The following is a 115,343-nucleotide window of genomic DNA, read 5'->3' on the forward strand; positions in this document are numbered from 1 at the left end:
TGCCCGGATTTACTCCTCCTCCCGCGCCGCCAGTACCGTTGCCCGGATTTACTCCTCTCGCGCCGCCAGTACCGTCACCCGGATTGCCGCCTACTGAGCCGCCAGGACCGCTGCCAAGATTGCCTCCTCCCGCGCCGCCAGTACCGTCACCCGGATTTACTCCTCCCGCGCCGCCAGTATCGTCGCCCGGATTACGGCTGGGGTTAACGCTGGCCACGCCCTTTACCTGCGATGTTGCAACCGGGGTATCAGGCGCAGCGCCCTTTCCTCCCGAGGTTTTCTGCTTGTCATCCGATGAGGATCCCCCGCCGCCCGCCGACACCAGCAACGCAATCCCCCCCCTGCGGCCAGCGCATACCCGATTGTGCTTATCGACGGCATGCTCATGCCGCCGCCTTCCGCCTTCTCCTCCAGTTGGCGGAGGCAGGGAAGTGGCTGCCCGGTGAGCGGGTCGGTACCGCAGGCCATGGCTTTTGCGACCTGAATGTCAGACGTGTCGCCGCGGCTGCCCTGACCGGCCATGGCAGCCTGTCCGACCAGGGCCGTCAGCAGTGCTGCACGCCCGCCACGGAGTACGGCGGCAAACATCCAGCGCAACCAGCCCGGCATCGCCCGGCCGTTTCGCCACTGCTGGTACTGCAGTGCAGACTGTCGCCGGACCAGCACGCCGAGCCAGAAACGGTCCAGCCGGCGGCGCCGTTTTGCATGAAGCGGTTTACGCCAATGACCATTCCGCGCGGATGACCCGCTGATGCCCCTGGATCCCGTGGATGCATTCTTCACAATAACCTCCATAGATTAATAGCGCAGTCCGCCATCGGAGGAAAACCCGACAGAAACCGCATGGCCATGGCACGCAAATCCAATACGGAGCGTGCTGGCCATCGAAATGTTTTGATGAAAATTGCCCGAAATGAGCTGGCAAAAAACGCAGTGATCACTTGACCATCAGCGAAACAATCACTCAAGAGGAATACGCTGTAATTTCATTGCAAAACCACAGCCATGGCACGTAATAATGCTTGTTTATTTTCAAGAAAATTCTTTAACCGATTAAATTCCGCATTCAATTCTGAAGGAAAGAAAGCGGGGGGGGCGAATCGGCGCGGTAACATCCAGCACGGATTCAGCCGCCTGTCAGCGACGCCTGGCGGCCTTGACCCCTGGCGCAAAGAAACGCCAGGCCAGTGTCAGCGCATCAGGTCCGCCCGGATCAGAAAATGCCTGCCGTGCCGCGCCACCACTCCAGGCATGGCCCAGCCCCGCTATCCGGATCTGGCGCACATGGCAGGTGCTGCCCAGCATCCAGTCAGTCTGGGCAAAAGCACGCCGCGCGCCGCGCTGCAGCGTGCGCGTCGGCCCGGGCTGCGGCATTTCGCCAGGCAGCAGGTCCAGCCACAGCTGAGTCGTCGCAGCAGCGTTGTCGATCGACACGACGGCATCGTCGTCACCGTGCAGCACGATCAGCGGTGGCAACCGCCCCCCCGCCAGCCGCAGGCGCAGGCTGGCCAGGTCCGGTTCGCGGTCGCCGCGCATCGCCAGCCGGCCCTGCAGCGCATTGCTGGCGCTGTGCGGTACCGCGCCGGAATGGGCACCCACGGCGGCAAAGCGTTCCGGAAACTGCAGGACCAGGGTCAGCGCCATGCTGGCACCGGCCGACAGTCCCATGACATAGCGCCGCTCGCGTCGCACCGGATAGCGCCGGCTGACCTGCTCGGTCAGCGCCATCAGGATGGCCGACTCGCCCGCCACCTGGGTATCGGAGCGAAACCAGTTCCAGCAGCGATACGGATTGGCGTGCAGCGATTGCTCCGGCAGCAGGACGATGCAGCGTTCTGCCCGGGCCAGAGCCGCCGCCCGGGTCGTCGCCGCGAAGCTGGCGGCGTCCTGCTTGCAGCCGTGCAGCAACAGCAGCAGTGGTGCCGGCCGCGAAGGCGTCACTCCGGCCGGCACAAAGACCAGGTAGCGGCGCATCAGGGCCGGCCCCAGGCCCCCCTGGCCGCTTTCCCAGCGCCCGCTGCCGCGACTGGTCGGCGTCGCGGTGGGCGATGCCACGCCGGTCAGCGCCTTGCGCGCGGCCCGGCTGGCGGCATTGGCCTGTTCGACAGCGGCGTTGACCATGCTGCGCGCCACCGCCCGCTGCAGGCGGGTGGCGCTTCTGGTTGTGGCATCGGACAACGCGGTCCAGATGCTGACCGGTTTGCTGCGCTTGCGTCCCATTACTTCTCCAGACTGTCCGCCCGGCCCCGCCGCTGGCAGCGACGGGATGCCGGGCTGGTTTCCCGCCCGATCACGCGTTCACTCCAAGCACTTTTTGTTATTTGTTTTCCATTTAATCGTTTTTCCGGTTTTAAGGGAGCGGCGTAAAGTGCGTTCAACGGTGTACCGACACCGTAGCCGATTTTCCCCCTTTCCACTGTGACAACAGGACTTCTTCGTGACTGACGCCATCACGCCACGCAGCGCTTCCTGCCGATGTCGGCACCGCTGACGAGACGCATCGCCATTTGCCATCCGGCCCCCGGCCGGACCGACCAGACCCAGGAGTCCCGGAACATGAAACGCCTTGCCACTCTGACTGCCGCGCTGTCGCTGCTGTCCGCCTCGCTGTCCTTCGCCGCTGCACCGGTCAAGCTTACCGTCGCCGCCTCCGCCGTCCCGCATGCCGAAATCCTCGAAGCCATCAAGCCGACGCTGGCCCGGGAAGGGGTCGATCTCGATATCAAGGTCTTCAACGACTACGTGCAGCCCAATGTGCAGGTCGAGGAAAAACGCCTCGATGCCAATTACTTCCAGCACATTCCGTACCTGGACGAGTTCAACAAGACCCGCAACACCCATCTGGTGGCGGCCAGCAAGCCGATCCATATCGAGCCGTTCGGCGCCTATTCGCGCAAGTTCAAGCGCATCAGCGATCTGCCGGATGGCGCCACCGTCGCCATTCCGAACGATCCGGTCAACGCCGGACGCGCGCTGCTGCTGGACAAGAACAAGGTGATTGCGCTGAAAGACCCGAGCAACATTACCGCGACGGTCAAGAGCATCACCTCGAATCCGAAACACCTGAAGTTCAGGGAGCTGGAAGCCGCCACGCTGCCGCGCGTGCTTGATCAGGTCGATCTGGCGCTGATCAACGCCAACTACGCACTGGAAGCCAGACTGGTGCCGACCCGCGACGCGCTGTTTGTCGAGACCCGCTCCCCGTACGCCAATCTGCTGGTCGCCCGCGACGACAACAGAAACAGTGACGCCATCAGGAAACTGGCCGCCGCCCTGGCCAGCCCGGAAGTGAAGCAGTTCATCCAGAGCCGCTACAAGGGTGCGGTGATCCCGGCATTCTGAGCCGGGCAGATGACAGCCAGCCGGGCGGTGCCATGTTCCGGGGCGTCTCCCCGGCATTGACACCCGCCCTGCCCGCCGGTAGGTTTGGCGCATGAACAGCATCCTGCAGACTCTCACTACCACCGCGACCGCTTATGGCGGGTCGTGAGGTAGCGGTATCGGCACGATAACGCGCACTGTCCCACAGGCCCCGCCCGCACCGGACGGGGCCTGATCGTTTCTCCGTCCGTGCCGGCACACTCAGGAGAAACGGCATGAATCCCGCCCACCCCGCACCGCGCGCACTGCTGATCGTCGACATGCAGGTCGGCCTGTTTCACGGCCCGGAACGACCATGGCACGGCGACCGCGTGCTGGCGAACATCAACCGGCTGATCCACGCTGCCCGCGAGGCCGGCGCACCGGTCTTCGCCGCCCGCCACACCGGCGCGCCCGGCTCCCCGATCGAGGCCGGCAGTCCGCTGTGGCAACTGCTGCCGGCACTGGACGTGGATGAAAACCGCGACACGGTCTTCGACAAGACCCGGCCCAGCTGCTTCCATGGCACCGGCCTGCAGGCCCGGCTGGTACAGGCCGGTATCCGCGAACTGGTCATCGCCGGCATGAAAACCCAATACTGCATCGACACCACCTGCCGCGTGGCGACCGAACTCGGCCTGCAGGCGCTACTGGTCGCCGATGCCCATACCTGCATGGACACCCCGCTGCTGACGGCGGAAGCGATCGTCGCCCACCACAATGCGACCCTGGGCGGGCCGCTGGCCCGGTTGATGGAAACGGAGGAGGTGCGGTTTTGAGTGCGGGGCCGGGGAGCAAGGCCTTTTTTCCCCGCGCTACAGACTGCCAACTCCCCCATCCACCAGCAACTCCGTCCCCACCACGAACCCGGCCTCGTCCGATGCCAGAAACACGGCGGCCTGTGCCAGTTCGCGCGGTGTGCCCAGGCGCCCGATCGGCACCAGTTTGAGGATCTCGTCGTTCAGCACCGCCAGTTGTTCCGGCGGCAGGCCGAGCTTGCCCAGCGCCGAGGTCCGGGTCGGGCCGGGGCTGAGGCCGTTGACGCGGATGCCGCGCGCCAGCCACTCGCCCGACAGCGTGCGCGCCAGCGACAGCAGGCCGGCCTTGCGGGCGGCGTAGGCGCTGCTCTGCGGCAGGCCGATGCGGGCGCTGACCGAGCCGCACAGGATGACCGACGAGGGATTGGCCAGCAGCGGCAGCAGCGCCTGCAGCAGAAAGAACGGGCCTTTCAGATTGGTGGCCATCAGCCGGTCGTAGCTGTCCTCGTCCCAGTCCTGCACCGGCCGGTGCGTGACATCGCCGGCGTTGACGAACAGCACATCGAGTTGCGACCAGTGTGCGGCCAGTTGCTGCGCCAGTTCGCGCTGGTCGGCCAGCTGGCCGGCGTCACTGCGGATCAGGATCACGTGTTCGCCGAGTTCGCGGCCGGCGGCGGCCAGCGCATCGGGGTTGCGGCCGGTGATCGCCACCCGGGCGCCTTCGGCCAGGAACTGGCGTGCAGTTTCCAGGCCGATGCCGCTGGTGGCACCGGTAATGAGGGCGGTCTTGCCTTGCAGGCGTGGCATGTCAGGGTCTCCGTTCTGTGTCAAAACCCCAGTGTCAACGCATTGGTACCCAATGTATAGTAGGCACCAATTTGATACCAAAGAGGAGACTGGATAGCCATGCCGACGAATCATGCACAGCGGGACACGCCGCCGGAACCCTGCCCGATGGTGCAGTTTGTCGGGCTGATTTCCGGCAAATGGGCGATTCCGATCCTGTACCGGCTGATCGTGATCGACGGGCCGGTCCGTTTTGGCGAGTTGCAGCGCGCGGTGGCGCCGATCACCCAGAAAGAGCTGACCCGGCAGTTGCGCCTGTTCGAACAGAAGGGGCTGTTGCGGCGTCAGGTCTATGCCGAGGTGCCGCCCCGGGTCGAATACACCGTCACCGCCCTGGGCAAGACCCTGCGTCCGCCACTGGATGCACTGGCCGACTGGATGCGTACGCACGCGGCCGACCTCGGCGCGGAGGCTTGACGCCGCAGGCGCTCAGGGGCGGCGCCGGGCGCCGAGCGCCTTTTCGATTTTCCTGTCGGTCTTGTACTGGCTCAGCGCATAGACCGACCAGATCGCCGCCGGAATCCAGCCGATCACGGTGAGCTGCAGCAGCAGGCAGAACAGGCCGGAAAACGGCCGGCCAATGGTAAAGAACTGCAGCCACGGCAGGAAAATGGCGAGCAACAAGCGCATGAATCTCTCCAGACAAGACAGGGAAGCCGGACGCGGCGTCGCCGCTACCCGTCAGGCACCTTGCCACAATGCCGTCGGCATCATCAAGCCGACCCACATCACGCCAGATTCAACTTGGTCAGTATTTGACATTTTTTGAACGGTTTTTGGAATGGCAGCACTCGGGTGGGCGCGTACAAATATCGGCGTGCAAGACACACATCCACACGAGAAAAGGTGATTTACCATGACCAAGATCGTTAATTCCTGGAATGACTTTGATCCGCTGAAACACGTCATTGTCGGCCGTGCCGATCACAGCTGCGTGCCGCCGGAAGAACCTGCCACTTCGGAAAAGGTACCGATCGACAGCCCGATGCGTGGCATGTGGGGTCCGCGCCCGCTGGAAACGGTGGAAAAGGCCAATGCGCAGCTCGACAATCTGGCCCGCATCCTCACCGAGCGCGGCGTCAGGGTGGACCGTCCGGAACCGCTGCAGTGGAACCAGCCGGTCATTACCCCGGACTTCCGCACCGGCTCGATGATGACCTGCATGCCGCCGCGCGACACGCTGCTGACCATCGGCAATGAAATCATCGAAGCGGCGATGTCGTTCCGCTGCCGCTACTGGGAATACCTGGCCTTCCGTCCGCTGCTGTCGCAGTACTTCAACGAGGACCCGGAATTCCTGTGGAGCCAGGCGCCGCGTCCCCGGCTGTCCGACAAGTCGTACAAGCACAACTACTACGACGAGAAGATCTCGCTGGAAGAGCGGCTGGTCCGCACGGCGAACAAGGACTTCGTCACCACCGAGGAAGAAATCCTGTTCGATGCCGCCGACGTGATGCGGCTGGGCAAGGACCTGTTCATCCAGCACGGGCTGACCACCAACCGCAAGGCGATGGAATGGTTCAAGCGCCGCTACCCGGAACTGCGGGTCCATGCGGTCAACTTCCCCGGCGACCCGTACCCGATCCATATCGACGCGACCTTCGTGCCGCTGCGCCCGGGCCTGATCATCAACAACCCGCACCGGCCGCTGCCGAAGGCACAGCGCGAGATCTTCGAGAAGAATGACTGGCAGATCGTCGAAGCTGCCATGCCGGCCCACAAGGAACCGCCGCCGCTGTGCTACAGCTCGGTGTGGCTGTCGATGAACTGCCTGGTGCTCGACCACAAGACCGTGATCGTCGAAGCGTCCGAAGTGAACCAGCTGGAACAGATGGACAAGCTGGGCATGAACGTGATCCCGGTGCATTTCCGTGACGCCTATGCGTTCGGGGGCGGCCTGCACTGCTCGACGGCGGACGTGTACCGCGAGGGCAGTTGCCTGGACTACTTCCCGAAACAGGATTTCAACGACATCACCCGCGTGTAACCCGGGACATCACCCGCGCCAGCCCGGTCATCGTTCGCCTGCATGACCGGGCTTTTTGGCCACGTGACATCCCCCAGGAGCTTCGCCATGTCCACTGCCGTCCCGGCCGACAACAAGAAACTCGGCTTTGCCAATGCCTTTATCGCCGCCACCCTGATGGGGTTCGTCGGCTTCTTCGCCCGCCATATCGATGCTCAGGGCGATTTCATCGCCTTTTCGCGCATGCTGTGCGGCGGCATCCTGTTCTTCGCCATCCTGGCCTGGAAGGGTCGGCTGTCCGAGCTGCGCAGCTACCGCATTTCGGCCGGCATGGTCGCCAGCGGTTTCTTCATGGGCAACTGCCTGTCGGCCTATATCGCGGCGACCCAGCTGACCTCAATCGCCAATGCGGTGTTCTTTATCTATATCGGGCCGATCATTTCCACCCTGCTGGCTGTGATTTTTCTCAAGGAAAGGATGAAATTCGCCACCTGGTTCGCAATGGCAGCCGTGTTTGCCGGCATGATGCTGATTGTGGGGCTGGTGTCGGTCGACGCCGGTGGCGTTCACTTCGGCATGACGTTTTCCAGCAAGACCTTCGTCGGCGACATGCTGGCTCTGTATTCGGGCGTCGGCTATGGCCTGTTCCTGTTCTTTGGCCGCTTCCGCACCGATGTTCCCGGCGAAACCCGCGCCTTCTGGAACTTCGTGTTCGCGCTGGCCGGCATCAGCATCCTGTTCCTGTTCACCCGCCCCGGCGTGGCGCAGATGGCGACAAGCGACTGGCTGTGGTGGATCGGCATCGGCATTGTCTGCGGCTTCGGCGCGCTGGGCGCATGCACCATCGCCACCCGCCATCTCAAGGCGGCCGAGTTTGCCTGCGTGTCGTACTGGGAGTGCGTGGTTGCTGCCGTGTTCATCGGCTGGCTGGTGTATGGCGAGGTGCTGTCAGCGGTGCAGTTGCTGGGCGGGCTGCTGATCATTGCCGGCGGCACCGGCGAGATGGCCATCGGCCTGCTCGGCCGCGGTCTGAAGCGCAGGAAAGTACCGGAAACCCGACCGGTCTGACGCCAGACCCCGGTTCCCCGCTCCCGGCACGCGCACTGTGCCCCTCGACCCCGACGGGAAGAAAAACATGACCACCCTGACCGACAGACAGCCTCTCGCCCCCCACGCCAGCGATCCGCCCCGGGCCTTGCGCCGGGCAGCGACCGCCAGCTTTATCGGCAATTTCGTCGAATGGTTCGACTACGCGTCCTATGGCTATCTGGCCGCCATCATCGCCGTGGTGTTCTTCCCGGCCAGCGATGCCACTACCGGCCTGCTGGCCACCTTCGCCGTGTTTGCCCTGTCCTTTGTCATCCGCCCGCTGGGCGGTATTTTCTGGGGCCATCTCGGCGATCGCGTCGGCCGGCGCAGCGCGCTGTCGCTGTCCATCCTGCTGATGTCCGGCGCCACCTTCTGCATTGCCTTCCTGCCGTCCTACCAGCAGGTCGGCATGCTGGCGCCGCTGCTGTTGCTGCTGATCCGCCTGGTGCAGGGGTTTTCCGCCTCGGGCGAGTACGCAGGCGCCGCCGCCTTCCTGACCGAGTATGCGCCGGAAGGCCGGCGTGGCCTGTATGCCAGCATCGTGCCGGCCAGCACCGCGGCCGGGCTGCTGTTCGGCTCGCTGTTCGTGGTCATGCTGCATGCCTGGCTGACGACCGAGCAGCTGCACAGCTGGGGCTGGCGACTGCCGTTCCTGCTGGCCGCCCCGTTCGGTCTGGTCGGCCGCTATATCCGTCTGCACCTGGAGGACACGCCACAGTTCCGCAGCATGGCGCGCCAGATGGAACGCAAGGCCCCGGACAGCGCCATCCCGATCCGGGTGCTGCTGACCACCTACCGCAGCAAGGTGGTGATCGCTTTCGGTGTCACCTGCCTGAACGCGGTCGCGTTCTATCTGATCCTCAGCTACATGCCGACCTATCTGTCAGCAGAGCTCGGCGTGCCGGAAACCGAGTCGTTCATGGCATCGACGGTGTCGCTGACCGCCTATATCGGCTTTATCTTCCTGTCCGGCGCGCTGTCCGACCGGCTCGGGCGCAAGACCATGCTGATTGCCGCGTCACTGTGCTTCATCGTGCTGACCGTGCCGCTGTTCATGCTGCTCGACCATGCCGGCTTTCTGACCCTGATCCTGATCCAGATCGTGTTTGGCGCGCTGCTGACGCTGAACGACGGCACGCTGGCCAGTTTCCTGTCGGAAATCTTTCCGACCCGGGTCCGCTACAGCGGCTTTGCCTTCAGCTACAACATGGCCAATGCGCTGTTCGGCGGCACCGCGCCATTTATTGCCACCTGGCTGATCAGCGTCACCGGCAGCAAGCTGGCACCGGCCTGGTATCTGGTTCTGGCCTCGGTCGTCGCCCTGCTGGCGATGCGCTGCATCCACGAAACGGCGCACCGGCCGCTGGACGACCGCTGAGCTCGTCTCAGGCCGTTACCCGCGCCGCATCCAGCGCGGCCATGGCCGGGTCGATCATGGCCAGCAGCCGGGCCCGGCTCACGCCATCCCGGGCCTGCACCGACAGGCCGTGCAGCAGGGTGGCGTAATAGTCACCCAGTGCGGCAACATCGACATCGGCCCGCAACTCGCCACCGTCCTTCGCTGCCTGCAGCCGGTCGATGATCGAGCGGGTGCGCTGGCGCCGGTGTTCGGCCAGCCAGTCCAGAACCCCGTCGTTCTCCACCGTGCAGTTGGTCGCTGCCGACACCACCAGGCAACCATGCGGATGGCCACGCCGGGTATAGATCGTCACTGCGTCGCGCAACAGGCGCTCGACCGCCGCCCGCGCCGAGTGCTCTCCGGCCAGCGCGCGGGTGGCGAAGCCGCCGTCCCCCGCCTCGTACAGCGCCACGGCCTCGCGGAACAACTGCTCCTTGCTGCCGAATGCCGCATAGATGCGGGCCGAAGCGATGCCCAGTGCGTCGACCAGACTCGCCATGGACGTGCCTTCATAGCCGCGTTCCCAGAACGCGGTCATCGCCCTTTTCAAGGCCAGATCCCGGTCGAATTCCCTTGGTCGTCCCGCCATTGCTCTCCTGCCCGTCCATGCCGACTGGCGGAATTCTAACCCGGTCCGCACTTGACGCGAGCGGGAATCTCGCTCTATTCTTTGTCGATCGACAAAGAATTAGGACATGGAAAATCATGCAGACCATTAAGGGCCCCAGCCTTCATCTCGCCCAGTTCAGCGACAGCACACCCCCCTTCGACAGCCTGGCCTCGATGGCCGGCTGGGCGGCACAGACCGGCTTCAAGGCCTTGCAGATCCCGGCCTGGGACGCACGCCTGTTTGATGTCAGAACCGCCGCGCACAGCCAGGGCTACTGCGACGAAATCAACGGCCTGCTGGCCGGGCACGGGCTGGTCATCAGCGAGCTGACCACCCACCTCCTCGGTCAGCTGGTGGCGGTACACCCGGCCTACGATGCCCTGTGCGACAACTTCGCTCCGGCCGTGCTGCGCGGCAGGCCGCAGGCACGGACCGAGTGGGCACTGGAGCAACTGGCGCTGGCGGCCCGCGCTTCACGCCGGCTGGGCCTGACCGAGATGGGGACGTTCTCCGGCTCGTTTGCCTGGCCTTACCTGTTCCCGTTCCCGCAACGTCCGGACGGGCTGATCGACGCCGCTTTCGACGAGCTGGCGCGACGCTGGCGCCCGATTCTCGATGCCTGCGACGAACAGGGAGTCAATCTGTGCTACGAAATCCACCCGGGCGAGGACCTGCACGACGGCACCACCTTCGAGCGCTTCCATGAGCGGGTCGGCCGGCATCCGCGCTGCCACATCCTGTTCGATCCGAGCCATTTCGTCCTGCAGCAACTCGACTATCTGGCTTTCCTGGATCGGTATCGCGACCACATCCGCATGTTTCACGTCAAGGATGCGGAGTTCAATCCCGATGGCCGGCAGGGCATCTATGGCGGTTACAGCAACTGGGTCGACCGCGCCGGCCGTTTCCGGTCGCTGGGAGATGGCCAGGTGGATTTCAGGGCGATCTTTTCCCGGCTGGCCCAGTACGACTATCAGGGCTGGGCCACGCTGGAATGGGAGTGCTGCCTCAAGGACCAGGAGGATGGCGCGCGCGAAGGCGTCGCCTTCATCAACGACCACATCATCCGGGTGACCGACAAGGTGTTCGATGACTTCGCCGGTGCCGCCGTCGACCGGGCACAGATCCACGCCATGCTCGGCATTGCCTGAGCCCTTTTCGCCCCTTCCTTATTTCCCGAGTCCATACCGATGACAATCCGGAACGACAGACCGCATCCCGATACTTCTTCCTTCACCCACCGCTATGTACGCATCGACGGCCACCGCGTGCACTGCGTCTGCGCCGGCCACGGCCGCCCGGTCCTGCTGATTCCCGGCTGGCCGCAGACCTGGTTCGCCTGGCGCCATGTCATGGCGGCACTCGCCGGCCACGGTTTCATGGCCATTGCCGTCGACCCGCCCGGCACCGGCCATTCCGACCGGCCGCAAGACGGCTACGACACCGGCAGCATCGCCGCCACCCTGCACCGGGTCATGCAGACTCTTGGTCACGAGCGCTATCAGGTCGTCGGCCACGATGTCGGCATGTGGGTCGGCTACGCGCTGGCCAGCGACTTCCCGACGGTCGTGCAGCGACTGGCGGTCACTGAAGCCGTCATTCCCGGACTGGCAACGGCGCCGTCGATTTTCGTCCCGCCGGAGCAGAACGTCTTCCTGTGGCATTTCCTGTTCAACCAGCTGGCGGACCTGCCGGAAGCGCTGACTGGCGGGCGCGAGACGGCCTATCTGAGCTATGTGTTCGATACCTGGTCACATCACCGCGACCGGGTGGCAACCCGGGTATACATCGAGGCCTACTCGGCACCCGGCGGCCTGCGCGGCGGCTTTGCCTACTACCGGGCCATCCCGGAAACCATCCGCCAGAACCGGGTGCGCGCCGGGCGGAAGCTGGGGATGCCGGTACTGGCGATCGGCGCCGAGTTCGCCACCAATGACGCCCCACTGCTGACCCTGCGCGACCATGCGACGAATCTGCGTGGCGCGATCATCCCGGATTGCGGCCATTTCATCATGGAGGAAGCCGATCAGGCGTTTATCGCCCACCTGCTGCCCTTCCTGGACGGAGGCCACTGACCATGCCGCTCGACACCCGAATGGCCGCATTCCTCGCCGATCGGCCGGCTGCATCCGCGCTGCCGCCACTGGCGGAAATCCGCAAGGCGTCCGACCTTGAGCTGGCCAGCCTGCAAGGACCGCCGGAAGCGGTCACCGACATCACGACCCTGGTGACGACCACGGCGGACGGGTATCCGCTGCGGGTGCGCATCTACCGCCCGGCCACGCTGGACGAGCCGTCCGCACCGGCACCGGCCATCGTGTTTGCGCACGGCGGCGGCTGGTTCCAGTGCTCGCTGGCGCTGTATGACAATCCGTGCCGGGCACTGGCCAATGCGACCCGCTGCGTCGTGCTGTCCGTCGACTACCGGCTGGCCCCGGAGCACCCGTTTCCGCAGCCGCTCGAAGACGTCTATCACGCCCTGGTCTGGGCGGCAGGTCATGCCGACACGCTGGGCATCGACCCGCACCGGCTGGCGGTGGGCGGAGACAGTGCCGGCGGCAACCTCGCTGCCGCCGCCGCCCTGCTCGCGCGCGATCGCGGCGGCCCGGCAATCGCCCACCAGTTACTGCTGTATCCGGCGCTGGATCACGCCATGAACACCGACTCGTACACACGCCATGCCAGCGGTTACTACCTGACCCGCGACATCATGCAATTCTGCTGGTCCGTCTATCTGGAATCCGCAGCGGATGGCGCTTCGCCCTATGCATCCCCGCTGCAGACGCCCGATCTCGCGGGACTGCCGGCGGCAAGCATTCTGGTCTGCGAATACGACCCGCTGCGCGACGAGGGCATCGACTATGCGCGGCGTCTGCGCGAGGCGGGCGTCGAGGCCCGTGCCGAACAACTGGACGGCATGATCCACGCCTGCATCCACATGTCGGGCCTGACACCGGCGGCCAGGCGACTGTTCGAGCGCGCGGGCAGCCTGGTCGTGCAGGCGCTGGCATAGCCGGAGGCCACAGACCCGCCCTCCGGCTATGCCCGCTCCGCCGGCCATGCCGGCCAGCGGGGCAGATCGTCACCGGCCAGCCACGGCGGCGAATCGGCGGTCCAGATATGCTGCTGCGGCCGCAGGCCGGGATCGTCGTCGAGCGTCGCCACACGGACAATGACATGCGCCTGGTGCGGACGTTCCGCTACCAGGTGCGAACCACACTGCGAACAGAAATACCGCCACTTGCCCGGAGAGGACTCGAAGCCCGACAGCAGGTCTTCGCCTTTCAGCCAGCGAAAATGCGAACGCATGACCCCCGCCGTGGTCGCAAAGGCCGCTGCGTGGGCCTTGCGGCAGGTCCGGCAATGACAATGCCCGATCGGCATGTCGATGCGGTCGATCTCGTATTCAATAGCCCCGCACAGACAGCTGCCCTTCATGCATCACTCCGGTCGAACACCGGCTCGCAACGCACCTCGCTGCGGACCGAGTTGGCGATATAGCACGCATCATGTGCCTGATGGTGCATCTGTTCGATCTGCTCTCGCGTCGGCAGCCGCTCACCGGAAAAGTGTACCTCCGGCCGCAGCGTGACCACCGTCATTGCCACCCGGCCATCCGCGTTCTGGCCCATGACGCCAACCGCCGCATCGAAGTAGCGGTCGACGCAGAAACGTCGCCTGGCAGCAATGGACAGGAACCACAGCATGTGACAGCTGGACAGGGACGCGACAAAGGCTTCCTCCGGGTCGACCGCCGAGGCATCGGACATCGGCAGCGGCACGACATGCGGCGACGAGGAGCCGGCGACTTCCGCACCACCATCAAAACGCAGCACATGCCGGCGGCTGTAACGGTTGCCCAGAAAATCCTGCTCGTCGCGTTGCCAGAGTACTTCTGCACCGTATTCAGCCATGTCGGTCCTTTCGGTTTTCGGGTATTGCCGGCGCCCTCACACCAGCTATAAGGCGTCGATTCTGGACATGCCGGACACAGTCAGGCAAGCAAAAAGACCGCGCCGGGCAGCGAACCCGCTGCCCGGCCGCCCTGGCCTTATCCCTTCAGCCACACGCCTTCCAGCACCACATCGAGCGGCGGGGTCGCCGCCTGGAAGGTCAGGCTGCTCAGGCTGCCATCCAGTTGCGGCGCGACGGCCTCGATCCGGGTCGGATTTTCCCGATCCAGATCCACAGGCAGCTGCAACTGCTGTCCCTGGTCGTCCGTCAGGGTCAGCGCAAACGCCCCGCTGCCGGTCAGCGTCAGCACGCCCCGCGGCGGCAGGCCGATATCCCTGGCCAGCGGGAATGTCCGCCCCTGTCCTGCCAGTTCCGTGGCGCTCAGGATCGTGATGCCGTCGTCGGCCACGTCCGGGTTCCATCCTGCACTCAGATCGACCCCGGCCAGCTGGACGCGCACGCTGGCCGACTGGGTCATCAACTGATCCAGGTCGAGCAGCAGGCGGTCCCGCAGCGACGGCAGTTCGTCACTGGCCGGCCGCGGCCGTGCGGCAGCGGCGTCCACCAGCTGGCCGACCAGCTTCTGGGCATCGGCGGCGACGCGGGTGGAATAGGAGGCCAGCATGCCGAACGGCGGCGACAGCTCGACCTGGGCGCCCCTCTCCTGCATCGCCTGCGCGACCAGATAAGCATTGACCTGCTCGCTGTCCCACAGCATGCCCAGCAGGCGTGCCATTTCGTCGGGATCGACCCCGGCCAGTCCCAGGAACAGGGCCAGCCGCGACAGGCTCTGGTCCAGCGCCAGCATTTCCTGCTGGCAGTCGATCGGGATGCGCCGGTTGTAGTAGCCGATCCAGCGCTGCTGGATCTCCCAGGCCGAATGCGCGAGGGCGACGAAGTTGTCGTTCCCGCTTTGCAGCAGGGCGGCGCCAATCAGCCGCCCGTCCTGCAGGCTCAGGCTGGCGACAGGGGTGACCGTGCCATCGACGTCCAGGTACAGCGTGCGCTGCTGTTCGTCACCGTGAATCAGCAGCTTGCCGACACCCAGTGCATGCCCCAGTGTCAGCGTGCATTCGATCTTGCTTTGCCGCCAGCTGCCGGCCGGCGCGCTGAAGAAGGCGTGGAAATCGGCCAGATCCTGCTCCAGCCGTGCGGCCAGATCGGTCTCCACCGTTTCACTGGCAAGGTGCAGCAGGTTCAGGTCCGGATAGCGGTCGAACATGGCCGGTATCATGAAGGCCGGATTGGTGAGCTGCGAGGTCGGGAAGTTGAACGTCTGGCCGTACTCGCGCACCACTACGTTCAGGCTGGCCTGCTGCAATGCCAGCGCAGCATCCAGTTGCTGGTCGATCAGCACACCAAAGAATGCGCTATCGCGCAGATCGCACAGGAACTGCCGCGATTTGGCAGCGGGTGCCTCGACCAGCTCCTGCACGCTGCGCAGCAGGCTCAGCGGGCTGTCAAGACTGGTCCCATACCATGATTGCAGCAGCAGATAGCGCCGGGCCAGTGGCAGGGCCAGCGCGGTCGAGCCCCAGACCTTGCTCGAACGGTCATAGGAGTCCGCCTTTTTCTTCGAGTAGTAGTACGCATAGCACTCGGAGAAGCGGTTGGTGGCGGCGTCGGTCACCGCCGCCATGACCGAGCCCGGACCGAAGCCGCTGAAGCACAGATCCGCCAGCGGCCGGTCTTCGCCACCGGCCAGCAGCTTGTGGCGGATGCCGTTGTCCAGCCGGTCCCGCAAGTCCTGCAGCCGGACCGGATCTTTCTGCAACGGGACCAGCCCGCTGCGGGGGTTGATCTGCTCGTTTTCGGCATTGCTGACGACGATGTCCACCAGGCGCAGATCGTTCAGCATTTCCACCGACATCATCGCCTGCAGGCTGGCCAGGTTGGCGCGCAACCCCTGATTGGCCAGGTCAATGCGCTGCGCCAGATCGTCATGGCTCCAGACGATGCTGGCCAGCGTCTGCTGGGTCGCGGCGCGCAGTTCGACCCGCGTGGTACGGAAGCCGCTGGCAATGGCGCTGCTCAGCTGCTCCAGGCTCCGGGTCATTTGCGCGGCGACATCGTCGATCTGGCGCTGCACCGCGTCGAAGCGCTCGTCCATCTGGACGCTCAGTGCCGACATCTGCCAGTTCAGGCTCTGCATCTGGTCCATGATCTGGTCGAAGCGCTTGTTCATCACCTCGTATACCTGGGTGATCTGCTTCGAGATCGCCTTGGCCGCTTCCAGATACGGGTCGGGCTGCGGGAAGAAGATGTTCGACACCAGACCGAACAGGCTGGCAGCCGCGCCGATCAGGCCGAACACCCCGCCCATGGTGCTGGTTTTCATCATCTGCATGGCGGTGTTGACGGCCTGGGCCACCTCCACCACGGCAGCAACGGTGGCGAGCCCCTTGTCGACCCAGTCCATCGCCTGGTTGAAGGCATCCTTGCTGTCGCCGTCGCTCATGAAGTGACCGACGATCTTGCGCGTGAATGACGACAAGCCCTGCATGCCGGCCACCACGCTGCGCATGGTGTCGATGCGGTCGTTCCACTGCCGCAGGGCGGCGCGACGCTCATTCCATATCCGGACCGACGGATCGTCGTCCACCTCGGTCGTGCGCTTGTCGATCAGGCCCTTCAGTGCCTTGCGCTGGGTGTCGATGGTGGCATTGCCGGCCTCGACCGTGCCCTGCGCCTCGGCGCGCTTCCGGTTCAGGTAAGCGAGCTTCTGCGGCTCGGTCAGGTCATCGCCTGTCCCCATGCTGCTGCCGTCGTAGACCTTGTCGAACGCCAGGCGAACCGATACCGAATTGTTGGGATCGTAGTGCAGATCGGTATCGAGGCGGTGCTGGGTATCCTGCACCGCCTTTTTCACCTGATCGAGCTTGCTCTGGGTCTCGGTGATCTGCCCGGTCAGCGGGTTCAGGCGCTCGACCGCCTCGCGGTTGCGCTCGCGCTTGTAATCGAATTTTTCGGTCGCCCGGCGGTTCTTCTCCCGCATCTGGTCGATCGACTGATTGGCGCGCTTGATGTAATCGATCGTGTCGCGCGCCTCCTGTGCCGGGTCCGGCGGGGTCGACGGCTGCAGGCTGCCGCCGCTCCCCCGTGCAGACGAAGCGGCCGACGACGATGCGCCACCCGTCGTTCCGCCATCCTGCTGCGCTGCCGCCGGCACGGTGCCGATGGGCGGATCGAACGCCCAGTTGGCCCAGCCCTGCGGCTGACCGAACGGATCGACAGCCGCCGCCCAGGGCTGCACGCTGTTCCGGTTCAGAAAATCGGCGGCCTGCTGGTGGGAGAGCCCGGGCCGCACCGTCGCCACCAGCAGGCTGCGTACGGCCTGATGCGCGCGCCCCCAGGCATCGGCACTGACTCTCGCCTCGCTGGCGTCGTTGTGGCTGTCCGGCAGTTGCTGCACAAAGTCGCTGACCAGCCGTTCCAGCTCGAACGACCACCTGGCCAGCAATTGCGCCATGACCCGTCCGGCGGCAGGGTACAGCGTGAGGAAATCGCGCGTAATCTGCGGCAGGTCGGCCAGCCCCAGCCCGGGTTTGACTGCCAGCAGATTGCCCTCCTGCGGCAGCGCCAGCTCGGCGAAGCGGTCGAGCAGCAGTTGCTTCTGCAGCGCAGGCAGCGCTTGCTGCAGGGTCAGGTCGAGGAATTGCACCAGGGTGTCGCAGCCAAGCTGATACACCGACAGATCGTAATTCGCCTGCCCCTGCAGGCCGGGGTCGACACGGCGCACCGCACTGACCAGGGTGTTGCGGCCGGCGTCATCGAGAGGGATGTCGCCCAGCGCGGCCTGTACCGCCGACTGCAGTGCCGCCTGGTCGGCGAAGGTTTTGCCGGCCAGGGTCTGCAGTGCCGGAAGCACTGCACGTCCCGGCTCGCTCGCTTGCAGCGTCGCCATCGCGTCGCTGTCGAAGGTGAACACCGACAGCAAGTCCTGCAGCAGGCTGGCCAGCGCCGGTTCCAGCATCATCAGGCTGTTCGCCATCCGTACCGTCAGGGTCGGATTGGCGCGCAGGAAAGCCCGCATCGGATCGGGCAGTTGTGCGGTCCGGACATCCGGTTTCAGCACCGGCGTGACCATGCTGCCTGGGATGGCCTTGCGCAGGCTGGCCGGCAGCAATCTGGCCATCAGCAGCTCGTCCAGCGGATCGCCATGCTGCCCGGCATACGACGGCTGCCACACCGGCGCCCCCGCTGCCAGCAATGCACCGACATGGTCGGGCAGTGCCGCATTCAGCGCCTCGGCCAGCAGCGTCGGCCGGCCGGGGGCGGTCTGCAGGCCCGGCGGCGTGCCGGCCGCCAGCGCGCTGCGCAGATTGTCGGCATGGCCGGTACGTGCCATCCAGTGCACGCAGGTCCGGCCGTCGGCATCCATGCCCGACCACGGCGTGCTCTGCTGCAGCGTGACCCGGGGCCAGCACGGGAAATCCAGCCGCAGCAGATTGCTGCCCTGTGCCAGCACGAGCGCACCGTCGCTGGTCACGGTCATGCCGCTGGCCTGATCCAGCACGATCTGCTGCTGGACCTCAAAACCCTGTTCCATGCCGCTGGCCCCGCTGGGGCTCCACAGCAGCAACCGGTCCGCCGCCAGCGTGGCAAACGCCCCGTTGGGCAGCGCGGCCGCGGTGATCCAGGGCCGGGCCTCGTCGATACGCAGCGCCCTGACCTGCAAACCGGCAAGCTGCTGCTGTGCATCACGCTGGACGTCCCACAGCGCAAGCTGGCTGCCGGCGCCGAAGGCCAGCAGGCGCCCGTCATTCAGCAGCAGCAGTCCCGTCGGCACACGGACACTGCCGGCCAGTGTCTTCAGGCTGGCGTGCTCGCCCTGCCCGTCCAGCACCAGCACCGCGCCCTGACCGGTAACCACTAGCGGCTGCCCTCCTGCCAGCACGCCCAGCGCGACCCCGGCGGCAGGCAGGGCCACCGGTGCCTGCGACACAAAGGGACCATCGTCGACACTGCGCCACTGCAGCAGGGTCTGTCCCTGCACGGCAAACACGCAGCCCGGCCCGGCCTCGACCATTGCGGAGACCTGCCGGCCCAGTTCCTGATCGACACGGCAGACCTCGTCTTCAAAGCACAGACTCTGCAGGCGGCCATCGGCATAGCGCACCAGCACACGCCCGTCGCGCAGCGGCAGCAGCGCCGCCACGTCGCCCTGGTAGCCGACGCTGCGAGCGGTGGAAAAATCGCCCGGGCCCAGCGGTTGCAGCATGCTGATCGGCGCGCCCGGGCCACTCAGTGCCAGCGCGCCGACCGGCAGCGCCGCCATCACGGCAATGGCCGGGCCACCGAGAACCTGCAGGTGGCGGCGTGGCGCAGCACCATAGTCCTGCACCTGGCTTTTGAGCGGCCAGGGCGGCAGCGCTTCACCCAGCTTCGCTGCGTCGATCCACGGTCCCGTCGGCGTCTGCCGGGTGAAGTGGAACTGGCTGGCCGGATGGCTTTGCCGCAGTTCATCCGCCACGGCGGCCAGCAGGGACGCCGGCTGGTCGGCGGCCACGTCGCCGGACAGGTCCCATACCATCACTCCGCCCAGTTGTTCGGCCAGGGCATAACGCACTTTCTCGCGCAGCGAACGCGGGTCGTCATAGGTCAGCGACAGCCCGGTTCGTCCCTGGCTGCTGCTGCGATAGGCATAGGGCGCGCGGGCCTCGCCCTCCAGCGCATCGACAAAGACCAGCCCCGGCCAGCCGGCCGAGGGTGAATGATCCTCCTTTGCCGGCAGATAGCCGCCTGCCGCTTTGGCCGCCACGATATCCCGGTACAGCGGCGGCTCGTCCAGCGAGGCGTCCCCTGCCGCCAGCACCGGCTTCTTGTTGATGGCGCAAATCAGCCCCCGGTTGTGGTCGTCGGCACCGTCCACCGCGACCACGCGACCATAGGCGGCCAGCCCCAGCGCCAGCTGGCGGCGGGTCAGGCAGTTCTGCGCCACCAGTTGCAGGAACTTGTCCAGTGTGGCGGTCACGCAGAAAGTCGGGTCCAGATCCCGCGCCGCCTGCTTGTCGGCCGGGATCTTCATCGGGGCGTTGAACCAGGAATAGTCGGACCAGCTGCCGTAATAGTCGTAACTCATCACATTGACGTGGTCGACCAGCTGGCCGATGGCACGCCACTGTTCGGTGCCCAGCGCATCGACCCGGGAGGGGGCGGCCGGGGCCGCTATCGCCAGTTCGGCCTCGCCTATCGCCTGCCGGGTTGCCTGCAGCAGCTGCACATAACCGTCGCCATCACCGGCGTCCGGGTATTCCCAGTCGATTTCCAGTCCGTCGAAGCCCAGGGTCCGGATCGCGCTGGCAGCCGATTGCGCAAAGCGCTGGCGGCGGACGGGATCGCGGGAGATCAGTCGCAGCAAGGCCGAGAATGGCGCCACCGCCTCACTGGCATGGAAGGCCGTGGCCAGTTGTTCGAGGATGGCCAGCAGGGTCTCCCCGTCGGCGCTGACATCGCAATTGTCGTAAGAGGCGCCAGGCCCGGACAGCAGCGCGAACAGCGCCCGCCGCGGCGCGTCGGGATCGAATACCCCGCCGGGGTCACTGCTGCTGGAGCCATAGGGTGCGGGAGCGCCATCGATCGACAACGGCGTGCCGGTGCCATAAAAGATGCGCCATTGCTGCTTGCCGCTGACGTGATAGATCCAGAAGTCATCGGCGTTCTGCGCCGTGGCGGGAAAATCCGCCGGCCCGGCCACGGTGCGGAAATGCAGCATCGGGCTTTTCGGCCAGCCGCCGACGATCAGCGAGACTCTCAGGGCAGGATTCAACTGCTTCATGTATTGCAGCGCCGCCACTTGCCAGTTGTCGGCCCATTCGTCGCTGCTGCTCAGACTGCCGTCGAGTTCCAGCCCCATCATGCCGTAGGAAATGCAGTTCACCAGGTCAACCGGGATATCGGTGACAAAGTAATTGCGCTTGTACATGAAGTAGTTGGCGTAATAACCGACCAGCCGGCGGGTCAGATCCGCGGATCTGGCCTTGTTGGCCATGCGCGTGTCGAGTACCCGCTGTCCGGTTTCGGCATTCAGGATCATCGCTGCCAGCTCCAGCACCTTGGCCCCCGTCGGGCTGGTGCCGGGCCGGGCCAGCGCGTCCACTTGCTGCCGGGTGTCCCGGTACTGCGGCCCCTGATCCAGTTTCACCGACACCCGGGGCAGGTATTGCACGCCGCGGATCGGCGAACGGATCGGCAGGCCGTGGAAGGAGTTGGAATAGGACAGGGTCAGCCGTTCGTACGGCCCGATGGTGACCGGTTTGGCATAGGACAGCGTGAACACGTAGCGCTCGGCGTTCTCCTTTCGAGACACCGTCAACTCCTGCGGCCCGTAGTACAGCGAGCCCCACGGCGTGAAGAACATGTTGAGCGCCTTGTTCAGCCCGTGTACCTGCACCTGTTCGCCGAAGAAGGCGATTTTCTGCTCGTTGCTGGGCTCGACACCTGCGGCCAGATAAAACCGGTCGCGTGTCTCGTTCGTGAGATTCCGCTCCCCGTCATGACCGTCGCCCACAAAGACATTGGTCTCCACCTCGACCCGACTGATCTTGAGGGGGTCCTTGCTCTGGTTGTAAATGTGGATGTTGTCGACGCCCTTGCTCTTCTCGAACAGGAACTGCAATCCGCTTGCACTGCTGTCAGCCATGGTCCACCCCTTGTTCTTCCCGCCCCGCGGTATATTAAACGCATCAAAACTCACAGAATCTCAGAACAATAGCATTGTTTGTGGCCGCAGCATGCCCTGCCATCCATGTCACGGGTGGCAGACACCGTGGAACGGGCTTCAGTCGTCCCGCGTCAGCACTTCCAGCAGCTCGATATCGAAGATCAGGTCCGAGTTCGGCTTGATATGGGCGCCGATCTGCCGCTCGCCATAAGCGAGATGGGCGGGCACATGCAGCCGGCGCCGGCCGCCGACCTTCATCCCGATCAGTCCCAGGTCCCAGCCCCTGATCACCCGCCCACTGCCGATCACGCACTGGAACGGCTTGCCGCGCGCCCGCGACGAGTCGAATAGGGTCCCGTCTTCCAGAAAGCCGTCGTACTCGGCAGTAATCAGGGCACCCTTGACGACGGCCTTGCCCTCGCCGGTCAGGATGTCTTCAATATGCAGTTCGGTGATCATGGCGTGTGCCCGGTAAAGAAGTGCCGGGCGTTTTCTCAGGAATACCGCCGTCTGGCAAGCCCCGGCCGCTCAGCAGGCCCGCGCCACACCCTGTTTGCGCCGGTATTGCCCCGGCGTCAGCCCCTGGCGGCGCTTGAAGGTCATGGCAAAATGCGATGCAGAATGGAAGCCGAGCCGGTCGGCAATGTCCTGGATCGAGCGCGGTGACGAGTCGAGCAGATAGCAGGCGGCCTCGAAGCGCTTGCCCAGCACGTAGGCGTAGAACGGCTGGCCGAAATAGCGCTTGAAGAAGCGGCAGAAATTGGACGGTGACATGTGGACCATGGCCGCCGTGCTGTCGATGTCGAGCTCGCCGCCGAGCCCGTTGCGGATATGTTCGGCAATGGTCTGGCACAGCTCGATCTCGCGCCGGTCCGGTGGCTGGGCAATGTCGACCGACAGGCGCCGCCGCGCCGGCGCCAGCGCCAGCCCGCTCATGATCCGCAGCGCCGTCAGCAGGTGTGCCATATGGAACACATTGTCCAGCGTGGCGAATTCGGCCCGGCAATGGCGCGCTGCTTCGCCCTCGAACAGCACGCCATAGAAACCGTCCTGATAGAACTGCCGGATCGGCCGGGTATACGGCATGGAAAAGAAATCGTCGCCCAGCCGGGCCAGGTTGACCGACAGCGAGTCCCAGTGCCCCCCCGGGCGTTCCAGCCAGACATGGTGACGGACGAACGGCGACAGGAACAGCACGCTGCCGGCCGGCAGCGGGTGGGCGTCGCCTTCACCGATACGCACCACAACGTCGTCACCAAACGGCAGCACCAGCTGGCCATACGGATGAAAGTGTGCGGCGGTTTCCGTCACCGCCGGTTTCTTGTCGAACAGCACAAAATCCAGGGTATTGCAGTACGTGTAATGCATGGTCCGCCCAGACTGTTCCTCCATCACGGCAGTATATCAGTTTAGTCTAAAATGCTTTATTGATGGACGGAGCGGCGGATATGCCGGATCAGCGCCATGGCCGCCGGTGCCTTTTCGTGCCGGCGATAGGCCAGCGCCAGTTCGGACGGAATCGGTTCGCCATTCAGTTCGCGATAGACCACTTTCGGCATGCGCAGGCACTCGGCCAGCACCCGCGGCACGATGGCCACCCCGACCCCGAGCGACACCTGGGTCACCACCGCCACCAGCCCGCCGGCACGCGGCCCGAGCCGGGGCATGAAGTCGCCGCGCCGCGACACTTCGTGGGTGCCATAGTCCTGCTCCGGCAGGATGAACGTGTCGTGGCGCAGCCGCGCCGCCGGAATCGACGCCAGTTTCGCCAGCGGGTGCGCATCCGGCAGTACGACGACAAAGTGATCACGATGCACGGTGACAGTGTCGATGCCGTCCGGGAAATCCAGCGGCGGACGGACAAAGGCCAGATCCAGTCCGCCATCGTCCAGCATGGTCGGGATGCGCTCCATCGACAGCTCGTGCAGGCGCAACTCGACCCCCGGCATATCGAGGCGGAAGCGGGCCAGATAGGTCTGCAGCACGCTGCAATAGGCCGCCGATGCCACATAACCGATCTCGATGCGCCCGCTCTCGCCGCGCCCGGCACGACGCACCCGCTCCTCGGCGCGGTCGCACTGCAGCAGCGCCAGTCTGGCCTCGGTCAGCAGCACCTCGCCGGCGGCGCTCAGCGCCACGCTGCGCTTGGTGCGGTGGAACAGGCTGACGCCGAGTTCGCGCTCCATGTCCTGGATCTGCCGGGTCAGTGACGGCGGGGTGATACCGAGCAGCTCGGCCGCACGCGCAAAGTGCAGCTGCTCGGCCACGGCAATGAAGTAGCGATACTGTCTGAGTTCCATGTCGCGACGGCCTCTTCCGCCAACAATTAGCCTGCAGGCAATTAATTTGCCAGATTACCGCAATGACGGCTAATTCAGTGTTGCCTACCATGGCGGCTGCGTTACTTCATTTCCGGTAGTCCGCCATGTCGCTTTCCGATTTTCTCCCGCAACGGCGCCCGGTCTGGGTGCTGATGACCGCCTCGGCGGTGTGCAGCCTGATCGTGCTCGACACCAATATCGTCGCAGTGTCGCTGCCGGCCATCGCCCGTTCGCTGAATGCCGGCTTCGCCGATCTCGAATGGGTGGTCAGCGCCTATATGCTGGCCTTTGCCGCCTGCCTGCTGCCGGCCGGCAGCATTGCCGACCGCTGGGGGCGGCGGCGCACCATGCTGGTCGGCCTGGTCGGTTTCATTCTGGCGTCGCTGGCCTGCGGTGCGGCGGAAACCACCACGGCGATGAACATCGCCCGCGCGATCAAGGGCGTCGGCTCGGCCCTGCTGCTGACCTCGGCGCTGGCGGTCATCGGCCACACCTTCCACGAGGAGCGCGAGCGGATGCGCGCATGGTCGTTCTGGGGTGGCTGCATGGGGCTGGCCATGACCATCGCCCCGGTATTCGGCGGCATCGTCACCGCCTGGCTCGGCTGGCGCTGGATTTTCTATCTGAACCTGCCGATCGGCCTGCTGCTGCTGACCCTGGTCTGGCGCTGTATCGACGAGTCGCGCGATCCGCAGGCAGCCCGGCTCGACCCGCTCGGCAGCCTGTGCTTCAGCGCCGGCCTGTTCGGCGTGATCTGGGCGCTGATTGGCGGCAGCGAGGCCGGCTGGACCAGCACCGCCACCCTCGGCCGCGCCGGGGCCGGCGTGCTGCTGCTGATGCTGTTCATCGTGGTCGAGCTGCGCCAGCAGCGGCCGATGGTCGATCTGGCGCTGTTCCGCAGCCCGCGCTTTATCGGTGCGGTGCTGGCCATGTTCGGCTATGCAACGTCGGCACAGGTGATGATGACCTTCCTGCCGCTCTACATGCAGAACGCGTTCGGCCATACCTCGGTCGGCGCCGGTCTGGCCATGCTGCCGTTCGCCATCTCGATGGTGATCTGGCCGCGCATCGGCCCGTGGCTCGGCCGTCATCTGCCGATGCATGGCGTGCTGGTGCTCGGCCTGGTGCTGGTCGGCATCGGCAATGCGCTCACCGCACTGGCCGCACCGACGCTGTACTACGGCTGGGTGGCGCTGGGCATGCTGGTGACCGGCGCCGGGGCGGGTCTGCTCAATGGCGATACCCAGAAGAACATCATGGCCTGCGTGCCGCGTACCCGCACCGGCATGGCATCCGGCATCAGCACCACCACCCGTTTCACCGGCATCGTGCTGGCGGTCGGCGGGCTTGGCGGGGTTCTTGCTACCCGGACCCGGGCCATGCTCGACAGCGGGACGGCACCGGCCGATGCGGATTTCGTCCAGCGCGTGCTGTCCGGCGATGCGCTGCAGGCGGCGCTGGCACTGCCGCCAGCCCTGCGCGACAGCGCGCTGGCGCTGGCCCGTGACAGTTTTGCCCACGGTTTCGCCAGTCTGCTCGGCGCGGCGGCCGTCGTGGCACTGCTGTCGGCACTGGCCGTGCATCTGCTGATGCGCGAGCAGCCGCTGTCCAGGCAGTCGGCGCGCAGACCGCGCCCGGCCGCCGACTGGGTCGGCCCGTAATCCGGAGAGGAACACCGCCATGAACAAGCCGCGTTTCAGCGACATGCAGATTCTGGCCATCCTGCGCGAGGCGGCCAACGGCGCCCAGGCCGCTGTCCTGTGCCGGAAATACCATATCAGCGACACCACGTTCTACAACTGGCGCCGCAAGTTCGGCGCGGCCGTGCCGCCCGCCTCGCCCGACCAGCTGTCGCGCGAGAACCGGCTGCTGCGCCAGCGGCTGTCGGCGCAGGAGCGGGAACTCGCCAGCCTTCGCCAGAGGCCAGGCTCACGTTGACGCCACAAGTGGAGACCCGCCGCAGCCCGTTACGCGGCGGGCATTTTTCGCTTCTCTATACCCCCCGTCTGCGCGACACTATCGGGGATTCTGTATGGAGAATGAACACAATTGGCTATCCAGATTAAAACCCGGCAGGAAATCGAATCCCTGCGCATTGCCGCCCAGCTCGCCTCCGACGTGCTGGACATGATCGGCGAGCATGTCCGCCCCGGCATCAGCACCAACGAGCTCGATCGCCTGTGCAACGACTATATCGTCAACACGCAAAAGTGCATTGCCGCCAATGTCGGCTATCACGGCTATCCGAAGACCGTGTGCATTTCGCTGAATGAAGTCGTCTGCCACGGCATCCCGGACGCGCAGACGATCCTCAAGGACGGCGACATCCTCAATATCGACGTGGCGCTGATCAAGGACGGCTGGCATGGCGACACCAGTCGCATGTACAGCGTCGGCACGATCGACCCGCAGGCCCGCAAACTGATCGACGTGACCCACGAGGCGATGATGCTCGGCATCGAAGCGGTCCGCCCCGGCGCCACGCTCGGCGATATCGGTCACGCCATCCAGCGCCACGCCGAAGCCGCCGGTTTTTCGGTGGTGCGTGAATATTGCGGACACGGCATTGGCCGCGTCTACCATGAAGATCCTCAGGTCCTGCACTACGGCCGGCCCGGCATGGGCACCCGGCTGAAGCCCGGCATGACCTTCACCATCGAACCGATGATCAACATGGGCAAGCCCGGTACCGAAGTCCTGCCCGACCGCTGGACCGTGCTGACCCGTGACCGTTCGCTGTCCGCGCAGTGGGAACACATGGTCGCCGTGACCGAAGACGGCGTCGACCTGCTGACCCGCTGAGCCTTTTACCCGTTTCGTCTTACCAAGGAGAACGCATGTACAAGCACATCCTCGTCCCCGTCGACGGCAGCCCCGCTTCGTCCCATGGCCTGCATGAAGCCATCGCGCTCGCCGCGCGCCTCGGCGCCACGCTGAAGCTGTTCCACATCATCGACCCGATGATTGCCTATGCCGCCATGAGCGGTGGCGCCGGTGCCGATCTGACCAGCGAACTGCGTGAAGCCGGCCAGCAGATCATCGCCGACGCGCACAAGCTCGCCGCCGATCATGGCGTCACGGTCGAAACCGCGATCACCGAAACCGCCGCCCACAGCGTGGCCGACCTGATCGTCGAGCAGGCCAAAGCCTGGCCGGCCGACATGATCGTCATGGGCACCCACGGCCGCCGCGGCCTGACCCGGCTGCTGATGGGCAGCGACGCCGAAATGGTGCTGCGCAACAGCCCGGTGCCGGTGCTGATGGTCAAGAGCGAGTAATAGCGCCCGCAAACGAAAGGCCCGCTCCGTCGTTTTCACGACGGAGCGGGCCTTTTGCATGATGGTCGGCATGGGCAACCTCCGTACACCAGACGGTTGAACTCAGTCTGGTACGGAGGCTGCACAGCAATACGCTGCCCTTACAGCGTCACCAGCCGCGGGCGGGTCAGCGATTCCGGGTTCAGCACGGCATCGAGCTGATCGCGGGTCATCAGGCCCCGCGCCAGCACGATGTCGGCCACGCCACCGCCATGGGCATGAGCTTCTGCAGCCACTTCGGTGGCGGCCGCATAGCCGATAAACGGGTTCAGTGCCGTGACCAGCCCGATCGAGTTCTCGACCTGGGCGCGCAGGAATTCGCGGTTGGCGGTAATGCCCTTCACGCAATGCTCGGTCAGCGTGCCGCAGGCGTTGGCGAGGTGGCTGACGCTGCGGAACAGGCTGTAGGCAATGACCGGCTCGAACGCGTTCAGCTGCAGCTGGCCCGCTTCAGCGGCCATGGTCACGGTCATGTCGTTGCCGATGACTTCATAGGCGACCTGGGTCACCACTTCCGGAATGACCGGATTGACCTTGCCCGGCATGATCGACGAGCCGGCCTGACGGGCCGGCAGGTTGATTTCGCCAAAGCCGGCGCGCGGGCCGCTGGACAGCAGGCGCAGGTCGTTGCAGGTCTTGGACAGCTTGACCGCCACGCGCTTGAGCACGCCGGACAGTTGCACGAAGGCGCCGCAGTCCTGGGTGGCTTCGATCAGGTTCGGGGCGGTAATCAGTTGCTGGCCGAACAGCGCCGACAGGTGCTCGCGCACCCGGGACGGGTAGTCCGGGTGGGCATTGATGCCGGTGCCGATCGCGGTCGCGCCGAGGTTGATTTCCAGCATCAGCTGGCTGGCTTCACCCAGACGCAGTTCGTCTTCGCCGAGCATGACCGCATAGGTCATGAATTCCTGGCCCAGCGTCATCGGCACGGCGTCCTGCAGCTGGGTACGCCCCATCTTCAGCACGTCCTTGAACTCGTCCGCCTTGGCGGCAAAGGCGTCGCGCAGGGTGGCCATGGCGCCGACCAGCCGTTGCACGCCGGTCCAGGTCGCCAGCCGCAGCGCGGTCGGGTAGACGTCGTTGGTCGACTGACCGAGGTTCACGTGTTCGTTCGGGTGCAGGTACTGGTATTCGCCCTTGGCATGGCCCAGCCGTTCCAGCGCCAGGTTGGCGATGACTTCGTTGGCATTCATGTTGGTCGAGGTGCCGGCACCGCCCTGGATCACGTCGACGACGAACTGCTCGTGCCAGCGACCGGCACGGATGTCCTCGCAGGCGCCGACGATGGCGTCAGTGCGGCGCTGGTCGAGCAGGCCCAGATCATGGTTGGCCAGCGCGGCGGCCTGCTTGATGAGTGCCAGCGCATTGATCAGTTCCGCATAACTGGAAATGGTCTGCCCGGTGATCGGGAAATTCTCGATCGCCCGCAGCGTATGCACACCCCAGTACGCATCGGCGGGAACGTCACGGTTGCCAATCAGGTCATGCTCAATCCGGGTACTCATCGGGTGCCTTTCGGGGCGGAGAAATGCGAAGGAGCGCACTCTAGGCGCGACCGGCAAATCCTGACCAATTCCGAATGCCGATCGGGTCATGATTTTTTTGCATAACCTGCACAAAAGCGGATTTTGATGACGCCTGGGCACAGGGGCATGCCGTCAGATCGGTGCGTACTGATCCTGCAGGAACAACCAGAATGTCTCGACGGCCGGCCGGGCCGGTTTCAGCCGCCGGTAGACGCGGATCTCCATATCGACCGCCCACTCGTCGCCGGCGGCCGGCGCCAGCTGGCCATGGCGGACTTCGCGCGTGACCGCGCTCTGCGGCAGAAAGGCGATGCCATGCCCTTCCAGCGCCATGTTCTTCAGCCCTTCGGCCATATCGGTTTCATAGCGCAGCGTCAGGTGGCACGGCTCGGGCGCATTGTCGAGAATCAGCTCGGTCATCAGCCGGAAATACGCATTCGCCGCATAGCCGAGCAGTGGCGCCGGCGCCTCGCGGGTGCCCGGCAGGCGAAAGCGGGGCTCGCGGTCCCGGCCGCAGCGCGCATACGGGCGCAGACTCTCAACGCCCAGTCGCAGCCCGGCGTAATGCGTCGGCGGCAGCTCGACCGGTTTTTTCGGATGGTGATAGCACAGCAGCAGGTCAGCGCCGCCTTCGACCAGCGACAGCAGCGCGTCGTGGACGTTGCTGGCCTGCAGCCGGCAGGCCAGCTGGCCGAAGCGCGCTTCCATCTGCGTCAGCCATTTCGGGAAGAACGAAAACGACAGCGTATGCGGCACCGAGAACGACAGCGTGTCTTCCGGCAGCGGCTTCATGCCCTGCAGCAGCGCGCGCGTCGCCAGCACCTGGTTCAGCATGTCGGCTGCGCGTTCGCGAAACACCACGCCGGCCGGGGTCAGCGTGGTCGGATAGGAGGTCCGGTCGATCAGTTCGGTACCGACCCAGTTCTCCAGTGCCTGGATCCGGCGCGAAAAGGCCGGCTGGGTCAGGTGGCGCGCCTGCGCCGAGTGGGTAAAGCTGCCGGTTTCGGCCAGCACCAGAAAATCTTCCAGCCAACGGGTTTCCATCATCGCTCCAGACTCGCCGGACGGGCGGGCAGGCGCCGTCAGCACAGACTGCCATTGTACCGCCGCGCATGGGGCTCGCGGCACGGCGCACTTGTCGCGATAATGCGCATTCCCGACAGAAATGCGACCCCGAGATGAAGCATCGTTCCGCCCAGGGGGGCCTGGTCTACTCGACCGAACACGGCAGCATGTGCCCTGCCTGCCGCCAGCCGCTCGACCACTGCCAGTGCCGGGCCGCCCTGCCCGCCGCCGGCGACGGCATCGTGCGCGTCGCGCACGAAAGCAAGGGCCGGCGCGGCAAGGATGTCACCACGGTGCGCGGCGTGCCGGTCGATGCCGTGGCGCTGGCCGCACTCGGCAAGCAGTTGCGGACCCGCTGCGGCAGCGGCGGCACGGTCAAGGATGGCGTCATCGAGATCCAGGGCGACCATCGCGATACGGTGATCGCCTGGCTGGGCGCGCAGGGCCATACCGTCAAGCGCTCGGGGGGCTGAACCGGCACAGGTTCAGTCGCCATGCGCTGTTGCAGCGGCGCGGTCCACCGGTTGCTCCGCCAGCTTCAACCCCATGGTCGGGCTGCGTCATCAGGGCATCACGGGTTTCCGATTGCGTCAGCCTCCCGTCTTCCAGCACCGGGATGCGGCCGGCGCACCACGCCATGCACCAGGACGGTCGGGCGACCGCCGATGCCGGTCACTTCGCCATCGACCCGGTAGACGCGGGCCAGCAGTTCGCGGTCGATGACCGCACCGGGCTTGCCGTCGGCCACCAGCCGGCCGTCATGCAGCACCAGCACCCGATCGGCAAAGCGCAGCGCCAGATTGATATCGTGCACGACCAGCAGGGTGATCAGCCCGCGGGCGCGGGTTTCGCGACGGATCACGTCAACGGCCCGGTACTGGTGGTGGAGGTCCAGCGCACTGGTCGGTTCATCCAGCAGCAGCACGGCGGGATCGCGTACCAGCGCCTGAGCCAGCCCGACCCGCTGCCGCTGGCCGCCGGACAGCGCATCGATGCCGCGATCGGCCAGCGCCGTCAGGTCGAGCCGTGCCAGCACCGCATCCACGGCATGCAGGTCGGCAGCAGCGGCATGGCCCCGCCCCGGACGAGCGGCCATCGCCGCACTGAGCACGGCTTCGAACACGCCCAGCCGGGATCGACCGGGCAGGGTCTGCGGCAGATAGGCCATGCGCCGCGCGCGCTCCGCCTGCGGGCTGCGGGCCAGGTCTTCCCCGTCGAGCAGCACCCGGCCCGAAGCCGGTGCCAGTCCGGCCACGCCGCGCAGCAATGTGGACTTGCCGGCCGCATTCGGACCGATCAGTGCGGTCAGGCTGCCGGCAGTCAGTGCCGGCACCCGGATGTCGTCGAGCACCCGGCGCTGTCCGTAGCGCATGCCGAGGCCGTCAATATCGAGACGCTTCACGCCGGCGTTCATGACTGTTCTCCCCGTGTCCGCGCCACAATCAGCATGAACAGCGGAATGCCGACCAGTGCCGTCACGATGCCGACCGGAATCAGCACGCCGGGGATCAGCGTCTTGCCGGCCACCGAGGCCAGCGACAGGATCAGCGCGCCGGCCAGCACGCTGCCCGGCAGCAGCAGCCGGTGGTCATCGCCGACCAGTTGCCGGGCGATATGCGGCGCAATCAGGCCGATAAAGCCGATGGTGCCGACAAAAGCCACCGACAGCGCCGTCAGCAGACTGATGCGCAGCAGTGAGAAGCGCCGCAGCCGCGCCACGTCGACGCCGAAACTGCGCGCGCGCGTCTCGCCCAGCGTCAGTGCCGTCAGCGCCCAGCTCTGGCGCATCGACCACGGCAGCAGAATCGCCAGTGCCAGTGCCAGCAGGCCCAGCGTGTTCCAGCTGGCGCGCGCCAGACTGCCGAGGGTCCAGAACACCAGCTGCTGCAGCGTGTCCTGGCTGGCGACAAACTGCAGCAGCGCCACCAGCGCGTTGAAAGCAAAGACCAGCGCAATGCCGAACAGCACCAGGCTTTCGACGCCAAAGCCGCGCCAGCGGGCCAGCAGGTACAGCAGGACGACCGATGCCAGTGCAAACACAAAGGCATTGGCCGGGACCAGCCAGGCCACCGGCACGCCGGGCAGGCCCACGCCGAGCACGATCGCCAGCGCGGCGCCAAATGCCGCCGCCGACGACACGCCGAGCGTGAACGGGCTGGCCAGCGGATTGTTCAGCACGGTCTGCATCTCGGCGCCGGCCAGTCCCAGCGCCGCGCCGACCAGTACCGCCATCAGCGCCTGCGGCAGCCGTACGTCCCAGACGATGACCCGGTCGATGCGCGACGCGGTGTCAGGGTGCAGCAGCACGCGCAGCAGATCGGCGGAGCCAAGGCCGGACGGCCCGCTGACGATATCCAGGACCAGGCTGGCCAGCAGCGCCACGGCCAGCGCGCCGACCAGGGTCGCGCGTCGGGCGTGACGGCGGCGGTAGCCGGCACTGCCGCCGGGGGTCTGCGGGATTGTGGCGGCCGTCATGGCGCCACCGGTCCGATGGTGAACACGCCGCTGGCCGGAATCGGCATGAAGCGCGCATACAGCTCGGCGCGGGTCCGCTCTGGGTCCAGGTCGGGGAAGCGGGACGGATGCAGCCACCGGGCCAGCGCCTGCAGCGCGATCAGGTGTTCGGGCGAGTCATAGAACACATGCCACAGGCCGAATGCCCGCCCGCTGCGCACGGCATCCAGCTCGCGGGTTTGCGGACGATTCGCCACCTGGCGCAGGCTGGCACGGGCCTGGGCCGGCGTCGCCTGGTAGCCCAGCGTCACCCCGCCCTGCCCGGCCGCGAACACGCCGGTCGCCACGTAGACGTCCGGGCGGCTGGACAGCAGATATTCGACGCTCAGGGTGCCGATCGGTCCGGGAATGCGGCCGGCGCCGATATTGTCACCGCCGGCGGCGGCGATCAGGTCGCCGAGATTGCCCTTGCCCGGCGAGCCGCAGCAGTCGCGCAGTCCGGCCAGCATGTCGACAAAAACAGTCGGCCGCCGCCAGTCGGGCCGACGCGCGGCGGCATCGAGCACCCGGGTCACCCGGCCGACTTCGCGGGTATAGAAGTCGATAAAGGCGGTGGCCTGGGCATCGCGGCCGATCGCACGGCCCATCGCGCGCAGGCTGGGTACGGTGTTCTGCAGCGGGTGATTGCTGAAGTCGACGAACACCACGGGCACGCCGGCAGCCTGCAACTGCCGCACGGCCTCGCTGCCCGGCGTCGGCCCGTGGCCGCCGGACAGGGTCATGAAGGCAATGTCGGGTCGTACCGACAGCGCCTTCTCGACGCTGAAGGTTTCCGGCGAGGTGCCGCCGACCAGCGGGATCGCATCCGCCTGCGGGAAGACGCGGCGAAACGCCGCGTAGCCCTGCACGTCAAGGCCGCGGAAATCGCCCTGCCAGCCGGCGACGCGGGCGAACGGCCGCTTGCCCTCCAGCAGCGCCAGCGTATAGATCAGTCGCCCTTCTCCGAGCAGGATGCGCTCGACCCGGTCGGGGACGACCACGGTGCGCCCGGCAGCATCAACGACGGTGGCGGCGATGGCGGTCTGGCCAAACGCCAGCCAGGCCAGCAGCAGGCCGGACCACAGCGGGGGAAACAGGAAACGGAACACGGACATGGGGCTCTCACGGGGAAAAAGGACAGGCCGCGGGCAAGCCCGCGGCGAAACGGAACCGGGCGTCAGAAACTGGCGCGCACGGTCAGCGTGGCGTTGCGCGGGTCGCCGTAGACATTGCCGAAACTGGCCGGGCCGAAGCCGCTGCTGCCAAGCCGCTGGTAGTACTCGCGGTCGAACAGGTTGTTGACGTTCAGGCTGGCCGACCAGGTCTTGTCGAAGCGGTAGCCGACGCGGGCGTTCCAGACCGCGTAGCCGCCCTGGGCCACGCGCACCGACGGCCGGCCGCCTTCGCTGAAAATGGCGCTCTGCGCACTGACGCCGCCGCCGATATCCCAGCGGTTCCACTCGCCGGGCAATTGATAGCTGGTCCACACCCGCAGCAGATGGCGCGGCGTGAACGAGCGGAAGTTCTGCCCGCCTGCCGTGGGGTCGCTCTTGTATTCACTGTGATTCCAGGTGTAGCCGGCCGCCATCTGCCAGCCGGGCGACAACTGCCCGGACAGCTCGGCCTCGAACCCCTGGCTCTGCACCTTGCCGCTGTCGGCGTAGCAGCAACCGCCGGCCGCCACCGGCGATACCAGCACCGCGCGGTGGGTTTCGTCGATGCGGAACACGGCAAACGACGCATTCAGACCGCCGTCGAACCACGCCCCCTTGATGCCGGCCTCGTAGTTGGCGCCGATCACCGGCGGCAGGCGGCCACCGCTTTCGTCGAGCTTGTCGCTCTGGACCCGGAAGATGTCGGCATAGCTTGCATACAGCGACCAGGTCGGATCGAGGTCGTAGACGATGCCGGCATACGGCGTGACCCGGCCATTCTGGCGATAGTCGCTGCTGGTGGCACCGGTCAGCCGGTTGTGTGCCTCGCTCTGCCACCAGCTGACCCGGCTGCCGAGGATCAGCGTCAGCGGATCGGCCAGTTTCAGTCGCGCCACGCCGTACAGGCCGCTCTGGCGGGTATCGGTGCGGTTCTTGCTGGTCCAGCGCGGACTGCCGGGGTCGGCGATGGCACCGGGATGGAAGTTGAATACGTCGACGGCCGTGCCGCCGAAGCCGGGCAGCACGCCGCCGTCGGCATCGGCCTCGCGCCGGTACAGATTGCCGCCGACCACCACTTCATGACGACGGCCAAACGCCTGGAATGCGCCGGACAGCATGGCGTCGATACCGAGCTGGCTGTTGCGGTACGCATTGGCGCCACCGGCCAGCTTCGGCCCGGCCAGCGTGACCCGGTCGACCGCACCGCTCACATACGCGTATTTCAGGTCACTGGTTTCCCGCTCGCCGCTGGCGCTGATTTTCAGTTGCCAGTCGTCGTTGAAATCATGGGTCAGATCGGCAAACAGCTGGGTAGTCTCGAAATTCCAGTGCGACCAGGGGGTGCTGAGGAAGGTCTTGCGACCGAGGCCGAGGTCGCCGCCATCCTTGTAGCGCGGCAGCCCCATCATCGGCGGCACCCAGTCGCGTTTCTGGTAGCTGACACCGACCGACGCCCGCGTGCGCGACCCCAGATCCGCTTCCAGGATGCCGTACAGCGCCGTGCGTTCGCTGTTGGCGATATTGACCGGGTAATCCTGCTCCGCATACGACATCGCCACCCGGCCACGCACGGTGCCGCTCTCGTTCAGGGCCGAACTGGCGTCAATCTCCCCGCGCCAGCTGTCCCATGAGCCCGCGCTCAGCGCCACCGACGCATGCGGCGCGGCGGTCGGCCGCTTGCGCACCAGATTGATCACGCCGCCCGGCTGGCCGGCCCCGTTGAACAGCCCGGCCGCCCCGCGCAGCATTTCAACCCGGTCGTACATCAGCAGATCGGGCTGGGTCCACGACGAGCCGCCGGTCTGCAGCGGCACGCCGTCGAACTGGAAATACTCGATCGGAAAACCGCGCGAGTAGAACGCCGGCACCACGGCGGTACCGGACAGGTCAACGGTAACGCCGGTGGTTTGCGCCATCGCGTCTTCGAGCGAGGTCATGTTCTGCTCCTCGATGCGACGATGGGTGATGACGCTGACCGACTGCGGCGTTTCCTTCAGGCTGGCGGGAATTTTCGAACCGACGCTGACCGCCGGCACGGTGTACGAGCCGGTCTGCGCCGAGGGCGGATGGCGTGGCGCGGCGGCATCGACCGTCACCGCCGGCAGGCGGATCGCGTCGTCACCTTCGTCGGCCCACGCCGGCAATGCCGTGCACAGCGTCAGTACGGCGAGCGCAACCGGTTTGTGGCGCGACGGCGGTCGGCGAAGCGGGGCGGGTAACGGCATGGTGGCAATGTCCTGGACAGTAAACAGATGAGAATGAATCTCGATACTGTACGGTGTTGCCAGTGCAGGCGCTTTCGCCCGCCGGGCTTTGACATTCGTGATCTGGACGGCCGGTCAGCCCTGGCCCAGCTGGCTGGGCGGCAGGCCGAAGCGCTTGCGGAACAGGGTCGAGAAATGCGGAATCGCATAGCCGACATGGCAGGCGACTTCGGACACGCTGTAGGCGCCGGTCGACAGCATGCGGTGCGCCTCGGCCAGCCGCACCTCCTGCACGTGGCCGAATACGCTGGTGCCGAACAGCTCGCGAAAACCGGAGGTCAGTTTCTTCACATTGACGCCGACCCGGCGCGCCAGCTGATCCAGCGTCAGCGGCGCATGGGCGTGGGCAGTGGCCAGGGCGCGCGCCTGCTCCAGCCGCTCGATGTCGCCGGCCGACCAGCGCCGTGCTGCCGGCCGTCCCGCGACGGCCAGCGCCTGGCGGGTGGCGATGGCGGTCAGTTCCAGCCCCTTGCCGGCCAGGTACAGATCGCGCAAGCCGCCGTCCAGCGGGCAGGTCAGGATCTGCGAGGCGATGGCGCGCAGCGACGGTGTCAGCGGCTGGCGGCGGACGATGATGGCATCAGTGCCCAGCCGTTCACCGCCGGCCTGCGCAATCCGTTCCAGGTCCAGCCCGTGACGCTGCGCCGCCTGGCGGTCGATGCCGATCTTGACGTAGCGCTGCAGCGTGCCGGGCGCGAAGCGGTCGCGCCCCTCGTGGCGACCGGCCGCCAGCACCAGGTAAACGCCGGCATCGGCGACATCGAACGGTCGCTGACCGTCGATGCTGGCCGACAGCCTGGCACTGAGCGAGACGATGACCTGCAGCCCCTCGAACACCGGTTCGCGCACGTCCAGATAGTCGCTGTGGACCCGCGAACCGGCAGACAGGGTCATGTCGGACACGATGTGTCTCGACCAGCATGTTTCGGCCATTGGCACAGCTCCCGCTCGAAATCAAACGAGAATGATAATAATTATCACCATGCTGCGCAATGCAGGTACCGGGTATGTCCTAGCCGTGTCCGGTGCCGTGCGACAGGTGCTTGCGCACCAGATCGGCAATCGACGCCGCATCGAGCTTGTCCATCAGCCGCGACTTGTGCACCTCGACCGTGCGCACGCTAATGCCGAGCAGCTCGGCAATATCGCGGTTGTGCCGGCCATCGACGACCAGTTGCATGATTTCGCGCTCGCGCGGAGTCAGCGTCGCGTAACGGCGCGCATGTTCGTCACTGCCACGGCGCTGGTGCTGCGCCGCGGTCTGGCTGGCACAGGCTTCCTCGATCGCCTGCAGCAGCCGCTGCTCGTCGACCGGTTTTTCCAGGAAGTCCAGCGCCTGCGAGCGAAAGGCCTGCCGCGCCGAATCGACGTCGCCATGCCCGGTCAGGATGATGACCGGCAGCCGGCAGCCCCGCTCGCGCAGGGTCTGCTGCAGGGTCAGCCCGTCCATGTCCGGCATGCGGATATCCAGCAGCAGGCAGCCGCTCAGGCCCGGAGTCCAGCGCTGGAGGAAGTCGGCGGCGGTCGAGAACAGCGCGGTGCGATAGCCGTGCAGGCTCAGCAACAGGCTCAGCGCATCGCGCACGCCGGGGTCATCGTCGACGATGAAAACCGTCAGGTCAGTGTGGGTCATCGGAAGTCTCAACGTCACCGGCATCGAGCGGAAGCCGGATTTTCAGAATGCCGTGCGTGCCGGCCTCGACCGTCAGCGTGCCGCCGTGGGTTTCGATGATCACCCGGCTGATCGCCAGGCCGAGCCCCATGCCGCTGGCCTTCATCGACACGAAGGGCTCGAACAGCCGGGCGCGGATCTTGTTCGGAATGCCGCTGCCGCTGTCGCGAACGCGTATCCACGCCCAGCCGTCACCGGCGCCGCTTTCGACCACCACCCGCGGTGAGGCGATCGACGCCTGCTCGACCTCCTCGAACGCATTGCTGAGCAGATTGCGCAGCACAATCTCAAGCTGAACCCGGTCACCGAGCAGACAGGCTTCCGGCGCCGGCGCCACCACGAACTCGACACCGCGCAGACGCGCGCGCTCGACAAACGGTGCGGTGGCGGCAGCTATCAGGCGCGCCACGGGCAGCGGTTCCAGCGCCGTCGAACCGGAGCGGAAGAATTCCCGCAGACGCTTCAGCACATCCGAGGCCCGCCGCGACTCGGCCACCATGGCGCCGACGGTCTTTCTCAGCAGCGCATCGTCGCCATTGCTTTCGATCAGCCGCGCGCAGGCACTGCCGTAGGCGGACAGCGCCGTCAGCGGCTGGTTCAGCTCATGCGCCAGCGCTCCGGCCATTTCACCGGCCGCAGCCAGCCGCAGCGACTGGCGCAGCTCGGCGCTGGCACGCCGCGAGCGATCGACCGCCACCCCGGTCAGGAAGCCGGCCAGCGTCAGTGTCAGCAGCAGTACCTGCACGTCCGGCATCTGCGGCCCCGGCCAGCCGGCCAGCAGGATGGCGGTGGTCACGCCGGCCTCCAGCACCACGGCCGCGACAATGACCCCGGCCATGCCCTGCCGTGCCGCCGCCCAGGCCAGCGGCAGGAACAGCAGATAGAACGTCAGGATGCGGTCATCCGGTCGCAGCCATGCGCCGGCCAGAATCACGCTGATCGCCAGCGCACAGCCGAGCGTCTCGCGCTTGCAGACCGCCTGCACGAAGTCGGCACGCGAATCCTCGCGGCACAGCAGGTAGAACAGCGGCATGCCGATCAGCATGCCGGCGATCTCGGCCATCCAGTAACGGATCAGCACATCGACGCTCAGTATCTGGGTATTGCCACTGATCGCGACCAGTGCACCTGTATGCAGCAGGGTGCCGAACAGGGCGCCGGCCACGATCACGCCGGTCAGCCGCAGCAGGCTGCGGTGGTCGGCAAAAAAGCCGCCGTCCGGCAGGCCGCGCCGCAGGGCATGGGCGGTGGCGACATAGGCCAGCACCGGCATCAGGCCGGGCAGCAGGGTATTGACGGTGTTCTCGACCGGAAAGGGGGCCAGCCATTGCGCCAGCACGATGGTCAGCAGCAGTGGCAGCAGCGCCTTGTTCCCTTCCAGCAGCAGGAACACCAGCGCCAGGCCGGCGGCCGGGTGCCAGACCTGGCCATTGGGCAGAAAAGCGGCGTACGGGCCGGTGAACAGGTCCAGGACCACGTAGACGGCCATGAAGGCGAACACTCGCCAGATGCGATGGACATCGCGCATGTCAGTCATGACACATGATATCCGGAATTCAACAGCCGCCCAGTATCCCCGATTTTCATCACCGCGCGGAAGCCGGCGGGGCGGATGCCGGTTGACGTCCTTTATTGTGACACGTAACATGAAACACGAAACATGACGAAAGGGCTGCCATGCACGACGACGATTCCCGGTCGGACCCGACCGCTGTGGCGCTGTTCATCATCGCCCGCCTGTTCGGCGTGGCGCTGCTGCTGTACGGGCTGGCCATCGCCGGCGCCCCGGCCGATCACGCAGCCGACCGGACGGCCCTCCGCGTCGCCAGATCGCCGGCCGGCGACTGCGCCGCACCGGCCGCAGCGGCTGGCGCGGCACACGGAGACTGAGCGGCCGGGGCACAGGCGCGGTACGATAGCACCCCTGACCACTGCCCCGCCTGCCATGACCAAGCCCTTGTCCCGTTCCACCCTCAGCAGCGACGCCTATGCGACCGTTCGCGCCATTCTGCTCGATGGCGAGCGCCATGCGCCGGGTGACAAGATCAGTGTCGAGGCGCTGGCGCAGGAACTGGGTGTCAGCCGCTCGCCGCTATGGGCAGCGATCTCCCGGCTGGAAGCCGAGGGGCTGGTCGAGGTGCGGCCGCGCCAGGGGGTGTTCATGCCGGCCTTCCGTGCCGACGAGGTACGCGACATCGCCCGGGCCCGGGAGGCGCTGGAGGGCATGGTGGCCCGGCTGGCCGCCGCCCAGGCCGACGAGGCGCAGATCGCGGTCATGGCCGATTCGATCGACCGTCAGGCACAGGCCATAGCCGCCCAGGACCGCGCCGGCTATGCCAGCGCCAACCAGCATTTCCACGAAGCGCTATTGGCTGCTGCCGGCAGTCCGACGCTGTCGCGCCTGCTGCATGCGCTGTATGGACAGATGATGGCCATGTGCGGCCGGCGGCCGTTCAGCTTCGACCAGCTGGCGCGCAATCGCGGCGAGCATGTCGCGGTGCTCGATGCAATCCGCCGGCGCGACGGCGACCGTGCCGACGCGATGGCCCGGCAACACGTCAACTCCCTGGTGCAGGCGCTGCTGGCCGCCGGAGACTGACGGGCCGGGACGGCGCAGGCAGCCGTCCGCCTGATGAAATCCCGCCATGCCCGTCCGTTCTTCGCTGCCATGACGGGCGGACCGCCCGACCCTACGGGTTTCCCTTACGCGCCGCCCGAATTTTCCGTATCCCCACCATCTGCAATACTGTAAAGGTATGCCGGGTCTGCGGCGCATGACGGACAAATCAAGGGGCGCGATGGATTCGACGAACAGGGTACTGATTGTCAGCGACGGCGTGGCCGATGAGCAGCCGCTCATCGACGCCGCCGTCGCGCTCGGCACGCCGGCCTCCGCCGGCGGCACCCTGTTGCGCATCGCCCCGCCCGCCTGGTCACCGCTGGCGCCCTTGCCGCGCCCGCTGCCCCGGTTCCCGACCGGTGGCGACTGGCAGGTACTGGCCGATGCCAGTCTGGCCGAGCTTGATATCCAGCGCCAGCGCCACCCGCTGACCCTCGCCGCCCACCAGCCGGCTCCGTGGCCGCGCGAGGGGCTGACGGCCCTGACCCGTCAACTGCTGACCCCGCCGCACGGCACACTGCTGATCGTCCGCCGCCCCAGCGCCGCACCGTACCGGCGTGTGCTGGTCGCCATCGAACTGTCGGCGGACCGTGCGGCGGACTGCCTGCAGCTTGCGCGCCGCTTTGCGCCGGCAGCCGAGCTGACCGTGCTCCATGCCCTGCCCCGGCAGCCGGACGCGGCCGACCAGGCCTGCCCGCCAGACCAGCGCGAAGCCGCGCTCGACCGCCTCGATGCGCTGCTCGACCAGGCCGGCCTGTCCCCGCGACAGGCATTCAAGATTGCCGAATGCGCCCATGCGCCCGAACTGATACTCGACAAGGAACGCGAATTGCTAGCTGATCTACTGGTGATCGGCGGCCGGACCCCGTCCGCGCTGCGACGCCTGTTCTACCGCGGCGTCATGCCACAAGTGCTTGCCCAGGCCGGTTGCGATGTGCTGATCGCACCGGCCCAACCGCGATGACGGGAACACCATGTCGCTGATCCTGATCGTCCTGCTCCCCTTCATCGGCAGCCTGCTGGCTGCCTGCATGCCGTCCAATGCGCGCAATGCCGAAGCCTGGCTGGCCGGCGGCGTCGCCGTGGTCTGCGCCGCACTGGTCATCAGCCTGCAGTCACAGGTCGCCGACGGCGGCGTGGTCCGCCATGCGCTGCCGTGGATCGCCGGGCTCGATTTCTCGCTGCGTCTCGACGGGTATGCGTGGCTGTTCGCGCTGCTGGTCGCGGTCATGGGCGGCCTGGTGGTGCTGTATGCCCGCTATTACATGTCGCCGGACGATCCGGTGCCGCGTTTCTTCTCGTTCTTTCTCGCCTTCATGGGGTCGATGCTCGGCGTGGTGCTGTCCGGCAACCTGATCCAGCTGGTGATGTTCTGGGAGCTGACCAGTCTGGCGTCGTTCATGCTGATCGCCTACTGGAACCACCGTATCGACGCCCGGCGCGGTGCGCGCATGGCGCTGATCGTCACCGCCACCGGCGGACTGTGCCTGCTGGCCGGCGTGCTGATGCTCGGCCAGGTGGTCGGCAGCTACGATCTCGACCGGGTGCTGGTGGCCGGCGACCGGGTACGCGCCCATGCATGGTATCCGGCGATCCTGGCGCTGATTGCGCTCGGGGCGCTGACCAAGAGCGCGCAGTTCCCGTTCCATTTCTGGCTGCCGCACGCGATGGCGGCGCCGACGCCGGTGTCGGCCTATCTGCACTCGGCAACCATGGTCAAGGCCGGCGTGTTCCTGCTGGCCCGCTTCTGGCCGGTGCTGTCCGGCAGCGAGGAATGGTTCTGGCTGATCGGTGGCGCCGGGCTGTGTTCGCTGGTGCTTGGCGCCTATGCGGCAATGTTCCAGCGCGACATGAAGGGCGTGCTCGCCTATTCGACCATCAGCCATCTCGGTCTGATCACACTGCTGCTGGGCATGAACAGCCCGCTGGCGCTGGTCGCCGCGGTCTTCCATATCGTCAACCACGCCACGTTCAAGGCCTCGCTGTTCATGGCCGCCGGCATTGTCGATCACGAAACCGGCACTCGCGATCTGACCCGGCTCAGCGGCCTGGCCCGGGCGATGCCGATCACGGCGACGCTGGCCATGGTGGCGGCGGCCTCGATGGCCGGTGTCCCGCTGCTGAACGGCTTCCTGTCCAAGGAAATGTTCTTCGCCGAGACGGTTTTCACCGCCCACAGCGGCTGGCTGCCGGTGGCAGCGGTGATTGCCGGCATTTTCAGCGTCGCCTACTCGCTGCGCTTCATTCTGCAGGTGTTCTACGGCCCGGCGCCGCACGATCTGCCGCGCGCGCCGCATGAACCGCCACGCTGGATGCTGGTGCCCAGCGCGCTGCTGGTACTGGCCTGCCTGCTGGTCGGCATCCTGCCGGGTCTGACGGTCGGCCCGTTCCTCGACAACGCGGCACAGGCCATTCTCGGTGTCGACAAGCCGGCATACAGCCTGGCGATCTGGCACGGCTTCAATCTGCCGCTCTTGATGAGCCTGGTTGCACTGGTCGGCGGTGTGCTGCTGTACCTGTGGCTGCAGTGGCGCCAGGCCAGCGGCGGCATTCTGATCTACCGCTTTGACGGCAAGCGCGCGTTTGAATTCGTGATGGCGACCAGCATGTCGGCGGCCGACCACCTGATGCGCTATGTGTCCTCGCGCCGGCTGCAGGTGCAGTTGCTGCTGCTGGTGTGCGCAGCCTTCACCGCCGCGCTGATTCCGCTGTGGCCGCACGGCTTCCGCTTCGGCGACAAGCCGCTGGCCCCGCTGGACCCGGTGTTTGCGCTGCTGTGGCTGAGCGGCGCGGCCTGCGCCGTCGGAGCCGCGCACCAGGCCAAGTACCACCGGCTGGTGGCGCTGATTCTGGCCGGCGGCGCCGGACTGGCGACCTGCCTGACCTTCGCCTGGTTCTCCGCGCCGGATCTGGCACTGACCCAGATCACGGTCGAAGTGGTCACCGTGGTGCTGATCCTGCTCGGCCTGCGCTGGCTGCCGCGCCGCATCGAGCAGCCGGGCCAGGCTGGTGCCGGCAGCGTCATCGCCTACAGCCGCCGGTTGCGCGACTTCGGCATTGCGGCACTGGTCGGCTGCGGCATGGCCGGGCTGACCTTCGCCGTCATGTCGCGAACAGCCATTGAGGGTATCGCGCCATTCTTTATCCGTGAATCGCTGCCGCAGGGCGGCGGGCTGAATGTGGTCAACGTGATTCTGGTCGACTTCCGCGGCTTCGATACCCTGGGCGAGATTACCGTGCTCGGCATCGTGGCGCTGACGGTCTACGCGCTGTTGCGCCGCTTCCGCCCGGCGCCGGAAAGCGTGGCGCCACCACAGCAGCAGCTCGACCAGCCGATGATGGCCGCACCGAATCCGGACGCCGCCCTGCCGGCCGGCTACCTGATGGTGCCGACGGTGCTGGTGCGGCTGATCATGCCGGTCGCGGCGCTGGTGTCGCTGTACTTCCTGCTGCGCGGCCACAACGCCCCCGGTGGCGGCTTTGTCGGCGGGCTGATCCTGTCGACGGCGGTGATCCTGCAGTACATGTTCGGCGGCATTGTCTGGGTCGAGTCGCGCTCGCGGCTGCACCCGCAGTACTGGATCGCCATCGGCCTGCTGGCCGCCGGCAGTGCCGGCATCGGCTCGTGGTTCGCCGCGCGGCCGTTCCTGACCAGCCTGGCCGGGGATCTGCATCTGCCGCTGATCGGTGCGGTGCACCTGTCCAGCGTGCTGCCGTTCGATATCGGCGTCTACATGCTGGTGGTCGGCGCGACCACACTGGTGCTGGTGGCGCTGGCCCACCAGTCGCTGCGTACCCAGCATCGCAAACCGCTGCCCACACAACAGGAAAGGCAGGCCGACTGATGGAAATCGTCTATGCACTCGCCGTCGGCGTTCTGGCCGGCGCCGGCGTCTGGCTGCTGCTGCGGCCGCGCACCTTCCAGGTGATCATGGGGCTGTCGCTGCTGTCCTATGCCGTCAACCTGTTCATTTTCGGCATGGGCCGGCTGACCATCGACCGCGCGCCGATCGTCGACCCGAGCCAGGTCATGGACCCGTCGCGTTATGACGACCCGGTGCCGCAGGCACTGGTGCTGACCGCCATCGTCATCGGCTTCGCCACCACGGCACTGTTCCTGGTGGTGCTGCTGGCCTCGCGCGGCCTGACCGGCACCGACCATGTCGACGGGCGGGAAAGCGGGGGCGACTGGTGAGCGACTGGACTTCCCACCTGCCGGTGCTGCCGGTCATCCTGCCGCTGCTGGCCGGCGCCCTGATGCTGACGCTCGGCGACGCACGCCGCAATACGCGCGCCACCATCGCCGTGCTGTCGACACTGGCGCAACTGGCGGTCGCCGCGGCGCTGCTGGCCGGCGCGGCGGCAGCAGCGCCGATCGCGGTCTATCAGGTCGGCAACTGGGCCGCGCCGTTCGGCATCGTGCTGGTGGTCGACCGGCTGGCCGCGCTGATGCTGGTGCTCAGCGCCGTGCTCGCCCTGGCGACGCTGATCTACTCGCTGGCGCGCTGGGACCGCTCCAGCGTCCACTTCCACCCGCTGTTCCAGTTCCTGCTGATGGGGCTGAACGGCGCATTCATGACCGGCGACCTGTTCAACCTGTTCGTATTCTTCGAAATCCTGCTGGCTGCGTCGTACGGGCTGGCGCTGCACGGTTCCGGGCTGGCGCGGGTCAAGGCCGGCCTGCCTTACGTGGTGGTCAACCTGGTGGCATCACTGATGTTCCTGATCGGCGCCGCGCTGATCTACGGCGTGACCAGCACGCTGAACCTGGCCGATCTGGCGCTGAAAGCACCGCAGCTGGCCGGCGACGAACGGCTGCTGTTCGAGGCTGGCGCGGCCGTGCTCGGCGTGGTGTTCCTGGTCAAGGCCGCCGCCTGGCCGCTGAATTTCTGGCTGCCGGGTGCCTACGGGGCGTCGTGCGCGCCGGTCGCGGCAATGTTCTCGATCATGACCAAGGTCGGCATCTATGCGCTGCTGCGGCTCGGCAGCCTGCTGGGCGCCGATGGCGGCCTGTTTCCGTATACCGGCGACTGGCTGTTCGGCATCGGCCTGCTGACGCTGCTGTACGGCACGGTCGGCGTGCTGGGCGCGCAGCAGATGGAACGGCTGATCGGTTTCTGCGTCATCGTCTCGTCCGGCACGCTGATGGCGGCGATCGGCATCGGCACGCCCGGCACCATTGCGCCAATGCTGTTCTATCTGCTGAGCTCGGTGCTGGCGACCGGCGCCTTTTTCCTGCTGGTCGAGATGGCCGAACGCAGCCGCGCCTTCGGCGCCGACCTGCTGGCCGTGGCCATGGAAGCCTTCGGACTGGAAGACCCGGAGGACAAGCGCCATTCCGACGATGTGGTCGGCGTCGCCATCCCGGCGGCCATGGCCTTTCTCGGCCTGGCTTTCGTGATCTGCACGCTGCTGGTCGCCGGCCTGCCGCCCCTGTCCGGCTTTGTCGCCAAGTTCTCGCTGCTGTCGGCCGCGCTGGCCGGCGCCGCTGACGGCACGACCCCGCTCAGCGCCTGGGCATTGACCGTCGCCGTGCTGCTGTCCGGGCTGGCCGGGGTGATTGCGCTGTGCCGGATGGGCATGCGCATTTTCTGGAGCTCGGCCCGCACCGTGCCGCGCCTGCGGGTGATCGAAGCCGGGCCGGTGGCCGGACTGATCGGCCTGTGCGTGGTAATGGCCATTGCCGCCGGGCCGGTGATGGGCTATCTGGTCGACACTGCCAGCGCGCTGCAGAACCCGCAACGCTATATCGACGCGGTACTGACACCGCAGAACGGAGCACGCTGATGGCCCGCAAACTCGTCTGGCTGCCGCTGGCCGCGGCGCTGCTGCTGCTGTGGCTGATCCTGAACGACAGCCTGTCGCCCGGCCAGATCGTGCTGGGTGCGCTGCTGGCGACGACACTGTCGCTGCTGGTCGCAGCCATGCGGCCGCTGCGGGCGCGGCTGCGGCGGCCGGTGGTCGCACTGTCGCTGCTCGGCCATGTGCTGGTCGACATCGCCCGCTCCAATCTGGCCGTGACCGGCATCATCCTCGGCCCGCCCGAGCGGCGCGCGCACTCGGGCTTCATGCGCATCCCGCTCGACCTGCACGATCCGCACGGCCTGGCCGTGCTGTCGATCATCGTCACCGCCACCCCCGGCACGGTCTGGTCCGGCCTCGACCCCGACAGCCACACGCTGACGCTGCACGTGCTTGAGCTGCACGACGAGGCACACTGGATCGAGACCATCAAACAGCGCTACGAGCGACCGCTGATGGAGATTTTCGAATGAACATGCTGCTGACCCTGGCGGTGAACTTCGCCCTGCTCTGCTTCGTGCTCGCCATGTGCTGCGCCGCCTGGCGCATGCTGAAGGGCCCCGGCGCCAAGAACCGCATCCTGGCACTCGACGCGCTGTATATCAGCGGGATGCTGACCGTGCTGACGCTCGGCGTGCGTTCCGGCGCGGCGGTGTATTTCGACATCGCGCTGCTGATCGCCCTGTTCGGCTTTGTCGGCACCTGCGCCATGGCCAAGTTCCTGCTGCGCGGCGAGGTGATCGAGCCATGAACCAGCTTCCACTGTGGGCCGCGATCCCGGTCGTGCTGTTGCTGTGCGCCGGCGGTGTGCTGACCCTGATCGGCGCGATCGGCCTGTTGCGTCTGCCGCACTTCTACGCACGCATGCACGGCCCGGCGCTCGGCAATACGCTGGGTGCGGCCTGCGTGCTGCTGGCGTCGATCCTGGCGTTTTCGGTGCTCGGCCAGCGCATGGTGGTACAGGAAGTCCTGATCAGCGTATTCCTGCTGATGACCTCGCCGGTCACGGCCATGCTGCTGATGCGTGCCGCCCTGTTCGAGGATGGCCGGGACAAGACCGACTGAGCGACGACAGAAATCCGAACGGAATCAGTCCGTTCGGGTCTTTCCACCGATAAAGATGTAATTTTTATATTGCTTTTGATGCGGACAAAAAGATAAGCTTCATTCCACATACCAGTTCATCCCCTTCAAGGAGCCCGCGTCATGAGTGAAGTGCTTATCGATGTCCGTCAGATCCCGCCGCGCGACCGTCACCCGCTGATCTTCGGCACGTTCGACAGCCTGCAAACCGGCCAGTCGCTGCTGCTGTGCAATGACCACGACCCGAAGCCGCTGCACTACCAGTTCATGGCCGAGTACGCCGGGCAGTTCGACTGGCAATATCTGGAACAGGGCCCGGACGAATGGCGCGTGCGCATCAGCCGCGTCCAGGCGGCCTGATCACGCCATGCCCATGACCACACTGTATGACCAGGCACCGCGCATCACCATGCGCGACCCGCTCGCCGACTTTCTCGGCGCAACCGACGACGGCCTGCTGACCTATCGCTATCTGGACGCGGTCCGGCTGGCCGGCCATTCGTGTCCGACCGTGGCGTCGGCCTTCCTGATGACCCGGGCAGCACTGGCCGCACTGTACCCGGACAGCGTGCCGGAGCGCGGCGCGCTGCATGCCGCGCTGTCGGCCGCGCAGACCGACGGGGTGTGCGGCGTGATCGCCAGTGTGGTCACGCTGCTGACCGGTGCCACCGGCGACGGCGGATTCAAGGGCATCGGCGGACGTTTCGACCGGCGCCAGTCGCTGCACTTCGGCACCGGGGCGGCGGACACCCTGCAACTGCGTCGCACCGATACCGGTGCCGCGGTCGGCGTCAGCGCCCGGCTCGACCGGGTGCCGGCCGCACCGGACGGCAGCGCGCTGATGCAGCGCGCCCTGTCAGACACGGCCTCGCCGGCCGAACTGGCCGCCTTCCGCCGCAGCTGGCAGGACCGCGTCCGCCGCCTGCTGCTGGAACACGCCGATGACCCGGCGGTCTTTGTCGTGCGCCCGCTGGACACGCCGGCATGAAGCGCCACCCGCTGCTGCAGTCGCTGTCGCGCGAGCACCAGCCGGCGCTGTCGCTGGCCGTGCGCCTGAAACGCGCCGATGCCGGCCAGGCCGTCAGCGTGTTCGCGCAACTCGACCAGCCGGCACTGCTGACCCATTTCGAGGAAGAAGAGCGCGACTGGCTGCCACTGCTGCTGGCCGACGACGAACGGCCGCTGCGCGAGCGGACACTGACCGAACACCGCCAGCTGCGCGCGCAGCTGGCGGCAATCAGTAACGGCGACAGCGCGCGAATCGCCGACTTCGCCGCGGCGCTGGAAGCCCACGTCCGTTTCGAGGAACGCGAACTGTTTCCGCTTATCGAGCGTCACCTGCCCGGATAAGCCCCTGCCCGTCGGCGCCGATGCGGTCGCTGACGAAATCCAGAAAGCAGGCGATCCGTGCCGCCAGCTGGGTATTGCGGTAATAGACGGCGTGGATCGGCTGACGCACGTCCAGGGTGATCTCTGCCAGTACCGGCAGCAGCGTCCCTGCCTGGCGGTCGGCACCGGTCATGAAATCCGACAGGCAGGCGATACCCTCGCCGGCCAGCGCCAGCTGGCGCAGGGTTTCCCCGCTGGACGCAGCCAGTGTCGGCCGGACATGCAGCAAGCCGCCATCCGCGTCGCGCACCGGCCAGTCATTCAGCGAGTCCGGCCGGGTAAAGCCCAGCAGCGCATGACGGTCAAGGTCGGCGACCGTGGCCGGCCGGCCCTGCACGGCAAGATACGCCGGGCTGGCCAGCAGCTGCAGCCGGCTGCTGCCGAGCGCGCGTGCATGCAGGGTCGAGTCGCGCAGCGGCCCGATGCGGATGGCCACGTCAGTGCGCTGTTCAAGCAGGTCGATGACCTGCTCGCTGCTGTGCAGTTCCAGCGCAATCTGCGGATACAGGCGACGAAAGTCGCCAACCAGCGGCACCAGCACGTGCAGCATGAATGGCGACGCCGCATCGACTCGCAGGCGGCCGGCCGGCGTCTGCCGGCGCAGCGCCATCTGGTCTTCGGCATTGTCGACCGCGGCCAGGATCTGGCGTGCATGGAGCAGAAACGCTTCTCCCTCTTCGGTCAGCGCCAGCCGGCGCGTAGTCCGCTGCAGCAGCGTGGTATCCAGCTTGGCCTCCAGCCGTCCCAGCGAACGACTGACACCGGACACGGTCAGCCCGAGCTGGGCCGCCGCCGCGGTAATCGAGCCGTGGTCGACCACGGCGACAAAGGCCTGCACTTCTTCCAGGGTCAGGTTCATTGTTGATTTTCAGTCAATTATCTTGCGAGGATAACGGGCTTAATCTGCAAATGTAAATCAGGGACACTGCGCGGCATTCCAACCCGGAGTCCCGTCATGCCCATCGCCCTGCTGGCGCTGACCCTCAGCGCCTTTGCCATCGGAACGACCGAATTCGTTATCGTCGGCCTGATTCCCACCATTGCCACCGACCTCGGCGTCGACCTGCCGTCCGCCGGCCTGCTGGTCAGCCTGTACGCACTGGGGGTCGCCGTCGGCGCCCCCGTGCTGACCGCACTCAGCGGCAAATGGCCGCGCAAGACCCTGCTGCTGTCACTGATGGCGCTGTTCACCGTCGGCAACCTGCTGGCCTGGCAGGCGCCCGGCTACGAGTCGCTGATCGTGGCCCGCGTGCTGACCGGTCTGGCCCACGGCGTGTTCTTCTCCATCGGCTCGACGCTCGCCACCGGGCTGGTGCCGAAGGAAAAGGCCGCCGGTGCCATCGCCATCCTGTTTACCGGCCTGACCGTGGCCCTGGTGACCGGCGTGCCGCTCGGCACGTTCATCGGTCAGCACTTCGGCTGGCGCAACACCTTCCTGCTGGTGTCCGCACTCGGCGCCATCGCCTTCCTCGGCAGCCTGGCCTTCGTGCCGTCCGGCCTGCGTCACACCCGCCCGGCCTCGCTGGCCGAACAGCTCCGGGTGCTGGCCAGGCCCCGTCTGCTGCTGGTCTATGCCATGACGGCCGTCGGTTACGGTGGCACGTTCACGGCCTTCACCTTCCTGGCGCCGATTCTGCGCGAGGTGTCCGGCTTCAGCGCCGATGCCGTCAGTCTGGTGCTGCTGGTCTATGGTGTGTCGGTGGCCTTCGGCAATCTGTACGGCGGCCGGCTGGCCGACCGCATCGGCCCGGTACCGGCCCTGAAACGCATTTTCCTGGTCCTGGCGCTGGTGCTGTTTGCGCTGACCTTCACCGCCGGCAGCAAGGTGCTGGTGCTGCTGACCGTGCTGGCCTGGGGGGCTGTCGCCTTCGGCAATGTGCCGGGCCTGCAGCTGTACGTGGTACGCCAGGCCGAACGCGAAGCCCCGCGTGCGCTGGATGTCGCCTCCGGGCTGAATATCGCCGCCTTCAATCTCGGCATCGCCGGCGGCGCCTGGGGCGGCGGGCTGGTGGTCGCGCATCTCGGCATCATGCAGACGCCGTGGATCGGGGCGCTGGTGGTGCTCGGCGCGCTCGGGCTGACCGCACTCAGCGGCCATCTTGATCGCAGGACCGTCGCCGCGGCAGATGGCGAGGCCGCGCTGGCCACCGCCTGCGCCGACTGATTTTCCCTTCAACACCCTAACGACAAGGCAGATCCATCATGAACATGCCCGCCATCGGCCTCGGCACTTTCCGCCTGCAGGGCCAGACCGTCATCGACTCGGTGCGTACCGGCCTCGAACTCGGCTACCGCCATATCGACACCGCGCAGATCTACGGCAATGAGGCCGAAGTCGGCCAGGCCATTGCCGACAGCGGCCTCGACCGCGGCTCGTTGTTCGTCACCACCAAGATCTGGACCGAAAACCTGTCTGCCGTCGCGCTGGCGCCGAGTCTGGAAGCCTCGCTGACCAGGCTGCAGCTGGACCAGGTCGACCTGACACTGATCCACTGGCCATCGCCCGGCGACGCGATCCCGCTGGCCGAATCGCTGACCGCGCTGGCCGAAGCAAAGGCACGCGGGCTGACCCGGCATATCGGCGTTTCCAACTTCACCCTCGCCCAGCTGCAGCAGGCCATCGACCTCGTCGGCGCCGACCGGATCGCCAGTGTGCAGATCGAGATGCATCCGTTCCTGCAGAACCGCCGCGTGGCGCGCCTGGCCGGCGAGAACGGCATCCCGGTCACCGCCTACATGCCGCTGGCTTACGGCAAGGTCATGCACGACCCGGTGCTGCAGCGGCTGGCCGTGCAGCACGACACCAGCCCGGCGCAGGTCGCGCTGTCGTGGTTGCTGCAGCAGGGTTTTGCCGTGATTCCGTCCTCGACCCGGCGCGAACATCTGCAGGCCAATCTGCAGGCGGCACGGGTCCGCCTGTCGGCGGCGGACAGCGCCGCCATCGCCGCCCTGGAGCGGGGCGAACGACTGGTCAACCCCGATTTTGCGCCGCAATGGGACCCGGACGCCTGAATCTGCCGCGGTTTTGCCCACTGCCCGCCACATGGTAAGGTTTCCCGCCCGGTGATCGCGGGACCGGCCGGTCCGTCGCGCGATCCCTGTACAAGGAGGCGAAACGGAAAGTGACGAGCATGAATTGGGAAGTGTGGATGAACGAGCCATGGGCACAGTGCGTGGCCGGGCTGCTGGTATTGTCGCTGGTCGCACTGGTGGCGCAGTTCCTGGTCGAACGGGTGCTGGTTCGTGCCGTGCATGTCATGACCCGGCGCAGCGTCTGGGAATGGGACGACATCCTGTTCGAACAGCGCGTGCTGCACCGGCTGGCGCAGGCCACCCCGTCGCTGGTGGTGCAGTTCGGCCTGCGCTTCGTGCCGGCGCTGCCGGCCGGGCTGGAAATGGTGCTGCTGAACGTGGCACTGGCAACCACCGGCCTGTTCTGCCTGCTGGCGGTCAGCGCGCTGCTTAACGGGGTGCAGGAGATCTATGCCCGTACCGAGCATGCACGCACGCGCTCGATCAAGGGCTTCGTGCAACTGGCCAAGATCGCCGTATTCACACTGGGCGGGATCTTTATCGTGTCGACGCTGATCGACCGCTCGCCACTGATCCTGCTGTCCGGCCTCGGTGCGATGTCGGCAGTGCTGCTGCTGGTGTTCAAGGACACCATCCTGTCACTGGTTGCCAGCGTGCAGTTGAGCACCAACGACATGCTCAGCGTCGGTGACTGGATCGAGATGCCCCAGGTCGGTGCCGACGGCAGCGTGGTCGATATCGCGCTGCATACGGTCAAGGTGCAGAACTGGGACATGACCATCACCACCATCCCGACCTGGCGGCTGATCTCGGAGAGCTTCCGCAACTGGCGCGGCATGCAGCAGTCGGGCGGGCGCCGCATCAAGCGCACGCTGCGGCTTGATGCCGGCGGCGTGCGCTTCCTCGACGAGACAGATCTGGCGCGGCTGCGCGACATCCGCCTGCTGGCGCCATATCTGGACGGCAAGAGCGAGGAGCTGGCCCGCAGCAACAGCGCGCTGGGCCATGCGGTCCCGCCGGCCAATCTGCGCCGGCTGACCAATATCGGCACCTTCCGCGCCTATGCCCAGGCCTATCTCGACGCCCATCCGGACATCCACCACGACATGACCTGCATGGTGCGGCTGCAGGAGCCGCAGCCGGAAGGCATCCCGATCGAGGTGTACTGCTTTACCGCAACCACGGTCTGGGCGCAGTACGAGCGCATCCAGGGCGATGTGTTCGATCACCTGCTTGCCATCCTGCCGGAGTTCGGCCTGTCGGTGTACCAGAGCCCGAGCGGCAATGACCTGCGGGCGGCCTTGCGCCCTTCTTCTCATGCCGGAACGGCATCGTCCCGGCCCGCGTAGCGGCAGCCGCCGCAGCCGGTCGCGTGCCCGCATTGCGCCACACCGGCAATTTGCCGATAATTAAGCGGCAAATTGCCGATTGGCCATTCCGGCCAGCGGTGGCGCCAATGCACCAGGAGGGCACGACATGACCCAGGCCATCTTTGCACCGACCCCGGACCGGACCGCCTGCGGCGGCCACTTCGAGCGACTGTCGGTCCTGCTGGGCCAGCCGGTGGATACCGATCTGGCGCTGGCCGGCATGGTCAGCGCCGGGGTGTCGCCGGGCGTGATCGACAATCTGGTCCGCTCCGGACTGACCCGCAAGGAGCTGGATTTCGTCATCAACCCGCGTACGCTGACCCACCGGCTGGCCCGGCACGAGTCGCTGACGCGCGAGGAATCCGAGCGTGCGGTGCGGGTGGCCAGCCTGCTGGCGCTGGCCGAGCAGGTATTCGGCGACCGCCATCTGGCCACCGACTGGATGCGCAAGCCGCTGCGACGTTTCGACGAGCAGTCACCGCTGGAGATCTCCCGCACCGAGCAGGGTGCGCGGCTGGCCGAAACCGCGCTGATCCAGATCGACGAAGGCTACTTCGCATGAGGCTGTGGCGGATCAGCCGCCATGCCGACCTGCGCGGTCAGGGCGGGCTGCGCGCCGGGGGGCGCTGGCACTCGCCCGGCCGGCCGGTCGTCTACCTGGCCGACCATTCCGCGTCGGCCATGCTGGAGATGCTGGTGCATCTGGAACTGGACGTCTTCCCGCGCCACTACCCGTTGCTGCAGATCGACATCCCGGAACCGGCATCCCTGTTGCATGCCGACATCAGTGCCCTGCCCGACGACTGGCGCGAACAGCCGCAGCTGACCCGCCGGATCGGCGACGCCTGGCTGGAGCAGGCGCCGTCCGCGCTGCTGCAGGTACCGAGCGCACTGACGGTGGACGGCAGCAACTATTTGCTGAACCCGGCCCACCCGGCCGCCAGCGCCTGCCGGATCGTGTCGGTGCAGGCCCCGCCGCTGGACCCGCGCCTGTCGCCTCGCCGCTGACAACTGTTCCTGCCACCCTGCCCGCCCATGCGGCGCTGCGGTAAACTGCGCCCACCATGCCGATATCCGTACACCCGTCCCGCAGCGAATTCCTGTCCGCCCATGGCCTGCGTCATCACATCCGCCGCTGGGGCACACCCGGCGCGCCGCGACTGTTCCTGCTGCATGGCTGGATGGACCATTCGGCCACCTTCCAGTTCATGGTCGACGCGCTGGCGCACGACTGGGACATCATTGCACCGGACTGGCGCGGTTTTGGCGCCTCCCAGCACAATACCGGCAGCTATTTCGCCGCTGATTACCTGGCCGACCTCGACGCGATCCTCGAACACTACTCCCCGCAGGCTCCAGTGCGACTGGTCGGCCACAGCATGGGCGGCATGGTGGCCAGCCTGTATGCCGGCATCCGGCCCGAACGCGTGGCGGCGCTGGTCTCGATCGAAGGCTTCGGCCTGCCGGCGACCTCACCCGACGAAGCGCCGGCCCGCTATGCGCGCTGGCTGGCGCAGAAACGTTCAGGCATGCGCTTCGGCCCGATCGGCGACCTGCAGGCACTGGTGGCCAAGATGCTGAAACGCCAGCCCTTCCTGCGCCCGGACCGCGCCGCCTGGCTGGCCGGGCACTGGACCGAAACCGGCGACGATGGCGAGCTGCGCTATCGCGCCGACCCGAAGCACAAGATGGTCAACCCGGTGCTGTACCGGCTGGAAGAAGCCAGGGCCTGCTGGCGCCATATCACCTGCCCGGTGCTGTGGCTGGCCGGCGACTCGCCGGAGCCGAACAGCCTGACCTTCAATATTCTGGAACTGATGCGCGAGCGCCGCGACGGCTTCGCCGACCTGCGCGAAGCCAGCATCGCCAACGCCGGTCACATGGTCCAGCAGGACCAGCCCGAGGCGGTTGCGGCAGCGGTGGAGGCGTTTCTGCTGGAAACCACGGCATACGGCAAGGCAGGCTGAAGCATCGGCGCAAGTCCCGGGCACGCCTGCCGGTTTTCGCGCGCATGCCACAACCGCAGAACGTAGGGGATGGGTGCCTGGATTTCATGCCGCATTTCGCAGTGCCCGACGAAAATCCTGCGGACTTCACGCGGTTCGAGTTCCTCAAGCCTTTCACCCACGCGCGGGTTGGTCAGCAAGCTGACTGGCACAAGGCCGGCCCTTACAGGAACCGGTCCAGCAGCTTGCGGCTGGTCTTGTCCAGCGCGTTCATGTCGCGGACCAGATAGTGGATGCCGTTGTTGTCGGTAATCAGCAGATTCGGCGGTGCCAGGCGACGGATGTCTTCCTCGCCCTTCAGCACGAAGGCGGTTTCGCCGCGGTCGGTATCGACATACCACACGCACGGGCAGGCAAACCCGGACACCGCGCTCAGACGCCGGATCTCCGGCATGAACTCGCGCCCGGCCAGTTCTTCCTCGATCAGCGCGCGCGGGGCGGCCGGCAGCGCGGATGGCCGCGAGATCCAGACCAGTTCCTTGCCGTCATGGCTGAGCAGTGACAGGCCGTCGTCGGGCGCGGCAATCGGGAACGCGCGCACCGGGACGACATTCTCGTGCACCGTGCCGTCGGCAGTGGTCAGCACCAGGCGGCCGAAGGCGTTGCGGTCGAGGCTGAAATCGGTTTCGGTCATCGGTGTCTTTCTCAATCGTCCACGGTTTCCGACAGCGCGCCTTCCGACACGCCCTCGGCTTCCACCTGGCGCTGTTGCGCCTGGTACAGGCGGTAGTACGCCCCTTCGCGGGCGATCAGTTCCTCGTGCCCGCCCACTTCGACGATCTCGCCCTTGTCCATCACCACCAGCCGGCTGGCACGACGCAGCGTGGACAGGCGGTGGGCAATGGCAATGGTGGTGCGGCCGCGCACCAGGTTGTCGAGCGCCTTCTGGATTTCCTTCTCGGTTTCGGTATCGACCGATGCCGTCGCCTCGTCGAGAATCAGGATGCTCGGGTTGATCAGCAGCGCACGGGCAATCGAGATGCGCTGGCGCTCGCCACCGGACAGGGCCTGGCCGCGTTCGCCGACCAGCGAATCGTAGCCGTGCGGCAGGCGCAGGATGAATTCGTGGGCATGGGCGGCACGGGCGGCGGCGACGATTTCCTCGCGGGTCGCATCCGGCTTGCCATAAGCGATGTTGTCGGCAATCGTGCCGAAGAACAGGAACGGCTCCTGCAGCACCAGACCGATATTGCGGCGGAAGTCGGCCACCCGCAGCGAGCGGATATCCTCGCCATCGACCAGGATGGCACCATCGGCCACGTCATAGAAACGGCAGATCAGGTTGACCAGCGTGCTCTTGCCGGAACCGCTGTGGCCGACCAGACCGATCATCTCGCCCGGCTGGATGGTCAGATTCAGGTTGCGGATCACCGAGCGGCTGCCGTAGCGGAAGCCGACGTCGCGCAGCTCGATCTTGCCGCTGACATTGCCGACCGACACCGGGTGGCTCGCCTCCGGCACGCTGGATACATGGTCGAGGATGTCGAAGATGCGCTTGGCGCCAGCGGCAGCCTTCTGCGTCACCGACACGATGCGGCTCATCGAATCCAGCCGGGTGTAGAAGCGGCTGATATAGGTCAGGAACGCGGTCAGCACACCGACGGTGATCTGGTCATGCGACACCAGCCAGATGCCGAATGCCCACACCACCAGCAGGCCGATTTCGGTCAGCAGGGTCACGGTCGGCGAGAACAGCGACCAGACCTTGTTGACCCGGTCGTTGACGGTCAGATAGTGACGGTTGGCTTCGCGGAAGCGCCTGGTTTCCCGTTTCTCCTGGGCAAAGGCCTTGACCACGCGGATGCCGGGAATGGTATCGGCCAGCACATTGGTCACTTCGGACCAGATGCGGTCGATCTTCTCGAAGCCGTGGCGCAGGCGGTCGCGGACCAGATGGATCATCCAGGCGATGAAGGGCAACGGCAGCAGCGTGACCAGTGCCAGCCACGGATTGATCGAGAACAGGATCGCCGCCGTCATGATGATCATCAGCACGTCGGTGGCGAAATCCATCAGGTGCAGCGACAGGAAGATGCAGATGCGGTCGCTTTCCGAGCCGATGCGCGCCATCAGGTCGCCGGTGCGCTTGCCACCAAAATACTGCAGTGACAATTTCAGCAGGTGTTCGTAGGTCGAGGTGCGCAGGTCCGCGCCAATGCGTTCACTGACCAGCGCCAGGATATAGGTTCGCCCCCAGCCCAGTACCCAGGCGAACAGCGCCGAACCGAACAGGCCGAGCAGGTACAGCTTGACCAGCCCGGTGTCGATCGGCGTACCGTTCTGGTACGGGATCAGCACCTTGTCCATCAGCGGCATGGTCAGGTATGGCGCGACCAGCGTTGCTGCCGTCGACAGCAGCGTCAGCACGAAGGCGGTCAGCAGCCGGCCGCGGTACGGGCGGGCAAAGCGCCACAGCCGGAACAGCGTCCAGGTGGTCGGCGGCGTGCCGGTCTCGCCGCTGCAGTGCGGGCAGTCGGCATCCGCCGACGCCAGTGTCGCATTGCAGTTCGGGCAGACGGCGCTGACTGCAAGTTCGGCAGCCGGCAGGCCGGCCAGATAACGGTCGCGGTGCAGCGTGAACTGGTCAACCAGCCGCAGCGCGGCCGGGTTCAGTCCCAGCGTGAAGCGCCAGTCGGCCAGGCGGGACTCGCCGTCGACCAGCTCGATCGCGCCGACGCCGGCATGGTCGCTCAGGCGCAGGGCCAGGCCCTCGCGATAGCCCCAGATCTTCCAGCTCTTGCTGTCCGGCGCTCGCGCCAGCAGGCGGCGATCGGTCACGATCACCATGCCCGGCTGGAAATGCAGTCGCCGGTCCAGATCGACTTCCAGCCACGCCAGCACGGTTTCTCCGACCGACAGGCTGGATTGCACTTCATGTTGCCATTCGTCGGGCAGCGTGCTGCGGGAGTGGACGTTTGCTACGGATAAATGATTTGTCATTAGCTGATTTCTGGCGAGAAGGGCAACGGGCCCGACCGTGGTGAAGCTGCCTGTCCGGGAGACGATGACTGCACGCAGAAGAACGGACCGTTCACGTGCAATTCATTTCAATTCATTACACACCATTACATTCAATCGACTTCACAATCGCTGCAATGCGCTTGCGAGAATTGAAATAGTTTGTAATGAATTGTGCGTCACCGGCCATTCAGATTCCGCAGACGGTTTCACAACAAGGATTTAGCGCATCCGGACCGCGATGAAACTTGAATCCGCCTAGAGTTTAATTGCTGGAGAAGCAAGTGTATAGTACCTCCCGTTCCTACTCGGAGCTTCCAATGCCTCGCTGCCAGACCCCGCCCACCGGTGCGCCCCGCCCTGTCACCGGTCGTCGGCGATACGGCCACAGGTTTAAATGAAAGATTCAAAGTCAGGACTTGCTTGTTTCCATCTCGAACTCATTTACCCCTCACTTGAATAGCATTCTGATCAACGATTAATAATCGGATACAAATTGATCCAATCAGAAACATTTCAGGTACGGAAACCTACGGCATTATTTGGAACATGAAAAAGAAAGACATTGAAATTCTCCGCGTCATCTCCCTGCGCGGACCGAACATGTGGACCTACCGCCCGGTACTCGAGGCCTGGGTCGATATCGGCGAACTGGAAGAATGCCCGTCCAACACCCTGCCCGGCTTCTACGAGCGCCTGTCGAGCTGGCTGCCGTCGCTGATCGAGCACCGCTGCAGCTACGGCGAACGCGGCGGTTTTCTGCGCCGGGTCGAAGAAGGCACCTGGCCGGGCCATATCCTCGAACATGTCACGCTTGAACTGCAGAACCTGGCCGGCATGCCCGGCGGTTTCGGCAAGGCACGCGAAACCCCGATCCGCGGCGTGTACAAGGTCGTGGTCCGCGCCTGGCACGAAGATGTCACCCGCGCCGCCCTGTACGCCGCGCGCGATCTGGTCATGGCCGCCATCGAAGACCGCCCGTTCGATGTCGCCGCCGTGGTCGACACGCTGCGCGACCTGGTCGACGACCATTGCCTCGGCCCGAGCACGGCCTGCATCGTCGATGCCGCCGACGACCGCGATATCCCGTATTTCCGCCTGAACACCGGCAACCTGGTCCAGCTCGGCTATGGCGCACGCCAGCGCCGGATCTGGACCGCCGAGACCGACCGCACCAGCGCCATCGCCGAAAGCATTTCGCGCGACAAGGACCTGACCAAGACCCTGCTCGAAGCCTGTGGCGTACCGGTCCCGGAAGGTCGCTACGTGCGCAGCCCGGAAGACGCGTGGGAAGCCGCCGAGGAAATCGGCGTGCCGGTGGTGGTCAAGCCGTATGACGGCAACCACGGCCGCGGCGTGTTCACCAACCTGAACACCCGCGAAGAAGTCGAAGCCGCGTACAAGGTCGCCATCGACGAAGGCAGCGGCGTGATCGTCGAACGCTTTGTCGAAGGTCTGGAGCACCGCCTGCTGGTAGTCGGTGGCAAGCTGGTCGCCGCCGCCCGCGGCGAAGAAGCCTGGGTGGTCGGCAACGGCCGCGAAACCGTGCGCGAGCTGATCGACAGCCAGTTGAACAGCGATCCGCGCCGCGGCCGCACCGAAGACCATCCGCTGAACACCGTGCGCCTCGACACCGCCGCCCGTCTCGACCTCAAGCGTCAGGGCTTCGAACCGGATTCGGTCGTGCCCGCCGGGGTCGACGTGCTGATCCAGCGCAACGGCAACGTCGCCTTCGACGTAACCGACATCGTCCACCCGGAAGTCGCCGCCGCCGTGTCGCTGGCCGCGCGCACCGTGGGTCTGGACATCGCCGGCGTCGACCTGGTCACCCGTGACATCACCCGCCCGCTGGAAGAACAGCGCGGCGCCATCGTCGAAGTCAACGCCGGCCCGGGCCTGCTGATGCACCTGCGCCCGGCCGACGGCACCCCGCGCCCGGTCGGCCGCGCCATCGCCGCCCATCTGTTCCCGGAAGGCGAAGACGGCCGTATCCCGATCGTCGGCATCACCGGCAGCAACGGCAAGACCGTGGTCGCCCGCCTGGTCGCCCGTCTGCTGCGCCTCAGCGGCGCCCACGTCGGCCTGGCCTGCAGCGACGGCCTGTTCCTCGACCGTCGCCAGGTGGAAACCCGCGACAGCGCAAACTGGGACGCCGCCCGCCGCATTCTGATGAACCGTGCGGTCGATGCCGCCGTGTTCGAGAACGACAGCGGCGCGCTGCTGAACGACGGCCTCGCCTACGACCGCTGCCAGGTCGGCATCATCACCAATATCGACAACCCGGATCACCTTGGCGACAACCATATCGATACTGCGGATCGCATGTTCAACGTGCTGCGCACCCAGATCGACGTGGTACTGCCGACCGGCGCCGCCATCCTCAATGCCCGCGACACGGACGTGGCCGAGATGGCTGCGCTGTGCGACGGCGAAGTGATCTACTTCGCCCTCGACGCCGACCTGCCGGTGGTGCAGGAACATCTGGCTGCCGGCAAGCGTGCCGTCGTGGTCCGCGACGAACAGGTCGTGCTGGCCACCGGCAGCGATGAAATCGTGCTGGCCCAGGTTGACGACTTCCCGCTGACCCGTGGCGGCCGCGTCGCCTTCCAGACCGAAAACGTGCTGGCCGCCATTGCCGCCGCGTGGTCGATGGGCCTGTCGACCGACCTGATTCGCGCCGGCATCGTCACCTTCGAGCCGGACCGTCACGATGCCACCGGCCGCTTCTCGGTATTCGAGAGCCAGGGTTCGACCGTGATCGTCGACGACGCCCACAATCCGGCCGCGCTGCAGGCGCTGGTCGATGCGCTCGGCCGCTTCCCGTGCAGCCATCGCACCGTCGTCTACGGCGGCGGCGTCGACCGCCGCGACGAAGATCTGGTCCGCCAGGGCGAAATCCTTGGCGCCGCCTTCGACCGCATCGTGCTGACCGACGACGCCACCGTATCGTCGCAGCGCCCGGCAGGCGCCGCCCGCGCCCTGCTGCGCCAGGGGCTGGCACAGGCGATCCGCGCCAGCGACATCCGCGAGGAAAGCGATGCGACGCGCGCCGTCGACGATGCCCTGGCCGCCCTGTCGGCCGGCGAATGCCTGATCATCCAGTGCGGCGAGGGGAATCCCCGGCCCGTACTCAACGCTGTCCGCCAGTGGGCTGGCCAGCAAACCCCGAACAACCGCTAAGCCCTACCGGACAGGACGCATCTCAAAATGGAAGTCTCCCGTATCCGCGCTCTGCGCGGCCCGAACCTGTGGAGCCGGTACACGGCGATCGAAGCCATCGTCGCCTGCACCGACACCGAACGCACGCTGGCCGGGATGGCCGGGTTCGAAGACCGGTTGCGCGGGCTGTTCCCGGAACTCGGCGCCCTGAAGACCCTGCGCCACGATGAAACCGTGTCGATGGCCCATGCACTGGAAGCCGTCGCCCTGGCGCTGCAGGCACGCGCCGGCTGTCCGGTCAGCTTCAGCCGCACCACGGCAACGCTGGAAGCCGGCATCTACCAGGTCGTGGTCGAATACACCGAGGAAGAAGTCGGCCGGCTGGCCTTCGAGCAGGCCGAAGCGCTGCTGAAGGCCGCCGACGCCGGCCAGCCGTTCGACGTGCAGGCCGCCCTGGCTGCCCTGCGCGATCTGGACGAGGATGTCCGGCTCGGACCGAGCACCGGCAATATCGTCGACGCCGCCGTTGCCCACGGCATTCCGTTCCGCCGCCTGACCAAGGGCAGCCTGGTCCAGTTCGGCTGGGGCAGCAAGCAACGCCGCATCCAGGCCGCCGAAGTCGACAGCACCAGCGCCATCGCCGAGGCGATCGCCCAGGACAAGGAACTGACCAAGGTGCTGCTGCACGCCGCCGGCGTGCCGGTGCCGAACGGCCGCACCGTGACCGATGTCGACGACTGCTGGGCCGCCGTGCAGGAAATCGGCGGCGCGGTGGTGATCAAGCCGCAGGACGGCAATCAGGGCAAGGGCGTTGCGGTCAATATCTCGACCCACGACCAGGTGCTGGCCGCCTACGCGGCAGCGTCGGAAATCAGCAGCCATGTGCTGGTTGAACGCTTTATTCCCGGCCATGACTACCGCCTGCTGGTGGTTGGCGACCAGCTGGTTGCCGCCGCGCGGCGCGAACCGCCGCAAGTGGTCGGTGATGGCGCCCTGACGGTGCGCGAGCTGATCGACGTGGTCAACCTCGACCCGCGTCGCGGCAGCGGCCACTCGACCTCACTGACCCGCATCCGCCTCGACGACATCGCCCTGGCCACCCTGCAGACCCAGGGCCTGGACGCCGACAGCGTGCCGGCCCGCGGCCAGCGCGTCGTGTTGCGCAACAATGCCAACCTGTCCACCGGCGGCAGCGCCACCGATGTGACCGACGACGTCCACCCGGAACTGGCGGCGCGCGCCATCGCGGCAGCGCGAACCATCGGCCTCGACATTGCCGGCGTCGACGTGGTCTGCGACAGCGTGCTGCGTCCGCTGGAAGAACAGGGCGGCGGCATTGTCGAAGTCAACGCCGCCCCCGGCCTGCGCATGCATATCCAGCCGTCGTTCGGCAAGGGCCGCGATGTCGGCGAAGCGGTGATCTCGTCGATGTTCGCCCCCGGCGACAACGGCCGCATCCCGGTCATCGCCGTCTCCGGCACCAATGGCAAGACCACCACCGTGCGCCTGTCCGCCCACCTGCTGGCGCAGACCGGCAAGCGCGTCGCCATGACCAATACTGACGGCGTCTACATCAACGGCCGTCGCACCGATACCGGCGACTGCAGCGGTCCGCGCAGTGCGCGCAATGTGCTGTTCCACCCGGACGTCGACGCTGCCGTGTTCGAGACCGCGCGTGGCGGCCTGCTGCGCGAAGGGCTCGGTTTCGATGTCTGTGACGTCGCCATCGTCACCAACGTCGGCATGGGCGATCACCTCGGCCTGAACTACATTTCGACGCTGGAAGACCTGGCGGTGCTGAAGAGCATCATCGTGCGCAATGTATCGACCACCGGCATGGCCGTGCTGAATGCAGCCGATCCACTGGTGGCACACATGGCCGACGCCTGCCCGGGCCAGGTCACCTACTTCGCCATCGACCCGACCCTGCCGGTCATGGTGTCGCACCGCGCCCAGGGCAAGCGCGTGATCTACGTCGACGGCGGTGACATCGTCGCCGCACAGGGCAGCAGCGAAGTCCGCCTTGCCCTGGCCGACATCCCGCTGACCGCCGGCGGCCGGATCGGCTTCCAGGTCGAAAACACCCTGGCCTGCGTCGCTGGCGCCTGGGCACTCGGCACCGACTGGAACACCATCCGTGCCGGCCTGCGCTCCTTCGTCAGCGATGCCGACACCGCGCCGGGCCGCTTCAACCTGTTCGAGTACAACGGCGCCACCCTGATCGCCGACTACGGTCACAACCCGGACGCGATCCTGGCCCTGACCCGCGCGATCGAAACCATGCCGGCCAAGCGCCGCTCGGTGGTGATCAGCGGCGCCGGCGACCGCCGCGACCAGGACATCCGTCAGCAGACCGAGATCCTCGGCGACGCGTTCGACGAAGTCATCCTGTATCAGGACGCCTGCCAGCGCGGCCGCGCCGACGGCGAAGTGCTCGCCCTGCTGCACCAGGGGCTGGCCGGCGCCAGGCGCACCACTGCGATCGAGGAAATCCATGGCGAATTCCTCGCCATCGACACCGCCCTGTCGCATCTGCGCCCCGGAGACCTGTGCCTGATCCTGATCGACCAGGTCGAGGAAGCGCTGGCCCATATCGCCAACCGCATCCGCGAGGCGAACGACGGCATCGCCGCCTGACACGACAGCCAGGCCGGAACGCTGCTTTCCCGTAACGGGAAAGCGGCGTTTTCATTTCCCCGTGTAAACCGGGCTGCATACCGGCAGAAAAACGGGATGGACAATCAGAGTTTTCCAATGAAAAACAGGGGATTGTCTGAATGACAGCCCGAATCCCGTCGGCGTAGCGTGAAGTCTTCCGGTCATACCACGACCGCACAGGGAGAATCCGCATGCAGACCGCACCCAGCCCCCTCCAGATCGACCTTGCCAACCATCCCGTCGCCAGCCTCACCCCGCTGATCGGGCAGCTGCAATCTGCCGACTGGCGCCAGCACAATCCGGAACAGGTCCTGTCCCACCTGTCACTGCTGCAGGTCGCCACGGCGCTGCACCCGCAACATCCCGGCGTACAGCGCATGCTGGCCAATGCCCATGCCGGCCTCGTCGACGGCAACGCCGCCACGTTCTTCAGTCCGGACAGCGGCGCGACTGGCGGCCCCGGCAGCATCGACATCCTGCTCGGCGGAGCGGCCGCGGACATCGGCTGGGGCAGCAGCGCGGACGATGGCATCGCCGGCGGCGCCGGTGACGACATGCTGATCGGCAACGGCGGCAGCGATTTCCTGCTCGGTGGCGCTGGCGATGACCTGCTGATTGCGGACCATTACTGGTTCCGCCTCGAGCCCGGCGCCAACCCCGACAGCGCCAACCACCTTGAGGGCGGACGCGGCAACGACCAGCTTTACGGCGGTACCGGCGCCGACAACTACTACTTTTCCCCTGGTGACGGCATCGATACCGTCCGGGAAAACGGGTATTACGATTGCCCCGAGTACGATACCGCCACCGATCGCATCGTGCTGGGTGCCGGCATCGCGCCGGCCGACGTTTCCGTCAGCCGCGAGCTTGCCAGTCTGGTTCTGGACTACGGTCCCGGCGGCGACCGGATCACCATTGCCGGCTGGTACGACTCGCCACACCAGCGCATCGAGCAGCTGGTATTCAACGATGGCACGGTCTGGAACGGAGACCAGTTGGAAGCGGCCGGGCAGCGCCGGATCGACCACCAGGTCGACCAGCTGGTCACGGCCATGGCGGCCTTCTCCCCGCCCGCCGCCGGCCAGACCACACTGCCGGCAGCGTACCGCGACACGCTGGCGCCGGTGATGGCGGCCAGCTGGTCATAGGCAGACGGACGTCAGAACGCCGCTTTCCCTCGCGGAAAAGCGGCGTTCCGGATGGCCTGGCGGGGCGCCCTCACGGACGCCCCGCCCCGCACTCAGCCCTGCAGTCTGGCCAGCTGGCTGCGGGTCTTGTCCAGCTTGGCGCCGAACTCGGCCAGTTGCGCCTTGTCGCGCTCGACCAGATGGGCCGGAGCGCGGGCGACGTAGGCGTCGTTGCCGAGCTTGCCGGACAGCTTGGCAACTTCACCTTCCAGCTTGGCGATTTCCTTGTTCAGGCGGGCGCATTCGGCGTCCTTGTCGATCTCGACCTTCAGCATCAGCCGCGCCGTGCCGGAGATGGCTACCGGTGCATCGTCTTCCGGCAGCTTGTCGACCATGGCCGCGTCGGACAGGCGGCCAAGCAGGCGCGCATACGGCAGGAAATCGGCATAGTCAGCCGGGCCTTCGACCAGCAGCGGTGCCTTGACAGCCGGGCCGAGATTCATCTCGCCGCGCAGGTTGCGGATGGCGTTGACCATGTCCTTGAACGCATCCATGCGCGCATTGGCGACGGCGTCGATCTTTTCCGGCTGGGCCACCGGCCATTTGGCGATCATGATCGAGTCGGTATGCCGGGCGTTGGCCAGCGGCGCCACGGTCTGCCACAGCTCCTCGGTGATGAACGGCATCAGCGGGTGAGTCAGGCGCAGCGTGGTTTCCAGCACGCGCACCAGCGTGCGGCGGGTCGCGCGCTGCTGGGCGGCGTCACCGTTCTGGATCTGCACCTTGGCCAGTTCCAGATACCAGTCGCAGTACTCGTTCCAGATGAATTCGTAAATCGTCTGTGCGGCGATATCGAAGCGATAGCTGTCCAGCGCCTCGGTCACCTCGGCTTCGGCCTGCTGCAGGCGGCCGATGATCCAGCGGTCGACGAAGCTGAACGACAGCGGCAGGCTTTCATCCTGACCGCAGTCCTGACCCTCGACGTTCATCATCACGAAGCGGGTTGCGTTCCACAGCTTGTTGCAGAAGTTGCGATAGCCTTCCGCGCGCTTGAAGTCGAAGTTCACCGAACGGCCGAGGCTTGCATAGCTGGCCATGGTGAAGCGCAGCGCGTCGGTGCCATAGGCCGGGATACCTTCCGGGAACAGCTTTTCGGTCGCTTTGGCGATCTGCGGTGCCTTTTCCGGGCGGCGCAGGCCGGTAGTGCGTTTCTTGACCAGCGGTTCCAGCGCGATACCGTCGATCAGGTCCACCGGGTCGATGACGTTGCCCTCGGACTTCGACATCTTCTTGCCTTCGTGATCGCGCACGATGCCATGGATGTACACGTCACGGAACGGCACCTTGCCGAGGAAGTGCGTGGTCATCATGATCATCCGGGCAACCCAGAAGAAGATGATTTCATAGCCGGTCACCAGCACCGACGACGGCACGAAGGCACGCAGTGCTGCAGTGTCGGCCGGCCAGCCCATGGTCGAGAACGGCACCAGCGCCGAGCTGAACCAGGTGTCGAGCACGTCCTCGTCGCGGCGCAGCGGCTTGCCGCCGGACAGTTGCAGCGCTTCGGCCTCGGTTTCGGCCACGTAGCAGCGGCCGTCCTCGTCGTACCAGGCCGGAATCTGGTGACCCCACCACAGCTGGCGGCTGATGCACCAGTCCTGGATATTGTTCATCCACTGGTTGTAGGTGTTGACCCAGTTTTCCGGGATGAAGCGCACTTCGCCGCTGGCAACGGCATCGATAGCCTTCTGGGCGATGCTCTTGCCGGTCGGGTCATTGTCGCCAACTTTGGACATGGCGACGAACCACTGGTCGGTCAGCATCGGCTCGATCACCGAACCGGTGCGGTCGCCACGCGGCACCATCAGCTTGTGCGGCTTGACCTCGACCAGGAAGCCCTGGGCATCCAGGTCGGCCACGATCGCCTTGCGCGCGTCGGCGGTCGACAGACCGGCATAGGCAGCAGGCAGGTCGATCGTGCCTTCGGCGGTGCCGTCGAACGCGAAGACCTGGGCCTTGGCCAGCAGGGTTGCCTGCAGGCTCATCACATTGATCAGTTGCGTGCCGTGGCGCTTGCCGACCTGATAGTCGTTGAAATCGTGCGCCGGGGTGATCTTGACCAGACCGGTGCCGAATGCGGCATCGACGTAGTCGTCGGCAATGACCGGAATCCGGCGGCCGGTCAGCGGCAGTTCCAGCATCTGGCCAACCAGGTGCGCATAGCGCTCATCACCCGGATTCACCGCCACGGCCACGTCGCCGAGCATGGTTTCCGGACGGGTGGTCGCCACCACAATCGACGCCTCGCTGCCGACTACCGGGTAGCGGATATGCCACATGTGGCCGTCTTCCTCGACCGACTCCACTTCGAGGTCGGACACGGCGGTGCCGAGCTTCGGGTCCCAGTTGACCAGCCGCTTGCCGCGGTAGATCAGGCCCTGGCGGTACAGGCGGACGAACACGTCGGTCACGATGCCGGCGCGGGTGTCGTCCATGGTGAAATATTCGTTCGACCAGTCGACCGAGCAGCCGACGCGACGCATCTGGCTGGTGATGGTGCCGCCGGACACCTCCTTCCATTCCCACACCTTGCGGATGAAGGCATCGCGGCCGAGGTCATGGCGGCTGATGCCCTGCTCGGCCAGCTGGCGCTCGACCACGATCTGCGTGGCAATGCCGGCATGGTCGGTGCCGGGCACCCACAGCGTGTTGTCGCCCTTCATGCGATGGAAACGGGTCAGGCCATCCATGATGGTCTGGTTGAATGCGTGCCCCATGTGCAGGGTGCCGGTTACATTGGGCGGCGGCAGCTGGATGGCGAAGGACGGACGGGTTTCGTCCATGTTCGGCGCAAAGTGGCCGGCCTGTTCCCATTGATCGTACCAGCGGCGTTCGATGTCGCCCGGTTCAAAGCTCTTGGCGAGTTCCATGTGTGGATGCAGCAATTCAGGTGAAAAATGAGGTCGATTATAGCCGAAAGACTGCCTCGCGCCGGACTAAGCACAGCATCGCCATCGCGGGGGTACAATCGCCCTCTTTTTTGCTGAACCTGGCCGTATATCCATGAACGTTCGCCGCCTGAGCGCACTGACCTGCTCGCTGTTGCTGGCCGCCTGCGCCACCCAGACTCCCGTCCCGACGCCGACCACGCCGCCGGTGTCGCCGCCCACCACGCCGCAGCAGCCACCGGTCAAGCCGTCCGGCGCCAGGGCAACCTATCACCAGACCAGCTTCGCCACCCTGCCCGGCTGGCAGGACGGCGACACGGCTGCCGGCTGGCAGGCATGGCTGATTTCGTGCCGCACCGTGGCCAGGCGTGCCGGCTGGGGTGACGCCTGCGCGGCATCGGCCGGCGTCAACCCGCAGGACCCGGCGGCGATCCGCCAGTTCTTCGAATCCCGCTTCACCCCCTGGCAACTGGCCGACGGCCAGGAAACCGCCGGCATGATCACCGGCTACTACGAGCCGCTGCTGACCGGCAGCCGCACGCGGACCGCACAGTCGACCGTGCCGCTGTATCCGGTGCCGAACGATCTGATCAACGTCGATCTGGCCAGTGTCTATCCGCAACTGAACGGGTTGCGGCTGCGTGGCCGGCTGGTCGGCCGCAAGCTGGTGCCATACTGGACCGCCGGCGACATCGCCGACGGCAAGGGCGTGTCGCCCGGCAACGCGCTGGTCTGGGTCAATGACCCGGTCGAAGCGATCTTCCTGCAGATCCAGGGTTCCGGCCGGGTGCAGCTGCCCGATGGCAGCATGGTCCGGGTCGGTTATGCCGACCAGAACGGTCAGCCGTACAACTCGATCGGCCGCTACCTGATCGACAAGGGTGAACTGAAGGCGTCCGAGGCGTCGATGCAGGGCATCAAAGCATGGGCGAAACGCAATCCGGAACGGCTGAAAGAGCTGTACACCGCCAACCCGAGCTATGTGTTCTTCCGTGATCTGGGCGCGGCCGAAGGTGGCCCGCTTGGCGCCATGGGCCTGCCGCTGACCGATGGCGGCAGCATTGCCGTCGACCCGAAGAGCACGCCGCTCGGCGCGCCGGTCTGGCTGTCGACCACGCTGCCGAACAGCAATGCGCCACTGCGCCGGCTGGTCGGCGCACAGGATACCGGCGGCGCGATCAAGGGCGCGGTACGCGCCGACTTCTTCTGGGGCTTTGGTGACGAAGCCGGCGCGCAGGCTGGCCGCATGAAGCAGCGCGGCCAGATGTGGTTGCTGCTGCCGAACGGCGTCAAGCCGCCGCAGGGCTGACCGGCACGACGGTCCGGCCGGCTACCCGGACCTGGTTGCGCCCGTTCTTCTTCGCCTCGTACAGCGCCTCGTCGGCCTCGACAAACAGCTCGCGCTGGTTGCCTTCCGCCCCCACCGCGCGGCAGACCACGCCGACGCTGCAGGTGACAATGCCGCCACCATTGGCCGGATGCGGAATCCGCAGCGCTTCGAGGTTGGCGCGAACGCTTTCCGCCACCGCGTTCATCTCGCCCTTGCCGGCGCCGGGCAGCAGGATAGCGAACTCTTCCCCGCCGATACGGGCCGCCAGGCCCTTGCGCGGACAGGCTGCGAGCAGCACGCTGCCGACCCGGCGCAGCACATCGTCACCGGCGGCATGGCCGAAGTGGTCGTTGTACAGCTTGAAATTGTCGATATCGAGAATCATCAGCCCGATCGGTCGCTGCCGCCCGTTCGGCATGTTGATCGCGCTGCGGAAGGACTCGTTGAAGCACAGCCGGTTGCCGACCCCGGTCAGCGCATCGGTCAGCGCCAGCTTCTTGAAACGCTGCTGGTCAATGATGGACTCGACCAGCACCGACACCAGCAGAATCAGCGCCAGACTGGCGAGCGGCAGCCAGAACCGGAACGCAAAGTAGGCGGTGACACTGCACAGCAGCAGGGCCAGCGCCGCGCCACAGCCGACGGCCAGCACCGACGTCGGTCGGATGAACGGGTGCACGAGCAGCCACAGCAGCGCCGGGCACAGCAGCAGCCAGGTCAGCCAGTCGGCGTCCAGCGTCTTGATCAGGCTGCCTTCCATCGCCCCCTGGGTCGCGGCGGCATTGATGACCACGCCGGGCATGTCCGATACCGGCGTCCGGTACACATCGCCCATGCCGCGCACGGTCACGCCGACATAGACGATCTTGCCCTGGATGGCATCGATATTCCCGGTCGAGCCGAGCACATCGACATAGGACAGCGTCGGATAGCCGACCTTGCCGCTGAAATACGGAATCTGCCGTTCGCCCGAACGCGCCCAGCCATCGAGCGTCGCCATGCTGCCCGGCGGCACGGCCTTGCGTGTCGTGCCCAGCACGCTGGTGGCGAAAGCCGGCCACACCGGCGCCCCTAGCCCGCTGTGCAGATAGAAACGGCGAATCAGGCCGTCGCTGTCCCGCTCGAAATCCAGCGTCCCCAGCCCTTTCGCCGCAGCGACCAGCGCCGGCAGCGGCGCCACTTCCTTCGGCTTGCCTTCGGCGTTTTCGACCACGATCGGCAGGTAGACATGGCCGTGCCGGCGCATTGCCCGCGCCAGCTCCAGGTCGGATTCCGGCTGCGGCGACGGGTCGGCAATAATCAGGTCCAGCGCCACCGCCCGGGCCCCGTGCAGCCGGTCCAGCAGATGGGCATGCAGCTCGCGCGGCCACGGCCAGCTGCCAAGCTGGCTCAGGCTGCGCTCGTCGATGGCGACAATCACGATGTCATCACTGCTCGGGCTGGCCTTCAGCTCGGACAGGCCATCGAGCAGCCACAGATCGATCCGGGTGCTGCCCTGGTGCAGGATGACGGCAATCGTCAGCAGCATGACCACAATCGGCATGCCATGCCGGCGCAACCAGGCCAGCGTTCTGTGTTTAGCCAAGTATCTGGATCTCTTGCTGTTCAACCTCATGATAATCAGGCGCATCGATGTCGATGCGGGCCCGATAAGGACCGGACGGCAGCGTCTTCGGCAGGACCCAGACCGGCTGGCTCGCGACCTCGCGGTACACCACCTCCTGACCGGGGCGGCTCAGCGTCAGTGCATAGCTGGCGCCATCGACCGGGTGCGCGCGTGCACGCACAGCCATGCGTACATCGTTGAGCCGGGCGCGGAAACCGGCGCCGGCCTCCAGCAGGCGATGCTCGCCGAAAGGGCCGGCCACGCCGCCGGCATCGAGCTGGGCGGCGCGCCAGAACCAGATCCCGGCCTGTGGCAGCGTGATCGACGCATGGTCGCGATCCATCTGCTGCCGCAGCACCGGGGCCGCAAAGGCGCGATCGCGGGAAAATTCGACCAGCCAGCGCTGCCCGTCCGTGGCGCCCAGGTTGAGGCTGACCTGGTTGCCGGCCGCCATGATGCCATTCATCGGTTCGACAATAAACGGCGGCGGCGGGAAGGCATGCACACTGAACGCATGCACGGACGGATACCCGTTGAGCCCGCTCGGCAACTTGCCGCGTACCGTCAGCAGATAGCGGCCGTTGTCGCTGACCCGGACAACAGCCCGCGGGACGGTGGTCTCGCTGCTCGCATACTGGCCGGACTCGCCCTGCAACGAGTACGCATAGGCGGTCGCGCGCGGCACGGCCGGCCAGGCGAACTGCACGCCCGGAAACGCGCTGCCGGCCGGCAGCCCGGCCAGATCCGGTGCAGCCGGCAACGACTCGACCCCGCTGTCGCCCCTGCCCTGACGCATCATCACGCCGTAGCCGGCGCTGACATTGACCGGACGACCGTCCTGCCGGACTTCAACCTTGCCCTCCAGCACCTCGGTGCCGGATTCGGCCGGGTCGTCGACGCGCACGCGGAACTGCGTACCACGCACCGCCGTCACCGCACTCGGGGTCTGGATGTCATACCGGTTCGGCATCAGCGGATTTCTGGTGATGCGGCTGTCAATGCTGCCGCGTTCGAGCCGGATATCGTTGCTGGTGGCCTGGGTGCTCGGGTAATGCGTGGTCTGCCTGATCGTCAGCCGGGACTTCGGCCCGATTTCACTGACCGAGCCGTCCTCGTAGCGAATGATGATGACGGCGTTCTCTGCCGTCTCGATGATGTCGCCGGCCTCCAGTTCCTGCTTTTCCGCCAGCGGCCGGCTGCCGTTGTGCCGCTTCAGGCTGCCGTTGCCGGTCACGGCCATGACCACCGGCCGGCCGGGGCGCTGCTTCATCCACTCGAGCGGAATGCGGATATCCCTGCCGGTCAGGATGGCATGGGCGTTGGAAATGCGGTTCAGCCGCTGCAGCGCCGGGATATAGGACACATCCTTCAGGTGCAGGGTGGCAATGCTCCACAGGGTATCGCCCTGGTAGACGTGATAACGCCATTCAGTGACCGCTTCGGCAGCCAGGCAGCCGGGGGCCAGCAGCAGGCTGGCCAGCGCCGCCAGCGCAATTTTTTTCATTATGGGTTTCTGCCGTATCGAATCCCGGCCGGGCGTGCCGATGCCCGCGGGAAGTCCAGTCCCGCCGATAGCAGCCGTTCGCTACCGGTCATGGAAGATCTGATTCGTTCTTTTTTCAATAGCAGAAAGATTTATACAGCATATCCAGCCAAATTGACCGGATGTTCAGCAGCCAGACGGCGCGGGAACGGCCTGCGGGAGTGGAAGTTGCTGCGGAATCGATACCGGAAAGCACAGTGAACACACAGCGGTTCCCGTTCGTCGGATTGCCCGGCCAGCGCGAACAGTGTTGTGGCAGCGACACAACAGTCATGGCACGCCAAAAGAAAACGGCGGCTGCCCGGGGCACCCGCCATCTGTTCATTCATACCCTGCAACACCGTTCCCCGCGACAGCGGGAGGCAGGCAGTCACTGCCTGCCTCGGTGAGTCGTCAGACGCGTTCGACCGCCAGCGCCACGCCCATGCCGCCGCCGATGCACAGCGTGGCCAGGCCCTTGCCGGCTTCGCGGCGCTGCATTTCATGCAGCAGCGTCACCAGCACGCGGCAACCGGACGCCCCGATCGGGTGACCCAGCGCGATCGCGCCGCCATTGACGTTCACCCGCGACAGATCCCATTCCAGTTCGCGCGTCACGCCGAGCGACTGCGCGGCAAACGCTTCGTTGGCTTCGATCAGGTCCAGATCGCCCAGCGACCAGCCGGCCTGCTTCAGCGCCTTGCGGGTAGCGCTGACCGGACCCATGCCCATGATTTCCGGTGCGCAGCCGGAGAGCGCATAACCGGCGACGCGCGCCAGCGGCTTCAGGCCCAGTTCCTGCGCCTTTTTGGCCGACATCAGCATGACGGCGGCCGCGCCGTCGTTCAGGCCCGACGCGTTACCGGCGGTCACGGTGCCATCCTTCTTGAACGCCGGGCGCAGCTTGGCCAGGCCTTCCAGCGTCGCGCCGTGCTTGATGAACTCGTCGCTGTCGAACATCACCGGATCGCCCTTGCGCTGCGGCACGGCGACCGGCACGATTTCCGCGGCGAACTTGCCGGCCTTCTGTGCGGCTTCGGCACGATTCTGCGACGTCACCGACAGCTGATCCTGCTCTTCGCGGCTGATGCCGTACTTGGCAGCGATATTCTCGGCCGTGATGCCCATGTGGTACTGGTTGTACACATCGGTCAGACCGTCGTAAACCATGCTGTCCACCAGCTGGGCATTGCCCATGCGGAAGCCGTCGCGCGAGCCCATCAGCAGGTGCGGCGACAGCGACATGTTTTCCTGGCCGCCGGCGATGATGATGTCGGCATCACCCAGCGCAATGGCCTGGGCCGCCAGATGGGTCGCGCGCAGGCCGGAGCCACACACCACGTTCAGCGTCGAGGCCGGCGTGGTCACCGGCAGGCCGGCCTTGATCAGCGCCTGGCGGGCCGGGTTCTGGCCGACGCCTGCGGTCAGGACCTGACCGAGGATGATTTCGCTGACCGCTTCGGCACTCACGCCGGTTTCCGCCAGCAGCGCCTTGATCACGGTCGCGCCGAGATCAGGGGCACCGACCTTGGCCAGCGAGCCGGCGAAATTGCCGATGGCGGTCCGCTTGGCGGCAACGATGACGACTTCTTGCATACTTTTCTCCTGGGGGGCGACCGGCGGTTCATCGCCGCCGGCCTGGATCTCAATTGTAGGAAAAACGGACCGGTCAGGCCGAAACCATCACCCGCGACTGTTCCTTGACATAGCGGCCCGGTGCCGGCTCGATGACTTTATAGTCCTTGTTGCCCGGTGTTTTCGGTGCGGCAATTTCCTTGCCCGAACGCGGTGCGAGCCAGCTGTCGAAGTCCTGCCACCAGCTGCCCGGCCGCGACTCGGCACCTTCGAACCATTCGTCGGCCGAATTCGGCAGCGACTCGTTGACCCAATAGTTGCGCTTGTTCTTGCTGACCGGGTTGATCGAGCCGGCAATATGGCCCGACGCGCCCAGCACATAGCGGCGTTCCGGTGCGCCGGTCAGGTACTTGACGCCGGAGTACGACGATTTCCACAACACGATGTGGTCTTCGCGCGCAGCGAACACGTACAGCGGGATGTCGATGGTGCCGACGTCGATCTTCACGCCGCACAGCGTCAGCGCACCCGGCTGGATCAGCTTGTTGTTGGTGTACAGCTCCTTCAGCAGGAAGGTGTGCATCGGCATCGGCAGGTTGGCCGCGTCGTTGTTCCAGAACAGCAGGTCGAACGGCGGCGGGGTCTTGCCGAGCAGGTAGTTGTTGACGACGTAGTTCCACACCAGATCATTGGCGCGCAGGCTGGCGAAGGTCTTGCCGATCTCGATGCCCGACACGATGCCGCCGTTGCCGGTGGCGATAATGGCTTCCCGGGCGCGGATCACGTTCGGGTCGATGTACATCTTGATATCGCCCGGCTCGGCGTGATCGATCAGCGAGGTCATGAACGTGGCCGATTCGAACCAGTCGAGGCCGCGCGCCTTCAGCACGCACAGGGTGGTGGTCAGGATCACGCCGCCGACGCAGAAGCCCAGCGCATTGATCTTGTCCTGGCGGGTGATCTTGCGCACGGCATCGGCCGCCGTGATCACGCCGTCCTCGATGTAGTTGTCCCAGGTATAGGTCTTGATGCGTTCGTCAGCGGACTTCCACGACACCATGAACACGGTGTAGCCCTGACCGACCAGATAACGCATCATCGAGTTGTCCGGCTGCAAGTCCATCAGGTAGTACTTGTTGATGCACGGCGGCACCACCAGCAGCGGCCGCTCGTGAACCTTGGCCGTGGTCGGCGTGTACTGCAGCAGCTGGAACAGGTCGTTCTCGAACACCACCGCACCCGGCGTGACCGCCACGTTGACGCCGACCTCGAACTTCGAGTCGTCCGTCATCGAGATGCGGCCCTTCTGCATGTCGTCGAGCATGTGCTTCATGCCCTCGACCAGGCTCTCGCCCTTGGTCTCGATCGCGCGCTTCATCACCTCGGGGTTGGTGACGGCAAAGTTGCTCGGGCTCATGGCGTCGATGTACTGGCGGGTAAAGAACGCCATGCGTTCCTTCTGCTCTTCGTCCACCTGGGCACCGTCGACCATTTCGGTCAGCCACTTCGACGTCAGCAGGTAGTTCTGCTTCAGGAACTTGTAGTACGGATGCTCGTTCCATTCCGGTGCGGCGAAGCGCTTGTCGGCCGGCGCGCCCTCCTCGCCTTCGGCCGGCTTGCCGAGGAAGCTCATCCACATGTTCATCTGCTGCTGGTAGAACGATTGCTGCACGGCCAGCCAGCTGCTCGACTGCTCGGCCAGACTCCCCCACAGTTTCGCGAACGGCGCCATCTGGTCATCCGGCAGGTGCAGTTTGCTCATATTGTTGACGATCTGCTGCAACATGGCCGTATTGCGCTCGGTCAGGCTGGTAAAGAAATTCTGAAGCAACTCGTTATTTGGTGTGTTGGAGTTCACGGTCGTCTCCTGCATTTGGGGCGATACGGTTCTAATCACACGCCGCCACCGGGTCCGACAGGGTACGTCGGTCCGGTGGCGGCCCAGTCGTTACAGGCCACCGCTCATGCCGGTGACCTGGCGATTCTTCACTGCCGGAAACCACGGGCAGTCGGGCATGCGGCGGGGGTCCGGATGCGCCCCCGGCCGGATCGTCAGGTTAATGGCTCAAGGTTACAGTCAATCAGGTTTCCCCATATTGCATTAAATCAATCGCTCCAGTTGCATCCATCATGCCAGAGATAGCCATAGCGGCATGGTCAACATGGCGGCAAATACATGCAGCGTAATGATCGACGCCACCAGTTGCCCGTCGCCGCCCATGCGCGTGGCAAGGATGTAGGCACTCGACGCCGTGGGCAATGCAGCAAGAATCACTGCCGCCTGACGGTAGGTACCACCGACCTCCAGCAACGCCGCACAGCCGATCGCCACCGCCGGCAGCACCAGCAGCTTGACCACGGTCAGGTAGTTGACCAGGGCCAGCCGCGCCCGCAGCGCACCGAGCCGCAGCCCGGCACCGACGCACAGCAGGCCCATGGTGATCGCAGTGACCGAAAACAGGTTGCCGATCCGCTCCAGCGCCGCCGGCAGCTCGATGCCGATGCCCTTGCACAGCAATCCGCCCAGCGTCGCCAGGATCAGCGGGTTGCGCAGCAGTTCGCGCCACAGCGAACCCCCGCTGTGCCGGGCCAGAAACCAGACGGCGGCTGCGTTCGCCAGCGGAATGATGAAGCCGACCAGCAGTGCGAATGTCGCCACCCCGGCCGGCCCCGCCACCCGGTCGACCACCGCCAGCCCGATATAGGTGTTGAAACGGAACGCACACTGCACGCTGGAAGCGAACGAGCGCGAATCGTCACGCGACAGCCAGCGACCGGCCATGCCCAGCCCGACACCGGTCAGGGTAAACGCAAAGCCGACCAGCACCATGTCGCCGGCCTCGCGCAGGTCGAGGCTGGAGCCGACCACCGACCGGAACAGCATGACCGGGAACAGCACGTAGTAGACCAGCTTCTCCAGCTGGAGCCAGAAGTCGCCGCCATAACCGAAGCGCCGCTTGAGCAGGCAGCCAAACAGGATGATCAGAAAGTCCGGCAGCAGGATGAGAGCGTTGTCGAGCATGTATTCTTTTGCGGGTCCCGTGCGGATAGCTGCGATGCAATATGACATTCACGCTACACGTTGTACAAGTGTCGGGCAAACAAAATGCAGCCATTTCGCTTCTGGCCCGGCCCGCTTGCCCCCTGCGAGCGCGGTCTTCGGTAGAATCCGTTGTCATGACTGATCCCTGCTTCCATTGCGGTCTGCCGGTGGCCGACGGCATCCACTTCCCCATCCGTTACCGGCAATCCGACAAGCCCGCCTGCTGCGCCGGCTGCCAGGCGGTGGCGCAAACCATTATCGACGCCGGCCTTGACGGCTACTACGAGCACCGCACGCTGGATGCCCGGCGCGCCGAGCCGCTGCCGACCGAGCTGGTCGAGCAGATCCGGCTGTATGACGCACCGGAACTGCAGCACAGCTTCGTCCATGCCGAAGGCGATCTGCGCGAGGCGTCGCTGATTCTGGAAGGCATTACCTGCGCCGCCTGCGTATGGCTGAACGAACAGCATCTGAAGCGCCAGCCGGGCGTGATCTCGGTCGACGTCAACTATGCCAGTCATCGTGCCCGGGTAAAGTGGGATTCGACCCGCATACAGTTGTCCGCCCTGCTTGAAGCCATCGCCCAGATCGGTTACCGCGCCCATCCGTACGATGCCGACCGGCGCGAGAAGCTGGCGGAGCAGGAACGCAAGGGCCAGCTCAACCGGTTGTGGGTCGCCGGTCTGTCGATGATGCAGGTGATGATGTACGCGGTGCCGGTCTATCTGGATACCCAGGGCGAGATGAGTGCGGAATGGATGTGGCTGCTGCACTGGGCCAGTTTCTTCCTGACCCTGCCGGTGGTGCTGTACTCGGCATGGCCGTTCTATGTCGGCACCTGGCGCGACCTGCGCAACCGCCGCGCCGGCATGGACGTGCCGGTCACCGTCGGCGTGCTGACCTCCTTTGTCGCCAGCAGCTGGGCACTGTTCAACCATATCGACCATGGCATTTATTTCGACTCGGTGTCGATGTTCGTCTTCCTGCTGCTCGGCGGCCGTTACCTCGAAGGCATGGCGCGCCGGCGTGCCGGCGACGCCGGTGAGCGGCTGGTCAAGCTGATTCCGGCCTTCACCCAGCGCGTGGCCGACTGGCCGGCCGATCGCGACACGCACATGGCGACCGTCGCCAGCGTTCGCCCTGGCGAAGTGCTGCTGGTCAGGCCGGGCGAGACGGTACCGGTCGACGGCGAGGTGCTGGACGGCCATTCCAGTGTCGACGAATCGCTGCTGACCGGCGAAAGCCTGCCGCAGCCGAAGCAGGTCGGCGACACGCTGATTGCCGGCTCGGTCAACGTCGCCAGCCCGCTGTATCTGCGCGCCACCCATACCGGCGAGTCGACCCGGCTGGCCGGCATCGTCCGTCTGCTCGATCAGGCAATGAGCGAACGGCCCCGGCTGGCGGTGCTGGCCGACCGGGTGTCGGCGTGGTTCGTCACCACCCTGCTGCTGGTCGCCGTGCTGACCTATGCCGGCTGGTATATGGTCGACCCGGAGCGCGCGCTGTGGATCATGGTCGCCGTGCTGGTGATTTCCTGCCCGTGCGCCCTGTCGCTGGCCACACCGGCTGCGCTGACAGCTGCCAGCGGCACACTGGCCGGACGCGGCGTACTGCTGGCCAGGGGCACGGCGCTGGAATCGCTGGCGCAGATTACCGATGCGGTCTTCGACAAGACCGGGACGCTGACCTGGGGTGACATGCAGCTGAAGGACCAGCTCGTGTTCGATGCCCGCGTCGACGCCCTGGCACTGGCGCAAGGGCTGGAAGCCGGCAGCGAGCACCCGCTGGCCCGCGCCCTGCTGGCAGCCGGCGGCGAGCCGCTGCGCTGCACCGGCCTGCACAGCGTGGCCGGCCAGGGGGTCGAGGGCGAGTTTGCCGGACACCGCTACCGGCTCGGCAAGCCCGCCTTCGTCGCCACCGTCGCCGGGGAGGCACCGGACGCGCTGGCCGGATTCGGCGGCAACGACAGCGTGATCGCGCTCGGTGACGCCGGCGGCTGGATCGCCGCCTTCGCCATTGGCGACCGGCTGCGCGACGACGCGGCCGCCGTTATCGCCGCGCTGCGCGCGCGCGGCATCCGTACCCACCTCGCCAGCGGCGACCGCGTCGAAACCGCCGCCGCCGTGGCGGCCTCGCTGGGCATCGATCAGGCCCGGGGCGGCATGACCCCGGAGGACAAGCTGGCCTGTGTGACGGCACTGCAGCAGCAGGGACGCCATGTGCTGATGGTCGGTGACGGCGTCAACGACGCCCCGGTGCTGGCCCGCGCCGATGTCAGCGCTGCCATGGGCAGCGGCACCGACGTCGCCCGTCTCAGCGGAGATCTGGTGCTGGTCGGCAACGGCCTGTCGCCGCTGGTTGATGCACTCGGCATCGCCCGCCGCACCCGGCGCATCATCCGCCAGAATCTGGTCTGGGCGGTCGGTTACAACCTGGTTGCGCTGCCGCTGGCCATCGGCGGCTGGATCACGCCGTGGATCGCCAGCCTCGGCATGGCGCTGAGTTCGCTGCTGGTGGTCGGCAATGCGCTGAGATTGTCGGGACGGACGGTGGGCGGCAAAAAGGGGGAACGGGGCAGCGTGAATCAATAACCGGCTTATGGCGAATTGCCTTGCAATCACCGCCCCCGCCGCTGCCGATAACGCCACGGCGCCTGCGGGCGGGACTGCCGCCACAGGCCGAGGCGATGGCTGCGCGCGTAGTGTTGCGCGGACTGGTAGCGGGCAAAGCTGGCGCCGCCCTGTATGCGCTGCGCGTGATGCACATCGTGCCAGGCCAGCCCGGCGCCAAGCAGCGCGCAATTGATGTCGGTCCGGGCCAGCCAGACCTGACCGAGGACCCGGCCGTAGCGGTCACCGCTCAGCGGCCGCACCTGCACCCGTCGACCGAGCACGCGTTCGGCCAGTCCGTCACGCGCCTGACGCCAGTGGGCCTGCCCGCGTTCCGGGGCATCGACAAAGGCCAGCCGTATCCGCAATGGCGGGTGCCCGGTACGCTGCAGCGTCAGTGTGTCGCCGTCGATCACGTCCACCACCCGGCCGGCCAGCGTGCCCGCCGCCGACGCCGCCAGACTGGCGACGACCAGCAACAGGCCGGCAAGCCGGGCGGCGGGCGGGGTCACGGCCGGATCACGGCGCGGTCTCGCCGGGCGCGGCGTCGCGTCCCGGCTGCCACAGCACGTCGCTGCCGCCGGCGTGCCGGTTCAGATAGCGCGCCATGACGAACAGCGTGTCCGACAGCCGGTTCAGGTATGGCTGCAGATCCGGCGACAGCGTCTCGAACGTCGCCAGCGATACCAGCGTGCGTTCGGCACGGCGCGCCACGGCGCGGGCCACATGGGTCTGTGCCGCCGCCAGGCTGCCACCGGGCAGGATGAATTCCTTCAGCGGCGCCAGGTCGGCATTCATCTGCGCGGTCATCGCCTCCAGCCGCGCGATATGCACCGGCTTGATGGCGACATGCCCGGGCACGGCCAGTTCACCGCCGCAATCGAACAGATCGTGCTGGATGGTCAGCAGCCAGCCGCGCACCTCGTCCGGTACGCCTTCGCCGGCCAGCAGCACGCCGATCTGGCTGTTCAGTTCGTCGACATCACCCAGCGCATGAATGCGTACATCGTCCTTGGCCACGCGACGACCGTCGCCGAGGCCGGTAGTGCCACCGTCGCCGGTGCGGGTAGTGATCTTGCTCAGTCGATAGCCCATCGGGGGGTTCCGTGATGTGCACGGCAGCCGGCTAGCGTCCTGCCATGTCGTGATAAGTGGTGTCCAGCCCGGCCCGCTTGTAGGCCCGGGCCACGTCGCGCGCGCGCGCCAGCTGCGCGTCGTCCTCGCCGACGATCTCCAGAATGCGCGGGTAGGCGGTGAAATTGGCCGGCTCGCCGAGCGACAGGTTCAGCAGTACGCCGGTGACCGGCGTCGCCGGCAGCGCGGTGGTCAGCAGCACCGGGGTTTCCGCCGCCAGCGGATCGTCGAGCCGGACGTGGGGGACGAAGCCCTGCGGCGGGAAACTCCACAGCCGGGTATCGAACCCGGCCAGCGCCGCCTCGTCGGCCAGCAGCACGGTCAGCCGCTCGCCATGCCGGATCACCGTCGCCGCCAGCCGGCAGGCAAACCCTGCCGGGTCGGCGACGTGGTGGTAGAAATCAATCTGCGTCATCGTCACTGACCACTTCGACCGGATCACGGCGCGGGCGACCGCGACGCACGGTCTGGCCGGTGGCCAGGTCGGCGCGATCGCGCAGGAACTGGGCCAGCAGCGACACCGGACGGCCGGTCGCCCCCTTTTCCTTGCCGCTCTTCCAGGCGGTGCCGGCAATGTCCAGGTGCGCCCAGTCGTACGGCTTGACGAAGCGGGACAGGAAGCAGGCGGCGGTGACCGACCCGGCCGGCCGGCCGCCGATATTGGCCATGTCGGCGAACGGGCTCTTCAGCTGCTCCTGGTAGTCCTCCCACAGCGGCATGTGCCAGGCGCGGTCACCGACCTCGTCGCCGGCGGCGATCAGGTCGCGCGCCAGCGAGTCCTGGTTGGAGAACAACCCGGTAGCGACATGGCCCAGCGCGATGATGCAGGCGCCGGTCAGCGTGGCGACGTCGACGATCACTTCCGGCTCGAAGCGGGCGGCATAGGTCAGCGCATCGCACAGGATCAGCCGGCCTTCGGCGTCGGTATTGAGAATCTCGATGGTCTGGCCGGACAGGCTGGTGACAATGTCACCCGGCTTGCATGCATTGCCGGCCGGCATGTTTTCGCAGGTCGGCACCAGCGCGACGATATTGATCGGCAGCTTCATCCGCGCAGCGGCGACAAAGGCGCCAATCACGGTACCGGCGCCCATCATGTCGTATTTCATCTCGTCCATGCTCTCGCCCGGCTTCAGCGAGATGCCGCCGGAGTCGAAAGTGACGCCCTTGCCGACCAGTACCACCGGACGGTCGTGCTCGTCCCCGCCCCGGTGCTGGAGGATGATGAAGCGCGGCGGTTCGGCGCTGCCTCGGGCCACGGCGAGGAAGGCGCCCATGCCGAGCGCGGCGATGTCGTCCTGTTCCAGCACCTGGCACAACCCGCCGGCGGCCTCGACCGCCACCCGCGCCTGCTCGGCCAGCCAGGTCGGGGTGCAGACATTGCCCGGGGTATTGCCGAGATCGCGCGCCAGCCTGATGCCGGCGCCGATCGCCTGCCCCTGCACCAGCCCCTTCTCGCCATCGGCGAGGTCGCTGCGGCGCGGAACCGACAGCACCAGCTTGCGCAGTTCGCGTTCGCGCTGCGGCGTCTCGTCCGGCTTGCGGCTCTTGTACTGCTCAAACTTGTACAGCACGTCGAGCGTGGCGACGGTCGCCTGCTCGATCATCCATTCGACATCACGCTTTTTCAGCGTCAGTTCGGTCAGATAGCTGACCGCCTCGACCGCCGCGGTCTGCGCCAGTGCCCGGACCGAGCTGCGCACCGCCTCGCGGTATTCCTTTTCGCGGAAGTCGCGCTCGCGCCCCAGCCCGACCAGCATCACCCGGTCGCACAGCGTGTGCGGCACATTGTGCAGCACCAGCGTGGTGCCCAGCTTGCCGTCCATGTCGCCGCGCTTGAGCACGTCGGACAGGAAGCCGTTGGAAATGCGGTCGAGCAGATCCGCAGCGAAAGTCAGCTTGCGGGACTCGAACACCCCGACCAGCACGCAGGCGACGCGCTGCTTTTCCGGGCTACCGCTTTTTATGCTAAATTCCATCGTCAGTCTCCTGAAGGGCGGCGTACGCCTGGCGGGTCGGAATGGTCGGAAAGACTGACGGCGTCAGCGTTTCGTTCCGGTTGCCGATATCGGTTAAACCTAGCCGACCAGCGCGAAAATTTCAAAAATTGTAAATTTTTCGTTTCATTTCGATTATCTCCATCTTTTCCGCAAAAAGTCAAAAAGGCCAGCAGCCATGATTTTTTACCGCAGCGTGTTACGCGAACTTACCGCTGTGGCCTTCGCCGTGTTTAGTGTCCTGCTCGCCATCATGACGGTGACGCAGGTCGTCAAGCTGTTCGACAAGGCCGCGGCGGGCGTGCTGCCCACCGACGCGATCGTTGCGATGATCGCCTTCTCCACGCTGAGCTATTTCGGCACCCTGCTGTCGATCACCCTGTTCATTTCGGTGCTGGTCGTGCTGACCCGCACCTGGCGCGATCACGAGATGGCGGTCTGGCTGACCTCCGGCCTGTCGCCGAATCGCTGGATACAGCCGATTCTGGCCTTCTCCGTGCCGCTGACCATCCTGATCACCATCGTCAGCCTGTATCTGGGACCATGGGCGGCGCGCAAGGGCAGTGAGTATTCGGACGTGCTGCGCCAGCGCGAGGAAGTCAGCGCACTGGCCCCGGGCGTATTCAAGGAGTCGCGCAGCGGCGACAAGGTCTACTTCGTCGAGAACTATTCCGGCGAGGCCGGCGCGGCCTACAACATCTTTGTGCGCAGCGTGACCGACGGCAAGACCAGCATCGTCTTCGCCCGCGAGGGCACCGTGCGCACCGAGCCCAACGGCGAGCGCTACCTGCACCTGAAGAGCGGCCGCCGCTATGAGGGCGAGGCCGGTCATGCCGACTGGCGCGTGGTCGAGTTCGACCGCTACCGGGTCAAGATCACCCAGAACATCCGCAGCAACGAGGATTCGCGCACCAAGACCGCCGACATGTCCCGACTGGTCGGCAGCGACCGCAGCGAGGACAAGGCCGAGCTGGCCTGGCGCATCTCGCTGCCGATTGCCTCGCTGATCCTGGCGCTGATCGCCATCCCGCTGTCGTACTACAATCCGCGCAGCGGCCATACCTTCAACCTGCTGATTGCCCTGTTCGTGTACCAGCTCTACTACAACCTGATCAGCCTGATGCAGAGCTGGATCGCCAAGGGCGTGCTCTCGTCCTACTGGGCACTGGCCCTGCTGCATCTGCTGATGGCCGGCGTATTCGTGCTGCTGATGCTGTGGCGCCGCAAGCCGCTGAAGCTCTGGCTGCGCAGCCTGGGCGGGAGCCGCGCATGAAAATCCTGACCCGTTACATTTCCGGCAACGTCATCATGGTGTCGTTCTTCGCCCTGCTGGCGCTGCTGTCGCTGTTTGCCTTCTTCGACGTGCTGGGCGAAGTGTCCGAGGTCGGCCATAACGGCTACACCTTCCGCGCCGCACTGATGGTGGTGGCATTTAAGGTCCCGCGCCATGCCTTCGAGCTGATGCCGCTGGCGGTGCTGATCGGCACCATGGTCGCCATGAGTCTGCTGTCCGGCACCTCCGAATACGCCGTCATGCGCGCATCCGGCCTGTCGCTCGGCCAACTGGCCCGCACCCTGGCCTGTATCGGTCTGGTGTTCGCTGCCGTGACCATGCTGCTCGGCGAGTATATCGCCCCGCTGGCCGAGCAGGCCGGCGAACGCACGCGGCTGCAGGCCACCAATTCGGCGGTGGCGCAGGACTTCCACTCCGGTTTGTGGATCAAGGATGACAACCACTTCATCAACGTCGGCGAGATGCTGCCGGACAACACGCTGCTCGGCATCCGCATCTACACCTACGACAAGGACCTGCGGCTGACCGACGAGCGCTATGCGCGCCGCGGGCTGTACCAGGTCAACGGGTCCTGGCAGCTCGAGGACGTGCAGCGCACGCGGATCTTCAGCAACCACACCGAAGTCGAACACCTGAAGACCCAGCGCTGGGAGTCCATCCTTCAGCCGGAAATCCTGTCCACCCTGCTGGTGGTGCCGGAACGGATGTCGGCCGCGGCGCTGTCGCGCTACATCGAGCACCTGAAGACCAACAAGCAGAGCACCACGCGCTATGAAATCGCACTGTGGAGCAAGCTGTTCTATCCGCTCGCCTGTCTGACCATGGCCCTGGTGGCCCTGGCCTTCACCCCGGTCAGCCAGCGCCATGCCAGCCTCGGCATGCGCATTTTCACCGGCATCCTGATCGGGCTGGCGTTCTACTTCTTCAACCGCCTGTGCGGCCACCTCGGGCTGCTGTACGGCTGGTCGCCGCCGCTGGTCACGCTGGCGCCGACCCTGATCTTCCTGCTCGGTGGCGGCTGGTTCCTGATCCGCCAGGAGAAACGCTGACATGAATGCGCCCGCCCTGCCGTTTCCGGAACTTCGTGATGAACTGATCGCGCACCGCGCGGCACTGTGGGCCCATTACCGCGACGCGCGGCAACCGTTCCCTGCCCTCGCCGCCCATGCCGGGCTGATCGACGGCATCATTGCCCGGGTCTGGCAGGCGCAGGGGCTGGAAGCCGAAGTGGCGGTCATCGCCGTCGGCGGCTACGGTCGCGGCGAGCTGTATCCGCACTCGGACATCGACCTGCTGATCCTGCTGCCGGACGAGCCGGTCGCCGCACTCGAATCCAGGCTGGAAGACACCATCAGCGCGTTCTGGGACCTGGGGCTGGAGGTCGGCCACAGCGTGCGCACCATCGACCAGTGCCTGGAGGAGGCCGATCGCGACGTCACCGTCGAGACCACGCTGCTCGAACAGCGGCTGATTGCCGGCCCGGATGCGCTGCACGCCCGACTGCTGGCCGCGCTGGAGCGGCGGCTGGACCCGGTGGCATTCTTCGAGGCCAAGCTGCTGGAGCAGCAGCAGCGGCACAACAAGTCGTTCGGCGTCGCCAACAACCTCGAGCCCAACGTCAAGGAAAGCCCCGGCGGTCTGCGCGACATCCAGACCATCCTGTGGATCGGCCATGCGCTCGGTCTTGGCGACAACTGGAATGCGCTGGCCAAGCGCGCCATCCTGACCCGGGCCGAAAGCCGGCTGATCCGCCATGCCGAGCGGCAGCTGGCACGCATCCGCCTCGACCTGCACCTGATCGCCAACCGGCGTGAAGACCGGCTGGTCTTCGACCTGCAGCAGCAGGCTGCCGCAGAATGGGGGCTGGTCGACACGCCGGCGCAGCGCGCCAGCGAGCAGCTGATGCAGATTTACTATCGGGCTGCGCGCACCATCATCCAGCTCAACGGCATCCTGCTGCCGAACTTCCGCACCCGGCTGTATTCGCAGACGCCGTATCTGAGCCGCCCGGTCAACGAGCGCTTCAAGGCCGTCAACGACATGCTGGCGCTGCGCGACTTCGACGAATTCGAGCACAACCCGTCCGCCATCTTCGAAGCTTTCATCCTGCTGGCACGCAATCCGGAACTGACCGGTCTGGCGCCGCGCACGCTGCGCGCGCTGTGGCATGCGCGCGGCAGGATCAACGACCGCTTCCGCCGCGACCCGGCCAATCACGCCCTGTTCATGACCTTGCTGCGCGAACCGAGCGGCGTGACCCGCGCCCTGCGGCGCATGCACCTGTATGGCGTGCTCGGCCGCTATATTCCGGCCTTCGGCCGCATCACCGGCCAGATGCAGCACGACCTGTTCCACGTCTATACCGTCGACGAACACATCCTGATGGTGGTGCGCAACCTGCGCCGCTTCGCCGTGCCGGCCTTCAACCACGAATATCCGCTGCAGAGCCAGATCATCGGCAAGTTCGACCAGCCTGACCTGCTGTACCTGGCCGGCCTGTTTCATGACATTGCCAAGGGACGCGGCGGCGACCACTCACAGCTCGGCACCGCCGACGCACGCGAGTTCTGTATCGAGCACGGGCTCGACGACGAGCAGACCGCGCTGGTGGTCTGGCTGGTGCGCGAGCACCTGACCATGTCCGCCGTCGCCCAGAAGGAAGACATCTACGACCCGGACACCGTGGTGCGCTTTGCCGCCTTCGTCGGCACGCCGCGCCGGCTGGCCGCGCTTTACCTGCTGACCGTCGCCGATATCCGCGGCACCAGCCCGAAGGTCTGGAACGCGTGGAAGGCCAAGCTGCTGGAGGACCTGTACCACGCCACGCTGCGCATCCTGCGCAGTGCCGACGATTTTGACGTCCGCACCCTGCTCGGCGAGCGCATGGACGAGGCACGCGCCCTGCTGCGGCTGGCCGCCGTACCGGAAGGCGTGGAAGAAAAACTCTGGCGCCATCTTGACGATGTGTACTTCATGCGCCACGAGCCGCGCGACATCGCCTGGCACGCACGGGTGCTGAACCGGATCACCGACACGCGCGAACCGGTCGTGCGGGCCCGGCTGTCGACCAGCCGCGAAGGCATCAAGGTGCTGGTCTACCTGCCCGACCAGCCGGACCTGTTTGCGCGCATCTGCAGTTTCTTCGGCAATACGACCTACAGCATCGCTGACGCCAAGGTCTACACCACGACCAATGGCTACGCGCTGGACACCTTCCATGTGTTCGTGCCCGAGCACTGCGACGAAGCCTACCGCGACATGATCAACTTCATCGAGTTCGAGCTGGCGGCCACGCTGGCGCGGCAGGATGCGATCTGTCCGCCGCGCACCGGCCGCATCGACCGCCATCTGAAATTCTTCCCGATCACGCCGCAGGTCAGCATCCGCTCCGACGACCGCAACGACTTCCATGTGCTGTCCATCGTTGCCGGCGACCGGCGCGGTCTGCTGGCAAACATCGCCTGCGTGCTGGCCCACTACCAGATTGCAGTCCACTCGGCCAAGATCATGACGCTGGGCAGCCGGGTCGAGGACTCGTTCCTGCTGACCGGCGCCGCGCTGAAGGACCCGCGCACCTCGCTGGCCATCGAGGGCGAACTGCTCGACATCCTGCAGGTGTGACGTCCGGCCGGCGCGTCAGTCGGCACGCCGCAGCGTGACCCAGGTCGTCACCGCCAGAATCACGGCACCGCCGGCCAGCATGCGCAGGCCGGGGATCTCACTGAACAGCAGCCAGGCCAGCGCAATGCCGTAGACCGGTTCCAGCGCGGCTATGACGGCAGCGGTACGCGCCGGCACCGTCTGCAGGCTGGCAATGAACAGGCAGTGCGCCAGCGCCGTGAACACCACCCCGAGCACGGCCACGATCAGCCACTGATCCGGCGGTGCAGCCAGCAGCACCGGCAGGCCCAGCGGCGCCAGCATCAATGCGGCCACCCCGTTCTGCCACAGCGCCACCCGTACTGCACCCAGTTGCGACAGCCGGCGGTTGGCGATGGCCAGCAGCGCGAACAGCGCGCCGGACAGGATCGCCCAGGCCAGGCCCTGGGTCGCCTGGTCGCGCCAGTCGAACGATGGCGTGACCAGCACCAGGCCCAGCGTGATCAGGGCCACCATCCAGCGCTCGGCTGGCGGCAGCGGTCGCCGGTCCAGCCAGGACTCCAGCCCGGCGACAAACAGCGGGAAGGACGCGAAGCCGAGCAGGCCGATGGCGACGCTGGACACGGCAATCGCATGGAAGAAGGTCCACCAGTGCACGGCCAGCAGCACACCGCACAGCGCCAGCCCGCCGGCACTGCGGGCATCGACGCGCAGGCTGCGCCGGGTCAGCACGGCGAACAGCAGCAGGGCCACCGCGGCGAATGACGTCCGGCCGAACACGGTCAGCGTCGCGCCGCCGACGATCAGCTTGCCGAACAGACCGGACGCGCCGAACAGCAGCACGGAAAAGTGAAGGAACAGGAAGTGTCGCTGGCTGAATTGCGGCATGGAGGCACCCGGGGAAAACGCGACCTTACCATGCCATCCGGCTGCGCTGCCTCAGTCGATATCGGTTTCTGCGTCGGCAATCTGCGGGAACAGCGTATCGACAAAACCGAACTGCGCCATGTCCTTCATCCGCATCGGATACAGGAAGCCCCACAGATGATCGCACTCGTGCTGGACCAGACGGGCATGAAAACCGTCGACGGTCCGGTCGATGCTGTCGCCATGCTGGTCGAAGCCCTGGTAGCGCACCTGTGCATAGCGCGGCACCAACCCGCGCAGTCCGGGCACCGACAGGCACCCTTCCCAGCCGTCTTCCATCGTCGCACCCATCGGCGTGACGGTCGGATTGATCAGCACCGTCGGCGGCACGATCTCGGCCTCCGGATAGCGCGGATTGAGCATGCCGGTGCCAAACACCACGACCTGCAGCGGCACGCCGATCTGCGGTGCCGCGAGGCCGGCGCCCGAGCGACTGTGCATGGTCTCCCACAAATCGGCGACCAGCAGTTCGAGCTCCGGCGTATTGAATGCCGTGACCGGTTCCGCCCTCGCCAGCAGGCCGGGTTCCCCCATCTTGAGTATCGAGTGCAAGGCCATTTTTCCTCCTCGTGGCAACAATGCATGACGCCTGAATAGTACGCCGTTGCCGGCGCGGACCACAAACTTTGACATGGAGCCAGTGACGGGCCAATTCAACACAAACCGCCATTATTGATTTGTATGACATCCCGGCGACGGTGCAAATCGGGAAATTTCCGTGCATTCATCCTGCAACCGGCACCCTGACGCCGGTTTTCCGCTTTCGCCATCCATCCTGTCCAGTTGCCCTACAAGCGGCAAGCGGGTACCGTTTACCTACCTAGCAGTTGCTTGAATTTTGTCCGCGCCGACGCGCGGCCACGACGGGTCGCCAGAACACCGCATGGAGGAGAAATCTATGAGTCACACGCTGCAAGCGTTTCACCGCCGGTCCATCGAGTCGCCGGATGCCTTCTGGGACGAGCAGGCACGCCGTATCGACTGGCACACGCCGTACCGGCAGGTACTCGACGACAGCCAGCCGCCGTTCCGGCGCTGGTTCGTCGATGGCACCACCAATCTGTGCCACAACGCGGTCGACCGCCATCTGGCCGAACGGGGCGACCAGGCAGCGCTGATCCATATCTCGACCGAGACCGGCGCCGAGCGCCAGTACAGCTACGCCGAACTGCACCGGGAAGTGAACCGTTGTGCCGCCGTGCTGAGCAAGCTCGGCGTCAGCAAGGGCGACCGCGTGCTGATCTACATGCCGATGATCCCGGAAGCGATCTTCGCCATGCTGGCGACCGTCCGTCTCGGCGCCATCCATTCGGTAGTCTTCGGCGGTTTTGCTTCGGCCAGCCTGGCGACACGCATCGATGATGCGCAGCCGAAGGTCATTTTCACCGCCGACGCCGGCATGCGCGGTGGCAAGCACATCCCGTACAAACCGCTGGTCGATGCCGCCATCGACCTGGCCGGGCACAAGCCCGAGCACGTGGTCATCGTCGAGCGCGGGCTGGACCCCGACATGCCGATCACCCAGTGCCGCGACCTGATCTACGCCACCCTGCTGGGCCGGCTGGAGCAGACCGAAGTCCCGTGCGAATGGGTCGAATCGAATCATCCGAGCTACATCCTGTACACCTCCGGCACCACCGGCAAGCCGAAGGGCGTCCAGCGCGACACCGGCGGCTACGCCGTCGCGCTGGCGGCGTCGATGGAAAACATCTACTGCGGCGCGCCGGGTGAAACCTTCTTCTGCACCTCGGACATCGGCTGGGTGGTCGGCCACTCGTATATCGTCTACGCGCCGTTGCTGCGCGGCATGACCACCATCGTCTACGAAGGCCTGCCGACCCGTCCCGACCCGGGCGTCTGGTGGTCCATCGTCGAGAAGTACCGCGTCAGCGTGATGTTCTCGGCGCCGACCGCGCTGCGCGCGCTGAAAAAGCAGGACCCGGCCTGGCTGAAAAAATACGACCTGTCCTCGCTGCGCTACCTGTTCATGGCCGGCGAGCCGCTCGACCAGCCAACCGCGGACTGGATCACGGCCGAACTCGGCGTGCCGGTGGTCGACAACTACTGGCAGACCGAAACCGGCTGGCCGATGCTGTCCGCCATGCCGGGCATCGAGAAGACGCCGCTGAAGAACGGCAGCCCGAGCTTCCCCGTCTACGGCTACAACGTGCAGTTGCTGAATGAAGTCACCGGCCAGCCGGTTGCTCGCGGCGAGAAAGGCGTGATTGCCGTGCTGCCGCCTCTGCCGCCCGGCTGTCTGAGCACGATCTGGCAGCAGGACGAACGCTATGTGAACACTTATTTCCACAGCTTCGGCGGCACGCTGGCGTATTCGAGCTTCGACTGGGGCACCCAGGACGAAGACGGCTATTTCTATGTGCTTGGCCGCACCGATGACGTGATCAACGTCGCCGGCCACCGCCTAGGCACCCGCGAGATCGAGGAAGCGGCCAGCAATCACAGCGCCATTGCCGAAGTAGCCGTGGTCGGCGTTGCCGACGCACTCAAGGGCCAGGTGCCGGTAGCGTTCGCCGTGCTGAAGGACCCGTCGCTGATCCACGACGATGCCCAGCGCGAGGCACTGGCGCGCGACGTGATCGCCATGGTCGGCCGGGAGCTGGGCGCCATCGCCAATCCGTCCGACGTGATGTTCGTCACCCAGTTGCCGAAGACCCGCTCCGGCAAGGTGCTGCGCCGCTCGATCCAGGCCATTGCCGAGGGCCGCGATCCGGGCGATCTGACCACGCTGGATGACCCGACCGGCCTCGACCAGGTCAGGCAGGCCGTGGCCGCCAGGCACGGCACCGACTGACGGCCTTGCGCCGGGCGCCGTTCAGCGCCCGGCGGTCGCCGCGGCCAGCCACTGCCGGCAGGCGGCCGCCGTCTTCAGCGGCCGGATGTCATCGAACAGACGGCCGGCTTCATCCGGCCAGCCGCTCGGCAGTCGCAGCAGTTTCAGCCACTGCTTCAGCCGGGCCGGCAGGTACTGGCCATCGGGATCGGCCGCATACAGCCGTTCGGCAAAGGCGGCGATCCGCACCAGCATGTCCGCCCACGGCAAGGGCTCGACCGCCTCACCATTCGCCGCCGCGCGGATCTGCCGCGCCAGGTCCGGCCGGGCCACCAGCCCGCGCCCGATCATCACGTCCTCGCAGCCGCTGACGGCGCGGATACGCCGCCAGTCGTCAACCGTCCACACTTCGCCATTGGCAATCACCGGTACCGATACCCGCTCGCGGATCCGCGCAATCCATTCCCAGTGCGCCGGCGGACGGTAGCCGTCAAGCTTGGTGCGGGCATGGACCGTGATCGCTGCCGCTCCGCCGTCTTCCAGCGCCTGTGCGCAGTCGAAGGTCAGCGAGGTATCGGCGAAGCCGAGCCGCATCTTGGCCGTCAGCGGCACGTTGGCCGGCAGCGCCTGCCGTACCGTGCCGACGATGCGCTGCATCAGCGCCGGCTCCTGCAGCAACGCCGCCCCGCCCCGGTGCTTGTTGACCGTCGGCGCCGGACAGCCGAAGTTCAGGTCAATGACCGGTGCGCCGAGCGATACCGCCCGCAAGGCGTTTTCCGCCAGCCGCTCCGGGTCCGAGCCCAGCAGTTGCAGCCGCACCGGCACACCGGCCCGGGTACGCCAGTCACCGGCATGCTCGGGCGCCAGCCGGCGGAAGGTCGGCCACGGCAGCGCGGAATCGGTCACGCGGACAAACTCGGTCACGCACCAGTCGACCCCGCCCATATCGGTGATCAGTTCGCGCATCGGCGCGTCGACGAGCCCCTCCATCGGGGCGAGAGCAATCTGCATGGTGGACGATCTGCGAATAGAGTCTGGCGGCGCGCGATTGTAACAGGCGGCCCCCGCCCCCCGTTCTTCCCTTTCGCTATATCGGGAAAAGGACTATCCGTGTATGAAGCACCCTGCCATTGATGAGGAGACTGACATGAGTGAATCCCCCCTTGCCACCCTGGCCGGCGGCTGCTTCTGGTGTCTGGAAGCCGTGTTCGCCGAGCTCGACGGCGTGCTGGCGGTCCATTCCGGCTATACCGGCGGCGAGGTCGAATCGCCCGGCTATCACGCCGTCTGCAGCGGCAGCACCGGTCATGCCGAGGCGGTCCGGATCGAGTTCGACCCGGAACGGATCGACTACCGCACCCTGCTCGACGTGTTTTTCGCCATCCACGACCCGACCACGCTGAACCGCCAGGGCTACGATATCGGCAGCCAGTACCGCTCGGCCATCTTCTGCCACGATGCCATTCAGCGCCGGGACGCCGAAGCCGCGATCGCCGAACTGGAAGCCAGCGGCAGTCTGGCCGATCCGGTGGTCACCGTCGTCGAAGCGGCCGGACCGTTCTGGCCGGCGGAAAGCGAGCACGACGGCTACTACGCCCGGCACCCGACCCAGCCGTACTGCCAGGCCATCATCGCACCCAAGCTGGCGAAGCTGCGCCAGCACTTTACCGCCCGTCTGAAGCCGGGCAATCCGGACGGCGGACGGCACGCCACGTAACTATTGGCGGATTTCCCGCAACAAGGTATCATTCGCTTTCTATGGCGGGTCTCCCCGCATGGCTAAACGGTGAATCTGGTCAGGTCCGGAAGGAAGCAGCCACAGTCGTTGATGCCAGTGCCGGGGGTTAGGCTCGCCACCTTTACGCCTGAGAATATCAAGTTTTTCTAATATTGCGAAATGATTTTATGAATAAAGGAACTTTGCAGGCAGTACATTGTCTTTTTTTCATGACGTCGTCTATCATCTGGGACAGATGACGCAATACGTAGTTTTACTTAATCTGCGTCGACAGTCCGGACGACGCGATTCGTCACTGCCCCCACCCTCGCGCCATACAAACACAACCGGGGGGGCACGATAGTGAACACGAGAGGAAAATCATGAAATTGTTCGAAAAAATCCCGAACCCACGGGAAATCCGCCGCAAACTTGGTCTGAACCAGCAAGAGTTCTGGAGCCGCATCGGCGTCACCCAGTCCGGTGGCTCCCGTTACGAGTCGGGCCGCAACATGCCGAAGCCGGTGCGTGAACTGCTGCGCCTGGTCCATATCGAGCAAATCGATCTGACCAAGGTCAAGCGTGAAGATTTCGAAATCATTGAATATCTGAAGGAAACGCACCCTGACCTGTACAAGAGCCTGAAGAAGGCAGTCAAGGCCAAGGTTGAAGGCACCGAAGCGGTCGCCGCTCAGTAAGACAGTCGTTCAATGAAAAATCCCTCGGTGCAGACCGAGGGATTTTTACTTTACGGATGATGCCAGCTCCCTATATTTCGCCGGACTACCGCCCATGAGGCACCCCTCCATCATGTCCGCTTGCTCACCTGCATTTCGACACGCAGGCCAGCCATCGAGGCCATATTCACTAGAGTATCGAGGCCGAACACATCAACCTTGCCGCGTGCGAGATCCGAGATGCGCGGTTGTGTCACGCCAAACACCCTGGCCGCTTGCGACTGGCTCAAATGAGCGCGCACGATGTAGTCCGCGAGCGCCGACATCAATACGGTGCGCAGCTTCACGCTTTCGGTTTCGGTCGCAGCCGTCACACCGGAATCGGCGGGCGCATCGAGAAGATCGCCTGGCGCCCCTGCTGCCGGCTCATCCAGCAGAAGGCTGTCCTGGCTCAGCGCAGCAAGCTTTACGGACAGGCCAATCTTTTCCTCGGCCTTGGCACGTGCGTGCTCCGACATGAAGTGAAGCAGATGATCGAGGCCGGATTTGTCACCGACTGTCACGAAGTCCTTGCTCCTGTTGACGAACACAACAGATTTCTTCCTTGCCTTCAGCAGCTCGATAACGTTGCTGAGTGTACCGGTGCTTTTGCAATCCCAGACCATCAGGCCGAAATCGCTGTTCCTGGCCATCTCCACGTCTTTCGCCGTGAAAAAGGCCCGTGTTCCAGCCCGGGCTTTCGACTGGACGCGATGCACAGGCCAGTCCGCGATGTTGTTGCGCGGTGCTTCTCCCGTGCAATAGACCGTGACCTTGCTGGCATGACAGGCGCGCAAGCATTCCTGGATGGACGTATCGGCACCATCGGCATCACCCACCACAACATTGAGATCCGACGAAACAATCTTGAGGATTCGGCCCTGCACTTTTTCATGCAGCCGGCTGATGGAAATTGATCCGGCAATGAACACTGTTGTCATGGTCTATTTCCAGGTAATCGCGGCTGCATAGATGTTCTTGATCTTTAGATAGGTACGTAACGCCTGACACACGGCGTCCATTGTTGCGCCGGTATCAAAGAGGTCATCGAGCAACAAGGCGTTCCAGCAACCTTCGTTCGTGATGCACTCATTGATACTGATCCGGCCCGACAAAGCGGCGTCCTTCTGCTCTCTGGTGTACAGGTTCTTGAGTGCAGGGCTGCCGGGCAGGGCCGGAGCTTTCACGATCATCTCGTCAAACACCCGGATATCCGTCAGCCGGCCGAGCGCATGGGCCAGCTCGTACACAGGTTGTCTGGCACGCACGATCGAGGCCGGCATCGGGACGATCAGCCCAATCTTGCCGAACAGGGGCAGGAGCGTCTCCCTGACTTGCGCGGCCAGCAGTTCGACTTGCTTCCAGTCACTTTGATACTTGAGTTTATAGAGGGCTTCACCGGGTTCCGACCGCGTGTTGTCAAAGCGATCGTGCCCCCACTCGTCCACCCCGAGATAGACACTCGAAAGTGTGTGCTTGTGCAGCGCATAGCCCGCATCCCAGCTGCCTTCGATTTTCTTGACCTGGACGTCCATATTCGCGGGGCTTCCTTTGCCGTAGCCGCTGGACCTTCACTCGGGCCGGGCCAGAAATCTTTGCGAAAACCATACAAAATTTTGTATTGATTCGCAAGCCCTGCCCATTTCCCGTGCACCGTCAATGCAGGCTTCCACGGCCAATCATCATCTCGGCCTCGCTCGTACCCAGTGATCATATCCAGCCCCGTGCGGAGCTTGCCGTTGCATCAGCGCATCCAGTGTCCCGCAGACCCAGACATCCTTTTCGATTTCCTGAACCGCCGCGTCAAGCGGGCTGCGCTCTCCACTGAACAGAAGTCTGCTCATACAAACAGGGCATGGCCCACTCCGAGTGGGCCATGGAGTTGAGTTGCGGTGTGCCGTCATGCCTGCCTGGCGTTTTGAGGCCAACGAAACAGCAAGCAGCGTATCCACTCACACATGGGTTATCTGCACATGTTGCCCATTGCTCCAGTTCCCCGGGGTCAGAACAGCCGGGGTGCATGGTGCCTGTCCGGCAAAGCGGCCCGCGTCAGCCCGCCGGCTGCAGACAGCCGATGCACTGTTCGACGTAACGACGCACTTCGGCGTCGGTTTCCAGCAGCGCGTCGATCGACTCGCCATGGCGACCGGCAAAACGCGACATCGCCTGCGCATTCAGCCGCGGAATGTCGCCAAAGCCGATCCGCCGCGACAGGAAGGCATCGACCGCGATCTCATTGGCGGCATTCAGCACGGCGGACGCGTCACCGCCTTCCGCCAGTGCATCGAAAGCCAGTTGCAGGCACGGAAAGCTGTCGCGGTCCGGTTGTTCAAACGTCAAACCGCCCAGCGCCATGAAATCGAGCGGCGCCACACCGGCCTCGAAGCGGTCCGGCCAGGCCAGCGCATGGGCGATCGGCGTTTTCATGTCCGGCGTGCCAAGCTGGGCCACCACCGAACCGTCGCGGTAGCGCACCATCGAATGAATCACGCTCTGCGGGTGGACCACCACTTCGATGCGTGACGGATCGGCATTGAACAGCCAGCGCGCCTCGATGACTTCCAGCCCCTTGTTCATCAGCGAGGCCGAGTCGACCGAAATCTTGCGCCCCATCACCCAGTTCGGGTGGGCAACCGCCTGCTCCGGCGTCACGGCCTCCAGTGCCGCCGCCGTATAGCCGCGGAACGGCCCGCCGGAGGCGGTCAGCACGATGCGCTCGACCCCGACCGCGTCAAGATCGCCACGGAAGCTGGCCGGCAGCGACTGGAAAATCGCATTGTGTTCGCTGTCGATCGCCAGCAGCACGCTGCCCGACTTGCGGACCGCATCCATGAACAGGCGCCCTGCCACCACCAGGCTTTCCTTGTTCGCCAGCAGGATGCGCTTGCCGGCGCGCACTGCCGCCAGCGTCGGCGGCAGGCCGGCAGCACCGACAATGGCCGCCATTACGGTATCGGTTTCCGGTGCGGCGGCGACCTCGGCCAGCGCAGCGGCGCCATGGCGGATGTCGATCGGCAGCCCGTCCAGCAGACCAGCCAGCGCATCCGCGGCGGCAGCGTCCGCCACCACGGCGACTGCCGGCCGGAACTGCCGGCACTGTCCGGCCAGCAGTGCGATCTGTCGATGCCCGGTCAGGGCGTGGATGGCAAATCGCTCCGGATGGCGGGCGATGACGTTGAGCGTGTTGACACCGATGGTGCCGGTCGAACCCAGAATGGTGAGGCGTTCAGTCATGTTCCTGCTGACTGCCGGTCAGACGCCGGCGAAATAACGCGCGGCACTGGCGACGGACAGTACCGCGATCAGGCTGTCGATCCGGTCGAGTACGCCGCCGTGTCCGGGCAGCAACTGGCTGGAGTCCTTGATGCCGGCGGCGCGCTTGAACCACGATTCCAGCAGGTCGCCGACAATGCTGACCGCCGTCAGCCCCCAGCCGATCAGCAGCCAGCACGGCAGCGACATCTCGATGTCGAACAGCCCGGACTGCCGGATCCACAGGGTATAAAGGGTAACGGCGACCACGGCGCCGGCCACGCCCTCCCAGCTCTTGCCGGGACTGATTGCCGGTGCCAGCTTGTGCCGGCCGAAGGCCTTGCCGCTGAAATAGGCGGCGGTATCGGCCAGCCAGACCAGCGCCATCAGCGCCAGCAACTGCCAGGCGGCATCGGCATTGGGTCGCCAGTCGAGAAACGCCAGCCAGGTCGGCATCAGCAGCGCCAGCCCGAGGGCGGCGGCCGCCAGCCGGTTTTTCAGCACCCAGCGTCGGGCCAGCCACAGCGGCGCCAGCACGAACCACAGCGCCAGCACGCCGGCATGCAGCGACGTGCCGATCATCGGCGTCGCCAGCCACACCCAGGCGGCCAGCACCAGCGCCGTGCCAAGCAGCAGCACATGCTGCCACGGCCGATAGGCGAACATGCGCCCCCATTCCCACAGGCCAAGCAGGGTGATCAGCAGCGTGAATGCCCCCCAGCCCGCCTCGCCAAGACCGAACAGCGCGCCCAGCATGACAGGCAGAAGCACGAGAGCGGTCAGAATCCGGGTGATAAGCATGAGTCAGGGGCGCTGCTGCGCGGGGGGAAGTTGCTCGCTGGTCCGGCCGAAGCGTCGTTCGCGGCGGTGATAGGACGCAATGGCAGCCTCGAACGCCAGGCGATCGAAGTCCGGCCACAGCGTGTCGGTAAAATAGAGCTCGGTGTAGGCCAGCTGCCACAGCAGGAAATTGCTGATCCGCCGCTCGCCGCCGGTGCGGATGAACAGATCGGGCTCCGGCGCGTACGACATGGACAGATACGGGGCCAGATCGGCCTCGGTCAGGGTCTGCGACGGATCGAAACCGGACTGCAGCAGTGCATTGGTGGCGCGCAGGATGTCCCAGCGGCCACCGTAGTCGGCACAGATGGTCAGTGTCAGGTCGCTGTTGCCGGCCGTCCGCGCCTCGGCCTGCTGGATGCGCTCCTGCAGGTCAGGGGAAAAGCGGGTCAGATTGCCGACGATGCGCAGCCGGATGCCGCGCTGGTGCAGCCGGTCGACCTCGCGTTCCAGCGCCTGCAGGAACAGGCCCATCAGGAAACTGACTTCTTCCGGCGGCCGGCGCCAGTTCTCGCTCGAAAACGCGAACAGCGTCAGGAAATCGATGCCGGATTCGCAGCAGAAGCGAACCGCCTCGCGTACGGCTTCCAGCCCGCGCTTGTGCCCCGCGACGCGGGGCAGCAGCCGTTTTTTCGCCCAGCGTCCGTTGCCATCCATGATGATGGCGACGTGGCGGGGCACGTCGCGGACTTCGGGAATCGTGAGGGTGCTGCTGTGCAAAGCCGTATCCTCAGATAGCCATCAGTTCTTTTTCTTTGTCGGCGAACGCCTTGTCGATCTCGGCGATGTACTTGTCGGTCAGCTTCTGGATTTCGTCCTGGGCGCGACGTTCCTCGTCTTCCGAAATCGACTTGTCCTTCAGCAGCGCCTTCAGGTCGTTGTTCGCATCACGGCGGACATTGCGCACGGCAACGCGGGCGTCCTCGGCCTCGCCCTTGACCACCTTGGTCAGATCGCGACGGCGCTCTTCGGTCAGTGCCGGCATCGGCACGCGGATCAGTTCGCCGCTGGAAACCGGGTTCAGGCCCAGGTCCGAGTCGCGGATGGCCTTTTCGATCTTGGCGGCCATGTTCTTTTCCCACGGCTGCACGCCGAGGGTACGCGCATCGACCAGCGTCACGTTCGCGACCTGGCTGATCGAGGTGGCGGCGCCGTAGTAGTCGACGGTCACCTGGTCGAGGATGCCGGTGTGGGCACGGCCGGTACGGACCTTGCCCAGGTTGTTCTTGAACGCTTCCAGCGACTTCTGCATCTTGCTGTCTGCGGTTTTCTTGACGTCGTTGATCATGACAACTCCGGGGGGAAAGCGGTTTTTCGTTGCGTCAGAATGGAACGGCGGAACGGCGTCGAACGCCGTTCCGCCGTATCGGGCTGAATTTTGTCAGCAGTGTACCAGCGTGCCTTCGTCCTCGCCAAGCACCACGCGCTTCAGCGCGCCGCTCTTGAAGATGCTGAACACCTTGATATTGAGTTTCTGGTCACGGCACAGCGCCAGCGCCGTCGCGTCCATCACCTTGAGGTTCTTGATGATGGCTTCGTCGAAGGTCAGCGACTGGTAGCGCACCGCTTCCGGGTTCTTCTTCGGATCATCGGTATACACGCCGTCGACCTTGGTCGCCTTCAGCATGATGTCGACGTTCATTTCCATGCCGCGCAGCGCTGCAGCGGTGTCGGTGGTGAAGAACGGGTTGCCGGTGCCGGCGGCAAAGATGACGATCTTGGACTCTTCCAGATACTGCATGGCCTTGCCGCGCACGTACGGCTCGGCAATCTGCTGCATGGTCAGCGCCGACTGCACGCGGGCAGTCAGCCCGGCACGGGTCATCGCATCCTTCAGCGCCAGCGCGTTCATCACCGTGGCCAGCATGCCCATATAGTCGGCCGTGGCCCGGTCCATGCCGCTTGCCGCGCTCGACACGCCGCGGAAGATATTGCCGCCACCGATAACGATGCCGATCTGCACGCCGAGTTCGGCGATTTCCTTCACCTGCGCGACGATGCCGTCGATCACCCCGCGATTGATGCCGTAGGCATCATCCCCCATCAGGGCTTCCCCCGAGAGTTTCAACAGGATGCGTTTATAGGCAGTGGCTTGGGTCATCGGGGGTCCTTGGCGGGTTTCATCATCGAGCAAGATATATCCACTTGGGCATAAAGCCAAATGCACATAGCTTGGCGGACGGCGGTCGAAAAAAGGCGCCCCCTCGGGGGCGCTTGGCGGCGGTCGAACGACCGGCCGCAAACGGCCGGATCGTCACGACGTCACATTACGCCTTGGCAGCAGCGGCGGCAGCGGCCACTTCAGCAGCGTAGTCTTCCTTCTTCTTCTCGATACCTTCGCCAACCACGAACATGGTGAACGCATTGACTTCGGCCTTCTGCTCGGCGAGCAGCTTTTCGACGGTCTGGTCCGGGTTCTTCACGAACGGCTGACCCACCAGCGTCACTTCGGCCAGGTACTTGGTCACGCGGCCTTCAACCATCTTGGCGACGATGTCGGCCGGCTTGCCCGACTGGGCAGCCTGTTCGGTGTAGATGCGGCGTTCGGTTTCCAGCAGCTCGGCCGGCACCTGGGCCTTGCTGACGCAGACCGGCTTCGAGGCGGCGATGTGCATGGCGATGTCGCGACCCAGCGCTTCGCTGCCGTTCAGGTCGACGATCACGCCGATCTTGGTGCCGTGCAGGTAGGTTGCCAGCTGGCCGGCGGTGTTGAAGCGCACGAAGCGGCGAACGGTGATGTTCTCGCCCAGCTTCGAGATCAGTGCCTTGCGGACTTCCTCGAGCGAACCCTGGGCGGTCGCGACATTGCCCAGCGCGTCGACATCGGCGGCGTCGCTGTTGGCAGCGGCTTCGGCAGCCAGTCTGGTGAAGGCGACAAAGCCGTCATCCTTGGCGACGAAGTCGGTTTCGCAGTTCACTTCGACCAGCGCACCCTTTTTGCCATCGGCGGCAACGAAGGTCGCCACGGCGCCTTCGGCAGCCACGCGGCCAGCCAGCTTGCCGGCCTTCGCACCCGACTTGATGCGCAGGATTTCTTCAGCCTTGGCGGCATCGCCGTCGGCTTCCACGAGCGCCTTCTTGCATTCCATCATGCCCAGACCGGTGGCGGCACGCAGATCGGCAACCATCTTCGCGGTAATATCAGCCATTGTTGACTCCTGTATTCAGTACATGACGTCACAGCCCGGCTGTGGCGTCGATCATTCTTTGGACAGCCGGCACGGACTCGAAAAAAGGGGCAAGAGGCCCCTTTTTTCAGACGGTGCCGATATGAATTACTCGGCGGCCGGCACTTCGGCGGCAGCAACGATCTCCTGGATCGATTGCGCACGGCCTTCCAGCACGGCGTCAGCGATGCCGCGAGCATACAGGCGAATGGCGCGAGCCGAGTCGTCGTTGCCCGGAACCACGTAATCAACGCCATCCGGATTGTTGTTGGTGTCGACGATGCCGATGACCGGGATGCCCAGCTTCTGCGCTTCGACCAGGGTACCCTTCTGGTAGCCGGTGTCGATGATGAAGATTGCGTCCGGCAGACCCTTCATGTCCTTGATGCCGCCCAGGCTGCGTTCGAGCTTCTCGACTTCACGTTGCAGGTCGAGCAGTTCCTTCTTGTTGTAACCCGATTGCTCGGCGTCACCCAGCAGGGCCAGCTTGTCTTCCAGGCGCTTGATCGACTGCTTGACCGTCTTGTAGTTGGTCAGCATGCCGCCGAGCCAGCGGTAGTCGACGAACGGCATGCCGGCGCGGGAAGCTTCTTCACGCACGATTTCGCGGGCAGCGCGCTTGGTGCCGACGAACAGGACCTGGCCCTTGTTGGCGGCGAGGCGGCGAACGTAGTTCTGCGCTTCGACGAACAGCGGAAGGGTCTTTTCCAGGTTGATGATGTGGATCTTGTTGCGGCTGCCGAAAATGTACTGAGCCATCTTCGGGTTCCAGAAACGGGTCTGGTGGCCGAAGTGAACGCCGGCTTCCAGCATTTGGCGCATGGTGACTTGAGTCGACATGGTGCTGTGTTGTCCTTAAAGGGTTAGACCACGATTCGCGCGCTGTAACCGCCTGTGCGGCACCCTTATGGCGCGAGTGTGCGAAATTTGCCCGAAATCGGGCAGGCCGAGACTATACAAGCTTTCCGCTTCCGGCCGCAAGCGAGCAAGTGGATTTAATCAGGCGCGCCGGCAATCACGGCCGGCGCCGGCGCGGCGCAATGAAGCCTTCGGCGCGCAGGCGCTGACGGCGCCGGATCACGAAAAACATCAGCAGGCTGGGCAGCACGCCGAGAAAGAACAGGATCAGTCCGCTGCGGACGAGCGAGTCCTGCCCGACCGCAATCATCAGCACCACATAGATCCAGCCTATCCAGACAACCAGCATGACACCCACCCCGCCTTGGCAGTTCGACCGGGCGGCATTGTAGAAGAAAACCACACCCGCCGGCTTGCCCGCCCCGTCCTTATTGGGGAAAATCGTCACCGCCCCGACGGGAAGCAAAAATCGTTGCGCACAAAAGTGGGACTGATTATCATTCTCAAATGCTCAAAACCGACTCGCCCCCCGCCCCTCCGGCCCCCGCCAGCCGTCCGGACCCGCTCCGGCTGCAAAGCCGGGAACTGTTCGGCTCCCGCAACGAAATCCTGATCGAGCACCAGGGCGAAACCTACCGCCTGCGCCTGACCCGCAACGACAAACTGATCCTCACCAAATAACCCGACCCTTCCCCTGCCCGCCAGCCCCTGCGTCACCGCAGGAATGCAAGCCAGCGAACCCCTTCCCCTTACAAGGAGTTGTTCCCGGCCATGCGTCCCCTGCTCTCCCCGTTCCTCGCCTGCGTCACCATCATCAGTCCGGCCCTCGCGCTGGCCGAAACCGTCCCGGCGGAACTGGACCCGGTCCAGGTCACCACCGACCGCAGCCGCAAGAAACTGTCCGAAACCGCGCCCAATACCACGGTCGTCGACCGTGACCGGCTCGATGCCGGCCCGGCCGGCAACATGGCCGACGCCATCCGCTACGAGCCTGGCGTGAGCGTAGCCAGCGACCCGAACCGGCGCGGCAACGCGGGCTTTACCATCCGCGGCATCGGCGGCAATCGCATCCTGATGCTGATCGACGGCATCCGCCTGCCCGACGCCTACCTTGGCGGCGGCACCGCCATCTCCTCCCGCGACTATGTCGACATGGCGTCGCTGCAGGCCATCGAAATCGTCAGGGGACCGCAATCCAGCCTGTACGGCTCCGATGCCCTTGGCGGCGTGGTCGGCTATCGCAGCAAGCGCGTCGACGATGTGCTGAAGCCCGGCGCCCGGATCGGCGGCGGCTTCAAGGGCTTCGGCGCCAGCGACGACGACTCGCACGGCGCCACCGCCAGCCTGGGCTTCCGCACCGGGCAGATCGACGGCCTGCTGGTCTACACCTACCGCAAGGGCCAGGCGACCGACACCATGGGCCGCAACGACAGCGACGGCTTCGCCCGCACTGCGGCCAATCCGCAGGACTGGCATCAGGACAATGTGCTGGCCCGGTTTGGCTGGCAGCCCGGCGAGCGGCACCGGCTGGAATTCACGGCCGAGAACTTCTCCCTCCTTGTCGATACCCGCCTGCTGGGCTCGCTCAACAATGCCCGCACCGGCCTCACCCCGCGTGCAGCGCAGGTCGACAGCCAGGACGCAAAAGACCGCCTTCGCCGCCAGCGTCTGTCGCTGGGCTGGCACGCGCACCAGCTCGGCCCGTTCCAGCGCCTCGCCGCGACGCTGTACCGGCAGACGCTGAGAGAGCGCGACAGCGACGTGGCACTGGGTACGGAAACCGCCTGGCAGGGTCGGCGGCCGGTATCCAGGCCGGGCACGCTGACGCGTTCGTCCCATGCCTTCACCCAGACCCAGACCGGCCTCAACCTGGAGCTGGAGCAGCAGTTCGACGCACTGGGCGCCTCGCACCGGCTGGTATGGGGGACCGATCTGAGCCGGACCGACAGCGCCCGTCCGCGCGACCGGTGGCGCACCTATGCCGACGGCAGCATGACCCGGCTGATCCCGTCGCCACGACCGGGCATGCAGGCGGAGCGCTATCCGAGCAAGACCTTCCCGGACAGTACGTCCGACCGGATCGGCCTGTTCGCCGAGGACGACATGCGCTTTGCCGGCGGGCTGGTCGTCTCACCCGGACTGCGCTGGGACTTCTACCGGATGCGGCCGCAGCCGGACCTCGCTTACCGCAATGCCAATACCACCGGCCAGACCGTCAACCGTTTCCGCGACAGCGCACTGTCGCCGAAGCTCGGCGTCGCCCTGCCCTTCGCCAGCCATTACACCGGCTTCCTGCAGCTCACGACCGGCTTTCGCGCCCCGCCGTTCGACGATGCGAACACCGCTTTCACCAATACCGCGCATGGCTACACCATCCTCAGCAATCCGGCACTGCAATCGGAAAAAAGCCGGGGAGCCGAACTGGGGCTGAAAGGCGCATGGCCGTCCTTCGATTTCGGCCTGACCGCCTTCCATACCCGCCACAGCGGCTTCATCGATTCGGTCTTCCTGCACGAGGACCACAACCGGGTCCAGTTCTACCAGTATCGCAACCTGTCGCGGGTCGACATCAGCGGCGCCGAAGCCCGCATGGCATGGCGCTTTGCCCCGGGCTGGCGGCTGGTCACCACGCTGGCCCATGCACAGGGCGAGGACCGGGACAGCAAGCGGCCCATCGACACGGTGGCACCGACCACCGCCATCACCGGGCTGCGTTACGGCAACGACACGTATGGCGCCGAGGGCTTTGTCCGGGCCGTCGCACGCCAGGGCCGGGTCCGGGATCCCGGCGGCTTCAGGGCGCCGGGTCATGCCACGCTGGACCTGAGCACCTACTGGCGGCCGGGCAAGCACATGACGCTGCGTGCCGATGTGTTCAATCTGTTCGACCGCAAGTACTGGCACGCCAGCGACATCAGGGGGCGCAAGCCCGGTGACCGTGCGCTGGATCGCCATACCCGGCCCGGTCGCAATTTCAGTGCAAGTTTCGAACTTGCCATATAGAATGTAAATCATTCTCATTTATAAATTGAAAGTGCAGCTTGCGCGCTGACGGCTCCCCCCTCTGCCGTCGGCGCGGTTTTTTCACCAGCAACGGAATCGCTCACCATGGAATGCGCACCTTCTGCCTTGTGGGATGCCTACCGCACTCTGAAATCCGGCACGCCGATGCTGCGCGCCCGCGACGCCGCCAGAGCACTGGCCGTTACCGAGTGCGAGCTGGCCGCCGCCGACCCGTCCAGCACCTGGCTGCGTCCGGACTGGAACGCCTTGCTGACCTCGCTGGCACCGCTCGGCACCGTCATGGCCCTGGTCCGCAACGAGGCCTGCGTCCATGAACTGACCGGCAATTATGCGAATGTGACCCTCGCCGGCCAGACCGGGCTGGCGCTGCGCCCCAACCTGGACCTGCGACTGTTCCTGAACCACTGGTGCCACGCGTTCGCTACCCGGACCGACACCCCGCGTGGTCCGGTGCGCAATCTGCAGTTCTTCGACCGCCACGGCGAAGCGGTCCAGAAGGTCTATCTGCGCGCGGACAGCCATGCCGACGCCTTCGACGCCCTGGTCGAACGCTTCCGCGTCCCGCCGACGCTGCTCTGCATCGACCTGCCGCCCGCAGCCCCCGCGCCGTCCACTGGCATTGATGTCGACGCATTCCGTACCGAATGGCTGTCGCTGCGCGACATTCACCAGTTTCATCCGTTCCTGCGCCGCTGGGGACTGCCGCGCCAGCAGGCATTCGAACTGGCGCCGCCGGGCCACGCATGCCGCGTCGATGCCGGCGCGGCCGAGCGTCTGCTGAATGGCGCGGCGGCTGACGGGGTGCCGATCATGGTCTTCGTCGGCAATCGCGGCGCGATCCAGATCCATACCGGCCAGGTGCATCGCATCAAGCGGCTTGGCGAATGGCTGAACGTGTTCGACCCGGGCTTCAACCTGCATCTGCGCACCGACCTGATTGCCGACGCCTGGGTGGTGCGCAAGCCGGGAGACTGCGGTCCGCTCGGCTCGCTGGAACTGCTGGACGCAAACGGCGACAGCATCGTGACCTTCTTTGGCGAACGGCAGCCGGGCCACCCGGAGCGACCGGAATGGACCGCCCTGCTCGCGTCACTGCTCCCGGAGGACCGTGCATGCGCCGGCTGATCTGCGCCCTGTCGCTGCTGCTCGTCATCGCGCCGGTCGCTGGCGCCGGGCGAGTGGTCGTGCTGACGCCGGACGTTGCCGACATCGTCGTCGCCATCGGCGCGGCGCGCGACGTGGTCGGCCGGGACAGGAGCACCACCCTGCCGGCGCTGCAGGCGGCACAGGAGATCGGCTTCTTCCGCAACCTGAATGCCGAGACCATCGCCCGCCTCAAGCCGACACTGGTCATCGGCAGTGCCACGGCACATCCGGTCAGCATCTGGCGCCAGCTGGACGGGCTGCAGATCCGCGCGGCCGAAGTGTCGTCACGGGAGGACGGCCGCGACTTCGCGACGGCCATCCGCCGCGTCGGCCAGTTGCTGGGCCGGGTCGACCAGGCCGACCGGCTGGCACGCGACTGGCAGGCCGGCATGCGCGAACGCCCCGCCACCGGCATCCGTTACGCGATCAGCTACGACGGCAGGCTGGTCGCCGGCAGGCATACCGCCGCCGATACGCTGATCCGCGCCGCAGGCGGCATCAATGCCGCGGCCGGGCTGTCCGGCACCAAAGTGCTGTCACGCGACGCCTGGCAATCACTGAAACCCGACGTCATCATCCTCTGCACGCATACGGCCGCCGTCCACGGCGGCGTCGACGCCTTCCGCCAGCGCCCGGAAATCGCCGCGACACCGGCCGGCCGCGACGGCCGCATCCATCTGCTGCCGGCCAGCGACGCGATGATGATCTCGATCCGCAGCCCCGACGTGGTGCAGCGGCTGCGCGGGCTGTAACCGGCATGGCCGTCACGTCGTTGCTCCCTGCCCGCCATCCCGAACGTCTGGCCTGGTCGCTGCTGCTGGCAGCCAGCCTGCTGCTGCCGCTGCTCGGTGCCAGCCTCGGCGGCGGCGAGTTCCGCTGGCCGGACCTGACCGACCCCATTTTCACCACCCTGCGCCTGCCGCGCATCGCGGCGGCGCTGCTGGTCGGCGCGTCGCTGGCTGCCAGCGGCGCCGCCCTGCAGGCGCTGTTCCGCAATCCGCTGGCCGACCCGGGCCTGATCGGCACCTCTTCCGGTGCCGCGCTGGCCGTGGTGATCGTGCTCGCCACCGGCATTGCCGGCAGCACGCTGCCGTTCGCCGCCTTTGCCGGCGGACTGGCGGCCACCTGGCTGATCGTGGCCCTGGCCCGGTTCAGCGGCGGCGGCATGGCCGGCCTGCTGCTGATGGGACTGGTGATCTCGGCCTTCTGCGGCGCGGTAACCAGTCTGGCGCTGTTCCTGTCCGATGACCTGACGCTGCGCGGTGCATCCACCTGGCTGGCCGGCAGCCTGTCGTCGGCCTCACCGTCGCTGCTGCTGACCTGTTCGCTGGTATCCGGACTCGGCCTGCTGCTGCTGTTTGGCATCGGCCGCGATCTCGACTGCCTGCTGCTTGGCGAGGATGCCGCGGCGTCACTTGGTGTCGACGTGGTCCGTACCCGCCGGCTGGCGGCAATCGGCGCGGCACTGGCCACCGGTGGTGCCGTCGCCCTGTCCGGCATCATCGGCTTTGTCGGCATGATGGTGCCGAATGCGCTGGCCATTCTGGTCGGCGGCAGCCGGCGCCGGCTGATCGTGCTGTCGGCCTGGGTCGGCGCACTGTTCCTGCTCGGTGCCGACACGCTGGCGCGCAGCCTGGTCTGGCCGATCGACCTGCCGGTCGGCATCGTGGCGGCCTTTGCCGGCCCGCCCTTCTTCCTCTGGTTCTACCGTCGTCAAACAAGGAGTCTCCTCCATGGCTGATCCCATCGCCTTGTCCGCCCGTGATCTGGGCTACCGGATCAGCCGCAAGCCGATCCTGCAGGACATCAATCTGGACATTCCGGCCGGCAGCATCAGCGCGCTGCTCGGTCCCAACGGCGCCGGCAAGACCACGCTGCTGAAGCTGCTGGCCGGCCTGCGCTCGGCCAGCACCGGCGTGGTCCGCATCGACGGCATCGCCGTGTCGTCGATTCCGCCGGCCGAACGGGCACGGACCCTGGCCTTCGTCCCGCAGCACATCCCGGATGGCATTCCACTGTCGGTATTCGAGTTCATTGCACTGGGACGCGTCCCGCACCTCGGTGCCTTCGGCCGGCTGGCGGCCGGGGACCGCGACGCCGTCTGTGATGCGCTGGAGACAGTCGAGCTGGGCGACAAGGCCGAAGTCCGCCTCGATACACTGTCCGGCGGCGAACGTCAGCGCGCGGCCATCGCCCGGGCGCTGGCGCAGTCGGCGCCGATCCTGCTGCTGGACGAACCGACCAACCACCTCGACCTGCGCCACCAGCACAAACTGCAGCAGTTGCTGGTCCGGCTGGCGGAGTCCGGAAAAACCGTGATCGAAGTGCTGCACGACCTGGCCCTGGCCGCCAATTACGCCGACCATGTGGTCCTGATCGACCATGGCCGGCTGGTCGCCGACGGCAGCCCCGAGCAGGTCATGCGCGAAGACTGCCTGCGGGCCGTCTACGAGTGCCCGCTGCGGCTGGTTCGCCATGCGCCGCGTGGCTGGCATATGGAAATGCCGCAGGCAGCCTGAATACCCTGCAAAAACAACGCCTCCGGCAAAGGCCGGCACGGGAGGCGCGCGCGGCCGTCCGCGGGACCGGCTCGTGTGCCGGCCCCGAATCACGATATTGCTGCTGCCAAAACCACAAATTCATGACTCGCGAATAATTTCACTTGCGCAGAATCCAAACATTCGTTTGAATCATCGCTCCCGCGAGTGGCGGCACGCGCTGCGTTGCCGATCCGGACAACAGATCCGGCCCGCCATCTCGCGCCCTGTCACGAGGAGGAGGGACACACTATGACACTCGGCGAATGGTTCATTCCCGCCAGCGTCCGCCAGGACGCGGACCGGCTGATCAAGGCACGCACTGTCGTCAACGTCGCGCTGCTGGCGGCGGTGCTGACACCGCTGTTTTCCATTTCCTATTTCAAGCTCGGCCATCTGGCGATGGGCTACGGCATTCTGGCCGGCGGCATGGCCATGGCACTGGGTGCACTGCTGCTGCGCCTCAGCGGCCTGGTCGGACTGACTGCCCAGTTCATCATCGCCATCATGTTTGCCATGGTCAGCTGGATGGTATTCGTCAACGGCGGGCTGATGGGCACCAGCGTGGTCTGGTATGCGTCGATCCCGTTTACCGCCGTCTTTGTCGGCGGACGGCGCTCGGGGTATCTGTGGGCGGCGCTGACGCTGCTGGCGCTGATAGTGTTCCTGCTCGCCAATGGCGATCCCGGCACCCTGCCATCCACGCCGATTCCGGAAGCCGAGCACCCGCTGCTGCAGATGAAGTCGCTGGCCGGCCTGAGCATCGTCGTGCTGGTGCTGGCGCTGGCCTTCGACGGCGCCAAGCGCAAGGGCTTCAGCCAGCTGGAGCTGGCGCGCGAACAGGCCGAGACCGAACGCAACAACGTATCGACCATGCTCGACCACATCACCCAGTCGGTCCACGCCGCCAGCCAGGAAAGCCGCGATATCGCGGTCACCGCACGGCTGATGGTCGCCACCATGACCCAGCAGTCGGCACGCACCCAGGAAATGGTCGTGACCGTGCAGCAGATGAGCGCGCTGACCGAACACAACGCCGAGCAATCGTCGCAGGCCGCCGCCGTTGCCATCGATGCCCGCAAACAGGCGCACCAGGGCGGCGATATCATGAACAACGCCATGCAGCACCTCGACGAGGCCGGTACGGCCATGGCGCGCTCGTCAGAAGCGATCGAGTCGCTGGGACGCCGTTCGAGCGAGGTCAACGGCATCGTGCAGCTGATCGGCGAGATTGCCGACCAGACCAACATGCTGGCATTGAATGCCGCCATCGAAGCCGCCCGGGCCGGTGACGTCGGCCGCGGCTTTGCCGTGGTCGCCGACGAGGTGCGCAAGCTGGCCGAGCGCACCCAGACCGCAACCAAGGATATCGAGACCAAGATCGGTCTGATCGTCAACGGCACCCAGGATGCGCTGGTGGCCATCCGTGAAGGAGTCGACCGCATGCAGGGCGGCGCCGGCAACTCGCGCGCCGCGCATTCCAGCCTGCGCGAACTGATCGGCGGCGCGCAGAACCTGGCCGAGGTACTGGAGCAGGTGGCGGGCGCGGAAAACAGCCAGTCGGCCGGTTTCAAGACCTTTGCCGGCGATATCGGCAATATCGGCCAGTCGACCCAGACGCTGTCGAACGAAACCGCTGCCATTGCCGAGGCGACGCGCCGGCTGGACGGGCTGATGGCGGAACTGGCGGAGCGAATTCACCATTTCGAGCAGTCCCGACGGCAACCGGTCGCGATGGCGGCATGATCCGCCGCTTCCCATCCGCCGCCGCCTTGACCAATGATCTTGCAGGCCCTGGCATAAAAGGCTCTAATTCGCCCTTATGGAATGGCTTTTCAAAAAAATAGGTCTGGTCGCCCGGCACTCGAAACCGGAAGTGGTCCAGTCGCTGCTGGAACTTGCCCGCCACCTGGAGCAACAGGGGCTGCACGTTTTCATTGACCGCGACAGCGTGACCCGGGCCGAGGCCCAGGGGCTGACGCTGATCGACCGCAATGATTTCGGCAAGATTGTCGATGTCGCGATCGTGCTCGGCGGCGACGGCACCATGCTGTCGGTCGCCCGCCTGCTGGCGCCGTACCGCATCCCGCTGATCGGCATCAACCAGGGCCGGCTCGGCTTCATGACCGACATCCCGCTGCACACGATGATCGCCTCGGTCAGCAGCATCCTGCAGGGCGAGTTCCTGCCCGAGGAACGCATGCTGCTGCAATCGAGCGTCATGCGCGACAACGTCGAGGTCGCCCAGCACCTGGCACTCAACGATATCGTCATCAATCGTGGCGCCATGGGGCAGATGATCGAATTCGAGATCTTCGTCGACAACCAGTTCGTCTACAGCCAGCGCTCGGACGGCCTGATCGTCAGCACGCCGACCGGCTCGACCGCCTACGCGCTGGCCTCCGGCGGGCCGATCCTGCACCCGACCGTGCCGGCCATCGCCCTGGTGCCGATCTGCCCGCAGTCGATGAGCAATCGTCCCATCGCCATCAACGACTCCAGCGAAGTCGAATTCATGCTGACGCGCGGCGAGGATGCCCGCGTTCATTTCGACGGCCAGTCGCACTGCGACCTGATGGAACTCGATCGCGTGCTGATCCGCCGCTACCGCAATCCGCTGCGCCTGCTGCATCCACTCGGCTACAACTATTACGACATGCTCCGTCACAAGCTGCACTGGGGTGAGCGTCTGCTGTAACCCCTGCCGCACCCCGCCCTCTGCCCAATCGCTACCGGAATCCGCCCGCCGATGCTGCTATCGCTTTCAGTCCGCAACTTCGTCATCGTCGACCAGCTCGAACTCGACTTCCGTCCGGGCTTTACCGTACTGACCGGTGAAACCGGCGCGGGCAAATCCATCATCCTCGATGCCTTGTCGCTGCTGCTCGGCGGCCGTGGCGATGGCAGTCTGGTCCGGCATGGCGAGGAGCGCGCCGAACTGTCGGCCACCTTCGCCATCGGCGACATGGCCGACGTCCGCAGCTGGCTGGTCGGCCAGGAACTGGCCGACGACGGCAACGATGAACTGCTGGTGCGCCGCGTCGTCGATGCCGGCGGCCGCTCGCGCTGCTGGCTCAACGGCCGCCCGGCCACGCTGGCCCAGCTGCGCGAGGCCGGCGAGTGGCTGGTCGACATCCATGGCCAGCACGCCCATCAGTCACTGGTCAAACCGGATACCCAGCGCCGGCTGCTCGATGCCTATGCCGGCGCACTCGATATCGTCCAGGCGGTAAAGGGCGCGTTCGAGCAGTGGCAATCGGTCAAGCGCCAGCGGGTAGCCGCCGAACAGCACGTGGCCGAATTCGAACGCGAGCGCGAACGCCTGCAATGGCAGATCAGCGAACTGACCGAACTCGGCGTGCAGGCCGGCGAATGGGAAGACGTGTCCGCCAGTCATGGCCGGCTCGGCAATGCCCAGGAGCTGATCGAGGCCGCGCAGACCGCCATCGACACCCTGTCCGAGTCGGATCACGACATTCTGTCCGCCGTGGGCCAGGTGCAGAACCGCCTGTCACGGCTGGTCGACGTCGACAGCAAGCTCAAGGACACCGTGGCCCTGCTCGACTCCGCCGAGGCCGAGTTGCGCGAGGCGGTCTATGCGCTCCGCGATTACGCGGAGGGAATAGACCAGGACCCGGCTGAATTCGCGCGCATCGAGAAGCGCATTGACGCGCTGTATTCGATGGCGCGCAAATACCGCGTCCGTCCGGAAGAACTGCCGGAGAAACTCGCCGCCTGGCGCGAGGAACTGGAGCGGCTGTCGCAGTCGGCCGATGTCGACGAGCTGGTGCGCCAGGAAAGCGATGCCGAGCGCCTTTACCGCGACCTGGCCGACCAGCTGTCGCTGAAACGCCAGCAGGCGGCCGTCGAACTGGCCGACCGCATCAGCGAGGAAATGCAGGGGCTGGCGATGCAGGGCGCGCGCTTCGCCATCGAACTGGCCCCGCTGGCGGCACCGGCGGCCAGCGGCATGGAATCGGTCGAATACCTGGTCGCCGCCAATGCCGGCACCGCGCTGCGGCCGATGTCCAAGGTCGCGTCCGGGGGCGAGCTGTCGCGCATCAGCCTGGCGTTCCAGATCGTCGCCAGCCAGGTGGCGGCGGTACCGACGCTGATTTTCGACGAAGTCGACGTCGGCATCGGCGGCCGGGTGGCCGAAGTGGTCGGCCGGCTGCTGAAACGGCTCGGCCAGCGCTACCAGGTGCTGTGCATCACCCACCTGCCGCAGGTGGCCGCCTGCGGCGACAATCAGTGGCAGGTCGCCAAGCATCTGGAGGCCGGCCGCACGGTCAGCAGCATCCAGACCCTGTCCGACCGCGAGCGGGTGGAGGAAATCGCCCGCATGCTCGGTGGCGAGCAGATTACCGACACGACCCGGCAGCACGCGGCCGAGCTGCTGGCGCTGGTCGCCTGAGCGGCTACCGGATGCCCGTGCACGCTCGCTGACACCGGCCCGTCCTTCCCTGCCTGCGCCCGCCACCATGGCGGGCGTATGCCTGACGGGCCATTACTGTTTCATTTCTCTCAGCCCGTTCTAAGTCACACGGTTTTACCATCCAGGGTGTGCTACAAAGGATATCCCATCCGGATACCGGTAGCGGCAAACATGAGGATGGACAAATGCGTGTGCTGTTGATTGAAGACGACCCGATGATCGGGGATGCCGTGATGCTGGCATTGCGGGATGCGACCTATGCCGTCGACTGGGCACGCGACGGTGAAGCAGGTCTGGCCCTGTTTGCCAACCAGCAATACGAAATGGTGCTGGTGGACCTGGGGCTGCCGAAAATGGACGGCTACGCCGTGCTGACCCGGCTGCGGCAGAAGGACGCCCAGGTACCGATCCTGGTCGTGACCGCCCGCGACGGGCTGGACGATATCGAAAAGGGGCTGGACCTCGGCGCTGACGACTATGTGTGCAAGCCGTTCGAATTCCGCGAACTGCTGGCCCGCATGCGCGCGGTGACCCGGCGCAAGGCCGGTTCGGCCGCCCCCATCCTGTCCAACGGCGAAATCGATCTCGACCCGGCCAGCCGCGAGGTCAGCTACCGCGGGCAGTCGCTGCGCATGACCAGCCGCGAGTTCTCGCTGCTGCAGGCGCTGCTGCAGCGCCCGGGCGCAATCCTGTCCCGCAGTGACCTCGAGGAACGCATCTACAACTGGGATCAGGAAATCGACAGCAATGCGGTCGAGTTCCTGATCCACTCGATCCGCAAGAAACTCGGTTCCGACATCATCCGCAATGTGCGCGGCCTCGGCTGGATGGTGGCCAAGCGCCAATGAACTACTCTCTCCGCTTTCGCCTGTGCGCCTGGATTACCGCAGCCGTGCTGCTGGCGGCCGCTCTTGCCGGCTTTGCCTCTTTCGAAAGTGCGCGGACGGAAGCCAACGAGCTGCAGGATGCCCAGCTGACCCAGATCGGCACGCTGCTCGATGCACGCGACCTGTCGGTGCCACCGCCGCAGAACCTGGCGTCGACCACCACCGACCCGGACCTGTATATCGAGGTGCAGATCCTCGGCCGGCCGGATGTCGGTGACAAGGCCGTGTTCCCGTCCAATCTGCTCGACGGTCTGCACACGCTGAGCATCAACCATGAGGAGTGGCGGCTGTACGTGATTTCGCTGGACAACGGTGACCGTATCGCCGTCGGCCAGCGCACGGCCGAGCGCGACGAGATCGCCAATATCGGCGCCATGTCGACCATCGTGCCGCTGCTGGTGCTGATCCCGATTCTGCTGACCATGATCATCGGCGTGATCACGCTGGCGCTGCGGCCGGTCGCCCGCCTGAGCCAGCAGATCGACCATGATCCGAACCGCTGCCTGCAAAGCCCGCTGTCGATCGCACAGCTGCCGGACGAGGTGGCACCGCTGGTGCGGTCGATCAACCGGCTGCTGGCACGCCAGTCGCGACAGCTCGAGCAGCAGAAGCGCTTTATTTCCGACGCCGCACACGAACTGCGCTCGCCGATGACCGCGCTGATGCTGCAGGCGGAGAACCTGTCCGCCGCCGACATGTCCGAGACCGCCCGCGAGCGCCTGCAGCGGCTGCAGGCCGGGCTGGGTCGCAGCGCCGCGCTGATCGAACAGTTGCTCAGCCTGTCGCGCGCGCAGGCGCAGACCGCCGCCGCCACCCAGTCGGTCAGACTGGCGGATGTGCTGCACAAAGTGCTGGAAGACCTGGTGCCGCAGGCACAGGCGCGCGATATCGATATCGGCGTCGTTGCCCACGATGACGTCGGCGTTGCCGCCTACGAGCTGGATGTCGCCACCCTGATGCGCAACCTGCTCGACAACGCCATCAAGTACACGCCGCCTGGCGGCACCATCGACATCGGCATCCACCATGTCGGCGACGAGGCGACTTTCGAAGTTCGTGACAGCGGGACGGGTGTGCCCGACAACCTGATCGACCAGTTGTGGCGGCCCTTCTTCCGCGTTCCCGGCACCACCGCGCCCGGCGCCGGCCTCGGCCTGTCCATCGTCAGCAATATCGTCGACAAGCTGTCCGGCCGCGTGTCGGTTCGCAATGTCGCCCCGGATGAAGGCAGCGGCCTGATCATCGCTGTCCACCTGCCCGCCCAACCCTGACCCCATCACAATGACTCTGAACCAGAAATTGCTTCGCCACTCCGGTGGCCTGGTGTTCTGGGCGTGCCTGGCCATCGTCTGGCTGGGTACGCTCGGCCAGCGCGCGCTGATCACACCGGACGAAGGCCGCTATGCGACCCTGTCGCTGGGCATGCTGCACAGCGGCGACTGGATTACTCCGCGGCTGAACAACCTGCTGTATTTCGAAAAGCCGGCCATGCAGTACTGGGCGGGCGCGATCGCGTTCAAGCTGTTCGGCGTCAACGAATTCGCCGCCCGCTTCTGGCCCGGCCTGACCGGCCTGCTGACGGTGGCGCTGGTCGGCCTGACCGGACGGAAGCTGTGGTCGCCGGCCGCCGGCCGCAACGCCGCACTGGTTGCGGCCGGTTGCGCCTGGATCGTCGGCAACAGCCATTTCCTGACCCTGGATACCGGGGTGACCTTCTTCCTGACCG

At 65.9% G+C, this 115,343-nt stretch carries 101 protein-coding genes and 1 other RNA gene (1 of these 102 running past the window's edge); 57 read left to right on the forward strand and 45 right to left on the reverse strand.

Annotation, left to right across the window (positions count from 1 at the left end):
- Positions 1 to 1,137: 1,137 nt before the first annotated feature.
- Positions 1,138 to 2,220: an extracellular catalytic domain type 1 short-chain-length polyhydroxyalkanoate depolymerase gene (locus Q352_RS0106995; protein ID WP_028498731.1), complete on the reverse strand. Its 1,083-nt coding sequence runs from the start codon at positions 2,218 to 2,220 to the stop codon at positions 1,138 to 1,140.
- A gap of 336 nt (positions 2,221 to 2,556) precedes the next feature.
- Between Q352_RS0106995 and Q352_RS0107000 the strand changes: the two genes are divergently transcribed.
- Together Q352_RS0107000 and Q352_RS0107005 are read left to right on the forward strand one after the other, a co-directional pair.
- Positions 2,557 to 3,342: a MetQ/NlpA family ABC transporter substrate-binding protein gene (locus Q352_RS0107000; protein WP_028498732.1), complete on the forward strand. Its 786-nt coding sequence runs from the start codon at positions 2,557 to 2,559 to the stop codon at positions 3,340 to 3,342.
- Between the two features lie 254 nt (positions 3,343 to 3,596).
- Positions 3,597 to 4,139 (forward strand): cysteine hydrolase family protein, encoded by a 543-nt coding sequence (locus Q352_RS0107005; RefSeq protein ID WP_028498733.1) that lies wholly within the window; start codon positions 3,597 to 3,599, stop codon positions 4,137 to 4,139.
- A gap of 36 nt (positions 4,140 to 4,175) precedes the next feature.
- Here Q352_RS0107005 and Q352_RS0107010 read toward each other — a convergent pair whose 3' ends face one another.
- Positions 4,176 to 4,925, reverse strand: a complete 750-nt coding sequence (locus tag Q352_RS0107010; protein WP_028498734.1) for an SDR family oxidoreductase — start codon at positions 4,923 to 4,925, stop codon at positions 4,176 to 4,178.
- Positions 4,926 to 5,024: 99 nt separating this feature from the next.
- Between Q352_RS0107010 and Q352_RS0107015 the strand changes: the two genes are divergently transcribed.
- Positions 5,025 to 5,381: a winged helix-turn-helix transcriptional regulator gene (locus Q352_RS0107015; protein ID WP_036385594.1), complete on the forward strand. Its 357-nt coding sequence runs from the start codon at positions 5,025 to 5,027 to the stop codon at positions 5,379 to 5,381.
- A 12-nt stretch (positions 5,382 to 5,393) separates the two neighbouring features.
- Here the strand turns inward: Q352_RS0107015 and Q352_RS0107020 are convergent, their stop codons facing one another.
- A complete protein-coding gene (locus Q352_RS0107020) occupies positions 5,394 to 5,594 on the reverse strand; it encodes a YqaE/Pmp3 family membrane protein (RefSeq protein WP_028498736.1) in 201 nt (66 codons plus the stop codon).
- Between Q352_RS0107020 and Q352_RS23265 the strand changes: the two genes are divergently transcribed.
- The 4 genes from Q352_RS23265 to Q352_RS0107035 all read left to right on the forward strand — a co-directional run bounded on the left by Q352_RS23265 (position 5,593) and on the right by Q352_RS0107035 (position 9,397).
- Entirely contained in the window at positions 5,593 to 5,733 is a 141-nt protein-coding gene (locus tag Q352_RS23265) for a hypothetical protein (protein WP_156952487.1), read from the forward strand. The genes Q352_RS0107020 and Q352_RS23265 overlap by 2 nt on opposite strands.
- 87 nt (positions 5,734 to 5,820) lie before the next feature.
- Positions 5,821 to 6,951, forward strand: a complete 1,131-nt coding sequence (locus Q352_RS0107025) for a serine/threonine protein kinase (RefSeq protein WP_028498737.1) — start codon at positions 5,821 to 5,823, stop codon at positions 6,949 to 6,951.
- A gap of 87 nt (positions 6,952 to 7,038) precedes the next feature.
- Positions 7,039 to 7,998, forward strand: coding sequence for a DMT family transporter (locus Q352_RS20120; RefSeq protein ID WP_036385596.1), 960 nt, complete (start codon positions 7,039 to 7,041; stop codon positions 7,996 to 7,998).
- Between the two features lie 67 nt (positions 7,999 to 8,065).
- Entirely contained in the window at positions 8,066 to 9,397 is a 1,332-nt protein-coding gene (locus Q352_RS0107035; RefSeq protein ID WP_028498738.1) for an MFS transporter, read from the forward strand.
- A gap of 7 nt (positions 9,398 to 9,404) precedes the next feature.
- Here the strand turns inward: Q352_RS0107035 and Q352_RS0107040 are convergent, their stop codons facing one another.
- Positions 9,405 to 9,956, reverse strand: coding sequence for a TetR/AcrR family transcriptional regulator (locus tag Q352_RS0107040; RefSeq protein ID WP_028498739.1), 552 nt, complete (start codon positions 9,954 to 9,956; stop codon positions 9,405 to 9,407).
- A 167-nt stretch (positions 9,957 to 10,123) separates the two neighbouring features.
- Here Q352_RS0107040 and Q352_RS0107045 point away from each other — a divergent pair, with 167 nt between their 5' ends.
- Genes Q352_RS0107045 through Q352_RS0107055 form a run of 3 tightly spaced genes read left to right on the forward strand, consistent with a single transcriptional unit; the run spans position 10,124 to position 13,041 of the window.
- Complete coding sequence (locus tag Q352_RS0107045; RefSeq protein ID WP_028498740.1) at positions 10,124 to 11,179, forward strand: sugar phosphate isomerase/epimerase family protein; 1,056 nt, start codon at positions 10,124 to 10,126, stop codon at positions 11,177 to 11,179.
- A gap of 39 nt (positions 11,180 to 11,218) precedes the next feature.
- The gene (locus Q352_RS0107050; protein WP_028498741.1) at positions 11,219 to 12,103 is read left to right on the forward strand and encodes an alpha/beta fold hydrolase; all 885 of its coding nucleotides are present in this window, start codon (positions 11,219 to 11,221) and stop codon (positions 12,101 to 12,103) included.
- A gap of 2 nt (positions 12,104 to 12,105) precedes the next feature.
- On the forward strand, positions 12,106 to 13,041 hold the full coding sequence (locus tag Q352_RS0107055) for an alpha/beta hydrolase (protein ID WP_028498742.1): 936 nt from the start codon (positions 12,106 to 12,108) through the stop codon (positions 13,039 to 13,041).
- Positions 13,042 to 13,067: 26 nt separating this feature from the next.
- Here Q352_RS0107055 and Q352_RS0107060 read toward each other — a convergent pair whose 3' ends face one another.
- From Q352_RS0107060 to Q352_RS0107085, 6 genes are all read right to left on the reverse strand, one after another.
- Complete coding sequence (locus Q352_RS0107060; protein WP_028498743.1) at positions 13,068 to 13,466, reverse strand: GFA family protein; 399 nt, start codon at positions 13,464 to 13,466, stop codon at positions 13,068 to 13,070.
- Positions 13,463 to 13,942, reverse strand: coding sequence for an OsmC family protein (locus tag Q352_RS0107065; RefSeq protein ID WP_028498744.1), 480 nt, complete (start codon positions 13,940 to 13,942; stop codon positions 13,463 to 13,465). Before Q352_RS0107065 ends, Q352_RS0107060 begins: the two co-directional genes overlap by 4 nt.
- Positions 13,943 to 14,079: 137 nt before the next feature.
- Positions 14,080 to 21,624: a glycoside hydrolase family 18 protein gene (locus tag Q352_RS0107070; protein WP_084299937.1), complete on the reverse strand. Its 7,545-nt coding sequence runs from the start codon at positions 21,622 to 21,624 to the stop codon at positions 14,080 to 14,082.
- Between the two features lie 138 nt (positions 21,625 to 21,762).
- Positions 21,763 to 22,104 (reverse strand): FKBP-type peptidyl-prolyl cis-trans isomerase, encoded by a 342-nt coding sequence (locus tag Q352_RS0107075; protein ID WP_028498746.1) that lies wholly within the window; start codon positions 22,102 to 22,104, stop codon positions 21,763 to 21,765.
- 69 nt (positions 22,105 to 22,173) lie between these two features.
- On the reverse strand, positions 22,174 to 23,013 hold the full coding sequence (locus Q352_RS0107080) for a helix-turn-helix transcriptional regulator (protein WP_028498747.1): 840 nt from the start codon (positions 23,011 to 23,013) through the stop codon (positions 22,174 to 22,176).
- A 56-nt stretch (positions 23,014 to 23,069) separates the two neighbouring features.
- The gene (locus tag Q352_RS0107085) at positions 23,070 to 23,945 is read right to left on the reverse strand and encodes a LysR family transcriptional regulator (RefSeq protein WP_028498748.1); all 876 of its coding nucleotides are present in this window, start codon (positions 23,943 to 23,945) and stop codon (positions 23,070 to 23,072) included.
- Between the two features lie 125 nt (positions 23,946 to 24,070).
- Here Q352_RS0107085 and Q352_RS0107090 point away from each other — a divergent pair, with 125 nt between their 5' ends.
- From Q352_RS0107090 to Q352_RS0107105, 4 genes are all read left to right on the forward strand, one after another.
- Complete coding sequence (locus Q352_RS0107090) at positions 24,071 to 25,627, forward strand: MFS transporter (RefSeq protein WP_051528746.1); 1,557 nt, start codon at positions 24,071 to 24,073, stop codon at positions 25,625 to 25,627.
- A 19-nt stretch (positions 25,628 to 25,646) separates the two neighbouring features.
- Positions 25,647 to 25,904: a transposase gene (locus tag Q352_RS0107095; protein ID WP_028498750.1), complete on the forward strand. Its 258-nt coding sequence runs from the start codon at positions 25,647 to 25,649 to the stop codon at positions 25,902 to 25,904.
- A 111-nt stretch (positions 25,905 to 26,015) separates the two neighbouring features.
- Positions 26,016 to 26,768, forward strand: a complete 753-nt coding sequence (gene map, locus Q352_RS0107100; protein ID WP_028498751.1) for a type I methionyl aminopeptidase — start codon at positions 26,016 to 26,018, stop codon at positions 26,766 to 26,768.
- 35 nt (positions 26,769 to 26,803) lie between these two features.
- A complete protein-coding gene (locus tag Q352_RS0107105; protein ID WP_028498752.1) occupies positions 26,804 to 27,244 on the forward strand; it encodes a universal stress protein in 441 nt (146 codons plus the stop codon).
- A gap of 140 nt (positions 27,245 to 27,384) precedes the next feature.
- On the opposite strand, the gene aspA is transcribed toward Q352_RS0107105, so the two are convergent.
- Together aspA and Q352_RS0107115 are read right to left on the reverse strand one after the other, a co-directional pair.
- The gene (gene aspA, locus Q352_RS0107110) at positions 27,385 to 28,788 is read right to left on the reverse strand and encodes an aspartate ammonia-lyase (RefSeq protein WP_028498753.1); all 1,404 of its coding nucleotides are present in this window, start codon (positions 28,786 to 28,788) and stop codon (positions 27,385 to 27,387) included.
- A gap of 153 nt (positions 28,789 to 28,941) precedes the next feature.
- Positions 28,942 to 29,856, reverse strand: coding sequence for a LysR substrate-binding domain-containing protein (locus Q352_RS0107115; RefSeq protein WP_233495231.1), 915 nt, complete (start codon positions 29,854 to 29,856; stop codon positions 28,942 to 28,944).
- A gap of 131 nt (positions 29,857 to 29,987) precedes the next feature.
- On the opposite strand from Q352_RS0107115, the gene Q352_RS0107120 reads away from it, so the two are divergent.
- Entirely contained in the window at positions 29,988 to 30,347 is a 360-nt protein-coding gene (locus tag Q352_RS0107120) for a translation initiation factor Sui1 (protein ID WP_028498755.1), read from the forward strand.
- Between the two features lie 98 nt (positions 30,348 to 30,445).
- On the opposite strand, the gene Q352_RS20125 is transcribed toward Q352_RS0107120, so the two are convergent.
- From Q352_RS20125 to Q352_RS22220, 7 genes are all read right to left on the reverse strand, one after another.
- Complete coding sequence (locus tag Q352_RS20125; protein ID WP_211249606.1) at positions 30,446 to 31,288, reverse strand: ABC transporter ATP-binding protein; 843 nt, start codon at positions 31,286 to 31,288, stop codon at positions 30,446 to 30,448.
- Complete coding sequence (locus tag Q352_RS0107130) at positions 31,285 to 32,349, reverse strand: FecCD family ABC transporter permease (RefSeq protein WP_051528747.1); 1,065 nt, start codon at positions 32,347 to 32,349, stop codon at positions 31,285 to 31,287. Before Q352_RS0107130 ends, Q352_RS20125 begins: the two co-directional genes overlap by 4 nt.
- Complete coding sequence (locus Q352_RS0107135) at positions 32,346 to 33,482, reverse strand: ABC transporter substrate-binding protein (RefSeq protein ID WP_051528748.1); 1,137 nt, start codon at positions 33,480 to 33,482, stop codon at positions 32,346 to 32,348. Before Q352_RS0107135 ends, Q352_RS0107130 begins: the two co-directional genes overlap by 4 nt.
- Before the next feature lie 62 nt (positions 33,483 to 33,544).
- Entirely contained in the window at positions 33,545 to 35,746 is a 2,202-nt protein-coding gene (locus Q352_RS0107140) for a TonB-dependent siderophore receptor (protein ID WP_051528749.1), read from the reverse strand.
- Between the two features lie 114 nt (positions 35,747 to 35,860).
- The gene (locus Q352_RS20130; protein WP_233495233.1) at positions 35,861 to 36,679 is read right to left on the reverse strand and encodes a helix-turn-helix transcriptional regulator; all 819 of its coding nucleotides are present in this window, start codon (positions 36,677 to 36,679) and stop codon (positions 35,861 to 35,863) included.
- 118 nt (positions 36,680 to 36,797) lie between these two features.
- Complete coding sequence (locus tag Q352_RS0107150; RefSeq protein ID WP_028498759.1) at positions 36,798 to 37,418, reverse strand: response regulator transcription factor; 621 nt, start codon at positions 37,416 to 37,418, stop codon at positions 36,798 to 36,800.
- Positions 37,405 to 38,994, reverse strand: coding sequence for a sensor histidine kinase (locus Q352_RS22220; RefSeq protein ID WP_159076033.1), 1,590 nt, complete (start codon positions 38,992 to 38,994; stop codon positions 37,405 to 37,407). The genes Q352_RS0107150 and Q352_RS22220 overlap by 14 nt, the downstream gene beginning before the upstream one ends.
- 140 nt (positions 38,995 to 39,134) lie before the next feature.
- Here Q352_RS22220 and Q352_RS23270 point away from each other — a divergent pair, with 140 nt between their 5' ends.
- The 12 genes from Q352_RS23270 (at position 39,135) to Q352_RS0107210 (ending at position 48,312) form a co-directional block, all read left to right on the forward strand.
- Positions 39,135 to 39,347, forward strand: coding sequence for a hypothetical protein (locus Q352_RS23270; protein ID WP_036385599.1), 213 nt, complete (start codon positions 39,135 to 39,137; stop codon positions 39,345 to 39,347).
- A gap of 67 nt (positions 39,348 to 39,414) precedes the next feature.
- Positions 39,415 to 40,056 (forward strand): GntR family transcriptional regulator, encoded by a 642-nt coding sequence (locus Q352_RS0107160; protein ID WP_169735635.1) that lies wholly within the window; start codon positions 39,415 to 39,417, stop codon positions 40,054 to 40,056.
- A gap of 199 nt (positions 40,057 to 40,255) precedes the next feature.
- Positions 40,256 to 41,041 carry a universal stress protein gene (locus Q352_RS0107165; protein WP_028498761.1) on the forward strand — a complete coding sequence of 262 codons (786 nt, stop codon included), beginning with the start codon at positions 40,256 to 40,258 and terminating at the stop codon, positions 41,039 to 41,041.
- A 10-nt stretch (positions 41,042 to 41,051) separates the two neighbouring features.
- Complete coding sequence (locus tag Q352_RS20145) at positions 41,052 to 43,922, forward strand: monovalent cation/H+ antiporter subunit A (RefSeq protein WP_036385603.1); 2,871 nt, start codon at positions 41,052 to 41,054, stop codon at positions 43,920 to 43,922.
- Complete coding sequence (locus Q352_RS0107175) at positions 43,922 to 44,272, forward strand: Na+/H+ antiporter subunit C (RefSeq protein ID WP_028498762.1); 351 nt, start codon at positions 43,922 to 43,924, stop codon at positions 44,270 to 44,272. The genes Q352_RS20145 and Q352_RS0107175 overlap by 1 nt, the downstream gene beginning before the upstream one ends.
- Entirely contained in the window at positions 44,269 to 45,864 is a 1,596-nt protein-coding gene (locus Q352_RS0107180; protein WP_028498763.1) for a monovalent cation/H+ antiporter subunit D, read from the forward strand. The genes Q352_RS0107175 and Q352_RS0107180 overlap by 4 nt, the downstream gene beginning before the upstream one ends.
- Complete coding sequence (locus Q352_RS0107185; protein WP_028498764.1) at positions 45,864 to 46,352, forward strand: Na+/H+ antiporter subunit E; 489 nt, start codon at positions 45,864 to 45,866, stop codon at positions 46,350 to 46,352. Before Q352_RS0107180 ends, Q352_RS0107185 begins: the two co-directional genes overlap by 1 nt.
- Positions 46,349 to 46,630, forward strand: a complete 282-nt coding sequence (locus Q352_RS0107190; protein ID WP_028498765.1) for a K+/H+ antiporter subunit F — start codon at positions 46,349 to 46,351, stop codon at positions 46,628 to 46,630. The genes Q352_RS0107185 and Q352_RS0107190 overlap by 4 nt, the downstream gene beginning before the upstream one ends.
- Entirely contained in the window at positions 46,627 to 46,944 is a 318-nt protein-coding gene (gene mnhG / locus Q352_RS0107195) for a monovalent cation/H(+) antiporter subunit G (protein WP_028498766.1), read from the forward strand. The genes Q352_RS0107190 and mnhG overlap by 4 nt, the downstream gene beginning before the upstream one ends.
- 141 nt (positions 46,945 to 47,085) lie before the next feature.
- Entirely contained in the window at positions 47,086 to 47,322 is a 237-nt protein-coding gene (locus Q352_RS0107200) for a DUF2249 domain-containing protein (RefSeq protein ID WP_028498767.1), read from the forward strand.
- 7 nt (positions 47,323 to 47,329) lie between these two features.
- The gene (locus tag Q352_RS0107205; protein WP_028498768.1) at positions 47,330 to 47,950 is read left to right on the forward strand and encodes a hypothetical protein; all 621 of its coding nucleotides are present in this window, start codon (positions 47,330 to 47,332) and stop codon (positions 47,948 to 47,950) included.
- Positions 47,947 to 48,312, forward strand: a complete 366-nt coding sequence (locus Q352_RS0107210) for a hemerythrin domain-containing protein (protein ID WP_028498769.1) — start codon at positions 47,947 to 47,949, stop codon at positions 48,310 to 48,312. Before Q352_RS0107205 ends, Q352_RS0107210 begins: the two co-directional genes overlap by 4 nt.
- Here the strand turns inward: Q352_RS0107210 and Q352_RS20150 are convergent.
- A complete protein-coding gene (locus tag Q352_RS20150; protein WP_051528752.1) occupies positions 48,287 to 49,210 on the reverse strand; it encodes a LysR family transcriptional regulator in 924 nt (307 codons plus the stop codon). The genes Q352_RS0107210 and Q352_RS20150 overlap by 26 nt on opposite strands.
- A 96-nt stretch (positions 49,211 to 49,306) precedes the next feature.
- On the opposite strand from Q352_RS20150, the gene Q352_RS0107220 reads away from it, so the two are divergent.
- From Q352_RS0107220 to Q352_RS20165, 6 genes are all read left to right on the forward strand, one after another.
- Positions 49,307 to 50,515 (forward strand): MFS transporter, encoded by a 1,209-nt coding sequence (locus Q352_RS0107220; protein ID WP_028498770.1) that lies wholly within the window; start codon positions 49,307 to 49,309, stop codon positions 50,513 to 50,515.
- A 38-nt stretch (positions 50,516 to 50,553) separates the two neighbouring features.
- A complete protein-coding gene (dkgB, locus tag Q352_RS0107225) occupies positions 50,554 to 51,363 on the forward strand; it encodes a 2,5-didehydrogluconate reductase DkgB (RefSeq protein ID WP_028498771.1) in 810 nt (269 codons plus the stop codon).
- Between the two features lie 119 nt (positions 51,364 to 51,482).
- Positions 51,483 to 52,733: a mechanosensitive ion channel family protein gene (locus Q352_RS20155; protein WP_051528753.1), complete on the forward strand. Its 1,251-nt coding sequence runs from the start codon at positions 51,483 to 51,485 to the stop codon at positions 52,731 to 52,733.
- A gap of 127 nt (positions 52,734 to 52,860) precedes the next feature.
- On the forward strand, positions 52,861 to 53,316 hold the full coding sequence (locus Q352_RS20160) for an Xre family toxin-antitoxin system antitoxin (RefSeq protein ID WP_051528754.1): 456 nt from the start codon (positions 52,861 to 52,863) through the stop codon (positions 53,314 to 53,316).
- Positions 53,313 to 53,762: an RES family NAD+ phosphorylase gene (locus Q352_RS0107240; protein ID WP_028498772.1), complete on the forward strand. Its 450-nt coding sequence runs from the start codon at positions 53,313 to 53,315 to the stop codon at positions 53,760 to 53,762. Before Q352_RS20160 ends, Q352_RS0107240 begins: the two co-directional genes overlap by 4 nt.
- Before the next feature lie 56 nt (positions 53,763 to 53,818).
- Complete coding sequence (locus Q352_RS20165) at positions 53,819 to 54,721, forward strand: alpha/beta fold hydrolase (RefSeq protein ID WP_036385606.1); 903 nt, start codon at positions 53,819 to 53,821, stop codon at positions 54,719 to 54,721.
- 202 nt (positions 54,722 to 54,923) lie between these two features.
- On the opposite strand, the gene Q352_RS0107250 is transcribed toward Q352_RS20165, so the two are convergent.
- A complete protein-coding gene (locus Q352_RS0107250) occupies positions 54,924 to 55,394 on the reverse strand; it encodes a cyanophycin metabolism-associated DUF1854 family protein (RefSeq protein WP_028498773.1) in 471 nt (156 codons plus the stop codon).
- A gap of 11 nt (positions 55,395 to 55,405) precedes the next feature.
- Positions 55,406 to 57,700 carry a cyanophycin metabolism-associated ABC transporter gene (locus Q352_RS0107255; protein WP_028498774.1) on the reverse strand — a complete coding sequence of 765 codons (2,295 nt, stop codon included), beginning with the start codon at positions 57,698 to 57,700 and terminating at the stop codon, positions 55,406 to 55,408.
- A 567-nt stretch (positions 57,701 to 58,267) separates the two neighbouring features.
- On the opposite strand from Q352_RS0107255, the gene cphA (Q352_RS0107260) reads away from it, so the two are divergent.
- From cphA (Q352_RS0107260) to Q352_RS0107270, 3 genes are all read left to right on the forward strand, one after another.
- Entirely contained in the window at positions 58,268 to 60,898 is a 2,631-nt protein-coding gene (gene cphA / locus Q352_RS0107260; protein ID WP_028498775.1) for a cyanophycin synthetase, read from the forward strand.
- A 27-nt stretch (positions 60,899 to 60,925) separates the two neighbouring features.
- Entirely contained in the window at positions 60,926 to 63,514 is a 2,589-nt protein-coding gene (gene cphA, locus Q352_RS0107265; protein ID WP_028498776.1) for a cyanophycin synthetase, read from the forward strand.
- 212 nt (positions 63,515 to 63,726) lie between these two features.
- A complete protein-coding gene (locus tag Q352_RS0107270) occupies positions 63,727 to 64,683 on the forward strand; it encodes a calcium-binding protein (protein ID WP_028498777.1) in 957 nt (318 codons plus the stop codon).
- Between the two features lie 92 nt (positions 64,684 to 64,775).
- On the opposite strand, the gene Q352_RS0107275 is transcribed toward Q352_RS0107270, so the two are convergent.
- Positions 64,776 to 67,592, reverse strand: a complete 2,817-nt coding sequence (locus Q352_RS0107275; protein ID WP_028498778.1) for a valine--tRNA ligase — start codon at positions 67,590 to 67,592, stop codon at positions 64,776 to 64,778.
- Positions 67,593 to 67,725: 133 nt separating this feature from the next.
- On the opposite strand from Q352_RS0107275, the gene mltA reads away from it, so the two are divergent.
- Positions 67,726 to 68,919 (forward strand): murein transglycosylase A, encoded by a 1,194-nt coding sequence (gene mltA, locus Q352_RS0107280; protein ID WP_028498779.1) that lies wholly within the window; start codon positions 67,726 to 67,728, stop codon positions 68,917 to 68,919.
- On the opposite strand, the gene Q352_RS0107285 is transcribed toward mltA, so the two are convergent.
- From Q352_RS0107285 to Q352_RS0107305, 5 genes are all read right to left on the reverse strand, one after another.
- Positions 68,900 to 70,525 carry a CHASE2 domain-containing protein gene (locus Q352_RS0107285; protein ID WP_158537429.1) on the reverse strand — a complete coding sequence of 542 codons (1,626 nt, stop codon included), beginning with the start codon at positions 70,523 to 70,525 and terminating at the stop codon, positions 68,900 to 68,902. The genes mltA and Q352_RS0107285 overlap by 20 nt on opposite strands.
- Positions 70,518 to 72,050 (reverse strand): FecR domain-containing protein, encoded by a 1,533-nt coding sequence (locus tag Q352_RS0107290; RefSeq protein WP_028498781.1) that lies wholly within the window; start codon positions 72,048 to 72,050, stop codon positions 70,518 to 70,520. Before Q352_RS0107290 ends, Q352_RS0107285 begins: the two co-directional genes overlap by 8 nt.
- Before the next feature lie 432 nt (positions 72,051 to 72,482).
- Positions 72,483 to 73,664: an acetyl-CoA C-acetyltransferase gene (locus Q352_RS0107295; protein WP_028498782.1), complete on the reverse strand. Its 1,182-nt coding sequence runs from the start codon at positions 73,662 to 73,664 to the stop codon at positions 72,483 to 72,485.
- Between the two features lie 73 nt (positions 73,665 to 73,737).
- Entirely contained in the window at positions 73,738 to 75,501 is a 1,764-nt protein-coding gene (locus tag Q352_RS0107300; RefSeq protein WP_028498783.1) for a PHA/PHB synthase family protein, read from the reverse strand.
- Positions 75,502 to 75,771: 270 nt separating this feature from the next.
- A complete protein-coding gene (locus Q352_RS0107305) occupies positions 75,772 to 76,665 on the reverse strand; it encodes an AEC family transporter (RefSeq protein ID WP_028498784.1) in 894 nt (297 codons plus the stop codon).
- Between the two features lie 155 nt (positions 76,666 to 76,820).
- Between Q352_RS0107305 and Q352_RS20170 the strand changes: the two genes are divergently transcribed.
- A complete protein-coding gene (locus tag Q352_RS20170; protein WP_051528755.1) occupies positions 76,821 to 79,277 on the forward strand; it encodes a heavy metal translocating P-type ATPase in 2,457 nt (818 codons plus the stop codon).
- A gap of 26 nt (positions 79,278 to 79,303) precedes the next feature.
- On the opposite strand, the gene Q352_RS20175 is transcribed toward Q352_RS20170, so the two are convergent.
- From Q352_RS20175 to Q352_RS0107330, 4 genes are read right to left on the reverse strand one after another with little or no spacing between them, the layout of a single operon-like run.
- Positions 79,304 to 79,807: a thermonuclease family protein gene (locus tag Q352_RS20175; RefSeq protein ID WP_036385609.1), complete on the reverse strand. Its 504-nt coding sequence runs from the start codon at positions 79,805 to 79,807 to the stop codon at positions 79,304 to 79,306.
- A gap of 7 nt (positions 79,808 to 79,814) precedes the next feature.
- Complete coding sequence (locus Q352_RS0107320) at positions 79,815 to 80,390, reverse strand: cob(I)yrinic acid a,c-diamide adenosyltransferase (protein ID WP_028498785.1); 576 nt, start codon at positions 80,388 to 80,390, stop codon at positions 79,815 to 79,817.
- 31 nt (positions 80,391 to 80,421) lie between these two features.
- The gene (locus Q352_RS0107325; protein ID WP_028498786.1) at positions 80,422 to 80,844 is read right to left on the reverse strand and encodes a DNA polymerase III subunit chi; all 423 of its coding nucleotides are present in this window, start codon (positions 80,842 to 80,844) and stop codon (positions 80,422 to 80,424) included.
- Positions 80,831 to 82,408 (reverse strand): leucyl aminopeptidase, encoded by a 1,578-nt coding sequence (locus tag Q352_RS0107330; RefSeq protein WP_028498787.1) that lies wholly within the window; start codon positions 82,406 to 82,408, stop codon positions 80,831 to 80,833. The genes Q352_RS0107325 and Q352_RS0107330 overlap by 14 nt, the downstream gene beginning before the upstream one ends.
- 196 nt (positions 82,409 to 82,604) lie before the next feature.
- On the opposite strand from Q352_RS0107330, the gene lptF reads away from it, so the two are divergent.
- From lptF to Q352_RS0107345, 3 genes are read left to right on the forward strand one after another with little or no spacing between them, the layout of a single operon-like run.
- Complete coding sequence (gene lptF, locus Q352_RS0107335; protein ID WP_028498788.1) at positions 82,605 to 83,699, forward strand: LPS export ABC transporter permease LptF; 1,095 nt, start codon at positions 82,605 to 82,607, stop codon at positions 83,697 to 83,699.
- The gene (lptG, locus tag Q352_RS0107340) at positions 83,696 to 84,769 is read left to right on the forward strand and encodes an LPS export ABC transporter permease LptG (RefSeq protein ID WP_028498789.1); all 1,074 of its coding nucleotides are present in this window, start codon (positions 83,696 to 83,698) and stop codon (positions 84,767 to 84,769) included. Before lptF ends, lptG begins: the two co-directional genes overlap by 4 nt.
- 1 nt (position 84,770) lies before the next feature.
- On the forward strand, positions 84,771 to 87,341 hold the full coding sequence (locus Q352_RS0107345; protein WP_028498790.1) for a [protein-PII] uridylyltransferase: 2,571 nt from the start codon (positions 84,771 to 84,773) through the stop codon (positions 87,339 to 87,341).
- A 15-nt stretch (positions 87,342 to 87,356) separates the two neighbouring features.
- On the opposite strand, the gene Q352_RS20180 is transcribed toward Q352_RS0107345, so the two are convergent.
- Positions 87,357 to 88,208, reverse strand: coding sequence for a DMT family transporter (locus Q352_RS20180; RefSeq protein ID WP_036385611.1), 852 nt, complete (start codon positions 88,206 to 88,208; stop codon positions 87,357 to 87,359).
- Positions 88,209 to 88,259: 51 nt separating this feature from the next.
- Positions 88,260 to 88,805 carry a peptide deformylase gene (locus tag Q352_RS0107355; protein ID WP_028498791.1) on the reverse strand — a complete coding sequence of 182 codons (546 nt, stop codon included), beginning with the start codon at positions 88,803 to 88,805 and terminating at the stop codon, positions 88,260 to 88,262.
- 340 nt (positions 88,806 to 89,145) lie between these two features.
- On the opposite strand from Q352_RS0107355, the gene Q352_RS0107360 reads away from it, so the two are divergent.
- Positions 89,146 to 91,059, forward strand: coding sequence for a propionate--CoA ligase (locus tag Q352_RS0107360; RefSeq protein WP_028498792.1), 1,914 nt, complete (start codon positions 89,146 to 89,148; stop codon positions 91,057 to 91,059).
- A 21-nt stretch (positions 91,060 to 91,080) separates the two neighbouring features.
- On the opposite strand, the gene Q352_RS0107365 is transcribed toward Q352_RS0107360, so the two are convergent.
- Positions 91,081 to 92,049, reverse strand: coding sequence for a tRNA dihydrouridine synthase (locus Q352_RS0107365; protein ID WP_028498793.1), 969 nt, complete (start codon positions 92,047 to 92,049; stop codon positions 91,081 to 91,083).
- A gap of 136 nt (positions 92,050 to 92,185) precedes the next feature.
- On the opposite strand from Q352_RS0107365, the gene msrA reads away from it, so the two are divergent.
- The 3 genes from msrA to Q352_RS0107375 all read left to right on the forward strand — a co-directional run bounded on the left by msrA (position 92,186) and on the right by Q352_RS0107375 (position 93,453).
- Positions 92,186 to 92,755 (forward strand): peptide-methionine (S)-S-oxide reductase MsrA, encoded by a 570-nt coding sequence (gene msrA / locus Q352_RS0107370; protein WP_028498794.1) that lies wholly within the window; start codon positions 92,186 to 92,188, stop codon positions 92,753 to 92,755.
- Between the two features lie 43 nt (positions 92,756 to 92,798).
- An RNA gene (ffs, locus tag Q352_RS22740) (signal recognition particle sRNA small type) lies at positions 92,799 to 92,896 on the forward strand.
- Positions 92,897 to 93,138: 242 nt separating this feature from the next.
- Positions 93,139 to 93,453 carry a helix-turn-helix domain-containing protein gene (locus Q352_RS0107375; protein ID WP_028498795.1) on the forward strand — a complete coding sequence of 105 codons (315 nt, stop codon included), beginning with the start codon at positions 93,139 to 93,141 and terminating at the stop codon, positions 93,451 to 93,453.
- A gap of 110 nt (positions 93,454 to 93,563) precedes the next feature.
- On the opposite strand, the gene Q352_RS0107380 is transcribed toward Q352_RS0107375, so the two are convergent.
- From Q352_RS0107380 to Q352_RS0107425, 10 genes are all read right to left on the reverse strand, one after another.
- The gene (locus Q352_RS0107380; protein WP_028498796.1) at positions 93,564 to 94,412 is read right to left on the reverse strand and encodes a helix-turn-helix domain-containing protein; all 849 of its coding nucleotides are present in this window, start codon (positions 94,410 to 94,412) and stop codon (positions 93,564 to 93,566) included.
- Between the two features lie 3 nt (positions 94,413 to 94,415).
- Positions 94,416 to 95,006 (reverse strand): ComF family protein, encoded by a 591-nt coding sequence (locus tag Q352_RS0107385; RefSeq protein WP_028498797.1) that lies wholly within the window; start codon positions 95,004 to 95,006, stop codon positions 94,416 to 94,418.
- A gap of 514 nt (positions 95,007 to 95,520) precedes the next feature.
- Positions 95,521 to 96,705, reverse strand: a complete 1,185-nt coding sequence (ispC, locus tag Q352_RS0107390; RefSeq protein ID WP_028498798.1) for a 1-deoxy-D-xylulose-5-phosphate reductoisomerase — start codon at positions 96,703 to 96,705, stop codon at positions 95,521 to 95,523.
- Between the two features lie 18 nt (positions 96,706 to 96,723).
- Positions 96,724 to 97,524, reverse strand: coding sequence for a phosphatidate cytidylyltransferase (locus tag Q352_RS0107395; RefSeq protein WP_028498799.1), 801 nt, complete (start codon positions 97,522 to 97,524; stop codon positions 96,724 to 96,726).
- A 3-nt stretch (positions 97,525 to 97,527) separates the two neighbouring features.
- The gene (gene uppS, locus Q352_RS0107400) at positions 97,528 to 98,283 is read right to left on the reverse strand and encodes a polyprenyl diphosphate synthase (protein ID WP_028498800.1); all 756 of its coding nucleotides are present in this window, start codon (positions 98,281 to 98,283) and stop codon (positions 97,528 to 97,530) included.
- 10 nt (positions 98,284 to 98,293) lie between these two features.
- On the reverse strand, positions 98,294 to 98,851 hold the full coding sequence (frr, locus tag Q352_RS0107405) for a ribosome recycling factor (protein ID WP_028498801.1): 558 nt from the start codon (positions 98,849 to 98,851) through the stop codon (positions 98,294 to 98,296).
- 93 nt (positions 98,852 to 98,944) lie between these two features.
- Positions 98,945 to 99,664 carry a UMP kinase gene (pyrH, locus tag Q352_RS0107410; RefSeq protein WP_028498802.1) on the reverse strand — a complete coding sequence of 240 codons (720 nt, stop codon included), beginning with the start codon at positions 99,662 to 99,664 and terminating at the stop codon, positions 98,945 to 98,947.
- A gap of 166 nt (positions 99,665 to 99,830) precedes the next feature.
- Positions 99,831 to 100,712: a translation elongation factor Ts gene (tsf, locus tag Q352_RS0107415; protein WP_028498803.1), complete on the reverse strand. Its 882-nt coding sequence runs from the start codon at positions 100,710 to 100,712 to the stop codon at positions 99,831 to 99,833.
- A 126-nt stretch (positions 100,713 to 100,838) separates the two neighbouring features.
- Complete coding sequence (rpsB, locus tag Q352_RS0107420; RefSeq protein WP_028498804.1) at positions 100,839 to 101,570, reverse strand: 30S ribosomal protein S2; 732 nt, start codon at positions 101,568 to 101,570, stop codon at positions 100,839 to 100,841.
- Positions 101,571 to 101,745: 175 nt separating this feature from the next.
- Complete coding sequence (locus Q352_RS0107425) at positions 101,746 to 102,036, reverse strand: hypothetical protein (RefSeq protein WP_233495229.1); 291 nt, start codon at positions 102,034 to 102,036, stop codon at positions 101,746 to 101,748.
- 59 nt (positions 102,037 to 102,095) lie between these two features.
- Between Q352_RS0107425 and hemP the strand changes: the two genes are divergently transcribed.
- The 12 genes from hemP to Q352_RS0107485 form a co-directional block, all read left to right on the forward strand.
- The gene (hemP, locus tag Q352_RS22745; RefSeq protein WP_084299951.1) at positions 102,096 to 102,269 is read left to right on the forward strand and encodes a hemin uptake protein HemP; all 174 of its coding nucleotides are present in this window, start codon (positions 102,096 to 102,098) and stop codon (positions 102,267 to 102,269) included.
- Positions 102,270 to 102,359: 90 nt separating this feature from the next.
- Entirely contained in the window at positions 102,360 to 104,591 is a 2,232-nt protein-coding gene (locus Q352_RS0107435; protein ID WP_036385614.1) for a TonB-dependent hemoglobin/transferrin/lactoferrin family receptor, read from the forward strand.
- 105 nt (positions 104,592 to 104,696) lie between these two features.
- Positions 104,697 to 105,737 carry a hemin-degrading factor gene (locus tag Q352_RS0107440; protein ID WP_028498807.1) on the forward strand — a complete coding sequence of 347 codons (1,041 nt, stop codon included), beginning with the start codon at positions 104,697 to 104,699 and terminating at the stop codon, positions 105,735 to 105,737.
- Positions 105,725 to 106,510, forward strand: coding sequence for a heme/hemin ABC transporter substrate-binding protein (locus Q352_RS0107445; RefSeq protein WP_028498808.1), 786 nt, complete (start codon positions 105,725 to 105,727; stop codon positions 106,508 to 106,510). The genes Q352_RS0107440 and Q352_RS0107445 overlap by 13 nt, the downstream gene beginning before the upstream one ends.
- 5 nt (positions 106,511 to 106,515) lie before the next feature.
- A complete protein-coding gene (locus tag Q352_RS0107450) occupies positions 106,516 to 107,499 on the forward strand; it encodes a FecCD family ABC transporter permease (RefSeq protein WP_051528756.1) in 984 nt (327 codons plus the stop codon).
- On the forward strand, positions 107,492 to 108,277 hold the full coding sequence (locus Q352_RS20185) for an ABC transporter ATP-binding protein (RefSeq protein ID WP_036385616.1): 786 nt from the start codon (positions 107,492 to 107,494) through the stop codon (positions 108,275 to 108,277). Before Q352_RS0107450 ends, Q352_RS20185 begins: the two co-directional genes overlap by 8 nt.
- Positions 108,278 to 108,547: 270 nt before the next feature.
- On the forward strand, positions 108,548 to 110,041 hold the full coding sequence (locus Q352_RS0107460; protein WP_028498810.1) for a methyl-accepting chemotaxis protein: 1,494 nt from the start codon (positions 108,548 to 108,550) through the stop codon (positions 110,039 to 110,041).
- 76 nt (positions 110,042 to 110,117) lie between these two features.
- Entirely contained in the window at positions 110,118 to 110,993 is an 876-nt protein-coding gene (locus Q352_RS0107465; protein ID WP_028498811.1) for an NAD kinase, read from the forward strand.
- Positions 110,994 to 111,044: 51 nt separating this feature from the next.
- Positions 111,045 to 112,709, forward strand: a complete 1,665-nt coding sequence (gene recN, locus Q352_RS0107470) for a DNA repair protein RecN (protein WP_028498812.1) — start codon at positions 111,045 to 111,047, stop codon at positions 112,707 to 112,709.
- Positions 112,710 to 112,915: 206 nt separating this feature from the next.
- Positions 112,916 to 113,578 (forward strand): response regulator transcription factor, encoded by a 663-nt coding sequence (locus Q352_RS0107475; RefSeq protein WP_028498813.1) that lies wholly within the window; start codon positions 112,916 to 112,918, stop codon positions 113,576 to 113,578.
- Positions 113,575 to 114,888 (forward strand): ATP-binding protein, encoded by a 1,314-nt coding sequence (locus Q352_RS0107480; RefSeq protein ID WP_036385619.1) that lies wholly within the window; start codon positions 113,575 to 113,577, stop codon positions 114,886 to 114,888. The genes Q352_RS0107475 and Q352_RS0107480 overlap by 4 nt, the downstream gene beginning before the upstream one ends.
- A 10-nt stretch (positions 114,889 to 114,898) precedes the next feature.
- On the forward strand, positions 114,899 to 115,343 hold the start of the coding sequence (locus Q352_RS0107485; protein WP_051528757.1) for a phospholipid carrier-dependent glycosyltransferase. The gene runs 1,229 nt beyond the window's last position; 445 of the gene's 1,674 nt are visible here — the first part of the coding sequence; its start codon is at positions 114,899 to 114,901; the stop codon falls past the right edge of the window.

The organism is Microvirgula aerodenitrificans DSM 15089, assembly GCF_000620105.1.
Taxonomy (GTDB): domain Bacteria; phylum Pseudomonadota; class Gammaproteobacteria; order Burkholderiales; family Aquaspirillaceae; genus Microvirgula; species Microvirgula aerodenitrificans.

Coding starts and splice junctions, on each gene's coding strand:
- Q352_RS0106995 (WP_028498731.1), bottom strand. CDS start 2,220: ATGGGACGCAAGCGCAGCAAACCGGTCAGCATCTGGACCGCGTTGTCC.
- Q352_RS0107000 (WP_028498732.1), top strand. CDS start 2,557: ATGAAACGCCTTGCCACTCTGACTGCCGCGCTGTCGCTGCTGTCCGCC.
- Q352_RS0107005 (WP_028498733.1), top strand. CDS start 3,597: ATGAATCCCGCCCACCCCGCACCGCGCGCACTGCTGATCGTCGACATG.
- Q352_RS0107010 (WP_028498734.1), bottom strand. CDS start 4,925: ATGCCACGCCTGCAAGGCAAGACCGCCCTCATTACCGGTGCCACCAGC.
- Q352_RS0107015 (WP_036385594.1), top strand. CDS start 5,025: ATGCCGACGAATCATGCACAGCGGGACACGCCGCCGGAACCCTGCCCG.
- Q352_RS23265 (WP_156952487.1), top strand. CDS start 5,593: ATGAATCTCTCCAGACAAGACAGGGAAGCCGGACGCGGCGTCGCCGCT.
- Q352_RS0107020 (WP_028498736.1), bottom strand. CDS start 5,594: ATGCGCTTGTTGCTCGCCATTTTCCTGCCGTGGCTGCAGTTCTTTACC.
- Q352_RS0107025 (WP_028498737.1), top strand. CDS start 5,821: ATGACCAAGATCGTTAATTCCTGGAATGACTTTGATCCGCTGAAACAC.
- Q352_RS20120 (WP_036385596.1), top strand. CDS start 7,039: ATGTCCACTGCCGTCCCGGCCGACAACAAGAAACTCGGCTTTGCCAAT.
- Q352_RS0107035 (WP_028498738.1), top strand. CDS start 8,066: ATGACCACCCTGACCGACAGACAGCCTCTCGCCCCCCACGCCAGCGAT.
- Q352_RS0107040 (WP_028498739.1), bottom strand. CDS start 9,956: ATGACCGCGTTCTGGGAACGCGGCTATGAAGGCACGTCCATGGCGAGT.
- Q352_RS0107045 (WP_028498740.1), top strand. CDS start 10,124: ATGCAGACCATTAAGGGCCCCAGCCTTCATCTCGCCCAGTTCAGCGAC.
- Q352_RS0107050 (WP_028498741.1), top strand. CDS start 11,219: ATGACAATCCGGAACGACAGACCGCATCCCGATACTTCTTCCTTCACC.
- Q352_RS0107055 (WP_028498742.1), top strand. CDS start 12,106: ATGCCGCTCGACACCCGAATGGCCGCATTCCTCGCCGATCGGCCGGCT.
- Q352_RS0107060 (WP_028498743.1), bottom strand. CDS start 13,466: ATGAAGGGCAGCTGTCTGTGCGGGGCTATTGAATACGAGATCGACCGC.
- Q352_RS0107065 (WP_028498744.1), bottom strand. CDS start 13,942: ATGGCTGAATACGGTGCAGAAGTACTCTGGCAACGCGACGAGCAGGAT.
- Q352_RS0107070 (WP_084299937.1), bottom strand. CDS start 21,624: ATGGCTGACAGCAGTGCAAGCGGATTGCAGTTCCTGTTCGAGAAGAGC.
- Q352_RS0107075 (WP_028498746.1), bottom strand. CDS start 22,104: ATGATCACCGAACTGCATATTGAAGACATCCTGACCGGCGAGGGCAAG.
- Q352_RS0107080 (WP_028498747.1), bottom strand. CDS start 23,013: ATGCATTACACGTACTGCAATACCCTGGATTTTGTGCTGTTCGACAAG.
- Q352_RS0107085 (WP_028498748.1), bottom strand. CDS start 23,945: ATGGAACTCAGACAGTATCGCTACTTCATTGCCGTGGCCGAGCAGCTG.
- Q352_RS0107090 (WP_051528746.1), top strand. CDS start 24,071: ATGTCGCTTTCCGATTTTCTCCCGCAACGGCGCCCGGTCTGGGTGCTG.
- Q352_RS0107095 (WP_028498750.1), top strand. CDS start 25,647: ATGAACAAGCCGCGTTTCAGCGACATGCAGATTCTGGCCATCCTGCGC.
- Q352_RS0107105 (WP_028498752.1), top strand. CDS start 26,804: ATGTACAAGCACATCCTCGTCCCCGTCGACGGCAGCCCCGCTTCGTCC.
- aspA (WP_028498753.1), bottom strand. CDS start 28,788: ATGAGTACCCGGATTGAGCATGACCTGATTGGCAACCGTGACGTTCCC.
- Q352_RS0107115 (WP_233495231.1), bottom strand. CDS start 29,856: ATGATGGAAACCCGTTGGCTGGAAGATTTTCTGGTGCTGGCCGAAACC.
- Q352_RS0107120 (WP_028498755.1), top strand. CDS start 29,988: ATGAAGCATCGTTCCGCCCAGGGGGGCCTGGTCTACTCGACCGAACAC.
- Q352_RS20125 (WP_211249606.1), bottom strand. CDS start 31,288: ATGAACGCCGGCGTGAAGCGTCTCGATATTGACGGCCTCGGCATGCGC.
- Q352_RS0107130 (WP_051528747.1), bottom strand. CDS start 32,349: ATGACGGCCGCCACAATCCCGCAGACCCCCGGCGGCAGTGCCGGCTAC.
- Q352_RS0107135 (WP_051528748.1), bottom strand. CDS start 33,482: ATGTCCGTGTTCCGTTTCCTGTTTCCCCCGCTGTGGTCCGGCCTGCTG.
- Q352_RS0107140 (WP_051528749.1), bottom strand. CDS start 35,746: ATGCCGTTACCCGCCCCGCTTCGCCGACCGCCGTCGCGCCACAAACCG.
- Q352_RS20130 (WP_233495233.1), bottom strand. CDS start 36,679: ATGACCCTGTCTGCCGGTTCGCGGGTCCACAGCGACTATCTGGACGTG.
- Q352_RS0107150 (WP_028498759.1), bottom strand. CDS start 37,418: ATGACCCACACTGACCTGACGGTTTTCATCGTCGACGATGACCCCGGC.
- Q352_RS22220 (WP_159076033.1), bottom strand. CDS start 38,994: ATGACTGACATGCGCGATGTCCATCGCATCTGGCGAGTGTTCGCCTTC.
- Q352_RS23270 (WP_036385599.1), top strand. CDS start 39,135: ATGCACGACGACGATTCCCGGTCGGACCCGACCGCTGTGGCGCTGTTC.
- Q352_RS0107165 (WP_028498761.1), top strand. CDS start 40,256: ATGGATTCGACGAACAGGGTACTGATTGTCAGCGACGGCGTGGCCGAT.
- Q352_RS20145 (WP_036385603.1), top strand. CDS start 41,052: ATGTCGCTGATCCTGATCGTCCTGCTCCCCTTCATCGGCAGCCTGCTG.
- Q352_RS0107175 (WP_028498762.1), top strand. CDS start 43,922: ATGGAAATCGTCTATGCACTCGCCGTCGGCGTTCTGGCCGGCGCCGGC.
- Q352_RS0107185 (WP_028498764.1), top strand. CDS start 45,864: ATGGCCCGCAAACTCGTCTGGCTGCCGCTGGCCGCGGCGCTGCTGCTG.
- Q352_RS0107190 (WP_028498765.1), top strand. CDS start 46,349: ATGAACATGCTGCTGACCCTGGCGGTGAACTTCGCCCTGCTCTGCTTC.
- mnhG (WP_028498766.1), top strand. CDS start 46,627: ATGAACCAGCTTCCACTGTGGGCCGCGATCCCGGTCGTGCTGTTGCTG.
- Q352_RS0107200 (WP_028498767.1), top strand. CDS start 47,086: ATGAGTGAAGTGCTTATCGATGTCCGTCAGATCCCGCCGCGCGACCGT.
- Q352_RS0107205 (WP_028498768.1), top strand. CDS start 47,330: ATGCCCATGACCACACTGTATGACCAGGCACCGCGCATCACCATGCGC.
- Q352_RS0107210 (WP_028498769.1), top strand. CDS start 47,947: ATGAAGCGCCACCCGCTGCTGCAGTCGCTGTCGCGCGAGCACCAGCCG.
- Q352_RS20150 (WP_051528752.1), bottom strand. CDS start 49,210: ATGAACCTGACCCTGGAAGAAGTGCAGGCCTTTGTCGCCGTGGTCGAC.
- Q352_RS0107220 (WP_028498770.1), top strand. CDS start 49,307: ATGCCCATCGCCCTGCTGGCGCTGACCCTCAGCGCCTTTGCCATCGGA.
- dkgB (WP_028498771.1), top strand. CDS start 50,554: ATGAACATGCCCGCCATCGGCCTCGGCACTTTCCGCCTGCAGGGCCAG.
- Q352_RS20155 (WP_051528753.1), top strand. CDS start 51,483: ATGAATTGGGAAGTGTGGATGAACGAGCCATGGGCACAGTGCGTGGCC.
- Q352_RS20160 (WP_051528754.1), top strand. CDS start 52,861: ATGACCCAGGCCATCTTTGCACCGACCCCGGACCGGACCGCCTGCGGC.
- Q352_RS0107240 (WP_028498772.1), top strand. CDS start 53,313: ATGAGGCTGTGGCGGATCAGCCGCCATGCCGACCTGCGCGGTCAGGGC.
- Q352_RS20165 (WP_036385606.1), top strand. CDS start 53,819: ATGCCGATATCCGTACACCCGTCCCGCAGCGAATTCCTGTCCGCCCAT.
- Q352_RS0107250 (WP_028498773.1), bottom strand. CDS start 55,394: ATGACCGAAACCGATTTCAGCCTCGACCGCAACGCCTTCGGCCGCCTG.
- Q352_RS0107255 (WP_028498774.1), bottom strand. CDS start 57,700: ATGACAAATCATTTATCCGTAGCAAACGTCCACTCCCGCAGCACGCTG.
- cphA (WP_028498775.1), top strand. CDS start 58,268: ATGAAAAAGAAAGACATTGAAATTCTCCGCGTCATCTCCCTGCGCGGA.
- cphA (WP_028498776.1), top strand. CDS start 60,926: ATGGAAGTCTCCCGTATCCGCGCTCTGCGCGGCCCGAACCTGTGGAGC.
- Q352_RS0107270 (WP_028498777.1), top strand. CDS start 63,727: ATGCAGACCGCACCCAGCCCCCTCCAGATCGACCTTGCCAACCATCCC.
- Q352_RS0107275 (WP_028498778.1), bottom strand. CDS start 67,592: ATGGAACTCGCCAAGAGCTTTGAACCGGGCGACATCGAACGCCGCTGG.
- mltA (WP_028498779.1), top strand. CDS start 67,726: ATGAACGTTCGCCGCCTGAGCGCACTGACCTGCTCGCTGTTGCTGGCC.
- Q352_RS0107290 (WP_028498781.1), bottom strand. CDS start 72,050: ATGAAAAAAATTGCGCTGGCGGCGCTGGCCAGCCTGCTGCTGGCCCCC.
- Q352_RS0107295 (WP_028498782.1), bottom strand. CDS start 73,664: ATGCAAGAAGTCGTCATCGTTGCCGCCAAGCGGACCGCCATCGGCAAT.
- Q352_RS0107305 (WP_028498784.1), bottom strand. CDS start 76,665: ATGCTCGACAACGCTCTCATCCTGCTGCCGGACTTTCTGATCATCCTG.
- Q352_RS20170 (WP_051528755.1), top strand. CDS start 76,821: ATGACTGATCCCTGCTTCCATTGCGGTCTGCCGGTGGCCGACGGCATC.
- Q352_RS0107320 (WP_028498785.1), bottom strand. CDS start 80,390: ATGGGCTATCGACTGAGCAAGATCACTACCCGCACCGGCGACGGTGGC.
- Q352_RS0107325 (WP_028498786.1), bottom strand. CDS start 80,844: ATGACGCAGATTGATTTCTACCACCACGTCGCCGACCCGGCAGGGTTT.
- Q352_RS0107330 (WP_028498787.1), bottom strand. CDS start 82,408: ATGGAATTTAGCATAAAAAGCGGTAGCCCGGAAAAGCAGCGCGTCGCC.
- lptF (WP_028498788.1), top strand. CDS start 82,605: ATGATTTTTTACCGCAGCGTGTTACGCGAACTTACCGCTGTGGCCTTC.
- lptG (WP_028498789.1), top strand. CDS start 83,696: ATGAAAATCCTGACCCGTTACATTTCCGGCAACGTCATCATGGTGTCG.
- Q352_RS0107345 (WP_028498790.1), top strand. CDS start 84,771: ATGAATGCGCCCGCCCTGCCGTTTCCGGAACTTCGTGATGAACTGATC.
- Q352_RS20180 (WP_036385611.1), bottom strand. CDS start 88,208: ATGCCGCAATTCAGCCAGCGACACTTCCTGTTCCTTCACTTTTCCGTG.
- Q352_RS0107355 (WP_028498791.1), bottom strand. CDS start 88,805: ATGGCCTTGCACTCGATACTCAAGATGGGGGAACCCGGCCTGCTGGCG.
- Q352_RS0107360 (WP_028498792.1), top strand. CDS start 89,146: ATGAGTCACACGCTGCAAGCGTTTCACCGCCGGTCCATCGAGTCGCCG.
- Q352_RS0107365 (WP_028498793.1), bottom strand. CDS start 92,049: ATGCAGATTGCTCTCGCCCCGATGGAGGGGCTCGTCGACGCGCCGATG.
- msrA (WP_028498794.1), top strand. CDS start 92,186: ATGAGTGAATCCCCCCTTGCCACCCTGGCCGGCGGCTGCTTCTGGTGT.
- Q352_RS0107375 (WP_028498795.1), top strand. CDS start 93,139: ATGAAATTGTTCGAAAAAATCCCGAACCCACGGGAAATCCGCCGCAAA.
- Q352_RS0107380 (WP_028498796.1), bottom strand. CDS start 94,412: ATGACAACAGTGTTCATTGCCGGATCAATTTCCATCAGCCGGCTGCAT.
- Q352_RS0107385 (WP_028498797.1), bottom strand. CDS start 95,006: ATGGACGTCCAGGTCAAGAAAATCGAAGGCAGCTGGGATGCGGGCTAT.
- ispC (WP_028498798.1), bottom strand. CDS start 96,705: ATGACTGAACGCCTCACCATTCTGGGTTCGACCGGCACCATCGGTGTC.
- Q352_RS0107395 (WP_028498799.1), bottom strand. CDS start 97,524: ATGCTTATCACCCGGATTCTGACCGCTCTCGTGCTTCTGCCTGTCATG.
- frr (WP_028498801.1), bottom strand. CDS start 98,851: ATGATCAACGACGTCAAGAAAACCGCAGACAGCAAGATGCAGAAGTCG.
- pyrH (WP_028498802.1), bottom strand. CDS start 99,664: ATGACCCAAGCCACTGCCTATAAACGCATCCTGTTGAAACTCTCGGGG.
- tsf (WP_028498803.1), bottom strand. CDS start 100,712: ATGGCTGATATTACCGCGAAGATGGTTGCCGATCTGCGTGCCGCCACC.
- rpsB (WP_028498804.1), bottom strand. CDS start 101,570: ATGTCGACTCAAGTCACCATGCGCCAAATGCTGGAAGCCGGCGTTCAC.
- hemP (WP_084299951.1), top strand. CDS start 102,096: ATGCTCAAAACCGACTCGCCCCCCGCCCCTCCGGCCCCCGCCAGCCGT.
- Q352_RS0107435 (WP_036385614.1), top strand. CDS start 102,360: ATGCGTCCCCTGCTCTCCCCGTTCCTCGCCTGCGTCACCATCATCAGT.
- Q352_RS0107440 (WP_028498807.1), top strand. CDS start 104,697: ATGGAATGCGCACCTTCTGCCTTGTGGGATGCCTACCGCACTCTGAAA.
- Q352_RS0107445 (WP_028498808.1), top strand. CDS start 105,725: ATGCGCCGGCTGATCTGCGCCCTGTCGCTGCTGCTCGTCATCGCGCCG.
- Q352_RS0107450 (WP_051528756.1), top strand. CDS start 106,516: ATGGCCGTCACGTCGTTGCTCCCTGCCCGCCATCCCGAACGTCTGGCC.
- Q352_RS20185 (WP_036385616.1), top strand. CDS start 107,492: ATGGCTGATCCCATCGCCTTGTCCGCCCGTGATCTGGGCTACCGGATC.
- Q352_RS0107460 (WP_028498810.1), top strand. CDS start 108,548: ATGACACTCGGCGAATGGTTCATTCCCGCCAGCGTCCGCCAGGACGCG.
- Q352_RS0107465 (WP_028498811.1), top strand. CDS start 110,118: ATGGAATGGCTTTTCAAAAAAATAGGTCTGGTCGCCCGGCACTCGAAA.
- recN (WP_028498812.1), top strand. CDS start 111,045: ATGCTGCTATCGCTTTCAGTCCGCAACTTCGTCATCGTCGACCAGCTC.
- Q352_RS0107475 (WP_028498813.1), top strand. CDS start 112,916: ATGCGTGTGCTGTTGATTGAAGACGACCCGATGATCGGGGATGCCGTG.
- Q352_RS0107480 (WP_036385619.1), top strand. CDS start 113,575: ATGAACTACTCTCTCCGCTTTCGCCTGTGCGCCTGGATTACCGCAGCC.